At 45.3% G+C, this 113,802-nt stretch carries 108 protein-coding genes, 6 pseudogenes and 1 riboswitch (2 of these 115 running past the window's edge); of the genes and pseudogenes, 53 read left to right on the forward strand and 61 right to left on the reverse strand.

Annotation, left to right across the window (positions count from 1 at the left end):
* The 3 genes from sbcE to yhaL all read left to right on the forward strand — a co-directional run.
* On the forward strand, positions 1-2,414 hold the 3' portion of the coding sequence (gene sbcE / locus AC0OMU_RS02015; RefSeq protein WP_474240871.1) for a DNA repair/recombination ATPase SbcE. Its footprint begins 478 nt before the window's first position; only the last 2,414 of its 2,892 coding nucleotides appear in the window; its start codon lies off the left edge, out of view; the stop codon is at positions 2,412-2,414.
* A 73-nt stretch (positions 2,415-2,487) separates the two neighbouring features.
* Entirely contained in the window at positions 2,488-3,432 is a 945-nt protein-coding gene (gene yhaM, locus AC0OMU_RS02020) for a 3'-5' exoribonuclease YhaM (RefSeq protein ID WP_003245698.1), read from the forward strand.
* A 124-nt stretch (positions 3,433-3,556) separates the two neighbouring features.
* Entirely contained in the window at positions 3,557-3,769 is a 213-nt protein-coding gene (gene yhaL, locus AC0OMU_RS02025) for a sporulation protein YhaL (RefSeq protein WP_003233252.1), read from the forward strand.
* 40 nt (positions 3,770-3,809) lie between these two features.
* Here yhaL and prsA read toward each other — a convergent pair whose 3' ends face one another.
* Positions 3,810-4,688, reverse strand: a complete 879-nt coding sequence (gene prsA, locus AC0OMU_RS02030) for a peptidylprolyl isomerase PrsA (protein ID WP_015383240.1) — start codon at positions 4,686-4,688, stop codon at positions 3,810-3,812.
* A 159-nt stretch (positions 4,689-4,847) separates the two neighbouring features.
* Between prsA and yhzE1 the strand changes: the two genes are divergently transcribed.
* Positions 4,848-4,934 carry a sporulation protein YhzE1 gene (gene yhzE1 / locus AC0OMU_RS02035; RefSeq protein ID WP_003327753.1) on the forward strand — a complete coding sequence of 29 codons (87 nt, stop codon included), beginning with the start codon at positions 4,848-4,850 and terminating at the stop codon, positions 4,932-4,934.
* A 124-nt stretch (positions 4,935-5,058) separates the two neighbouring features.
* The gene (yhzE2, locus tag AC0OMU_RS02040; RefSeq protein WP_003155248.1) at positions 5,059-5,145 is read left to right on the forward strand and encodes a sporulation protein YhzE2; all 87 of its coding nucleotides are present in this window, start codon (positions 5,059-5,061) and stop codon (positions 5,143-5,145) included.
* A gap of 52 nt (positions 5,146-5,197) precedes the next feature.
* Here the strand turns inward: yhzE2 and AC0OMU_RS02045 are convergent, their stop codons facing one another.
* Both AC0OMU_RS02045 and AC0OMU_RS02050 read right to left on the reverse strand, forming a co-directional pair.
* Positions 5,198-5,380, reverse strand: a complete 183-nt coding sequence (locus AC0OMU_RS02045) for a hypothetical protein (RefSeq protein WP_024571667.1) — start codon at positions 5,378-5,380, stop codon at positions 5,198-5,200.
* Positions 5,381-5,487: 107 nt separating this feature from the next.
* Positions 5,488-6,006 carry a DUF3267 domain-containing protein gene (locus AC0OMU_RS02050; protein ID WP_015483028.1) on the reverse strand — a complete coding sequence of 173 codons (519 nt, stop codon included), beginning with the start codon at positions 6,004-6,006 and terminating at the stop codon, positions 5,488-5,490.
* Positions 6,007-6,213: 207 nt separating this feature from the next.
* On the opposite strand from AC0OMU_RS02050, the gene AC0OMU_RS02055 reads away from it, so the two are divergent.
* Positions 6,214-6,555 (forward strand): YhaI family protein, encoded by a 342-nt coding sequence (locus AC0OMU_RS02055; RefSeq protein ID WP_009966921.1) that lies wholly within the window; start codon positions 6,214-6,216, stop codon positions 6,553-6,555.
* On the opposite strand, the gene AC0OMU_RS02060 is transcribed toward AC0OMU_RS02055, so the two are convergent.
* A complete protein-coding gene (locus tag AC0OMU_RS02060; protein ID WP_003239501.1) occupies positions 6,552-7,163 on the reverse strand; it encodes an HTH-type transcriptional regulator Hpr in 612 nt (203 codons plus the stop codon). The two genes, AC0OMU_RS02055 and AC0OMU_RS02060, sit on opposite strands and share 4 nt — an antisense overlap.
* A 177-nt stretch (positions 7,164-7,340) precedes the next feature.
* Positions 7,341-7,697 (reverse strand): YtxH domain-containing protein, encoded by a 357-nt coding sequence (locus tag AC0OMU_RS02065; RefSeq protein WP_003245875.1) that lies wholly within the window; start codon positions 7,695-7,697, stop codon positions 7,341-7,343.
* 128 nt (positions 7,698-7,825) lie between these two features.
* On the opposite strand from AC0OMU_RS02065, the gene yhzF reads away from it, so the two are divergent.
* Entirely contained in the window at positions 7,826-8,017 is a 192-nt protein-coding gene (gene yhzF / locus AC0OMU_RS02070) for a membrane protein YhzF (RefSeq protein WP_014476318.1), read from the forward strand.
* Between the two features lie 73 nt (positions 8,018-8,090).
* Here yhzF and trpP read toward each other — a convergent pair whose 3' ends face one another.
* The 3 genes from trpP to AC0OMU_RS02085 form a co-directional block, all read right to left on the reverse strand.
* Entirely contained in the window at positions 8,091-8,609 is a 519-nt protein-coding gene (trpP, locus tag AC0OMU_RS02075; protein WP_003233236.1) for a tryptophan transporter TrpP, read from the reverse strand.
* Between the two features lie 124 nt (positions 8,610-8,733).
* Positions 8,734-9,813 carry a 3-phosphoserine/phosphohydroxythreonine transaminase gene (serC, locus tag AC0OMU_RS02080; RefSeq protein ID WP_047182362.1) on the reverse strand — a complete coding sequence of 360 codons (1,080 nt, stop codon included), beginning with the start codon at positions 9,811-9,813 and terminating at the stop codon, positions 8,734-8,736.
* Between the two features lie 146 nt (positions 9,814-9,959).
* Positions 9,960-10,397: an HIT family protein gene (locus AC0OMU_RS02085; RefSeq protein WP_003233231.1), complete on the reverse strand. Its 438-nt coding sequence runs from the start codon at positions 10,395-10,397 to the stop codon at positions 9,960-9,962.
* A 487-nt stretch (positions 10,398-10,884) separates the two neighbouring features.
* Here AC0OMU_RS02085 and ecsA point away from each other — a divergent pair, with 487 nt between their 5' ends.
* Genes ecsA through AC0OMU_RS02100 form a run of 3 tightly spaced genes read left to right on the forward strand, consistent with a single transcriptional unit; the run spans position 10,885 to position 13,577 of the window.
* Positions 10,885-11,628: an ABC transporter ATP-binding protein EcsA gene (gene ecsA, locus AC0OMU_RS02090; protein WP_003233230.1), complete on the forward strand. Its 744-nt coding sequence runs from the start codon at positions 10,885-10,887 to the stop codon at positions 11,626-11,628.
* A complete protein-coding gene (ecsB, locus tag AC0OMU_RS02095) occupies positions 11,621-12,847 on the forward strand; it encodes an ABC transporter permease EcsB (RefSeq protein ID WP_181218714.1) in 1,227 nt (408 codons plus the stop codon). The genes ecsA and ecsB overlap by 8 nt, the downstream gene beginning before the upstream one ends.
* A 19-nt stretch (positions 12,848-12,866) precedes the next feature.
* Positions 12,867-13,577, forward strand: a complete 711-nt coding sequence (locus AC0OMU_RS02100; RefSeq protein WP_047182363.1) for an EcsC family protein — start codon at positions 12,867-12,869, stop codon at positions 13,575-13,577.
* 17 nt (positions 13,578-13,594) lie between these two features.
* On the opposite strand, the gene sndC is transcribed toward AC0OMU_RS02100, so the two are convergent.
* From sndC to hmoB, 4 genes and pseudogenes are all read right to left on the reverse strand, one after another.
* Positions 13,595-14,785, reverse strand: a complete 1,191-nt coding sequence (sndC, locus tag AC0OMU_RS02105) for an N-acetyl amino acid acetylase SndC (protein WP_474240872.1) — start codon at positions 14,783-14,785, stop codon at positions 13,595-13,597.
* Between the two features lie 72 nt (positions 14,786-14,857).
* The gene (locus tag AC0OMU_RS02110) at positions 14,858-16,249 is read right to left on the reverse strand and encodes a hypothetical protein (RefSeq protein ID WP_080467286.1); all 1,392 of its coding nucleotides are present in this window, start codon (positions 16,247-16,249) and stop codon (positions 14,858-14,860) included.
* A gap of 65 nt (positions 16,250-16,314) precedes the next feature.
* A pseudogene (locus tag AC0OMU_RS02115) lies at positions 16,315-16,632 on the reverse strand (hypothetical protein).
* Positions 16,633-16,676: 44 nt separating this feature from the next.
* Complete coding sequence (gene hmoB / locus AC0OMU_RS02120) at positions 16,677-17,177, reverse strand: heme-degrading oxygenase HmoB (RefSeq protein ID WP_015483033.1); 501 nt, start codon at positions 17,175-17,177, stop codon at positions 16,677-16,679.
* Positions 17,178-17,298: 121 nt separating this feature from the next.
* On the opposite strand from hmoB, the gene AC0OMU_RS02125 reads away from it, so the two are divergent.
* The 6 genes from AC0OMU_RS02125 (at position 17,299) to AC0OMU_RS02150 (ending at position 26,176) form a co-directional block, all read left to right on the forward strand.
* Positions 17,299-19,443, forward strand: coding sequence for a transglycosylase domain-containing protein (locus AC0OMU_RS02125; protein ID WP_015383251.1), 2,145 nt, complete (start codon positions 17,299-17,301; stop codon positions 19,441-19,443).
* A 121-nt stretch (positions 19,444-19,564) separates the two neighbouring features.
* Entirely contained in the window at positions 19,565-20,626 is a 1,062-nt protein-coding gene (gene hemE / locus AC0OMU_RS02130; RefSeq protein ID WP_015483035.1) for a uroporphyrinogen decarboxylase, read from the forward strand.
* A gap of 71 nt (positions 20,627-20,697) precedes the next feature.
* A complete protein-coding gene (gene hemH, locus AC0OMU_RS02135; RefSeq protein WP_014663414.1) occupies positions 20,698-21,630 on the forward strand; it encodes a ferrochelatase in 933 nt (310 codons plus the stop codon).
* A gap of 14 nt (positions 21,631-21,644) precedes the next feature.
* Positions 21,645-23,057 carry a protoporphyrinogen oxidase gene (hemY, locus tag AC0OMU_RS02140; RefSeq protein ID WP_015483036.1) on the forward strand — a complete coding sequence of 471 codons (1,413 nt, stop codon included), beginning with the start codon at positions 21,645-21,647 and terminating at the stop codon, positions 23,055-23,057.
* 145 nt (positions 23,058-23,202) lie between these two features.
* On the forward strand, positions 23,203-23,778 hold the full coding sequence (locus AC0OMU_RS02145) for a TetR/AcrR family transcriptional regulator (protein WP_014479348.1): 576 nt from the start codon (positions 23,203-23,205) through the stop codon (positions 23,776-23,778).
* A 70-nt stretch (positions 23,779-23,848) separates the two neighbouring features.
* A complete protein-coding gene (locus AC0OMU_RS02150) occupies positions 23,849-26,176 on the forward strand; it encodes a YhgE/Pip family protein (protein ID WP_474240873.1) in 2,328 nt (775 codons plus the stop codon).
* 41 nt (positions 26,177-26,217) lie between these two features.
* Here the strand turns inward: AC0OMU_RS02150 and fabHB are convergent, their stop codons facing one another.
* Positions 26,218-27,195: a beta-ketoacyl-ACP synthase III FabHB gene (fabHB, locus tag AC0OMU_RS02155; RefSeq protein ID WP_003233200.1), complete on the reverse strand. Its 978-nt coding sequence runs from the start codon at positions 27,193-27,195 to the stop codon at positions 26,218-26,220.
* Positions 27,196-27,325: 130 nt separating this feature from the next.
* On the opposite strand from fabHB, the gene AC0OMU_RS02160 reads away from it, so the two are divergent.
* Positions 27,326-28,102 carry a YhfC family intramembrane metalloprotease gene (locus tag AC0OMU_RS02160; RefSeq protein ID WP_227057349.1) on the forward strand — a complete coding sequence of 259 codons (777 nt, stop codon included), beginning with the start codon at positions 27,326-27,328 and terminating at the stop codon, positions 28,100-28,102.
* Positions 28,103-28,185: 83 nt separating this feature from the next.
* On the opposite strand, the gene AC0OMU_RS02165 is transcribed toward AC0OMU_RS02160, so the two are convergent.
* The gene (locus AC0OMU_RS02165) at positions 28,186-28,380 is read right to left on the reverse strand and encodes a hypothetical protein (protein WP_041517777.1); all 195 of its coding nucleotides are present in this window, start codon (positions 28,378-28,380) and stop codon (positions 28,186-28,188) included.
* A 137-nt stretch (positions 28,381-28,517) separates the two neighbouring features.
* Between AC0OMU_RS02165 and AC0OMU_RS02170 the strand changes: the two genes are divergently transcribed.
* Entirely contained in the window at positions 28,518-29,558 is a 1,041-nt protein-coding gene (locus AC0OMU_RS02170; RefSeq protein ID WP_474221961.1) for a M42 family metallopeptidase, read from the forward strand.
* Positions 29,559-29,570: 12 nt separating this feature from the next.
* Complete coding sequence (locus tag AC0OMU_RS02175; protein ID WP_047182373.1) at positions 29,571-29,978, forward strand: ASCH domain-containing protein; 408 nt, start codon at positions 29,571-29,573, stop codon at positions 29,976-29,978.
* Between the two features lie 36 nt (positions 29,979-30,014).
* On the opposite strand, the gene gltT is transcribed toward AC0OMU_RS02175, so the two are convergent.
* The gene (gene gltT / locus AC0OMU_RS02180; protein WP_003245579.1) at positions 30,015-31,304 is read right to left on the reverse strand and encodes a glutamate/proton symporter GltT; all 1,290 of its coding nucleotides are present in this window, start codon (positions 31,302-31,304) and stop codon (positions 30,015-30,017) included.
* Positions 31,305-31,574: 270 nt separating this feature from the next.
* Positions 31,575-31,709, reverse strand: a complete 135-nt coding sequence (gene yhfH / locus AC0OMU_RS02185) for a protein YhfH (protein WP_003244802.1) — start codon at positions 31,707-31,709, stop codon at positions 31,575-31,577.
* A 157-nt stretch (positions 31,710-31,866) separates the two neighbouring features.
* Between yhfH and AC0OMU_RS02190 the strand changes: the two genes are divergently transcribed.
* The 4 genes from AC0OMU_RS02190 (at position 31,867) to lcfB (ending at position 35,977) form a co-directional block, all read left to right on the forward strand.
* Entirely contained in the window at positions 31,867-32,601 is a 735-nt protein-coding gene (locus tag AC0OMU_RS02190) for an MBL fold metallo-hydrolase (protein ID WP_015383262.1), read from the forward strand.
* 12 nt (positions 32,602-32,613) lie between these two features.
* Complete coding sequence (lplJ, locus tag AC0OMU_RS02195; RefSeq protein ID WP_014479356.1) at positions 32,614-33,609, forward strand: lipoate--protein ligase LplJ; 996 nt, start codon at positions 32,614-32,616, stop codon at positions 33,607-33,609.
* Positions 33,610-33,673: 64 nt separating this feature from the next.
* The gene (locus AC0OMU_RS02200; RefSeq protein WP_474240874.1) at positions 33,674-34,318 is read left to right on the forward strand and encodes an SDR family oxidoreductase; all 645 of its coding nucleotides are present in this window, start codon (positions 33,674-33,676) and stop codon (positions 34,316-34,318) included.
* A 117-nt stretch (positions 34,319-34,435) separates the two neighbouring features.
* A complete protein-coding gene (lcfB, locus tag AC0OMU_RS02205) occupies positions 34,436-35,977 on the forward strand; it encodes a long-chain-fatty-acid--CoA ligase LcfB (RefSeq protein WP_046340223.1) in 1,542 nt (513 codons plus the stop codon).
* Positions 35,978-36,015: 38 nt separating this feature from the next.
* Here the strand turns inward: lcfB and AC0OMU_RS02210 are convergent, their stop codons facing one another.
* Positions 36,016-36,411 (reverse strand): YhfM domain-containing protein, encoded by a 396-nt coding sequence (locus AC0OMU_RS02210; protein ID WP_041517778.1) that lies wholly within the window; start codon positions 36,409-36,411, stop codon positions 36,016-36,018.
* A gap of 148 nt (positions 36,412-36,559) precedes the next feature.
* Between AC0OMU_RS02210 and AC0OMU_RS02215 the strand changes: the two genes are divergently transcribed.
* Positions 36,560-37,840 (forward strand): M48 family metallopeptidase, encoded by a 1,281-nt coding sequence (locus AC0OMU_RS02215; RefSeq protein ID WP_015383266.1) that lies wholly within the window; start codon positions 36,560-36,562, stop codon positions 37,838-37,840.
* A gap of 38 nt (positions 37,841-37,878) precedes the next feature.
* Here AC0OMU_RS02215 and aprE read toward each other — a convergent pair whose 3' ends face one another.
* Complete coding sequence (gene aprE / locus AC0OMU_RS02220; protein ID WP_046340224.1) at positions 37,879-39,024, reverse strand: subtilisin AprE; 1,146 nt, start codon at positions 39,022-39,024, stop codon at positions 37,879-37,881.
* Between the two features lie 427 nt (positions 39,025-39,451).
* Here aprE and AC0OMU_RS02225 point away from each other — a divergent pair.
* The 3 genes and pseudogenes from AC0OMU_RS02225 (at position 39,452) to AC0OMU_RS02235 (ending at position 42,130) form a co-directional block, all read left to right on the forward strand.
* Positions 39,452-39,879 (forward strand): annotated as a pseudogene (locus tag AC0OMU_RS02225) (N-acetyltransferase family protein).
* 71 nt (positions 39,880-39,950) lie between these two features.
* Positions 39,951-40,943, forward strand: a complete 993-nt coding sequence (locus AC0OMU_RS02230; RefSeq protein WP_003233163.1) for an NADPH:quinone oxidoreductase family protein — start codon at positions 39,951-39,953, stop codon at positions 40,941-40,943.
* A 215-nt stretch (positions 40,944-41,158) separates the two neighbouring features.
* The gene (locus tag AC0OMU_RS02235) at positions 41,159-42,130 is read left to right on the forward strand and encodes an ABC transporter substrate-binding protein (RefSeq protein WP_063334991.1); all 972 of its coding nucleotides are present in this window, start codon (positions 41,159-41,161) and stop codon (positions 42,128-42,130) included.
* A gap of 31 nt (positions 42,131-42,161) precedes the next feature.
* Here the strand turns inward: AC0OMU_RS02235 and phoE are convergent, their stop codons facing one another.
* The 7 genes and pseudogenes from phoE to AC0OMU_RS02270 all read right to left on the reverse strand — a co-directional run bounded on the left by phoE (position 42,162) and on the right by AC0OMU_RS02270 (position 49,011).
* Entirely contained in the window at positions 42,162-42,743 is a 582-nt protein-coding gene (gene phoE, locus AC0OMU_RS02240) for a phosphatase PhoE (RefSeq protein ID WP_003233157.1), read from the reverse strand.
* A gap of 70 nt (positions 42,744-42,813) precedes the next feature.
* Positions 42,814-43,908, reverse strand: coding sequence for an acetyl-CoA C-acyltransferase (locus AC0OMU_RS02245; RefSeq protein ID WP_474240875.1), 1,095 nt, complete (start codon positions 43,906-43,908; stop codon positions 42,814-42,816).
* Positions 43,905-45,345: pseudogene (locus tag AC0OMU_RS02250) on the reverse strand (acyl-CoA synthetase). Before AC0OMU_RS02250 ends, AC0OMU_RS02245 begins: the two are co-directional and overlap by 4 nt.
* A 4-nt stretch (positions 45,346-45,349) precedes the next feature.
* Positions 45,350-45,910, reverse strand: coding sequence for a biotin transporter BioY (locus AC0OMU_RS02255; protein WP_015383271.1), 561 nt, complete (start codon positions 45,908-45,910; stop codon positions 45,350-45,352).
* A gap of 134 nt (positions 45,911-46,044) precedes the next feature.
* Positions 46,045-46,560 (reverse strand): methyl-accepting chemotaxis protein, encoded by a 516-nt coding sequence (locus tag AC0OMU_RS02260; RefSeq protein WP_416720726.1) that lies wholly within the window; start codon positions 46,558-46,560, stop codon positions 46,045-46,047.
* Between the two features lie 240 nt (positions 46,561-46,800).
* Positions 46,801-47,427: pseudogene (locus AC0OMU_RS02265) on the reverse strand (protoglobin domain-containing protein); the annotation flags it as partial.
* 54 nt (positions 47,428-47,481) lie between these two features.
* Positions 47,482-49,011, reverse strand: a complete 1,530-nt coding sequence (locus tag AC0OMU_RS02270) for an FAD-dependent oxidoreductase (RefSeq protein WP_474240876.1) — start codon at positions 49,009-49,011, stop codon at positions 47,482-47,484.
* Between the two features lie 111 nt (positions 49,012-49,122).
* Here AC0OMU_RS02270 and AC0OMU_RS02275 point away from each other — a divergent pair, with 111 nt between their 5' ends.
* Positions 49,123-49,980 (forward strand): SDR family oxidoreductase, encoded by an 858-nt coding sequence (locus AC0OMU_RS02275; protein ID WP_015483049.1) that lies wholly within the window; start codon positions 49,123-49,125, stop codon positions 49,978-49,980.
* A gap of 27 nt (positions 49,981-50,007) precedes the next feature.
* Here AC0OMU_RS02275 and AC0OMU_RS02280 read toward each other — a convergent pair whose 3' ends face one another.
* On the reverse strand, positions 50,008-50,241 hold the full coding sequence (locus AC0OMU_RS02280) for an IDEAL domain-containing protein (RefSeq protein WP_003233142.1): 234 nt from the start codon (positions 50,239-50,241) through the stop codon (positions 50,008-50,010).
* Positions 50,242-50,533: 292 nt separating this feature from the next.
* On the opposite strand from AC0OMU_RS02280, the gene comK reads away from it, so the two are divergent.
* Positions 50,534-51,112, forward strand: coding sequence for a competence transcription factor ComK (gene comK / locus AC0OMU_RS02285; protein WP_015483050.1), 579 nt, complete (start codon positions 50,534-50,536; stop codon positions 51,110-51,112).
* A gap of 46 nt (positions 51,113-51,158) precedes the next feature.
* On the opposite strand, the gene AC0OMU_RS02290 is transcribed toward comK, so the two are convergent.
* Complete coding sequence (locus AC0OMU_RS02290) at positions 51,159-52,058, reverse strand: SDR family oxidoreductase (protein ID WP_015483051.1); 900 nt, start codon at positions 52,056-52,058, stop codon at positions 51,159-51,161.
* Positions 52,059-52,275: 217 nt separating this feature from the next.
* Here AC0OMU_RS02290 and AC0OMU_RS02295 point away from each other — a divergent pair, with 217 nt between their 5' ends.
* Positions 52,276-52,545 carry an excalibur calcium-binding domain-containing protein gene (locus AC0OMU_RS02295; protein WP_015483052.1) on the forward strand — a complete coding sequence of 90 codons (270 nt, stop codon included), beginning with the start codon at positions 52,276-52,278 and terminating at the stop codon, positions 52,543-52,545.
* A 43-nt stretch (positions 52,546-52,588) separates the two neighbouring features.
* On the opposite strand, the gene AC0OMU_RS02300 is transcribed toward AC0OMU_RS02295, so the two are convergent.
* The 3 genes from AC0OMU_RS02300 to AC0OMU_RS02310 form a co-directional block, all read right to left on the reverse strand.
* A complete protein-coding gene (locus tag AC0OMU_RS02300; RefSeq protein ID WP_015383277.1) occupies positions 52,589-54,058 on the reverse strand; it encodes a sodium:solute symporter family protein in 1,470 nt (489 codons plus the stop codon).
* On the reverse strand, positions 54,055-54,255 hold the full coding sequence (locus AC0OMU_RS02305; RefSeq protein ID WP_003224377.1) for a DUF3311 domain-containing protein: 201 nt from the start codon (positions 54,253-54,255) through the stop codon (positions 54,055-54,057). Before AC0OMU_RS02305 ends, AC0OMU_RS02300 begins: the two co-directional genes overlap by 4 nt.
* A 198-nt stretch (positions 54,256-54,453) precedes the next feature.
* Positions 54,454-54,825, reverse strand: coding sequence for a YhjD family protein (locus tag AC0OMU_RS02310; RefSeq protein WP_015383278.1), 372 nt, complete (start codon positions 54,823-54,825; stop codon positions 54,454-54,456).
* Positions 54,826-54,976: 151 nt separating this feature from the next.
* Between AC0OMU_RS02310 and AC0OMU_RS02315 the strand changes: the two genes are divergently transcribed.
* The 4 genes from AC0OMU_RS02315 to AC0OMU_RS02330 all read left to right on the forward strand — a co-directional run bounded on the left by AC0OMU_RS02315 (position 54,977) and on the right by AC0OMU_RS02330 (position 58,391).
* On the forward strand, positions 54,977-55,600 hold the full coding sequence (locus tag AC0OMU_RS02315; protein ID WP_010886465.1) for a TVP38/TMEM64 family protein: 624 nt from the start codon (positions 54,977-54,979) through the stop codon (positions 55,598-55,600).
* A gap of 1 nt (position 55,601) precedes the next feature.
* On the forward strand, positions 55,602-56,108 hold the full coding sequence (lepB, locus tag AC0OMU_RS02320) for a signal peptidase I (RefSeq protein ID WP_003233128.1): 507 nt from the start codon (positions 55,602-55,604) through the stop codon (positions 56,106-56,108).
* Positions 56,109-56,287: 179 nt separating this feature from the next.
* Complete coding sequence (locus AC0OMU_RS02325) at positions 56,288-57,787, forward strand: monooxygenase (RefSeq protein ID WP_181218757.1); 1,500 nt, start codon at positions 56,288-56,290, stop codon at positions 57,785-57,787.
* A gap of 76 nt (positions 57,788-57,863) precedes the next feature.
* Entirely contained in the window at positions 57,864-58,391 is a 528-nt protein-coding gene (locus tag AC0OMU_RS02330) for a MarR family transcriptional regulator (protein ID WP_003245853.1), read from the forward strand.
* Between the two features lie 154 nt (positions 58,392-58,545).
* Here the strand turns inward: AC0OMU_RS02330 and glcP are convergent, their stop codons facing one another.
* From glcP to ntdA, 4 genes are all read right to left on the reverse strand, one after another.
* Positions 58,546-59,751, reverse strand: a complete 1,206-nt coding sequence (glcP, locus tag AC0OMU_RS02335; RefSeq protein WP_015383281.1) for a glucose/mannose transporter GlcP — start codon at positions 59,749-59,751, stop codon at positions 58,546-58,548.
* Between the two features lie 71 nt (positions 59,752-59,822).
* Positions 59,823-60,875, reverse strand: coding sequence for a glucose-6-phosphate 3-dehydrogenase NdtC (gene ntdC, locus AC0OMU_RS02340; RefSeq protein ID WP_015383282.1), 1,053 nt, complete (start codon positions 60,873-60,875; stop codon positions 59,823-59,825).
* A 13-nt stretch (positions 60,876-60,888) separates the two neighbouring features.
* The gene (gene ntdB / locus AC0OMU_RS02345) at positions 60,889-61,737 is read right to left on the reverse strand and encodes a kanosamine-6-phosphate phosphatase (RefSeq protein ID WP_015383283.1); all 849 of its coding nucleotides are present in this window, start codon (positions 61,735-61,737) and stop codon (positions 60,889-60,891) included.
* A complete protein-coding gene (gene ntdA / locus AC0OMU_RS02350) occupies positions 61,709-63,034 on the reverse strand; it encodes a 3-dehydro-glucose-6-phosphate--glutamate transaminase (protein ID WP_047182385.1) in 1,326 nt (441 codons plus the stop codon). The genes ntdB and ntdA overlap by 29 nt, the downstream gene beginning before the upstream one ends.
* A gap of 103 nt (positions 63,035-63,137) precedes the next feature.
* On the opposite strand from ntdA, the gene ntdR reads away from it, so the two are divergent.
* The gene (gene ntdR, locus AC0OMU_RS02355) at positions 63,138-64,127 is read left to right on the forward strand and encodes an NTD biosynthesis operon transcriptional regulator NtdR (RefSeq protein ID WP_015383285.1); all 990 of its coding nucleotides are present in this window, start codon (positions 63,138-63,140) and stop codon (positions 64,125-64,127) included.
* A gap of 220 nt (positions 64,128-64,347) precedes the next feature.
* Here the strand turns inward: ntdR and AC0OMU_RS02360 are convergent, their stop codons facing one another.
* Entirely contained in the window at positions 64,348-65,502 is a 1,155-nt protein-coding gene (locus AC0OMU_RS02360) for an AbrB family transcriptional regulator (protein WP_474240877.1), read from the reverse strand.
* A gap of 106 nt (positions 65,503-65,608) precedes the next feature.
* Positions 65,609-66,814: an MDR family MFS transporter gene (locus tag AC0OMU_RS02365; protein ID WP_047182386.1), complete on the reverse strand. Its 1,206-nt coding sequence runs from the start codon at positions 66,812-66,814 to the stop codon at positions 65,609-65,611.
* A 113-nt stretch (positions 66,815-66,927) separates the two neighbouring features.
* Between AC0OMU_RS02365 and AC0OMU_RS02370 the strand changes: the two genes are divergently transcribed.
* Positions 66,928-68,655 carry an SgrR family transcriptional regulator gene (locus AC0OMU_RS02370; protein WP_015483055.1) on the forward strand — a complete coding sequence of 576 codons (1,728 nt, stop codon included), beginning with the start codon at positions 66,928-66,930 and terminating at the stop codon, positions 68,653-68,655.
* A 29-nt stretch (positions 68,656-68,684) separates the two neighbouring features.
* On the opposite strand, the gene AC0OMU_RS02375 is transcribed toward AC0OMU_RS02370, so the two are convergent.
* Together AC0OMU_RS02375 and AC0OMU_RS02380 are read right to left on the reverse strand one after the other, a co-directional pair.
* Positions 68,685-69,011 carry a four-helix bundle copper-binding protein gene (locus tag AC0OMU_RS02375; protein ID WP_047182388.1) on the reverse strand — a complete coding sequence of 109 codons (327 nt, stop codon included), beginning with the start codon at positions 69,009-69,011 and terminating at the stop codon, positions 68,685-68,687.
* Positions 69,012-69,128: 117 nt separating this feature from the next.
* Positions 69,129-69,566 carry a ferritin family protein gene (locus tag AC0OMU_RS02380; RefSeq protein ID WP_047182389.1) on the reverse strand — a complete coding sequence of 146 codons (438 nt, stop codon included), beginning with the start codon at positions 69,564-69,566 and terminating at the stop codon, positions 69,129-69,131.
* Between the two features lie 183 nt (positions 69,567-69,749).
* On the opposite strand from AC0OMU_RS02380, the gene addB reads away from it, so the two are divergent.
* The 5 genes from addB (at position 69,750) to hlpB (ending at position 81,887) form a co-directional block, all read left to right on the forward strand.
* Positions 69,750-73,250, forward strand: coding sequence for a helicase-exonuclease AddAB subunit AddB (gene addB / locus AC0OMU_RS02385; RefSeq protein WP_100506212.1), 3,501 nt, complete (start codon positions 69,750-69,752; stop codon positions 73,248-73,250).
* A complete protein-coding gene (gene addA / locus AC0OMU_RS02390) occupies positions 73,237-76,935 on the forward strand; it encodes a helicase-exonuclease AddAB subunit AddA (protein WP_181218766.1) in 3,699 nt (1,232 codons plus the stop codon). The genes addB and addA overlap by 14 nt, the downstream gene beginning before the upstream one ends.
* A gap of 71 nt (positions 76,936-77,006) precedes the next feature.
* Positions 77,007-78,182, forward strand: a complete 1,176-nt coding sequence (gene sbcD / locus AC0OMU_RS02395) for an exonuclease subunit SbcD (RefSeq protein ID WP_047182392.1) — start codon at positions 77,007-77,009, stop codon at positions 78,180-78,182.
* Positions 78,179-81,571 carry an exonuclease subunit SbcC gene (sbcC, locus tag AC0OMU_RS02400; protein WP_474240878.1) on the forward strand — a complete coding sequence of 1,131 codons (3,393 nt, stop codon included), beginning with the start codon at positions 78,179-78,181 and terminating at the stop codon, positions 81,569-81,571. The genes sbcD and sbcC overlap by 4 nt, the downstream gene beginning before the upstream one ends.
* A 13-nt stretch (positions 81,572-81,584) precedes the next feature.
* Positions 81,585-81,887, forward strand: coding sequence for an HNH nuclease-like protein HlpB (gene hlpB / locus AC0OMU_RS02405; protein ID WP_063335012.1), 303 nt, complete (start codon positions 81,585-81,587; stop codon positions 81,885-81,887).
* A 36-nt stretch (positions 81,888-81,923) separates the two neighbouring features.
* Here the strand turns inward: hlpB and AC0OMU_RS02410 are convergent, their stop codons facing one another.
* The 8 genes from AC0OMU_RS02410 to AC0OMU_RS02445 form a co-directional block, all read right to left on the reverse strand.
* Positions 81,924-82,142, reverse strand: a complete 219-nt coding sequence (locus AC0OMU_RS02410; protein ID WP_003233096.1) for a spore germination protein — start codon at positions 82,140-82,142, stop codon at positions 81,924-81,926.
* Between the two features lie 31 nt (positions 82,143-82,173).
* On the reverse strand, positions 82,174-82,575 hold the full coding sequence (locus tag AC0OMU_RS02415; RefSeq protein WP_046340225.1) for a spore germination protein GerPE: 402 nt from the start codon (positions 82,573-82,575) through the stop codon (positions 82,174-82,176).
* Positions 82,575-82,751, reverse strand: coding sequence for a spore germination protein GerPD (gerPD, locus tag AC0OMU_RS02420; RefSeq protein WP_014476380.1), 177 nt, complete (start codon positions 82,749-82,751; stop codon positions 82,575-82,577). The genes AC0OMU_RS02415 and gerPD overlap by 1 nt, the downstream gene beginning before the upstream one ends.
* The gene (gene gerPC / locus AC0OMU_RS02425; RefSeq protein ID WP_181218775.1) at positions 82,748-83,365 is read right to left on the reverse strand and encodes a spore germination protein GerPC; all 618 of its coding nucleotides are present in this window, start codon (positions 83,363-83,365) and stop codon (positions 82,748-82,750) included. The genes gerPD and gerPC overlap by 4 nt, the downstream gene beginning before the upstream one ends.
* A gap of 22 nt (positions 83,366-83,387) precedes the next feature.
* Positions 83,388-83,621, reverse strand: coding sequence for a spore germination protein GerPB (gene gerPB, locus AC0OMU_RS02430; protein ID WP_003233090.1), 234 nt, complete (start codon positions 83,619-83,621; stop codon positions 83,388-83,390).
* Between the two features lie 14 nt (positions 83,622-83,635).
* Positions 83,636-83,857: a spore germination protein gene (locus AC0OMU_RS02435; protein WP_003233088.1), complete on the reverse strand. Its 222-nt coding sequence runs from the start codon at positions 83,855-83,857 to the stop codon at positions 83,636-83,638.
* A 422-nt stretch (positions 83,858-84,279) separates the two neighbouring features.
* Positions 84,280-84,450: an aspartyl-phosphate phosphatase YisI gene (gene yisI, locus AC0OMU_RS02440; RefSeq protein ID WP_003233086.1), complete on the reverse strand. Its 171-nt coding sequence runs from the start codon at positions 84,448-84,450 to the stop codon at positions 84,280-84,282.
* A gap of 145 nt (positions 84,451-84,595) precedes the next feature.
* The gene (locus AC0OMU_RS02445) at positions 84,596-85,519 is read right to left on the reverse strand and encodes a CotH kinase family protein (RefSeq protein WP_322840018.1); all 924 of its coding nucleotides are present in this window, start codon (positions 85,517-85,519) and stop codon (positions 84,596-84,598) included.
* 154 nt (positions 85,520-85,673) lie between these two features.
* Here AC0OMU_RS02445 and AC0OMU_RS02450 point away from each other — a divergent pair, with 154 nt between their 5' ends.
* From AC0OMU_RS02450 to wprA, 3 genes are all read left to right on the forward strand, one after another.
* Positions 85,674-86,579, forward strand: coding sequence for a fumarylacetoacetate hydrolase family protein (locus tag AC0OMU_RS02450; protein ID WP_015383297.1), 906 nt, complete (start codon positions 85,674-85,676; stop codon positions 86,577-86,579).
* Positions 86,580-86,694: 115 nt separating this feature from the next.
* Positions 86,695-87,051 carry a YisL family protein gene (locus tag AC0OMU_RS02455; RefSeq protein WP_003244937.1) on the forward strand — a complete coding sequence of 119 codons (357 nt, stop codon included), beginning with the start codon at positions 86,695-86,697 and terminating at the stop codon, positions 87,049-87,051.
* A 167-nt stretch (positions 87,052-87,218) separates the two neighbouring features.
* Entirely contained in the window at positions 87,219-89,903 is a 2,685-nt protein-coding gene (gene wprA, locus AC0OMU_RS02460) for a cell wall-associated protease WprA (protein ID WP_474240879.1), read from the forward strand.
* Between the two features lie 30 nt (positions 89,904-89,933).
* Here the strand turns inward: wprA and AC0OMU_RS02465 are convergent, their stop codons facing one another.
* Positions 89,934-90,515 (reverse strand): DUF2777 domain-containing protein, encoded by a 582-nt coding sequence (locus AC0OMU_RS02465; protein WP_072692655.1) that lies wholly within the window; start codon positions 90,513-90,515, stop codon positions 89,934-89,936.
* A 145-nt stretch (positions 90,516-90,660) separates the two neighbouring features.
* Here AC0OMU_RS02465 and asnB point away from each other — a divergent pair, with 145 nt between their 5' ends.
* Entirely contained in the window at positions 90,661-92,505 is a 1,845-nt protein-coding gene (gene asnB, locus AC0OMU_RS02470) for an asparagine synthase (glutamine-hydrolyzing) (RefSeq protein ID WP_015383301.1), read from the forward strand.
* 81 nt (positions 92,506-92,586) lie between these two features.
* Positions 92,587-93,416, forward strand: a pseudogene (locus AC0OMU_RS02475) (phytoene/squalene synthase family protein).
* A 29-nt stretch (positions 93,417-93,445) separates the two neighbouring features.
* On the opposite strand, the gene AC0OMU_RS02480 reads toward AC0OMU_RS02475, so the two are convergent.
* The gene (locus AC0OMU_RS02480) at positions 93,446-94,813 is read right to left on the reverse strand and encodes an MATE family efflux transporter (RefSeq protein ID WP_014476390.1); all 1,368 of its coding nucleotides are present in this window, start codon (positions 94,811-94,813) and stop codon (positions 93,446-93,448) included.
* 123 nt (positions 94,814-94,936) lie between these two features.
* On the opposite strand from AC0OMU_RS02480, the gene AC0OMU_RS02485 reads away from it, so the two are divergent.
* The 3 genes from AC0OMU_RS02485 to iolX all read left to right on the forward strand — a co-directional run bounded on the left by AC0OMU_RS02485 (position 94,937) and on the right by iolX (position 98,068).
* Positions 94,937-95,800 (forward strand): AraC family transcriptional regulator, encoded by an 864-nt coding sequence (locus tag AC0OMU_RS02485; protein ID WP_015483064.1) that lies wholly within the window; start codon positions 94,937-94,939, stop codon positions 95,798-95,800.
* Between the two features lie 17 nt (positions 95,801-95,817).
* Complete coding sequence (degA, locus tag AC0OMU_RS02490) at positions 95,818-96,831, forward strand: transcriptional regulator DegA (RefSeq protein ID WP_015483065.1); 1,014 nt, start codon at positions 95,818-95,820, stop codon at positions 96,829-96,831.
* A gap of 208 nt (positions 96,832-97,039) precedes the next feature.
* Positions 97,040-98,068, forward strand: coding sequence for a scyllo-inositol 2-dehydrogenase (gene iolX, locus AC0OMU_RS02495; RefSeq protein ID WP_015383305.1), 1,029 nt, complete (start codon positions 97,040-97,042; stop codon positions 98,066-98,068).
* 49 nt (positions 98,069-98,117) lie between these two features.
* On the opposite strand, the gene AC0OMU_RS02500 is transcribed toward iolX, so the two are convergent.
* Both AC0OMU_RS02500 and AC0OMU_RS02505 read right to left on the reverse strand, forming a co-directional pair.
* Entirely contained in the window at positions 98,118-98,627 is a 510-nt protein-coding gene (locus AC0OMU_RS02500; RefSeq protein WP_015483067.1) for a DinB family protein, read from the reverse strand.
* Positions 98,628-98,676: 49 nt separating this feature from the next.
* A pseudogene (locus AC0OMU_RS02505) lies at positions 98,677-99,338 on the reverse strand (LysE family transporter).
* Between the two features lie 66 nt (positions 99,339-99,404).
* Here AC0OMU_RS02505 and AC0OMU_RS02510 point away from each other — a divergent pair.
* On the forward strand, positions 99,405-100,859 hold the full coding sequence (locus AC0OMU_RS02510; RefSeq protein WP_015383308.1) for an aminotransferase-like domain-containing protein: 1,455 nt from the start codon (positions 99,405-99,407) through the stop codon (positions 100,857-100,859).
* A gap of 7 nt (positions 100,860-100,866) precedes the next feature.
* On the opposite strand, the gene AC0OMU_RS02515 is transcribed toward AC0OMU_RS02510, so the two are convergent.
* Positions 100,867-101,505 (reverse strand): pentapeptide repeat-containing protein, encoded by a 639-nt coding sequence (locus AC0OMU_RS02515; RefSeq protein WP_015383309.1) that lies wholly within the window; start codon positions 101,503-101,505, stop codon positions 100,867-100,869.
* A gap of 205 nt (positions 101,506-101,710) precedes the next feature.
* Here AC0OMU_RS02515 and AC0OMU_RS02520 point away from each other — a divergent pair, with 205 nt between their 5' ends.
* On the forward strand, positions 101,711-102,517 hold the full coding sequence (locus AC0OMU_RS02520) for an alpha/beta fold hydrolase (protein ID WP_015483069.1): 807 nt from the start codon (positions 101,711-101,713) through the stop codon (positions 102,515-102,517).
* A 27-nt stretch (positions 102,518-102,544) separates the two neighbouring features.
* Here AC0OMU_RS02520 and cysC read toward each other — a convergent pair whose 3' ends face one another.
* The 3 genes from cysC to AC0OMU_RS02535 all read right to left on the reverse strand — a co-directional run bounded on the left by cysC (position 102,545) and on the right by AC0OMU_RS02535 (position 105,133).
* On the reverse strand, positions 102,545-103,144 hold the full coding sequence (cysC, locus tag AC0OMU_RS02525) for an adenylyl-sulfate kinase (RefSeq protein ID WP_003245829.1): 600 nt from the start codon (positions 103,142-103,144) through the stop codon (positions 102,545-102,547).
* Positions 103,141-104,310 carry a sulfate adenylyltransferase gene (gene sat / locus AC0OMU_RS02530; RefSeq protein WP_015383311.1) on the reverse strand — a complete coding sequence of 390 codons (1,170 nt, stop codon included), beginning with the start codon at positions 104,308-104,310 and terminating at the stop codon, positions 103,141-103,143. The genes cysC and sat overlap by 4 nt, the downstream gene beginning before the upstream one ends.
* 112 nt (positions 104,311-104,422) lie before the next feature.
* The gene (locus AC0OMU_RS02535; protein WP_080344184.1) at positions 104,423-105,133 is read right to left on the reverse strand and encodes a phosphoadenylyl-sulfate reductase; all 711 of its coding nucleotides are present in this window, start codon (positions 105,131-105,133) and stop codon (positions 104,423-104,425) included.
* Between the two features lie 186 nt (positions 105,134-105,319).
* Between AC0OMU_RS02535 and AC0OMU_RS02540 the strand changes: the two genes are divergently transcribed.
* Together AC0OMU_RS02540 and AC0OMU_RS02545 are read left to right on the forward strand one after the other, a co-directional pair.
* On the forward strand, positions 105,320-106,006 hold the full coding sequence (locus AC0OMU_RS02540) for a 2-phosphosulfolactate phosphatase (protein ID WP_063335023.1): 687 nt from the start codon (positions 105,320-105,322) through the stop codon (positions 106,004-106,006).
* Positions 106,003-106,761 carry a phosphosulfolactate synthase gene (locus AC0OMU_RS02545; protein WP_327830557.1) on the forward strand — a complete coding sequence of 253 codons (759 nt, stop codon included), beginning with the start codon at positions 106,003-106,005 and terminating at the stop codon, positions 106,759-106,761. The genes AC0OMU_RS02540 and AC0OMU_RS02545 overlap by 4 nt, the downstream gene beginning before the upstream one ends.
* Positions 106,762-106,805: 44 nt before the next feature.
* Here the strand turns inward: AC0OMU_RS02545 and AC0OMU_RS02550 are convergent, their stop codons facing one another.
* From AC0OMU_RS02550 to AC0OMU_RS02580, 7 genes are all read right to left on the reverse strand, one after another.
* Complete coding sequence (locus tag AC0OMU_RS02550) at positions 106,806-107,435, reverse strand: YitT family protein (RefSeq protein WP_340035041.1); 630 nt, start codon at positions 107,433-107,435, stop codon at positions 106,806-106,808.
* Between the two features lie 95 nt (positions 107,436-107,530).
* Positions 107,531-108,646, reverse strand: a complete 1,116-nt coding sequence (locus AC0OMU_RS02555; RefSeq protein ID WP_340035042.1) for a mandelate racemase/muconate lactonizing enzyme family protein — start codon at positions 108,644-108,646, stop codon at positions 107,531-107,533.
* An 8-nt stretch (positions 108,647-108,654) separates the two neighbouring features.
* Positions 108,655-109,923, reverse strand: a complete 1,269-nt coding sequence (locus AC0OMU_RS02560; RefSeq protein WP_047182410.1) for an MFS transporter — start codon at positions 109,921-109,923, stop codon at positions 108,655-108,657.
* A 111-nt stretch (positions 109,924-110,034) separates the two neighbouring features.
* Positions 110,035-110,883 carry a GNAT family N-acetyltransferase gene (locus AC0OMU_RS02565; protein WP_474240880.1) on the reverse strand — a complete coding sequence of 283 codons (849 nt, stop codon included), beginning with the start codon at positions 110,881-110,883 and terminating at the stop codon, positions 110,035-110,037.
* 4 nt (positions 110,884-110,887) lie between these two features.
* Complete coding sequence (locus AC0OMU_RS02570; RefSeq protein WP_181218810.1) at positions 110,888-111,337, reverse strand: GNAT family N-acetyltransferase; 450 nt, start codon at positions 111,335-111,337, stop codon at positions 110,888-110,890.
* Positions 111,338-111,427: 90 nt separating this feature from the next.
* The gene (locus AC0OMU_RS02575; RefSeq protein WP_003245847.1) at positions 111,428-113,266 is read right to left on the reverse strand and encodes a bifunctional homocysteine S-methyltransferase/methylenetetrahydrofolate reductase; all 1,839 of its coding nucleotides are present in this window, start codon (positions 113,264-113,266) and stop codon (positions 111,428-111,430) included.
* Between the two features lie 90 nt (positions 113,267-113,356).
* A riboswitch (SAM riboswitch) is annotated at positions 113,357-113,474 on the reverse strand.
* A 106-nt stretch (positions 113,475-113,580) separates the two neighbouring features.
* Positions 113,581-113,802, reverse strand: partial view of a YajQ family cyclic di-GMP-binding protein gene (locus AC0OMU_RS02580; RefSeq protein ID WP_003233034.1) — the 3' portion only. The gene runs 270 nt beyond the window's last position; 222 of the gene's 492 nt are visible here — the last part of the coding sequence; its start codon lies off the right edge, out of view; it ends in the stop codon at positions 113,581-113,583.

Here is a 113,802-nt window from a genome sequence, read left to right on the forward strand (position 1 = left end):
AGCTTGATACAAGGCTGACGAAGGAAAGCGAAAGGCTCTATAAACCAAATGGGCGAAACCCTCAATTGAATCAGGAGCTGGAAACGCTTAAGCAGCTGGCAGTGAAGCTAAAACAGGCTGAAGCAGAGGAAGCGGGCTATCATCAGCTTCTCGAGGAAAAACGAACGCTTGAAGCCCGCCTTGCAGCCGCGGAAATCGAATTGAAAGAGACGGCAGGACATATCCGAATGATTGAGGGGGCGATTGAGCGAAAGCCGCTGCTAAATGAAAAAGCGACACTCGAACAGGTAATTGCAGAATGTCAGGAACATGCAGGACAATTTCCTGCTGACGGACTGCATCAGCTGGAAAAATATGAATCCCATCTTCACCCGAAATCAGCACAGCTTGAGGCGCTTCGGGTGAAGATGGCGGAGTTGGACAAACAGAGGCAAAAGCTTATCCCCGATAAAGAACTATTGGCGAAAGAAACGCTGATACAAGAGCTTTCGGCAGCGTTTCATATGTACCAATCCTGGGGAGAACAGCTGGCAGCCATTCAGGCACAGCTGCGCCAGGCGTCTGCGCAGACAGCGGCAGGGCTGGAACAGCTCAATAAAACGGATGAAAATGAGCTCCTGAATATGAACACCTCATATGATTATGAATGGCAGCTTCAGCAAGCGGTGCAGCAATATGTACAGGCAAGAGACAGAAAACGGCAGCTTGACGAGACGTTTGAACTTGCCCGGCATGAGCTGGAAGACGCGGAAAAGGCCGTTCGTGCCGCTTCGTCCGCGATTCTTGAAAACAGCCAAAGAAAAGATAAAGAAGCAGCTCTTAGAGCATATGATGAAACACAGGGGCAGCACCAAGAGCAAGCGAAGCTCAGAGAACAGCTAACGTTTTTTGAAAGACAGCAGGCTAAACAGAAAAAGACTGTCATTGCAGCTGGTATGTTGTTTATCGTTCTCTTTTCTCTGCTGCAGCAATGGATTCCTGCCATAAGTTTCGGCGCTGCACTTATTGTGTATTGGCTTGTATCAGGAAAACCGTCTTCTCGAAACAGCCGAGAGACAAGACAACCCATGACGGATATTTCACCAGCAGAAGCTGAAATGCTTAGAGAAGCGTTATGGGAGGATGACCGCAATAAGCAGCACCTTCTCACACAGCGTGCAGCGCTCCAGCAAAAGGAGGCGGCGTATGAAAGGGTCATCCAGCAGTTTGAACAGTGGGAAGCCGAAATGGCGCCGTCCTTTACACAGGTTGAGCGTTTTATGAATGAGCTCGGATTTAAGGAAGATCCATCATTTTTGCTTGAGGCATACAGCTTAATGAAGGATGTTAAAAAAGAAGTGAAGAAAAAGCATGAGCTGACCATTGAAGCAGGCAGGCTGAAAAAGCACCGGAGAACATTCGAAGAACGCGTCAGTATGCTTCGTCCCGTGAATCAGAGTCAGGATATCTCCATTTCGGACGCCCTTCACACATTGCGGAAAAACATTGAACGTGAAAAAGAAATTGAGAAGCAAAAAAAGGAAATTGAAACAGATATTCATTATACAAAGGAACAGATGCTTGAACTTGAGCAAGAAATACAGTATTTCCACGCACAGATCAAACAGTTATTTGCCGCGGCTGCTGCAAAAGACAGAGATGCGTTTTTTGCCATAGCCGACATCAGCAGGCAATTGAAGGATACGGAGAACAAGCTTCATCACGTAAACGCACAGCTTCAAGGCGGGCACCCGGAGGAACTTGAACTGGCGGATTCCAATACGCTTTCTGAATTGAAAGATAAGCAATTTGTTGAGAATGAAAGAAAAGAGCGGCTGACTGAGGAGATCGAGCAGCTCCGCAGCCAAATCGCACTGCTCTCAGTCAAACAGGAACAATTAGAGGCTTCGGGATTGGTCTCAGACCTCAAGCTTCAAACCGAAATGCAAAAAGAACGTGTAAAAGAAACGGCTAAAAAATGGGCCTCGATACAAATGATCAAACAGGTGATCAAAAACAAATTGGAGCGGCATAAAAAAATCGAGCTTCCGCGCCTTCTGGAGACGGCAGGAGAATTCTTCCGCCCTCTGACTGACGGAAACTACCAAACCATTTATTTTTCCGAAACGGATGATTCGATCATGGTTATGCATGGCGATGGAACTGTCTATCATGCGGAAGAGCTGTCACAAGGGACATGTGAACAGCTGTATACAGCGATCCGATTTGCTTTGGCTGTTACGCGCCAGGATGGGTCAATGCTTCCGTTCCAGCTTGACGACAGTTTTGTTCATTTTGATCAGGAAAGGCTGAAACGTGTATTACATGTTCTGTATGATTTATCCGAAGGCGGTAGGCAGATTTTGTATTTTACATGCCATGAGCACGTAAAAGATGCATTTCATAGCAGCCAAATCATCCATTTGGTGTCATAAAAGAGGTTCTATAGCTGAAAATCGGTATGTGATATACTGGTATTATGTAAGATACGGAGGGAGCTTTAATAGAATGGCTAAAGGGATTATGCTACATGAGGTTGGCGAACAGGTGGACCAGTATCTATTGATTAAATCCTCGACGAAAGGGATTGCAAGCAATGGAAAACCGTTTCTGACGCTGATGCTGCAAGACCAGTCAGGCGATATTGAAGCGAAGCTGTGGGATGCCAAGCAAAGTGATGAAGTGACCTATGCGCCGCAGACGATTGTCAAGGTCGTCGGCGATGTTCATCATTACCGCGGACGCACCCAGCTGAAGCTAAGAAATATCAGACCGGTAAGCGAGCAAGAAAACGTCAATATTGATGATTTTTTAGAAACCGCGCCGATTCCGAAAAATGAAATGATGGATACCATCACTCAATATATATTTGAAATGAAAAATCCGAATATCCAGCGAATCACAAGGTTCTTGGTTAAAAAACACGAAGCTGAGTTTATGGATTATCCGGCGGCTACGAAAAACCACCATGAGTTTGTCTCAGGTTTGGCGTATCATGTTGTCTCTATGCTGAACCTGGCGAAAGCAATAGCAGATTTATATCCGTCTCTTGATCGTGATCTGCTTTACGCCGGTGTCATCCTGCATGATCTTGGAAAAGTGAAGGAGCTGTCCGGCCCTGTTTCCACTTCGTACACGGTTGAAGGCAATTTGCTCGGCCATATTTCCATCATGGTGACAGAGCTTTCAAAAGCGGCTGAGGAGCTTCAAATCGATTCTGAAGAGGTGTTAATTCTTCAGCATTTGATTTTGAGTCACCACGGCAAAGCAGAATGGGGCAGCCCGAAACCGCCGATGGTGAAAGAAGCGGAAATTCTTCACTATATAGACAATCTGGATGCAAAAATGAATATGATGGACAGAGCGCTTGAGCGCGTGAAGCCGGGCGAGTATACTGAACGCGTATTTGCACTGGAAAACCGTTCCTTTTATAAACCGACATTTCATAAATAACTTAAAAAGGACTGATGCTGACATATTCAGCTCAGTCCTTTTTGATGCGTCTTTCCCGCACATAACTCGTCTCATTCCCGCATATGGTTAAGAATAAAGAATCTATGCAAAGGGGGAGGAGCCCGTGTTATTTTTTCCATGGTGGGTGTATCTTTGTATTGTAGGCATCATTTTCAGCGCATATAAACTTGTGGCGGCAGCCAAAGAGGAAGAAAAAGTAGACCAGGCTTTTATTGAAAAAGAAGGGCAGATTTATATGGAGAGGATGGAAAAGGAGCGAGAACGCCGCAGTTCTCAGCAGCATGAAGAAGAAAATCAAAACCATTCCATCGCATAAAAAAAGCTGTGCGGCTCATTGAGCCTGCACAGCTTTTTTATTATTTAGAACTGCTTGAAGGTGAAGAAGTGCTGTTGCTTGTTGAAGATGTATTAAATGTGTCTTTCAGATCTTTATCTTTTACTTCGATGTCAGCTTTCTTCATGACTTTTTGAACAGCTTCCTGAACAGCTGCGTTGTCATTTAATTTTTGTTCAAGCACTTCAGATTTCAGTTCTTTTTTCATATCATCGTATTTGCCGCGTTCTTCTGTCTTTTTAATGATATGGTAGCCGTATTGCGTTTTGACAGGGTCACTGACTTCACCTGTTTTTAATTTGAATGCAGCTTTGCTGAATGTTTCGTCCATTTGGCCTTCTTTTGCAAACCAGCCTAGATCTCCGCCTTGTGAAGCAGAGCTGTCTGTTGAGTATTCTTTCGCAAGATCTTCAAACTTCTCGCCTTTTTTCAGCTTTTTCTCTACTTCTTCAGCTGTCTTTTTATCAGCAACAAGGATGTGGCTTGCACGGATTTTGCCTTTTAAGCCTTCCCAGTATTCTTTGATATCGGCGTCTGTAACTTTGATGTTATCTTTAGCCGCTTTTTGTGTCAGCAATTCATATTTTACTTGTTCTTTCAGGTAATCCTTGCCATATTGCTTTTCGAGGGCAGTATATTGATCGCCAAGCTGCGTTTTGTATTCTTTCAGCTTGTTGTCAATTTCTTTATCCGAAACTTTATACTTCTTGTCCAATACTTTTTCTTGCACTAGCTGTGTCAGTACGCTTGCGCCAGCTGTTTTCTTCATGTTTGTGTAAAGCTCGCCTTTTGTGACATCGCCTGCGTCTGTTTTTGCGATAACTTCTTTGTCGCCGCTGCTGCAAGCACTGAGAGCGAGGATGCTTGTAGCAGTGATAGCTGCTATTGCGATTTTCTTCATTGGTTTCAAACACTCCTAATCATTCCAAATTAAATTACCTATGCGTATCATAACATATTGTGGCTTTCTGTAAAAAGATTTTAAATAAAGGGCATTCGTCTAGTCAAACTTTTGCTGACGACATACTTATATATTGATCAAGAAAAGGAGGTATGTAACATGAGCGGAGGATACTCTAACGGATTCGCGTTGCTCGTAGTACTGTTCATTTTGCTTATCATCGTAGGTGCAGCTTACATCTACTAAGCAGCCCGAGGATCGCTTGCAACATAAGCGATCCTTTATTTTCACTAGCGCCTAATCGTTTCAAACATGAATTGCATAACATGTAATTGGTAAATAAAGCTTATTACAGGAGGTGCTTTTTAAGATGGGTGAAGTATTTGCAGGCGGATTCGCTTTATTGGTTGTGTTATTTATTTTATTGATTATCATCGGCGCTTCTTGGCTGTACTAATCAACATAAAAAAGCATAGCTGCTTAATCAGCAGCTATGCTTTCTTTCGTATTTACACTGTAAAGGAGATCTCCACAAACGAAGAGATCAGTAAAATTAATATAGATACATTAATAAATCGGAATACCTTATCTTGCCGCTCTTCAGGAATCTCTCTGACAAGGCATAATGTATTGGTGAGCCTGTTTATGAAATATAAAATAAACACGGCAGCCACGATAAAATAGAATAAAATGATGGGAGATTCCCCCTCTCTCTGAACTGTCCCATATTACATTACCAAATATTTATTAAAAAAGATAGAATGCAAATTGAAAAATCGCCACCAGCACCAGGGGTTGACTACTTTTCAACAAGAATATCCAAGCCGTCTGCTTCCTGATCAATAAAAGCGGTTTTCGGTGCTTTTATCAGCTTGAGAGCCAGCAGAAAATCAGGCAGACAGTAGCCGGCGTGAATGCCCGAGATCATGCAGAAATAATGAGCATGATTCGGAAATGCCAGTGCTGCGTAAAACAATACCGGTGTAATCAGCAAGAACGGGCTGACCAGTGAAATGAGCATTGTTGTTTTTGGTATACGTTTCCATGTGCGCGTGCGCAATATGTAAAACTTTTTTTCTATTTTTCTTTTTTTGCAGATGATTGGCAGGACATGGATGACTTTATGTACAAATAAAATAACGACGAGCAAACCGCCGAATAAAGATACATATTCATCGCTTAAGCTTGTGCCAGGCCGCAGCAGCTCAAAAGCTAAAAAGGTAGATATAAAAACCAAAATCATAAAACATACAGCAGTTAATATTATGCGAACGGCGCCATAATCCTTCATGAGATTTATGGTCTTCCAGCAATTCATCAAAGTCATCCTTCCATACATCTTGAATAGAATCTCAAAATAATTTACTCCTCCCAAGAGAAAAAATCAATGCTTTTTTAAGAAAAAATATCATCCGACAGGTATTTTTTTGAAACAAGCAAACAAACTGCGAAATATGGGGTTAGAACTTTCTTCTCAGTGAATTATCAGCTAAAATAAGATTAAAGATAGAAAGAAGTGATGTGGATGGATTCGATGGATCATCGCATTGAGCGATTAGAATATTACATACAATTATTAGTGAAAACAGTAGATATGGACAGGTACCCCTTCTATGCGCTTCTCATTGACAAAGGGCTGAGCAAGGAAGAAGGGGAAGCGGTTATGAGGATATGCGATGAATTGTCGGAAGAGCTGGCAACACAAAAAGCGCAAGGATTTGTAACCTTTGATAAGCTCCTTGCGCTTTTTGCCGGACAGCTGAATGAAAAATTAGATGTTCATGAAACGATTTTTGCCCTGTATGAGCAGGGGCTTTATCAAGAGCTGATGGAAGTCTTTATCGACATCATGAAGCATTTTGATTAACTGTTTACAGGTTCGAGCTCTTCAGCCGGTTCATCCGCCGCACTGTCCTTTGCTTTTTTCTTCAGTTTTCCGTTTACGCTTTCAAAGTCATTGTCAATATTGGTGAGTGACGTTTCGAAAATTTCCATAAAATCATCGCCGTAGATATGGCGTATCATACACATCATTTCTGCCACTTCAGGAAATTTTCCGAATAAATGATACAGAGGCTGTGACCCTTTAAAAACAGCGTTGCGTGTCGGATCAAATTCCTCAAGCAAGCTCCAGAATACCTCGGTGCCTTCCTCAGTCAACTGGACGTATGTGTTTCGTTTATCATTCAGCCGTTTGGAGAACCTTAAATATCCCCGTTCTTCCAGCTTTTTTGAAAAGTTGAATGCGGTTGATACGTGCATGACCCCGAATTTCGCGATTTCAGAAATGGAAGCTCCATTCAATTGATACGCAATCCATAAAATATGATGCTCATTAATATTCAGGTCATACGGTTTGAGCCATTGCTGCCAATCCTTCTCGATCGATTTCCAAAGAGCCTTGCTAAGCTGAGCCATTTTCTGGGTGAAGACTAGAGCTTCTTTCACATCATAGGGCGGTTCCACTCGATTCATTACGTCACCTGCTTCTCTTTTTCTTTTTCTCTATTATGCCAATAAAATAAAGATTAATAAAGATGAAAATGTAAGAATTTTTTAATAAATTCACAAACCATTGCGGCGGAAGGGTTTTTCGGCCAAAAAAAATACGGGTCCAATTTTGGCCCGCATTTTTTTCTTTTGAATAGGATATTAGTTTTGTAAGGTTTTCTCCAGCTGTCTGATTTTCTCTTCGATATCGGCAATTTCTTTTTGCAAATCCTGCTGGTGAGGCTTGATCTCTTCCTGCCATTTTTTAATTGACGTTTGGAGCTCGCCGCCCACGTCTTTAATAACATCCGTGCTTTCTTTTGCCGCTTTGATCAGCTGGTCTTTTAATGCAAGCCCGTCTGACTTTAAGCGTTTGATTGTTTCTTCAAAAGAATCATAATTGGTTTTCATTTTTTCACGCAGCTGCTTTCCTGAGGAAGGTGCAGTAAGAAGAACCGCTGCTCCTCCGATGATGCCGCCTACGAATAGTCCTGTTAATAGAGAACGTCCGCTCGCCATTACAATCACCCCGTCTTTTTCTTCAAATAGGATTCATTCAGCATTTTTCATTTTTGTTGAAAGCCTGAACTTCTATACATAGCTTGCTTTATTTTAGCATATTTTTTAAGTGAAAAGGAGGGAGAAGGTTGTCTGTCTTTTTAATTGTGTTATCCTGCATCACCCTTGCCTTCGCTTCAGGCGCTGTTTACTATATCAGACTTCTCAGCCAGGCTGCTTCTTATCCGCCCAAGAAAGTCATCCGGCAGAAAGCGCTTGTTTGTTCAACCGGAACCGCCTTTACACTATGTCTTATCTTTTTCACAAAACTCCTCGCTTAAAACATGCTGACATGCTGCGAGCGCTCTGTTCAAAAAAACCTCTCCCGGAAGCGGAAGAGGTTTTGTGTGACAATTATTTAGCAGCTTCCATAAAGCTTGAACGTCTTAAAATGGTTTGCACAATCGGATAAATAATGATCATTGAGATTGTATTCAGCACAGCGGCCGGCAGAACAACAGCCGCGAACAATGCGGCGAAACCGCCCGGCAAACCGACGATCAATAAAGCTGACGATAGAAACACAATTCCTGATAAGATGGTCCCGATCACTGTCAGCACAGCGGCTGCACCTGTTTTTCGGCTCTTTCTGAACAAGAGAAACAGGGAGAAGAACAGAAACGCTGATACGGGTTTATCAATGATGTTAGGGATCTGTCCAGCTGGAAACGCGGTTGTAAGCGCGGAAATGATTCCGGTCACGATCCCGATGACGAGTACATTTTGCACTCGCGGGAACAGCAGAATGCCCATGAACATCATGATCAGCATCATATCTGGTTTCATGCCGCCTAAAAAGGGCGGAATAATAGAATGAAGCGCTGCGCCGATTGCGGCAAACAGAGCCATAATGACTAACTCTTTTGTTTTCATAACTATGCTCTCCTCTGCTAAGCTTTTTGCCCTCCAATAATATGCTCATCATTTATTGCGAAGGCTTTACAGAATGTGTTATGTAAACAGTATACCAAACGGACGGTTTACATAGCCAGACTTTTTACTCATTTTCCTGCTGGAATTTCTTCATGAACGCAGCTAATTTTTCACAGTCTTCGAGAGAGACCGCGTTATAAATAGAAGCGCGGCAGCCTCCCACCGAACGGTGTCCGCCAAGGCCGATCATCTTCGCATCTTTTGCTTTCTGAACGAATGTTTTCGTTAATTCGTCATCCCGAAGCGTGAAGGTGACATTCATGTGTGAGCGGCTGTCTTTTCTGGCATGTCCTTTATAGAAGCCGTTGCTTTCATCAATACAGCTGTAGAGAACCTGCGCTTTTTGTTCATTGCGCTGTTCAACAGCTTCCACACCGCCGTTTTCCTTGAGCCATTCCAGAACAAGGCTCAGCATATAAATAGCAAATGTCGGCGGAGTGTTGTAGAGTGAATCCGCTTTGACATGCGTGGAATATTTCAGGATTTTTGGGACGTTCGCATTTTCATTTTTCAGCCAGTTTTTTTTCATGATGACTACAGTCACGCCGGAAGGGCCGAGGTTCTTTTGGGCGCCTCCGTAGATCACATCAAATTTGGACACATCGATTTTTCTGCTTAAAATATCGCTGGACATGTCGGCTACGAGCGGAATTGGAGAATTCGGAAACTCCTGCCACTGAGTGCCGAAAATTGTATTGTTGGATGTGATATGTAAATATGCGCCGTCTTTTACATTCGTAAGGTCAACCTCTGGAATATAGCTGTAATTGTCTGTTTCACTAGTAGCGATGATAGACGTGTTCCCGAACAGTTTCGTTTCTGCCAGTGCTTTTTCAGACCAAGCGCCTGTCATGACAAAATGTGCGGTTTTTTCAGGTGTTAAAAAGTTCATCGGAAGCATTGAGAATTGAAGGCTTGCCCCGCCTTGAAGAAACAAGATATCGTAATCTTCCGGAATGCCCATCAGTTCAATTAAGAGGCTTTTCGCTTTTTGGTGCACCGCTTCATACTCTTTGCTGCGGTGGGAAAGCTCCATAACAGACATGCCGGATTCGTTAAAATCAATAAATTCTTTCTGTGCTTTTTGCAGAACTTCCAGTGGCAGCGCTGCAGGACCTGCGTTAAAATTCGTTGTACGTTCCATTATGATCTCTCCCTGTTTTCCACGTTAATGTATAAAATAATACAATTATCCTATCACAAAAATTCAGTTTTTTGATAAAAAATTAGAATTATCAAAAGAAATTGACGGATGTTTGCGAAATGTTCACAAAATAAAATAACCTCATCTTATGATGAGGCCAGGCGTTTTGCGATAGAGGAAGAGATGTTCTGCAGATCCTCCGGTTTATAATCATCAGCATGCGTTTTCCAAACCGCTCCGAAACCATCTCCTTTTCCGTAGCGAGGGATAATATGCATATGGTAGTGGAACACAGATTGTCCAGCTTTTTCGCCGTTATTGTTCAGCGTATTTAAGCCGATCGGTTCAAATTCATCCCGGATAGCGCGGGCGATTTTCGGAACAGCATGGAAATATTGTTTTGCTAATTCATCTGTAAATTCATATACATTCTCAATATGTGTTTTCGGAATGACAAGCGTATGGCCTTTTGTCACTTGGCTGATATCAAGAAAGGCAAGTACATGTTCATCTTCATACACCTTTGCGGATGGAATGTCGCCGGCGATAATTTTACAAAAGATACAATTCTCTGCACAATGCATGAGGGTTCCTCCTTATGAAATTGTTTAGTATGTATACACTCATCGTACCACAGAAATGCAGAAAATAGAAAACAGGATGAACGGCGAGCGTTCACCCTGAATGCAGAGGAAGAGCTTATATGAAGAAAATGTGTTATGCCTTTGGTAAGCACCTCATTTGTCAATAAAATGAAGACTTGTTTAATGCCTAACGATTCCTGCGATAAACACCTCATTTGACAATTTGCTTCATACATGAAGAATTCATCAATTCAGTGAAGAGAAATGGTTTGAGCATTGGACATGTTTATTTTCTATCCAACTGTTTCTAAGACGTCTTTGACAAACACCTCATTTTTCAGTTGATATGCTTTTCCTCTACAACTATTAAGATGTCCAGAACCCTGTCTCTTTATGACAGCAAATTCATCATTTGTTAAAAGGGAATTGTTTCAAATCAGGCCTTGTTTTTGGTACTATGAAGAAAAACACTATAAGGGGAGAAACTATGTCTCTGCTATCGGTAAAAGACTTGACCGGCGGATATACAAGGAATCCGGTTTTAAAAAACGTATCATTCACCCTTGAACCGAATCAAATTGTCGGATTAATCGGGCTGAATGGTGCTGGTAAAAGTACAACAATCAGACACATCATCGGGCTGATGGACCCGCATAAAGGTTCAATCGAATTAAACGGTAAAACGTTTGCTGAGGATCCGGAAGGCTACCGTTCACAATTTACCTATATACCTGAAACACCTGTTTTATACGAAGAATTGACGCTGATGGAGCATCTTGAACTAACAGCCATGGCATATGGACTGTCAAAAGAAACGATGGAGAAAAGGCTGCCTCCGCTACTAAAGGAATTCCGAATGGAAAAGAGGCTGAAGTGGTTCCCGGCCCATTTTTCTAAAGGAATGAAGCAGAAGGTTATGATTATGTGCGCCTTTTTGGCAGAGCCTGCGCTCTACATTATTGATGAGCCTTTTCTAGGGCTTGATCCGCTTGCCATTAACGCGCTGCTTGAACGGATGAATGAAGCGAAAAAAGGCGGGGCGAGCGTACTGATGTCAACACACATTTTGGCAACGGCAGAACGCTATTGCGATTCGTTTATTATTTTACATAACGGCGAGGTGCGGGCGCGCGGCACGCTGTCAGAGCTCAGAGAGCAGTTTGGAATGAAGGACGCGGCGCTGGACGATTTGTATCTTGAGCTTACAAAGGAAGACGCTGGCCATGAATAATATGCTTGATATTTGGCAGTCGCGGCTGCAGGAGCATATCAAAGAAACAAGAACATACATGAAATATATGCTCAACGATCACCTCGTCATTGTTTTGATTTTTTTTCTAGCAGGCGCTGCAAGCTGGTACAGCAAATGGATACGGGACATTCCCGCTCACTTTCCGTCCTTTTGGGTGATGGCCGTGCTGTTTTCGCTCGTGTTGACAAGCTCTTATGTGCGAACGCTTTTGAAGGAGGCTGACCTTGTTTTCTTATTGCCACTTGAAGCAAAAATGGAGCCTTACTTGAAGCAGGCGTTTGTCTACAGCTATGTGTCTCAGCTGTTTCCGCTTATTGCGCTGAGCATCGTTGCGATGCCGCTTTATTTCGCAGTCACACCGGGGGCTTCGCTCGTATCGTATGCCGCGGTCTTTGTCCAACTGTTGCTGCTGAAAGCGTGGAATCAGGTAATGGAATGGCGCACGACTTTCCAAAACGACCGCAGCATGAAACGGATGGACGTCATCATTCGCTTTGCGGCGAATACACTCGTTCTTTATTTTGTTTTCCAATCTGTTTATATGTATGCGCTTCTCGTCTATGTCATTATGGCTGTTCTTTATCTGTATATGTCTTCCTCAGCAAAACGGAAAACTTTTAAATGGGAAAGCCATATTGAGTCCGAATTGAGACGAAAGCAGCGTTTCTATCGGATTGCCAACCTGTTTACTGATGTGCCGCATTTGCGAAAGCAAGCCAAACGCAGAGCTTATCTCGACTTTTTGCTGCGGCTTGTGCCGTTTGAACAGCGCAAAACATTTGCCTATATGTTCACCCGCGCCTTTTTGCGTTCGAGTGATTATTTGGGCATTCTTGTCAGATTAACGATCGTTTTCGCGCTGATCATTATGTATGTCTCAGCTAGCCCACTGATTGCAGCGGTTTTGACTGTGTTTGCCATTTTCATTACGGGCATTCAGCTTCTGCCGCTCTTCGGCCACTTTGACCATCTGGCGCTTCAAGAGCTGTACCCTGTGAAAAAAGAAACAAAGCTGAAAAGCTATTTCTCTCTATTAAAAACTGCACTTAGTATTCAAGCGCTGCTGATGTCTGTTGCATCTGCCTATGCAGCCGGCTTGACCGGTTTTCTGTACGCGCTGATCGGTTCTGCCGTTCTGATTTTTGTTGTTTTGCCTGCTTATATGACAACCAGGCTGAAAAAGCACGGAAAGCTGTGAACTGAAAAGAGGTAATCAAATGACAGATAATCAGCTGCTGATGCAGGAAGCTTTGCAATGGAAAATGCATTTTTTGCGAAAGGGTTCCATGTTTGAACGCTTTTCGAAGCGTGTGCAGACGAAGGTGAATGAACGGATTCCTGAAAAAATCCATACGGTCGTCACCGAGAGTGTGAAAAAAATGGTAGAAGCGACAATGGCCGGCTCCAATATCATCACTTATAAAAAGGATACAAGCGCACTGTCGCTCAGTGAAAAAAACGAATTGGCGAAAAAAACGATTGTTTCTTATCAGAAAGTGGCAGCTGCTGAGGGAGTCGGCACCGGAGCGGGCGGCATTTTTTTAGGCATTGCTGATTTTCCGCTGCTGCTTTCAATTAAGATGAAGTGTTTATTTACCTTGTCTTCCATTTACGGCTTTGATGTCAAGGATGCACAAGAAAGGATGTTTTTGCTGCTCGTATTTCAGCTTGCATTTTCGAGTGACGATGGCCGTAAATCGCTTTTTTCTGTCATCGAAAATTGGGAGACGGAGAAAAAGAGCATCGACTGGAGAGTGTTCCAGCAGGAATATCGCGATTATATCGACGTCGTGAAGCTTTTTCAGCTTTTGCCGGGCGTAGGAGCGGCAGTCGGCGGAATTGCCAATTATAAGCTGCTTGCTCAGCTTGGAGAAACGGCAAGACATGTTTTTCATCTGAGGATATTAAAGGAAACAGCCGGAGAATAAACACTCCGGCTGTTTTTTTATAGCTGATGATAGGTGATCGCAGCGCCGGCAAGGACCTTTGCCGCTGTCAGCATGGCTTTTTCGTTGATATCAAATTTCGGATGGTGGTGGGAATAAACTCGATCTGGCTGTTCGGGAGCGGCACCTGTAAAGAAAAAAGTGCCTCTCACGTTTTGTAAGTAATAAGCAAAATCCTCGCCGCCCATTTGCGGTTCACCGTCAATGACCTGCTGAACGCCCTCGGTATTCTTTGCGGTGCTCACCAAGTGGTTCGTTTCGGCAGTATGGTTCACAACCGCCGGATAACCCTGTTCATAGGTGTACTCATAGGACGCGCCGTGCATGCTGCATATTCCTTTTACAACCGCTTCAATTTCTTTCTCCAGAATGTCCCGGACATTTTCATCAAAAGAACGCGCTGTGCCGATGAGTACTGCTTGGTCTGCGATGACATTAAACGGATTGTCGGCGATGAAGGAGCCTGTCGAAATGACGGCGGATTGAATCGGATTGACTTTGCGGCTGACAATGTGCTGCAAAGAGGAAACGATTTGCGAACCGATCAGGACGGCGTCTTTAGTATCATGCGGATGAGCGCCGTGGCCGCCCTTTCCGAAGACTTTAATCGTAAATCGGTCTGCCGCCGCCATTACGGCACCGGGGCGGCAAAGGATGGTTCCGAGCGGCTCAGTTGCCCAAAGATGAGTGCCGAATATCACATCCGCATTTTCGAGACAGCCGTCATCAATCATTGGCTTTGCGCCTCCCGGATAATATTCTTCTGCATGCTGGTGGATCATCACAAATGTTCCCTTCAGTTCATGTCTGTTTTGGTGAAGGACCTTGGCCACTGCGAGAAGAGCTGCGGTGTGGCCGTCGTGGCCGCATGCATGCATGACACCTGGCACTTTGGAGGCGTAAGGGACATCTTTTTCATCTTGAATGGGGAGAGCGTCAAAGTCGGCCCTCAAAGCGACTGTAGGGCCGGGTTCGCTTCCTTCTATATATGCTAAAACCCCTCTGCCGCCGACGTTCGTGCGGATTGGGACTCCTAACGATTCATAATAGGAAGCAATAAATGCGGCGGTTTTTTCTTCTTGAAATGAGAGCTCAGGATACATATGAAAATGGCGCCTGATCTCAACCATTTCTTCAAAACAGCTGTCGAGCTGTTTGTTTATCTCTTTCTGCAGTGTGGATATGGACAAAGCCGCTTCCCCCTTTTCTATGCTTTTCCATGATTGTATAGAAAAAGTCTGAATATTTCAACTCTTGTTGTTTTAAAGCATCATCACAGCTGCGAGGGTTGTCACCAAAAGGCCAATCGCGACTGGAATGAAGTTTTTTCTGGCAAGCTCAAAAGGATCAACTTTGCAAATGGCCGCGGCGGGAATCAGCGCCCATGGGACCAGTGTTCCTCCGCCCACCCAGATGGCAGAGATTTGTCCGAGTGCGGTCAGAGCGGCGGGATCGGCATGGAGAGCGGACGAAAAGAGCTTTGCAATGGAGCCAGCGAGAGAAATGCCAGAAAATCCTGAGCCGTCAAGGCCTGTTATGGCTCCAGCGGCAGTTAATGCAGCGGCGGCAAGCTCCTTTGACATAGGCATCATATGGGATAAAGCAATGCCAAGATCGTTGACAATGCCGTGGGAACCTTTAGGGAGTGAAGTGCCCAGTATGCTCTCATAGCCTGAGTCGCCAAGATAAAAGAAAGCGGCAATCGGGATGACGGGGCCGAAAACCTTAAAACCGAACTTAAATCCGTCAATAAAATAGCCGGTGATTTTTTCAAGCCCTTTATGCTTATACACGAAAAAATGAACGGTAAGGAGGATACAGATTGCAGACCCGCCAATTAACGCGGTGGCATCATTTCCTTGTAGGTTAAACAAGAGCATGCAGGCGATATCTGCAAGAAAGGCAAGCGGAATCAAAAAAGCCAGTATGGACCGCAGGCGTTTTGGCAAGTACAGCGAGTTGTCTTGTTCGCCGGAAAGAACGGGGGAAAAAGAAGCGGGATGCTCCTGTTTTTTGCGTTCGCGCTGAATCATGATAAAGGCAGCGGTTGTTGTGGTCACACCCATAATCAGCACAAGCGGAATGCTGGCCGAGACGACATCACCGACTGGAATGCCTGCTGCATCCGCAGTCAGCTTTGGCGCCGCCTGAATGACAAAGTCTCCTGACAGGGCAAAACCGTGTCCGAATAAGTTCATGGCCATGGCCGCGGCAAGAGGCGTCAAACCGGCACGTGCGGCTGCGGGGAGCAGGACGGCGCCGATTAAAGCGACACCCGGAGAAGGCCAGAAGAAGAGAGAAATGGCGAACATCAGGCCTCCAATCAGCCAATAGGCAGTCACAGGCCCTCTCACAAGGCTTGCAAAGGGAGAAATCATCGCTTCATTTATCCCTGTTTTTGTTAACAAATCACTCATCGAAACGATAAAGCAAATGATGAAAATCGTGGGCAGCAGTTCGCCGGCCGCATAGATAAAGCTGTGGAATAAACTGCTGACAGAAGCTGAAAGTGAATGGCTGGCCCATAGCGATATGATAAAAATGCCGAATAGAGAAATAAATGTCGTGTCTTTTCTCAGCAGCATAAATAGGATAATTGCACCGATAAAAAACACATACAGAACATGGACAGACAAAATCCCGACTTCCATCATCGATCACTCCTTCCGCTTACAGATTATTCATAGGCGGGCGGAAGGTGCCGGGACAGAGGGGAGGGTTATGATGGAAGATGAACATTGATTTGTTTCAGCTGCTCAATCAGATGATGCATTAATACTCTATTCGCTTTTTGCAGATGTTTTGGGAAGCATTCAGGAGAAAAAATGACGCACCCTTCAGCAAGCCAGTTTTTTCTATAGGCGATGGTGCTTTCCGATGGCTCTACATATGAACCATCCTTGTGCTGCATCTCGTACTCATCAAATCCGAACTGAAAAACGCAGCACGGGCAGATTTCATGAGAATGATTGCCTTCATGATCATATGGCGGTTCAGCCAATCCCTTAAACCCGCAGACTGGGCAAGTATGCTTCATTTTGCTTTCCTCCCAATAAAATAAGCTGCCGGACATGCCGGCAGCTATTCGACAGCGAAATATGTGGTGACATAGGAAGGCCGGGAGAAGATGGACGTTGTGTCAATTCCGGCAGATGTATCGCGTTTTTTGTGGGCTTCTTTGTAAGAACCGGACTGCTGCCAGTCTTGAAAGGCGCTTTCCGTTTCCCACAAGGTCAGAATGACATAGGTGTCACTGTCAAGCGGACGGAGCACTCGAATGGCTTCAAAGCCAGGCTCGTTTTCGACTTTTCCCGCTCTGTTTTTAAATCTGTTTTCAAACAGCGGACGCCCTTCCTGAGTGACGGCAATATTGTTCAATACTGCAAAACCGGGATGCATAATCTCTCCGACTTGGTCAATGACTTCATAAGCGTGTGGTGCCTGGAAAACGGTATCTCCGTTTGTTTCATGAATCAAAATGGCGTTTTCCTGCCCCTGCATCAAAAGGATATTTTCTGAGGGATGCTTCTCTACGATCGTTTTTAAAAAATCGGCTGTCCCATATGTAATATAAACCTTCATATCAGCCACCTCCTGCTTGCTAGTATATCAAAACAATGGTATAAGTTTCTATTGGCGAGTGCTTCGAACATAATTCCAAACAATTTTTCCCATACTACCTTTAGAAAGGCGAGGTGAGTTCATGTTTAAGATAAAGAAAAAGAAACTTTTTATACCTATCATTATTTTAGTGTTAACTGCTTTTCTCGCTTTAATAGGATATATTTCAATTATTTTTCTCGGCCATTATGTCATAGATGAAAAAAAGCTTATTCTTCATGCTTCTTCAAAAATTGTTGATCAAAACGGAGATGAGGTTGCAAGCCTGTATACAGAAAATCGCGAGCCGGTCTCGATCAATGAGATTCCAAAGCAGGTCAGAGAAGCGTTTATCGCTGTTGAGGATAAAAGGTTCTATGAGCATCACGGCATTGATGCAAAATCTGTCGGAAGGGCAGTGTATCGCGATATATTAGCAGGCGGAAAGGTGGAAGGCGGAAGCACGATCACCCAGCAGCTTGCCAAAAATATTTTTCTGACACATGACAAAACATTTCTAAGAAAAACAAAAGAAGTGATCATTGCGATCAATCTTGAACGGGATTACAGCAAGGACAAGCTGCTTGAAATGTATTTGAACCAGCTTTACTTCGGACACGGGGTCTACGGCATACAAGCGGCGTCCCACTATTATTTTAATAAAGAAGTAAAAGATTTGACTGTATCTGAAGGCGCTGTTTTGGCCGCTATTCCGAAGGCGCCTTCTACGTACTCTCCGATTTTGCACCCTGATAAAAATAAGGAGCGGCGTGATACAATTCTAGGTATGATGAATGACCAAGGCTATATCAGTGCGAAAGAGGCTGTCACCGCACAGGGCCGAACGCTTGGACTGCACGTGAAGAAACAGTCGGAAACACCTTGGTTTGACAGCTACATTGACCTTGTGATCAAAGAGGCGGAAGACAAGTATTCCATTTCCGGAGAGCAGCTTCTTCAAGGCGGATACACGATCAAGGTGCCGCTCGATTCGAAGCTGCAGAAGACGGCTTACCAGGTGATGAAAGAGGGAAGCTATTATCCCGGAACAGATCAGAATGCTGAGGGAAGCGCGGTCTTTATTAATAACAAGACAGGCGGTGTAGAAGCGGCCATCGGCGGAAGGGATTACACATCCAAAGGATATAACCGTGTCACAGCTGTCCGCCAGCCGGGTTCCACATTTAAGCCGCTTGCCGTATACGGACCGGCGATGCAGGAAAAGAAATTTAAGCCATATTCTCTATTGAAGGATGAGTTGCAGTCCTACGGAGATTATACGCCGAAAAACTACGACAGCCGGTATGAGGGCGAAGTCACTATGTCTGACGCCATTACGTACAGCAAAAACGCGCCGGCTGTCTGGACGCTGAATGAGATCGGCGTCGAAACAGGAAAATCTTATTTGAAAGCAAATGGCATTGATATCCCTGATGAAGGCCTTGCTCTTGCTCTAGGCGGCTTGGAAAAAGGCGTTTCGCCGCTCCAGCTTGCCGGCGCGTTTCATACATTTGCCGCGAATGGAACGTATACGGAACCCTTCTTTATCTCGAGCATAATAGATGAAGACGGAGAAACAATAGCCGATCATAAAGAGGAAGGAAAGCGGGTTTTCAGCAAGCAGACGTCTTGGAATATGACGAGAATGCTGCAGCAGGTAGTCAAAAAGGGAACGGCCACGTCCGGCACCTATCACGGGGACCTGGCGGGAAAAACAGGTTCTACATCTTATACAGGCGTCTCCGGCGCGACAAAGGACGCCTGGTTTGCAGGCTATACGCCGAAAATAACCGGGGCAGTCTGGATGGGCTATGACAAAACGGATCAAAGCCATTATTTGAAAGCCGGGAGCTCATACCCGACGCGGCTGTTTAAGGATATTTTGACACAGGCAGGAGAAACCGGTCATGTGTTCACAAAGCCTAAAAACGTTAAAGAACTGGAAAGCCCGATTGAGCTGAAGCCGGTCAAAACACTCACAGCCGATTACACATTTAAAGCAGCGGGGCTCTTTACTATTGAATTAAAGTGGGACGCTCAAGAGGATGATCGGGCCGTATACAGAATTTATGTAAACAAAGACGGCAAGGAGACGCTTCTTGATTCGGTTGAAGGGAAGGGAAGCTATGAAATTCCTTATGCCAACTTATTTTCGGGCGCGTCTTATAAAATTGTGCCTTATAATACACAGACAAAAAGAGAAGGGGAAGGAACCGATTACGTTCAGCCAAAATTGTTTTCCTCTTAATGGAATTCGGCGATTTTTTGAACTTTGAGCTACATTTCTATACCATTTGCCTAAAACAAGGTATAGTGTAATAAGTCAAGAAATACGAACGTATGGTTGCCGTATGAAAGGTGGAAATCAGATGAGTAAACGAGAAACGTTTAACGAGACGTTTTTAAAAGCTGCGCGGGGAGAAAAAGCGGATCACACGCCTGTGTGGTATATGAGGCAAGCAGGGCGCTCACAGCCGGAATACCGCAAGCTGAAGGAAAAGTACGGATTGTTTGAGATCACCCATCAGCCCGAACTTTGTGCGTATGTCACAAGACTGCCGGTTGAGCAATACGGAGTCGATGCTGCAATCCTTTATAAAGATATCATGACGCCGCTGCCGTCAATCGGTGTGGATGTTGAAATCAAAAACGGGATCGGTCCTGTGATTGATCAGCCAATCCGGTCTCTGGCGGACATTGAAAAACTCGGCCAAATTGATCCGAAACAGGACGTGCCGTACGTGCTTGAGACAATTAAACTGCTTGTCAATGAGCAGCTGAACGTCCCGCTCATCGGTTTCTCAGGTGCGCCTTTTACGCTTGCAAGCTATATGATCGAAGGCGGCCCGTCGAAAAACTACAATAAAACAAAAGCCTTCATGTACAGCATGCCGGATGCATGGAATCTGCTGATGTCCAAGCTTGCCGACATGATCATCGTGTACGTGAAAGCGCAGATTGAGGCAGGCGCAAAAGCGATTCAAATCTTTGATTCGTGGGTCGGCGCATTGAATCAGGCAGATTACAGAACATACATCAAACCCGTAATGAACCGGATTTTTTCAGAGCTCGCAAAGGAGAATGTGCCGCTGATCATGTTTGGCGTTGGCGCAAGCCATCTTGCAGGTGATTGGCATGACCTACCTCTCGATGTTGTCGGGCTTGACTGGAGACTCGGCATTGATGAAGCCAGATCAAAAGGAATTACTAAAACAGTGCAGGGCAACCTGGACCCGTCCATTTTGCTTGCGCCATGGGAAGTCATTGAGAAGAAAACAAAGGAAATACTTGATCAGGGTATGAAATCAGACGGCTTCATTTTCAATCTTGGCCATGGGGTATTTCCTGACGTCAGTCCCGAGGTTTTGAAAAAACTGACAGCATTTGTCCATGAATATTCACAAAATAAAAAAATGGGTCAATATTCCTAAGCATATCTTTTGGTATCTTAATGATATCCTGTCAAAATGTTTGTATCAGATCATTAAAGAGGGTGTAAACAGTGAGTAGAAAGAAAATGGGGCTTCTCGTGATGGCGTACGGCACGCCTTATAAGGAAGAAGATATTGAACGTTATTATACACATATCAGAAGAGGCAGAAAGCCTGAACCTGAAATGCTTCAAGATTTGAAAGACAGATACGAAGCGATTGGCGGCATTTCACCGCTTGCCAAAATCACAGAAGAGCAGGCGCATAATCTGGAACAGCACTTGAATGAAATTCAGGATGAGATTACATTTAAAGCGTATATCGGACTGAAGCATATCGAGCCGTTTATTGAAGACGCCGTAGCAGAGATGCATAAGGATGGCATTACAGAAGCAGTCAGCATCGTGCTGGCGCCGCATTTCTCCACGTTCAGCGTTCAGTCCTACAACAAACGTGCCAAAGAAGAGGCTGAAAAACTCGGCGGCTTAACGATTACGTCAGTTGAAAGCTGGTACGATGAACCGAAGTTCGTGACATATTGGGTTGACCGAGTGAAGGAAACATATGCGTCAATGCCTGAGGATGAAAGAGAAAACGCAATGCTTATCGTATCCGCACACAGCCTGCCAGAAAAAATCAAAGAATTTGGAGACCCGTACCCGGACCAGCTGCATGAATCGGCGAAATTGATTGCTGAAGGCGCAGGCGTTTCCGAATATGCTGTCGGCTGGCAAAGTGAAGGGAACACGCCTGATCCTTGGCTCGGACCCGATGTTCAGGATTTAACACGTGATTTATTCGAACAAAAAGGCTATCAAGCATTTGTATATGTTCCTGTTGGATTTGTCGCGGATCACTTAGAAGTGCTTTATGATAATGATTATGAATGCAAAGTGGTTACTGACGATATCGGCGCAAGCTATTACCGGCCGGAAATGCCAAATGCCAAGCCTGAATTTATTGATGCTTTGGCAACAGTCGTATTAAAAAAATTAGGACGTTAAAGAAGGCGATGAACATGAGTGACGGCAAAAAACATGTAGTCATCATCGGCGGCGGCATTACCGGTTTAGCCGCCGCCTTCTATATGGAAAAAGAAATCAAAGAAAAGAATCTGCCGCTTGAGCTGACACTTGTTGAGGCAAGTCCGAGAGTCGGCGGGAAAATCCAGACTGTCAAGAAAGACGGCTATATCATCGAAAGAGGGCCAGACTCATTTCTGGAACGAAAGAAAAGCGCCCCGCAGCTTGTTAAAGACTTAGGTCTTGAGCATTTGCTTGTCAACAATGCGACTGGACAATCCTATGTGCTTGTAAACCGCACCCTGCATCCAATGCCGAAGGGCGCTGTAATGGGGATACCGACAAAAATTGCGCCGTTTGTTTCTACGGGTCTGTTTTCCTTGTCCGGGAAGGCGAGAGCTGCTATGGATTTCATCCTGCCTGCAAGCAAAACAAAGGATGATCAGTCATTGGGAGAATTCTTCCGCAGACGTGTCGGAGATGAAGTGGTCGAGAACTTAATCGAGCCGCTTCTATCAGGAATCTACGCAGGCGACATTGACAAGCTTAGCCTGATGTCGACATTCCCGCAATTTTACCAGACGGAACAAAAGCATAGAAGCCTGATTCTCGGCATGAAAAAAACAAGACCTCAAGGCTCAGGCCAGCAGCTGACGGCAAAAAAACAAGGGCAGTTCCAGACTCTGTCAACCGGTTTGCAGACCCTTGTAGAAGAGATCGAAAAGCAGTTAAAGCTGGCGAAGGTGTATAAAGGCACAAAAGTGACCAAACTCAGCCATAGCGGCTCTGGCTATTCGCTCGAACTTGATAACGGCGTCACACTTGATGCTGATTCAGTAATTGTGACTGCTCCGCATAAAGCGGCTGCGGGAATGCTTTCTGAGCTTCCTGCCATTTCTCATTTGAAAAATATGCACTCCACATCCGTGGCAAACGTCGCTTTAGGTTTCCCTGAAGGCTCCGTCCAAATGGAGCATGAGGGCACGGGTTTTGTCATTTCAAGAAACAGTGACTTTGCGATCACAGCCTGTACGTGGACGAATAAAAAATGGCCGCACGCAGCGCCGGAAGGCAAAACGCTGCTTCGGGCATATGTCGGAAAAGCCGGAGACGAATCCATTGTCGATCTATCAGATAATGACATTATCAACATTGTGTTAGAAGACTTAAAGAAAGTCATGAACATAAACGGCGAGCCGGAAATGACATGTGTCACCCGATGGCATGAAAGCATGCCGCAGTACCATGTCGGCCATAAGCAGCGTATCAAGGAGCTGCGTGAAGCACTTGCATCTGCGTATCCGGGTGTTTATATGACAGGCGCTTCTTTCGAAGGTGTCGGCATTCCCGACTGCATTGATCAAGGAAAAGCTGCCGTGTCTGACGCGCTTACCTATTTATTCAGCTAAAACCTCCGCTATATCGCGGAGGTTTTTTGATGTGCAATGGCAATATTGTGTAAAAAAATGATTGAATTGAACGGAAGGTTATGATACATTTGCATATGTACTTAATGACTAAAATGTTCAAACGGTCAGTTTCGAGGTGAATACAATGTCAATAGATCGAAAAAAGCTCATTTTGGAGGCGGCTACAAAGTCTTTCACGCAGTTCGGGTATAAAGCGACGACAATGGATCTTGTCGCAAAACTTGCGAACGTGGGGAAGGGAACCATTTATACTTTTTTCAAAAACAAAGAAGAGCTGTTTGACGAGATTTTCACTACTTTATTAAAGGAAATGAAGCAAAAAGCGGATGAAGCGATGGAGCCGAACCTTCCGTTCCATGAAAATGTGCACAGAGCGCTGTTTGCCATTCTGGAGTTCAGGAAAACACATCAGCTGACGATTAAAATTTTCCAAGAGAATGCCGAGATTGGTACAATGGCTGTTCAGGAAGTGATCCAGAAAATGGAGCGAGCCATACTGTCTTATATCAAAAGTAAGATTGAAGACGGGATCAAAAGCGGCGCAATCAAGCCGTGCGACCCTGAGCTGACAGCCTTTGTGATGCTGAAGCTTTATATCGCGCTCATTTTTGACTGGGAAAAACAACACCCCCCGCTTGATAAAGAGACAATTGCGGGACTGCTTGAATTGTATGTTGTCAAAGGATTGTCAGCGAACTAGATAATCCTTTCTCTTTGCAAGAAAATGACCATTTTTCATGATGAGTCAGTTTTAGAATGGAGGCATCAGGATGAACACAATACGAAGTCAGTGGAAAGACATCGTAACAAGTAAAAAATTATTGATTCCCATCATTGCCATTTTGTTTGTCCCGCTTATTTACAGCGGCGTATTCTTAAAGGCTTATTGGGACCCGTACGGCACAGTTGACCAGCTGCCTGTCGTTGTCGTCAACCAAGACAAGGGAGCAACGTATGAAGGAGAAAAACTTCAAATCGGTGATGATCTGGTCAAGGAATTAAAGGATAATAAAAACTTTGATTGGCATTTTTCCAATGATCTCGACCAATCGTTAAAGGACTTATTGAATCAAAAATATTATTTAGTTGTCGAGATTCCTGAGGATTTTTCTAAGAATGCCAGCACTGTATTAGACAAAAATCCGAAAAAATTGGATCTGAAATACCATACAAATGCAGGGTCCAACTATGTAGGGGCAACGATCGGCGAAAAAGCAATTGATAAACTGAAAGCCTCTGTTTCAAAAGAAGTGACCGAGCAATATACGAAAGTTATTTTTGATAACTTTAAAGATATCGCAAAAGGTTTGAGCGACGCGAGCAGCGGCGCGAAAAAAATTGATGACGGCACAAAGGATGCGAAAAACGGAAGCGCCCAGCTGAAAGAAAATCTGGCGAAGCTGAAGGAAAGCACCGCTACCATCAGTGACAAAACAGCGCAGCTTGCAGATGGAGCGGCTCAGGTGACGAGCGGCATCCAATCACTTGACAGCTCGCTTGGGAAATTCCAGGACAGCAGCAACCAGATTTATGATAAATCTGGTCAGCTTGCAACAGGATCTGGCAAGATAACGGGCAAACTGAATGAACTGAATGCCGGCCTTCAAAAGGTGCAGCAGGGCTTGCCTAATCTGACAAACGGGCTGGATCAGCTCAACAGTAAAGCGCAAGAAGAGTCGGAAAAAGCAGCAAAAGCGGAAAAACTCATAAATGCGCTCGATTTAACACAGCTTGAAACAGCTGTGAACAACCTGGAAAAGTCAGAAACTGCGATGAAGGAATTTAAAAAACAGCTGTCTGACTTTGAAAACAGCTTAAAAAACCGTGATCAGGCATTCAAAAATCTCATCAATTCGAGTGATTTCTTAACAGCGGAGCAAAAAAGCCAGTTGATCAGCTCTGTTGAAAAGCAGCTTCCGAAAGTTGATGCGCCTGATTTTGATGAAATTTTAAGTGGGCTTCCTTCAGCTGATCAGCTGCCTGACATCGCAACGATAAAAAGCTCATTGGAAGATGTGAAAGCGGAGGTTGCCCAGGTGAAGGCATTGCCGGAAGCTACCGCTAAGCTTTATAACGGCGCAAAAGCCACTCAAGATGCGATTGACAAATTAACTGCTGGATCTGAGAAGATATACAATGGTTCACAGCAGCTGACAGAAAACCAAAATAAACTGACAGCGGGCATCGGTGAATATAATAAGCAATTCGCAAAAGCAAAAGCGGGCTCAGAGCAATTGGTGACAGGAAGCAGCCAAGTATCCGGCGGATTGTTTAAGCTGTTAGACGGGTCTAAACAGGTCCAAAGCGGATCATCAAAACTTGCAGACGGATCTGCATCACTTGATACAGGTTTAGGCAAGCTATTGGACGGCACAGGAGAGCTGTCTAGTAAGCTGAAGGATGCGGCTGACCAAACAGGAGATATCGATGCTGATGATCAAACATATGGCATGTTTGCAGATCCGGTTAAAACCAAAGATGATGCCATTCATTCCGTTCCTAACTACGGTACAGGGCTGACACCTTATATCCTGTCAATGGGCTTATATGTCGGCGGCATCATGCTGACGGTTGTCTTCCCGCTGAAGGAAGCGTCAGGACGTCCGAGAAACGGTTTTGAGTGGTTCTTCAGCAAATTCAATGTCATGATGCTTGTAGGAATCATTCAATCATTGATTGTGGCGACGGTTCTTCTATTGGGAATTGGTCTCGAGGTAGAGAGCACGTGGAGATTTTACGTGTTTACGATCATTACGAGTCTAGCTTTCCTGGCGATAATTCAATTTTTGGCTACAACGATGGGCAACCCGGGACGATTTATCGCAGTCATTATTTTAGTGCTGCAGCTGGGAGCGAGCGGAGGAACCTTCCCGCTGGAATTGCTTCCGAATTTCTATCAGGTCATCCATGGTGCATTGCCGATGACCTACAGCATTAACGGATTCAGAGCAGTCATTTCAAACGGTGACTTTGGCTACATGTGGCAGATGGCCGGCGTCTTAATCGGCATCGCCCTCGTCATGATTGCACTAAGCATTACTTACTTTACAATGTTAAGCCGGAAGGAAGAATCATCAGAAGAACAGCCGGCTTCATAAAGAAAAAGAACTTGTTTCCTTGGAAACAAGTTCTTTTTTTGTTACATTCCCCATTTAATAAGCAATCCTGTATAGGTTAATCCGCCGCCAAACCCGAAAAGCAAAACGATTTGATCTTTTTTCAGCTTCCCGGCTTTCACTGCGAGATCGAGCGCCAAAACAATTGAAACCGAAGACGTGTTTCCGTAGTGCTCAACACTAGTGAGCGTTTTTTCAATCGGGAACGGTGTTTTTTCACAAATTGACTCGATCATGCGCAAGTTGGCGCTGTGAGGAACAAACCAATCGAGATCATCAGAGCTGAGTCCTGCTTTATGTAAAAGCCGTTCAAATTCGCCAGGGACGGTTCGTGCGGCCCATTTATATACCTCGCGTCCGTTTTGCACCATTTTTCCAGAACCGACAAGCTGCACACCGTTTATTTCATTTCGCAGTCCGGCACGATACAAAATATCGCCGCCGTTCCCGCTTGTTCCTTGTACAGACGCAAGAAATCCCGGCGTCTCTTCATCTCGTTCCACTAACAGCGCACCCGCGGCATCGCCGAACAGAACGCATGTCGTTCGATCGGTATAATCCGTTACCTTTGATAACGTCTCTCCGGCGATCACGAGAATTTTTTGATGAAGGCCAGATGTGATCAATCCATTTGCCAAATGGAGGCCGTAAGTCAGCCCGGCGCATGTCGCATTAATATCCAGCGCGCCGGTGCTTTCCCAGCCGAAATATTCCTGTACGCGGCATGCCGTACTCGGAAAGGCGTAATCGGATGTGGTTGTGGCAACGAGGATCATATCGACATCATCAAGTGTTCCTTTATAACGGCTCTTGAGATTCTTCACAGCTTCTATGCATAAATCAGAGGTAAATTGATGTTCATCCGCAATCCGGCGTTCTCTCATTCCTGTGCGCTGAACGATCCATTCATCAGAGGTATCAACGATCTTTTCTAAATCTGCATTGGTTAAGCGTCTGCTCGGCGCATAGGTGCCGATAGCTGTAATTTTTGCTTTTGACATATGAATCACTCCTTATGGTCAGATTATAACACTAGATATTAGTATCTGGTACTAAAAAAAGAAGGTTTTTTTACAAAAAAAGAGAAGTGTAGAATAGGGAATCTATGAAAAAGAAAAAGGAGGCTGAAAAATGGTCAGTCAAGAAGCAGTAGTCTTTTTGGCATTATCCGGGGCTATTGCATTTCTGTTGCCAATCGGGCTGATTGTATGGTTTAAGCGAAAGTATGGCGCCTCGCTTAAAGTGTTTTTTATTGGCGCTCTCACGTTTCTTGTCTTCGCTCAGCTGCTGGAAGGCGGCGTTCATGTTTATGTACTGCAAGTGAATGAAATGACGAAAGAAGCGATGCAACATCCATTATGGTATGGCATTTACGGCTGCTTGATGGCCGGAATTTTTGAGGAGTGCGGAAGGTATATGATGATGCGATTTTTTATGAAGCGCCATCATACCTGGGCGGATGGTCTGGCTTTCGGGGCAGGCCATGGCGGGCTTGAAGCCATCCTGATTACAGGCTTGTCCTCTATCTCACTTATTGTATACGCATTTGCAATCAATAGCGGGACGTTTGAACAGCTTTTGGTCAATGGCGACGTCAAACAGGCGCTTTTGCCGATACAGGAGCAGCTGCTGCATACTCCTTCGTATGAATGGATGCTGGGCGGAATAGAAAGAATCAGTGCCATTGCCGTCCAAATTGGGCTGTCTCTGCTTGTTTTGTACGCGGTTAAAAGCCGCCGGCCGCTGTTTTTGTTGTATTCTATTCTTTTACATGCACTGTTTAATGTACCGGCGGTTTTATATCAGAGAGGAATCATAGAGCATGCTGCTGCTGTTGAAATCATTGTTGCTCTTATAGCGGCTTTATCAGTTTATTGGATTGTAAAAGCAAAAAGGGTGTTTCAATAAAAGGTCCAAGCAGCAGCAATGCCCGCTTGGAAAAATGTGAATGGAAATATTCATTAAGCATGGGTCATCAGAATATTTCTGATTCAGTCTTTAGCAATGACAGCAAGAATGTCTGTGTTTTTTACAAGAGAAACAATGGTGTTTCTTTTTCTTCTTCTTCTCGCAAGGGTCATGGCATTCTTTCTTTTTCTTGCAATGGTCGTGGAAATCTTTATCGAACCACTCGTCAAAGAACCAAAAATCATCGAACCAATCGTGACAACGACATTTCTGTTCATGTGAATGACGACAGCACATAGATATCCCTCCTCTTCCCATGCTCTCTACAGCATATGAGAGATTGATAGGAAAAGATTGGACGGGTCCCTCGGGAAAAGAGTATATTTTAAGTAGAAAATAAAAGGAGGAATGCCCTATGACGTCCGTACGTAAAACGATGGAGCTCATTAAAGAACTTGTATCGATCCCAAGCCCGACAGGAAATACATATGAGGTGATCAATTATATTGAAAGCCTTTTAAAAGAATGGAAGGTAGAAACGGTTCGGAACCACAAGGGCGGCTTAATTGCAACGCTTCCAGGACGCGACACATCCCGGCATCGTATGCTGACAGCGCACGTTGACACCCTCGGCGCTATGGTGAAGGAGATTAAAGCGGACGGCCGGCTGAAAATCGACTTAATCGGCGGGTTTCGCTACAACTCGATTGAGGGGGAGTATTGCCAAATTGAAACCGCCTCGGGAAAAACGTACACAGGCACAATTTTAATGCATCAAACGTCTGTGCACGTATACAAAGACGCGGGAAAGGCTGAGCGGAATCAAGAGAATATGGAGATCCGCCTAGATGAACCTGTTCACTGCCGGAAAGATACGGAGGAGCTTGGCGTTGGCGTCGGAGACTTTGTGTCGTTTGATCCACGTGTCGAGATCACATCAAGCGGATTTATTAAATCGCGCCATTTGGATGACAAAGCAAGCGTCGCCTTATTGCTCCGCTTAATTCATCAAATTCAAACAGAAGACATTGAGCTGCCGTATACAACCCATTTTCTTATTTCCAATAATGAAGAAATCGGTTACGGCGGAAATTCGAATATTCCTCCTGAAACAGTTGAATATTTGGCGGTTGATATGGGGGCTATCGGTGACGGGCAGGCGACTGATGAATATTCAGTATCAATCTGTGTGAAGGATGCGAGCGGGCCGTATCATTATCAGCTCAGAAAGCATTTAGTTCAATTAGCCGAGAAGCATCATATTGACTATAAGCTTGATATATATCCGTACTACGGGTCTGATGCGTCAGCAGCGATCAAATCCGGGCATGATATTGTACATGGCCTCATAGGGCCGGGAATTGATGCTTCCCATGCATTTGAACGCACCCATAAATCATCTCTTCGCCATACCGCTAAGCTTCTGTATTACTATGTACAGTCACCAATGGTATAAGGGGGAGGACCAATGAAGATTTATAAGCTGAAAAGCACATTCGGCTGGGAAGGTGATGACGGGTTGGGAGAACAGCTGATTCAGCAGATCCTTGCCGGAGAAAAAACCGCCACGTGTGCGCCGAAATCATTGTATTCAAAAGATGAATTGAGGGACGTTTATCAAACAGCGGGTCAGCTTGTTACCGTTTATGATAAACATGACAATCCAAGATGCAATATAAAAGTAACAGATGTCTTTGAAACCACCTTTGGTGCGCCTGATATGAGGTTAGTCAAAGGAGAGGGCAATGGAGACCGAATTGAGGAGTTTCAAGAGGATCATCAGATGGCATGGGCGGAACTGATCAAAAGCGGTGAACTGGAGCTGAATGAGGATACTGTTTTGATTACAGAACTGTTTGTGCTTGTTAAAGATTAAAAAAACCTGCGGGGCAAGAACCCCGCAGGCTTTTCATTAACCAGAAATGGTTGCGTTTTGTTCTGTTTTCGATTGGGACATAACAGTTTCTGCTTTCGCAGGATTAAACATGCCTTCCCATTTAGACATCACAACGGCAGCAAGCGCGTTACCAGTCAGGTTGACAACTGTACGTGCCATATCCATGATGCGGTCTACGCCGGCAATAAAGGCAAGTCCTTCAGCCGGAACGCCGATGGTGCCAAGCGTTGCAAGCAAGACAACAAAAGAAGTACCAGGCACGGCAGCCATCCCTTTAGATGTCACCATTAAGACGAGCACAAGCGTAATTTGGTGCCAAATCGTCAAATCAATGCCATATACCTGTGCTAAAAAGAGTGCGGCAATAGATTGATAGAGAACGGAACCGTCTAAGTTAAACGTGTAACCGATCGGAATAACAAAGGAAACAATGCCTTTCGGACATCCGATTTTCTCCATTTTTTCCATAATGCGCGGAAGAACCGTTTCAGAGCTGGACGTACTGAACGCCAGTAAGATTTCGTCCTTCATGTAAGCAAGGAACTTGAAGATGCTGATGCCGGCAATTTTTGCGACAATCCCGAAAATAACAATTAAGAAGAAAGCAAGCGCGACATAAACCAATCCGACGAGCTTTCCGAGAGAGATAAGAGAACCGAGTCCGAATTTAGACACAGTCACTCCGATAAGAGCGAAAACGCCGAATGGCGCCACTTTCATCACAAGGTTTACAACGTGGAACATGGCATGGGATACACCTTCAAAAAAGGCTAATACAGGCTTGCCTCTTTCACCGATCGCGGAAATACCCAATGCAAATAGTACTGTAAAGCAGATGATGGCTAGAAGATCCCCTTCGACCAATGACTGGAAGAAGTTTGTCGGCACAATATGGAGGAACGTTTCCGCCACTGATTTATTACTTTGTTCTTTTTCAGTTTCAACATATTGACTGATGTCCGATTTTTGAGCTTCGTGTATATTAACTCCTGTACCCGGATGGAAGATGTTTGCAAGGGCTAGTCCGAGAATAATGGCAAAAGTCGTGATGATCTCGAAGTACAGAATCGTTCTGAAGCCTAATTTACCGACTTGCTTTCCATTTCCTGCACCGGCTACACCGATGATTAAGCTGGAGACAACAATAGGAATCACTATCATTTTGATTAAGCGTAAAAAGAGATCCCCGATTGGCTGCAGGTAAGTAGGCAATGCTGGGTTGCCATACCAAATGACGCCAACAATGACACCTAGAATAAGTCCAACGAATATTTGTGTGGCTAATCCAAACTTAATTCTTTTCATAGATTACCTCCCAAAAAACAAAGTATCAACATATATCATGAATAGACATATATTTAATCTCACTATTAGATCAAATTATAATAGATAAGAAATCAATTCGTCTATAGTAAATTATATTTCGAAAATAAAGAATATTCAATGACATTATGATAATCACCAGAATTATCTAAAAACAGGTGAGCTTTGACCTAACCTGACTATTATTTCAAAATTAAGAGATATGTGAAAAAATAAGAAAATCCCACGCGTAAGGCGCGGGATTTTCGCTCATTACAAATCGTTTACTTTTATACAGTCATTGCAGATATTACCATAGCACTCATGCTGCTCTTCTATCTTTTTTCCGCATTCCGCACACTTTTTCGAAGGCAGGTTTCTAAAAAATTCTGTGATTTTCCCCAGCATAACCAATCCCTCTTTCACCTTTGTAGTGATTTCATTGTAATATAACAGATTGAAAAAATCAATAACTGTTTTGATACAATGTTTAAAACATGCTTTTTTTAAGAAAAATGGGTATATTGAAGGAGGATCAATTTTTTTGAAAAGATAGGAGGACATTATGAAAGTTACAGTTATCGGATGCTATGGCGGTTTTCCGGCCGCAAATGAAGCGACGTCAGGCTATTTGTTTCAATCAGGTGATTACTCTCTGCTTGTTGATTGCGGCAGTGCCGTATTGTCTAAGCTGTTCGGATATGTGCCGGCGGAAAAGCTGGATGCGGTCGTTCTGTCTCATTATCACCATGACCATATCGCTGATATCGGGCCGCTTCAATTTGCCAAGCAAGTCGGTTCGTTTCTCGGCAAAGGAGAGCATACGCTTCCGATTTACGCACATGATGCTGATATAGAACAGTTTCAAAAGCTTACATATAAAACACATACAAAAGGGATCGCCTATCAGCCGGATCAGCCGCTGACTGCCGGTCCGTTTACGATCACCTTTTTAAAAACGATTCACCCGGTGACGTGCTATGCCATGCGGATTACTGACGGCAGCCACACTGTCGTTTATACTGCTGATTCCAGCTATCAGGATTCATTTATACCGTTTTCGAAAGATGCTGATTTATTGATCTCGGAATGCAATTTTTATGCCGATCAAGACGGAACAAGTGCAGGCCATATGAACAGCCTGGAAGCCGGGCGCATTGCAAAAGAAGCGGGAGCGGGAGAACTGCTGCTGACACATTTGCCGCATTTTGGCGTGCATGACAACCTTCGCAAAGAAGCGAAAACCGTTTTTAACGGAGAAGTGAATATTGCGAAATCAGGTTTTGTGTGGGAAGGATAAAGGAGGAGCACCATGTTATTTATAGACAATCAAAATATCAATGATCCGCGGATCAATCTTGCTATCGAGGAGTACTGTGTCAAGCATTTAGACCCTGAACAGCAATATTTGCTCTTTTATGTGAATCAACCGTCTATTATCATTGGGAAAAACCAAAATACAATAGAAGAAATCAATACAAAATATGTTGAGGAAAACGGGATTATCGTCGTCCGCCGTTTATCAGGCGGGGGCGCTGTGTACCATGATCTGGGGAACTTGAACTTCAGCTTTATTACCAAGGATGACGGGGACAGCTTTCATAACTTTAAAAAATTCACTGAGCCGGTGATTCAGGCGTTACATCAGCTTGGGGTTGAAGCCGAATTAAGCGGCCGGAACGACATTGTAGTAGATGGCCGGAAAATATCCGGAAACGCTCAGTTTGCAACGAAAGGCCGTATTTTCAGCCACGGCACCCTCATGTTTGATTCAGCCATTGATCATGTTGTATCAGCATTAAAGGTGAAAAAGGATAAAATTGAATCAAAAGGCATCAAATCGATCAGAAGCCGAGTGGCAAACATCAGTGAGTTTCTCGATGATAAAATGACCACCGAAGAATTCCGCAGCCATTTGCTTCGCCATATTTTTAACACAAACGACATTGGAAACGTGCCGGAGTATAAGCTGACGGAAAAAGATTGGGAGACCATTCATCAAATTTCGAAAGAGCGCTATCAGAATTGGGATTGGAACTACGGCCGCTCGCCGAAATTTAACCTTAATCATTCGAAGCGTTATCCGGTTGGATCGATCGATTTGCGCCTGGAAGTCAAGAAAGGCAAAATCGAGGACTGCAAAATCTTCGGAGATTTCTTTGGTGTCGGTGATGTATCTGAAATTGAAAACCTGCTGGTCGGAAAACAATACGAACGCAGCGTCATCGCTGATGTGCTCGAAGGTGTGAATCTCAAGCATTACTTTGGGAACATTACGAAAGAGGATTTCCTTGATCTGATTTATTAAGGCAAAACACATCGTTTGAAAGAGCGGTTGTGTTTTTGAAATAATGGAGGCAGGAGGGATTCACATGAAAGTGTTTTTAATCGGAGCGAACGGACAAATCGGGCAAAGACTCGTCTCTTTATTCCAAGATAATCCTGATCATTCCATCAGAGCGATGGTCAGAAAAGAAGAACAGAAAGCGTCTCTTGAAGCTGCCGGTGCAGAAGCTGTGCTTGCGAATCTGGAGGGCAGTCCGGAAGAAATCGCCGCTGCGGCAAAAGGCTGTGACGCGATCATTTTCACAGCCGGTTCCGGCGGCAGCACAGGCTATGATAAAACGCTGCTGGTGGATCTTGATGGAGCGGCAAAAGCCATTGAAGCTGCGGACATTGCCGGAATCAAACGGTTTATTATGGTCAGCGCCCTGCAAGCCCATCACCGTGAAAATTGGAATGAGGCACTCAAACCTTATTATGTGGCCAAGCATTATGCTGATAAAATTCTGGTAGCGAGCGGTTTAACCTATACGATTATCCGTCCGGGAGGCCTTCGCAATGAGCCTGGAACGGGAACTGTTTCAGCAGCGAAGGATCTGGAGCGGGGATTTATTTCCCGTGATGACGTTGCAAAAACGGTCATTGCCTCTTTAGATGAGAAGAATACGGAAAATCGGGCCTTTGATCTGACAGAAGGAGATACGCCGATTGCCGAAGCATTGAAGAAACTATGACAGTACTGACACTCAGGGCTTTTTGCTCTTGAGTGTTTTTTTCTGTTTCTCTATAATGGAGGAGAAAGCTTGGCTTCAATAATGAATGACTATTCATTCACTTTAAGGGGTGGGAGAATGAATCTTGTTTCAAAATTGGAAGAAACAGCATCTGAGAAGCCCGACAGCATCGCATGCAGGTTTAAAGATCACAAGATGACGTATCAAGAGCTGAATGAACATATTCAGCGATTTGCGGACGGCCTTCAGGAAGCCGGTATGGAGAAAGGGGACCATCTAGCTTTGCTGCTTGGCAATTCGCCTGATTTTATCATCGCGTTTTTTGGCGCTTTAAAAGCTGGGATCGTGGTTGTTCCCATCAATCCGTTGTACACGCCGACAGAAATTGGTTATATGCTGACAAATGGTGATGTAAAGGCGATCGTGGGCGTTAGCCAGCTTTTGCCGCTTTATGAGAGCATGCATGAATCGCTGCCAAAGGTTGAGCTCGTCATTTTATGCCAGACGGGAGAGGCCGAGCCGGAAGCTGCGGACCCAGAGGTCAGGATGAAAATGACAACGTTTGCAAAAATATTGCGGCCGACATCTGCCGTTAAACAAAACCAAGAACCTGTCCCTGATGATACCGCGGTTATTTTATATACGTCAGGAACGACTGGAAAACCGAAAGGCGCGATGCTGACTCATCAGAATTTGTACAGCAATGCCAACGATGTCGCAGGCTATTTGGGAATGGATGAGAGGGACAATGTGGTCTGCGCTCTTCCCATGTTTCACGTGTTTTGTTTAACCGTCTGCATGAATGCACCGCTGATGAGCGGCGCAACTGTCTTGATTGAGCCTCAATTCAGTCCGGCATCTGTTTTTAAGCTTGTTAAGCAGCAGCAGGCGACCATTTTTGCCGGTGTACCTACGATGTATAATTACTTGTTTCAGCATGAAAACGGAAAGAAAGATGATTTTTCTTCCATCCGGCTGTGCATTTCGGGAGGCGCGGCCATGCCAGTCGCGTTGCTGACGGCGTTTGAAGAAAAATTCGGTGTTACCATTTTGGAAGGCTACGGGCTCTCGGAAGCATCACCCGTCACGTGCTTTAACCCGTTTGACAGGGGCAGAAAGCCGGGCTCCATAGGGACAAGTATCTTACATGTCGAAAACAAGGTCGTAGATCCGCTCGGACGCGAGCTGCCTGCTCACCAGGTCGGCGAATTGATCGTGAAAGGCCCCAATGTGATGAAGGGCTATTATAAAATGCCGATGGAAACAGAGCATGCCTTAAAAGACGGCTGGCTTTATACGGGGGACTTGGCAAGACGGGATGAGGACGGCTATTTTTACATTGTTGACCGGAAAAAAGACATGATCATTGTAGGAGGATACAATGTGTATCCGCGGGAGGTGGAGGAGGTGCTGTACAGCCATCCGGACGTCAAGGAGGCGGTTGTCATCGGCGTGCCGGACCCCCAAAGCGGGGAAGCGGTAAAGGGATATGTGGTGCCGAAACGCTCTGGGGTAACAGAAGAGGACATCATGAAGCACTGTGAAAAGCATCTGGCAAAATACAAGCGGCCTGCCGCCATTACGTTTCTTGACGATATTCCGAAAAATGCGACGGGGAAAATGCTCAGACGGGCACTGAGAGATATTTTGCCCCAATAAAATGAAAAAGCGAAGCGGTTAGCTTCGCTTTTTCATTTTCAATCCTTTGCTTCTTTTTTAATAATATTTAGCAGCGCCTTTGTATCATTTTTGCTTAATTTGTAGTATGTGCCATCCTTCAAAAAAACGGCTTGCTGGCTGCCGTCAATCCATAGTCTGAATGAGTCATACCGGTCTTTATGAAACTTGATTGACCCTTCGTAATCAGGGGCTGATGTTTTTTCTGTCTTCACCTGTTTTCCCTGATTCATAATATCCAGCATATCTTTGACGTGCTGTCTTTTTTCAATCTCGATATCTTCCTGGCCGCTTGAAGACAGTGTGATCAAATCCGCGTCTACCGATTGATACACATCGCCTGATCGGCTGTAAAGATAGAAAAATGCTATAAACACAAGACCGATTACCACGATGGCTGCCACTATTTTTTTCATTTGCATCACTCCAAACATTGTTAGTTTTCCCAGCGATCAGGCTTTCCATGCTTAAAAGGATGGAAAAGTGCGGAACACAGCTTGGTTCTAAGAATTTGAATTTATGATTAGAATAGAAGTAACGGGTTGATGTGAGGAGTGAGGCGTTATGCGCAAGTGGATTGCGGCAGCAGGACTTGCTTACGTGCTGTACGGGCTGTTTTTTTATTGGTATTTTTTCCTGTCGGGTGATTCCGCAATACCGGAAGCCGTGAAAGGGACGCAGGCTGATCCGGCTTCTTTCATGAAGCCGTCTGAGTTGGCAGTGGCCGAGCAGTATTCGAATGTCAAGAATTTTTTATTTTTTATCGGGGTACCACTTGATTGGTTTCTGTTTTTTGTTCTGCTGGTCAGCGGTGTTTCAAAGAAAATCAAGAAATGGATGGAAGCGGCCGTGTCTTTTCGGTTTTTGCAGACCGTTGGTTTTGTCTTTGTGCTTTTGCTGATTACAACATTGGTGACGCTGCCTTTAGATTGGATAGGCTATCAAGTATCGCTTGACTATAACATTTCCACACAGACAACGGCCAGCTGGGCTAAGGATCAGGTTATCAGCTTTTGGATCAGCTTTCCAATCTTTGCGCTTTGCATTCTCGTTTTTTATTGGCTGATCAAAAGGCATGAAAAAAAATGGTGGTTATACGCCTGGCTGTTAACAGTGCCGTTTTCGCTTTTTCTGTTTTTTATTCAGCCGGTCATTATCGATCCTTTATACAATGATTTTTATCCGCTGAAAAACAAAGAGCTTGAAAGCAAAATTTTAGAGCTGGCAGATGAAGCCAATATTCCGGCTGATCATGTATATGAAGTGAACATGTCAGAAAAAACAAATGCGCTGAATGCCTATGTTACAGGAATTGGGGCCAACAAACGGATTGTATTGTGGGATACGACGCTGAACAAACTTGACGATTCAGAAATTCTGTTTATTATGGGCCATGAAATGGGCCATTATGTCATGAAGCACGTCTATATCGGACTGGCCGGCTATTTGCTCGTGTCGCTCGCTGGATTTTATGTCATTGATAAGCTTTACAAGCGGACGGTTCGCCTAACCCGCAGCATGTTTCATTTAGAAGGGCGGCATGATCTTGCGGCACTTCCGCTGTTATTGCTTTTGTTTTCTGTTTTGAGCTTTGCGGTGACGCCTTTTTCTAATGCTGTCTCGCGTTATCAGGAGAATAAGGCTGACCAGTATGGGATCGAGTTGACAGAGAACAGAGAAGCCGCTGTTAAAACGTTTCAGGATTTGGCCGTGACGGGGCTGAGCCAGGTTGATCCTCCGGTGCTTGTGAAGATTTTCAGAGGCAGCCATCCGTCGATCATGGAACGGATTCAACATGCGGAGAAAGAAGAGAATGCGTCGGAACATCAGGATGCTGACAAATAAAAAGAAGCAGGTATGGAGGAACCTGCTTCTTTTTACTATTATTGTGCAGCTGCTTGTACGTTGATTAACCCTTTTCCATAGTAGAAAGAGTTTCCAAGATATGTTGCAGTGCTTTCTAAACGATCACGGACTTGCGCGTTTGTCCAAGTCGGATGCTTAGAAAGAATTAGCGCTGCTGCTCCGGCAACGTGAGGAGTCGCCATTGACGTTCCGTTGTAAGCACCGTAAGTGCCTCCAGGAAGTGTGCTTTGGATGGACACGCCAGGAGCCATTACATCAAGCTCAGAACCTGCGCTTGAGAATGAAGCTCTTTGGTTGCTGCTGTTTACCGCACCTACCGCAATGGTAGAAGGATATTTTGCAGGGTAGCCGACTGTGCTTGTGCTGCCCGATGAACCTTCGTTTCCGGCAGCGGCAGCAACGACGATACCGCTGGAAACTGCTTTATCAACGACTGTTTTCAGAGCTGTAGATCCAGAAGGTCCGCCAAGGCTCATGTTGATAACATCCATATTGTTGGAAATAGCCCACTCAATGCCGTTAATAATCCAGCTGTATTGGCCGCTTCCTGTTGAGTCAAGAACTTTTACTGCATATAACGATGCGTTTGGCGCTACGCCCAGAACACCGATTGTGTTATTAAGAGCGGCAATCGTACCGGCTACGTGTGTGCCGTGAGAACTGCCGTCCTGGTATGGGTTTGTTTCAGAAGGTACGAAGCTTGCTCCGCCTCTGACGTTTAAGTCAGGATGAGAAGAGTCAATTCCGCTGTCGATAACAGCTACTTTTACGTTAGAGCCTGTGTAGCCTTGAGAGTGAAGAGCCGGCGCTTTAATTTGAGAAATGCCGTAAGGAACAGATTGCGCATATTCATGTGCAATATGATCTTCTTCCACATATGCAACGCTCGGATCTTGTTTCAATTCTTTTACAGCTTTTTCATCCAATGTTGCTGCGGCTGCGTTAACATACTTAAACTGCTTTTGAACCTTTCCGCCTTTTTCAGAAATAACATCCTTTTTCTTGGCGGAACTCATGGCACTCATTGTCTGTTTAAATCCAACAATGTATTTCTTTTCTGTACTGCTTTTTCCGGCAGCCTGCGCAGACATGTTGCTGAACGCCATCGTAAAGATTAACGTTAACGCAAACAACAAGCTGATCCACAATTTTTTGCTTCTCACTCTTTACCCTCTCCTTTTAAAAAAATTCAGAGTAGACTTACTTAAAAGACTATTCTGTGAATTTATTGTAATAGATGGAATAATATTTTAGTAGACCCATTTTTTTGAGATGATTTTATCTCTATTTAGGTATATCATCTCTCGCTATTTCCGTAGAGACTCGAAATAACTACTTTCGTACAGAAAAGAACGAAAATAGACATGAGTAAATGTTCATTATGCTGAAATGTCATGCTTTTTTAGGTTAAATGCTCCTGAGTCCCGGCAAAATCCTGTCGAAAAAATTCGTTCAAATGACCTGCATGTGTTTCCGTGAGAACAATGGATATTATCGTGATATTTTTTCAATGCATGATGATAAAAGTATTCTGGAAAATAAACTTTACAGAAAATTCTATTAGGGATAGAAGAGGGAGGAAGAAATGAGATGAACATTCGCCAAGCAAAGACATCAGATGTGGCCGCCATTGCGCCGTTGTTTAACCAATATCGGGAATTTTATAGACAGGCATCTGATTTGCAAGGGGCAGAGGCTTTTTTGAAAGCTCGTTTGGAAAATCACGAGTCTGTTATTTTGATAGCAGAAGAAAATGGAGAATTCATAGGCTTTACCCAGCTCTATCCAACGTTTTCTTCTGTGTCAATGAAAAGGATCTACATATTAAATGACTTATTTGTCGTTCCTCAGGCGCGTACAAAGGGAGCCGGTGGCCGGCTGCTTTATGCAGGGGGGCAAAATGTTTAGCACTTCAGACTGAGCACCACAACCGGAAGGCAAGAAGCTTGTATGAGCAAAACGGCTATGAAGAGGATACCGCATTTGTCCATTATCGTCTCAATGTGCCGGCGAAGTGAAAATGGCGGCTTGATGATTTGGTTTTTTGAACGTTCTTCGGTTACGATATAAATGAAAAGGAGTGTGCCGAATGTCAACGTTATTTCAAGCATTGCAGGCAGAAAAAAATGCCGATGATGTTTCAGTCCATGTGAAAACCATATCAACAGAGGATTTGCCGAAGGATGGTGTCCTGATTAAAGTTGCTTATTCCGGCATCAATTACAAAGATGGTCTGGCCGGAAAAGCAGGAGGCAATATTGTCAGAGAGTATCCGCTTATTTTAGGCATCGATGCTGCGGGTACGGTCGTCTCTTCCAATGATCCGCGTTTTGCGGAGGGGGATGAGGTGATCGCGACAAGCTATGAGCTCGGTGTCTCCCGTGATGGCGGATTAAGTGAATACGCTTCGGTGCCTGGTGACTGGCTGGTGCCTTTGCCACAGAATCTTTCGTTAAAAGAAGCGATGGTGTACGGAACGGCGGGATTTACTGCGGCGTTATCAGTGCATCGGCTTGAACAGAACGGTCTGTCTCCGGAAAAAGGCAGCGTGCTAGTCACAGGAGCAACTGGCGGTGTCGGCGGAATTGCGGTATCGATGCTGAACAAGCGGGGCTATGATGTGGTGGCAAGCACCGGAAACCGGGAGGCGGCTGATTATTTGAAACAGCTCGGTGCAAGCGAAGTAATCAGCAGGGAAGATGTCTATGACGGAACGCTTAAGGCGCTGTCCAAGCAGCAATGGCAGGGAGCGGTTGATCCAGTCGGCGGAAAACAGCTTGCCTCGCTTTTAAGCAAAATTCAATACGGCGGATCTGTCGCGGTGAGCGGCTTAACCGGAGGAGGAGAAGTTCCGGCAACGGTGTATCCTTTTATTCTTCGCGGAGTAAGCCTGCTCGGAATCGATTCAGTATACTGTCCGATGGACGTCAGAGCCGCTGTTTGGGAGCGCATGTCTTCTGATCTCAAGCCTGATCAGCTGCTGACCATCGTAGACAGGGAAGTATCATTGGAAGAAACGCCGGGTGCGTTAAAAGATATTTTGCAAAATCGCATTCAAGGAAGAGTGATTGTGAAGCTTTAACAGGATCAGCTTGCAGAGAATGTTATTTTTCTGCAAGCTTTTTTGTGGACAGGATGATCAGCTGCTGAACTGCTGTGTCGCGAAACAAGATTTTCCTGTAAGCCGAACTTTCTCTTCTCATTTTAAAATAATTGGTGATAATGATTCTCATTCCGTGTTATACTACTCTTGGACATCTTAACCATAGAAACTACCAACAGGAGAGACTGGAACATATGAAAAAAACACTGATTATTCTTACAGTTTTACTTCTTTCTGTCTTAACGGCTGCTTGCTCGTCTTCAAGCGGCAATCAAAACAGTAAAGAACATAAAGTGGCGGTAACACATGATTTAGGGAAGACAGATGTGCCTGAGCATCCGAAGCGGGTTGTTGTTCTTGAGCTTGGTTTTATTGATACACTGCTTGATCTCGGCATTACGCCTGTCGGGGTTGCCGATGACAACAAAGCGAAGCAGCTGATCAACAAGGATGTGCTGAAGAAAATTGACGGCTACACATCTGTCGGCACTCGCTCACAGCCAAGCATGGAAAAAATCGCTTCATTAAAACCCGATTTAATTATTGCTGACACGACCCGGCATAAGAAGGTGTACGATCAGCTGAAAAAAATAGCGCCGACGATTGCGCTTAATAATTTAAATGCTGATTATCAGGATACAATTGACGCTTCACTTACGATTGCAAAAGCAGTCAGCAAGGAGAAGGAAATGGAGAAAAAGCTGACGGCGCATGAAGAAAAGCTTAGCGAGACAAAGCAGAAAATCAGCGCGAACAGCCAGTCCGTGCTTTTGATCGGAAATACAAATGATACGATTATGGCCAGGGATGAAAACTTCTTTACATCAAGACTTTTAACACAGGTCGGCTATCGATATGCAATCAGTACGTCAGGTAATAGCGATTCAAGCAATGGCGGCGACTCTGTGAATATGAAAATGACACTGGAGCAGCTGCTGAAAACAGATCCGGATGTGATCATCCTGATGACAGGAAAAACAGATGACCTCGACGCCGACGGTAAACGCCCGATCGAAAAGAATGTCCTTTGGAAAAAGCTGAAGGCAGTGAAAAATGGGCATGTATACCACGTGGACCGTGCGGTGTGGTCTTTGCGCCGCAGTGTAGACGGGGCGAATGCCATTTTGGACGAGCTTCAAAAAGAGATGCCGGCTGATAAGAAATAAAAGAAAAGACAGGCAAACACCTGTCTTTTTCTTATTTGATAAAGCCGGATAAGTGGCTGTTGATATTATAGTCTTTTATCCGCCATTTTTCTTCTGCAAATTCAATGTTGCTGAGGCAGGCGTTGACGAGGCGCGTGCTTTGAAGCTCCGGGTCACCGCCCGATATTTCCGTCAGCAGTGCGTGAATTGCCGCACCGTGCGCCACGATCAGTACCTTCTTGTTTGGGTACGCCTGGTTCACTTTTGCCAAACCGCCCATCAGCCTGTCAGTGAGTTCTTCTAACGTTTCCATATTCGGATAGATGTTATCCGGATAGCGCTTTGTCCGTTCCTCCAGCGGCATGCCCTCCGCGTCGCCGTAATCGCGCTCCTTAAAATCATCCATCTCGACAATCGGAAGATGCAGATATTCATTAATAATTTCCGCGGTTCTTTTCGCTCTTTTCAGCGGGCTCGTCACGATAATATCCCAAGAAAAGTCCTTTACATATTCTCCGGTTTCTCTTGCTTGGCGTTCACCTGTTGCGTTTAGCGGAATATCGGTTTTGCCTTGGCATTTTTGCTGCAGGTTCCAATCGGTTTCTCCATGTCTTACTAAGCAAACGGCTGTCATAAAATCCCCTTCCTGACTTTATTCATATCACTATTATACTAAATCGAAAGCGTGCATCCTATGAAAAAGCCTATGCAAGAACTTCAAATAATAACGCCAGCCCGATTCCGCCGCCGCTTCCGATGGCTGCAACAGCATATTGACAGTCTGTCCGTCTTTTCGCTTCATAAAACAATCTGGTTACCAGAGCTGCACCTGATGCACCGTATGGATGGCCAAGAGCTAATGCGCCGCCGCGCACATTGATTTTTGAAAAGGGAATTCCGAGTTCTTGCGAGCAGACACAAATTTTGACGGCAAAGGCTTCATTGATTTCAAATAAACCGATATCCTCAGGTGTTACATCGTGTGTATGTAAGAGATTACGGATCGCATCAACCGGTGCCGCGGGCGGATAGTTGGGGTGAATCCCGCTGACTGCGCTGCCGATAAACCGGAGAACAGGCTTAAGTCCCAGGGCTGCCGCTTTTTCTTCTTTCATTACCAAAAGAGCCGCTGCTCCGTCTGCTATGCCGCTGCTGTTGGCTGCTGTGACTGTTCCGGAGCTGGTGTCGAAAACCGGCTTTGCGCGGGGAATAATCGCTTTTATCGGACGTGTTTTCAAAAATGCTTCGTCTGTCTCCAATTCCCCGAGAGGAACAATTTCTTCACGGTAAAATCCTCCATCATGCGCGTTCCTGCTGCGTTGATGGCTGAGAAGCGCGTACTCATCCTGCATGTTTCTGCTGATGGAATAACGTGCTGCCGTATATTCTGCTGCGATTCCCATGTCGGGATCGCCGATGGCATCTGGAGAAAAGCGGGCCCGTTCTGAAAAAGGGGATTGGCTGCTGCTTTCTGAGCCGCCCGCGATATACATCGTGCCGGCTCCCGCTTGAATAAGGCTGCAGGCATAGCGCACAGCTTCAAGGCCGGAGCCGCACTGTCTGTCAATTGTCATTCCGGGAACCGATAAAGGCAGTCCGGCTTGAAGGGCTGACAGTCTGGCGAGGTTGCCGCCTCTGCCGGTAGCGTTTCCGAGAATGACCTCGTCAATTTGATCCTCTAGCTTTCGGCTGAGACAGCGGATGATGGGAGCCGCCAAATCCTCCGGCAGGAAGGGCTTCAGCAGTCCGTTTTGATTTCCAAAGATCGTTCGTTTTGCATCAACAATAACCGCATTCATTTATACTGTACGTCCCTTTTCCAGCCATTTTTTCACTCTGGAACGGGCAATTTTTCCGCTGCTCGTTTCCGGCAAGCTGTCTGCAAACACCCATTTTTTCGGGATTTTATAGGAGGCTAATTTCTGTTTACACCAGGCTTTCAGTGTTCTGGCATTAGCGTTTCCAAGAATGACAGCTACAGCGATTTCTCCCCAATACTCGTCGTGAATGCCAACGACAGCCGCGCTTTCAACCTCTGGGCAGGCGAGAAGCACACGTTCAATTTCTTCTGGGAAAATATTTAATCCTCCGTAGACGATCATTCCGTTTTCTCTTCCTGATATGTATAGAAAGCCATCCTCATCAACATAGCCCATATCATCCACTGTCATCCATTCATCTGGTGTGCTGCCGTTCACATAGCCGGAAAACCGCATCGGGCTTTTGACAAATATTTTTCCGACTTCCCCTGGCTGACAGCATTCTCCTTCAGCGTTGCGGATTTCGATCCGGACATTATGAAAAGGGCGGCCCGCTGAATGCGGCTTCCGTTTGCTGTCTTCCGGTGAAGAAAACGTCACAAAACTAAGCTCTGATGTGCCGTAAAAATCGTACAGCTTGAGATGAGGCCATGCAGCGGCAAGCTTCTTCTTGGATTCTGCCGGCCAGTCTGCGCCGGATGAAATGATTTTGACGGGACTGTCGGGAAAACCCTCAATCCTTGCGAGGGCGTCTGTCATCGTCGGTACGGTATAGAGAACACTGATGGATTCACGGCACAGCCATTCCTTCGCTTTGGCAGGAGAAAACTTTTTCAGCAAACAAACGGTTCCTCCGAGAAACAAAGTGCTGACAGCCCCATATAGGAAGTGAGAGGACATTAACGTCCCGGGAATCAATACCGTGTCATTTGATGAAATTGAAAAATCTGTTTCTGTACAGGTAAAGCTCTCTATCCATGAGCGGTGAGATCGCGTAAAGGCCTTCGGTTTTCCTGTCGAGCCCGACGTAAATCCCATATAAAAAGGGTGCTCCGGATCAATGGTAGGCAAGGGATCAGCGGTTGCTTCAGAAATATCTGCCATACAGTTATCCAGCAAAACAACAGGTATCTGGCTATCTGTCAGTTTGTTTTTAAAAAAGGCTAAAGTAACCACAAGATCCGCATTGCTTATGGACAGCCTCTCCTTGCATTCAGCCGGGCTCCAGCGTGTGTCGATGGGAATTGCCGTACATCCAGCCGCTGCTGCTCCGGCAAACAGCTGTAAAAACGCCAGACTATTTGGGAGCAGGATCGCCACACGATTCGGCATGCTCGGCTGTGACCGCAGCCAATTTGCGGTTTGAAAGACAAGCCGATCCCAATCCTGGTACGTGATTTGCTCCGATTCAGTCTGGATCGCCACACGCCCGGGCGATGTTGCGGCAATAGATGAATAGGTATGAGTAATTGTCATAAAATCAGCCTCCTTTCGTAAACATCGTATCAGAAAGAGACAAGGCTTGAGTGATTTTTATCGCCAGAAATGCAGATACAGCCGCTTTTATCAAATCACCGGGCACATATGCAAGGCTCATGAAGGCGGCCTGTGACAAATCAATATGCATGATAAAAGCTTGTACCGGTATACCAAGCAGATAAATAAAGATGATGCCGAATACAATATGAGTGAAAAAGAGACGCAATACTGTCACCTTCCGCATCCTGTTAGCGGCTAAACTGATAAGCCATGAAGCGAGGGGATAAGCAATCAAAAAGCCTGCGCTCGGTCCGAAAAACACACCAAAACCGCCTCGTCCGCCGGGCAACAGCGGCGCTCCGAAGGCGACGAGCAGCAAAAAGACAAGCTGGCTTAAGAAAGCAGACTTTGGCCTGAGGATGCTGCCTGCCAGCATGACACCAAGCGTTTGCAATGTAATCGGAACAGGTGTAAAGGATAAGAAGAGAGGGGGCATAAAGCCGAGCACTGCCATCAGTGCAGTGAAAATAGCAATATGCATCATGTCGATTAATTTCAGCATGTGAAATCCTCCAAACAGTAATCAAATATGGTTATACAATAAATGCAGGTAATTATTATGTCAACTGATTTTTAATTTAAGTTTACATAATGAACGCAAAAAAACCGGCCGTATGGCAGACCGGTTTTTGATGGTTATTCTTCTGTCAGGATGACAAGCGAATCAACGGAAGCGGCCACATGGGAAACGGCGCGGCTGACTTCCTGAAGCCCTCCAAGAAAGGCTTGCAGATCGACGTCGATTTTGCCTGATTGCTCTTTGCTGATTTTCATGCTGTAGACGATTTCATCGAATAAGCGGTTAATTTGCGTCATTTTTTCTTTACTGTCGCTGACTAGCTCATTCACGTCTTTGATATGCTTGGATACAATGTTGATTTGTGTATTCGTATTGTTCACAAGCTCAGAAACAGTAGAGACGGTTTTTTTCGTGTCCTCAGAAAGCTTCCGTACTTCATTTGCCACGACAGCAAAGCCTTTGCCGTGTTCTCCGGCGCGGGCGGATTCAATAGATGCATTGAGCGAGAGAAGGTTTGTTTGTTCAGCTATGCCTGTGACGATGCCGAAGATTTTTTCAATTTGCTGCGCGATTTCATCCAGCTTGACCATTTCTTTTTCGATTTGGACAAGGCTTGTGTCAATTTTGTTCATCTGTTTTTGCTGGACTTCTAGCTCTTTTTTTCCGCCGATTGACTTTTCTTCAACAGTGCTGGATGTTACAGTGCCGGCTTTGGATGCTTGAGAAATGCCTTCAGATTTGTCCACAAGCTCTTGAACTGATCTGCTTGTTTCTGAAAACAGATTGGCAATCGATCCAGAGGTTTCTTGAATTTTCTGATGAAGAAGGTTTTTCTTTTCTTCTTGTTCATCGCGGGTTTGGTTGTACTCGCTTTGAAACGCTTCAAGGACAAGCTGCTGTTCTAAGTTCAAGATTTTTGTTGTTGCTTTAATGGCTTTCAGCAGTTCTTGCTGATTTGTAATGGACGCTTCGTAAATGTCAATCATTGACAAAAGAAGCTCTTGAAACGCACCCATATACCATTTTGGCAAAAGGCCGATTCTTAAATGGATGGAGGCGATTCGGTTACGCTTTTCAATAAATTCATCATCGATAACGCCTGCAAACATTTCCTGAATATGCCGTTTTAACGTTTGTTTTAAGCGGTCAACTGAGCTGTGATCATTAATGATATCCATCAATGAGCTTTCATGGTCAAGGTTTTTATAAAACGCATCAACGATGCATACGATATTTTCTTGAATGAGTGGCTGAAGCTGCTCTAACACGTAAAGCTCAGCATCTCCCAACCTGACCATTTTGAGCTGTTTTTTGACATCTGCATGTTTGTTTGTGAGCTGAATGCGGTTTTTTTGTTGTCCGTTTGAATCTGAAAAGTAAGCTGTTTCTTGTTTTCTGTCTTTTTTAAATAACAATACAATGATCCCCCTTGGGAAAAATATAATTTTTACTTTTTGGCTTTTTAAGCCTTTTTCTTTTTTATCGGCCAAGGGAAACATGAATGAAGCTGCAGATGAAAAATATTTGAAAAACCGTTCATTAAAATGAACGGTTTAATCGAGATCTATTTGTTTTAATGGTTTAATGGCCGGACCCTCTACAACTTCGCCAGATGGCTTAAAGCGTGATCCGTGGCACGGACAATCCCACGTATGCTCACTGTCGTTCCACTCGACCTCGCAGCCTAAATGGGTACAAGTCGTATCAACGAGATGGAGGCAGCCTGTCTCATCCCGAAATGCTCCCGCTCGCCTACCGTTTATGGTGACGGCTTTCCCTTCTCCTGGCGAAATGTCTTCAAATTGGACATCAGGCTTTTCAAGCTTTCCTTTAATCAAATGCTTGGCGACATCGGCATTGTAGGAAATCACTTTCTGCAACCCGGGATTCAGATGGAAACGGGACGGAGTGAAAATGCTTTCGTATGGATTGTCTTTTTTCTCCACAAGGTCTGACAATAAAGTAGCTGCGACTGCTGAGGACGTCATGCCCCATTTTTTGAACCCGGTCGCTACTAGAATATTGTCCTCATTTTCCGACATCGGCCCGATAAACGGGATTTTGTCGATCGTCACTAGATCTTGGGTGGACCAATAATATGGAATGCTTTCGATGCCGATGGTGCTTTCGGCCAGTTGTCTTAGTGTTTCATAATGTGTAGACATGTCTTTTCCCTGGCCTGTTTTATGGCTTACTCCGCTGAAGAGAATCAGCTTTTCACCGTTTACAACCGTATAGCGGAGCGCCACTGACGGTTGATCGATACTCAAATACATGCCCTCGGGATACTCGATCTTCGGCTTGATGGCAAGGACATAAGATCTGTCGGAGTACATTCTCGCAGCATATAATCCGCCTCCGTCATAAAAAGGGAAGTGGGAACAGCATATGATAAAGCGGCTCTTAATAGCGTGCCGGCTTTTGGTTACCACTTCGGGCCTTTCGCCTTTTTTGATATCAAGCGCAACGGTCTCTTCATAAATTCGGCCGCCTTTTTGAACAATTTGCTCCAGAAGCGCTTTTAAGTATTGAAGCGGATGAAATTGAGCTTGATTCTTCATGACAAGCGCCAGCTTAGAACCTAAGGGAATTGGAAGATCCTTGATAAGGTCTCTTTCAATTCCGAGCTTTGTGTATGCCTCATGCTCGGTGCGGATTTTTTGAACAGCGTTTTCATTTGCCGTATAAAGATATGCGTCTTGCTCGATCCATTCACAATCAATTTGATGTTCATCCACAATGCCTTTTATGTAATCAATTGCATTTTGGTTTGCTTCATAATAAAGCCTCGCATGGTTTAATCCGAAATTGCGGATAAATTCGTCGTATATCATGTCATGCTGTGCGGTAACTTTAGCAGTTGTATGCGCAGTGGTTCCGTTAAGAACCTGATTTGCTTCAATCAAAACGACACGGAAGCCTCTCTTCGTAAGTTCATATGCCGTTGTGATTCCTGTAATCCCGCCTCCGATAATGGTGACGTCACATTCAGTGTCCTTTTGAAGCGCAGGAAAAGAAGGCAGGTCAGTTGATGTTTTCCAGTATGTTTCAGGTGCTTCCTTTGCAAAATGTTGATTAGCCAAGCCGTTATACCTCCAATCAGATTTATTCTTAATTTTTCCATATTCTATCTTTTCATACATAGGAAGCAGGCATTGTTCATAACATAATAAGGTTGAAAAGGAGTGATTTCATTGGCGAATCAAAAAAAGAAAACATTACCGCCTCAGCACCAGAACCAGCAGCCTGGTTTTGAATATCTCATGGACCCGCGTCCGGTTTTTGATAAGCCGAAGAAAGCGAAAAAATTAGAGGGCAAAACCGCTATTATTACTGGAGGAGACAGCGGGATTGGACGCGCTGTCTCGGTGTTATTCGCAAAAGAAGGGGCTAATGTGGTCATTGTGTATTTGAATGAACATCAGGATGCCGAGGAAACAAAGCAGTATGTAGAAAAGGAAGGGGTAAAATGCCTGCTGATTGCAGGAGATGTCGGGGATGAAGCGTTTTGCAATGATGTGGTCGCGCAGGCAAGCCAAGTGTTTCCATCCATTGATATATTGGTTAACAATGCAGCTGAGCAGCATGTCCAGCCCAGTATTGAAAAAATCACCAGCCACCAGCTGATCAGAACCTTCCAAACAAACATTTTTTCCATGTTTTACTTAACAAAGGCAGTGCTGCCTCATTTAAAAAAAGGGAGCTCTATTATTAATACCGCTTCAATTACCGCCTATAAAGGCAATAAAACGCTGATTGATTATTCAGCGACAAAAGGCGCGATCGTTACGTTTACAAGGTCTCTTTCCCAGTCGCTTGTTCAGCAGGGCATACGGGTCAATGCAGTGGCACCGGGTCCCATTTGGACACCGCTTATCCCGGCCAGCTTTGCCGCAAAAGACGTGGAAGTGTTTGGTTCAGACGTGCCGATGGAACGCCCGGGACAGCCGGTCGAAGTGGCGCCAAGCTATCTATACCTTGCCAGCGACGATTCCACATACGTCACAGGACAGACGATTCACGTCAATGGCGGAACAATTGTGAACGGATAATAAAAAGCCAATCCTTGAAGGATTGGCTTATTCGCTCTGCTTGAGCGCTGCATATTCTTTAGAGAGCGTAAGAAACGCATCTTTATCTTTTTCGTCCAAGGCTTTGTTAATTTGGTCCGTCAGCATGGCAAGCCGACGGTTATACAAGGATTCATCGAGCACCATTTGAATGTAAATATCCGTCATTGTGACATCGAATTCTTTTGTTTTTTGCGTGTTGCGGGACTTCATGAGCTCAGTGTACGATTTTTTCTCTTTCATAAAGAATCCCCCCAATGCCTTTTTTATAGTATATGGATAACGGTCGAAAAAATCAATAAATTTTTATAATTTTTAGACAACTAATACTTGGCAATCTATCGACATATCCTGCAAAATGCCGTAAACCGGCAAGTCTTATGAAAGTAAAATCGGTTTATTACTAGTAATTTAGTACCATTAAATATCATTAAAAGATGATTTTATCTTAAATGTTAAAAAAACCTGTCGTTTTACAAAAACAGATGATAGATTATTAGTATAAATTTTGCAGAAAAAGGATGGAGGCCATAATATGAGTCAGAAAACAGACGCACCTTTAGAATCGTATGAAGTGAACGGCGCAACAATTGCCGTGCTGCCAGAAGAAATAGACGGCAAAATCTGTTCCAGAATTATTGAAAAAGATTGCGTGTTTTATGTCAACATGAAGCCGCTGCAAATTGTTGACAGAAGCTGCCGATTTTTTGGATCAAGCTATGCGGGAAGAAAAGCAGGAACTTATGAAGTGACAAAAATTTCACACAAGCCGCCAATCATGGTGGACCCTTCGAACCAAATCTTTTTATTCCCTACACTTTCTTCGACAAGACCCCAATGCGGCTGGATTTCCCATGTGCATGTAAAAGAATTCAAAGCGACTGAATTCGACGATACGGAAGTGACGTTTTCGAATGGGAAAACGATGGAGCTGCCGATCTCTTATAATTCGTTCGAGAACCAGGTATACCGAACAGCGTGGCTCAGAACCAAATTCCAAGACAGAATCGACCACAGCGTTCCGAAAAGACAGGAATTTATGCTGTACCCGAAAGAAGAGCGGACGAAGATGATTTATGATTTTATTTTGCGTGAGCTCGGGGAACGGTATTAGAAAAATAGGAAGGAGCTGACCGAACAGGGCAGCTCCTTTCATAAAGCTATGTCGTCGGAATTCCTCCGGTGATGCCATATACCTGAGATGTCACATAGCTTGAATTCTCTGAAGCTAGAAATACATAAACATCGGCCAATTCCACTGGCTGTCCAGCGCGATGTAATGGAGCTGGCGGCGTGCCTTGTCCGAATTTCGGGATGTTTTCCGTCGGCTGTCCGCCGGAAATTTGCAGCGGTGTCCAAATTGGTCCGGGCGCAACTGAATTTACTCTGATGCCTTTGGAAGCAAGCTGTTTTCCCAGTCCGACGGTAAAGCCGATAATGGCGTTTTTCGTTGCTGCGTAATCTAACAGCATCGGGCTTGGATTATAGCCTTCAACTGAGGTAGTTGTGATAATTGAAGCTCCCTCCGGCAAATACGGAAGCGCCGCTTTTACAACCCAGTAAAGGGAAAAGACGTTCACTTCAAATGTTTTATAGATTTGTTCAGTAGGCAGATCTTCGATGTTTTCGACCGCTTGCTGTTTGCCTGCAACGAGCGCTAGCACATCAAGTCCGCCGAGTTCGTGATGCGACTGTTTGACTAGATCTTGGCAAAAGGATTCGTCGCTCAAATCTCCGGGGATCAGCACTGCTTTTCGGCCTTCTGCTTCAATCAGTTCTTTTACCTCTTCAGCATCTGGCTGTTCCTCGGGCAAGTAGTTAATGGCCACATCGGCACCTTCTCTGGCGTAAGCAATCGCGGCAGCGCGGCCGATACCGGAATCGCCGCCCGTGACAAGCGCTTTTCGACCCGTTAGTTTACCTGATCCTTTGTAGCTTTTTTCTCCGCAATCAGGGACAGGCTTCATGTTCTTTTGCAGGCCTGGCGGTTCTTGATATTGTTCGGGAAATTCATCATGAAAAAATGCTTTTATAGGATTCGTAAGATTTGAATCAGACATCAGCAACGCTCCTTTTCTGTTTGGTGTACATTCGTATGTGTACCCCTGAGCATAAGCAGAAAAACATGTGTTGGCAGTTTGAACACTGAAGGACCAAAGAAAACAAGAAAAAACAAAGCCTTCTTCCATATTTATCTTGTCAAATAAGACTATATGAATTATGATAAATTCGAGCTATAAATCAACTAAATATTGGGTATTGGGAGAGTGAATCGTCATGAAAAAAGCGGCGGCGATTTTGCTGTCACTCGGTCTCGTTTTCGGTTTTTCATACGGAGCTGACCATGTGGCGGAAGCCAAAACAAAGGTGAAGGTTTATAAGAACTGCAAGGAGTTAAACAAAGTATACAAAGGCGGAGTGGCCCGCACTTCGAAGGCGAAAAACAAAGGCGGAAAAACAAAGTACAAGCCTTACGTCTCTAAGGACCTTTATGATGCCAATAAAAAGAAAGACCGCGATAAAGATCTTATCGCCTGTGAACGGTAAATAAGAAAAAGCAATCTGGTGTCCAGATTGCTTTTTCTATTGCTTAAGCTGCCTGATCGGCCGCAGCGCTTTTCGCCTTCCTTGTCATAAGGCTGACTGCCATCATGACCGTGATATTCAAAAGCAGGGCGACGATGCCTACATTCAAGTCTTTTGCGGCTTGCGGCAGCGCCGGAAATAAAGTGCCGATGGTCGTTTCCGTCATTGTAATATAAGTAACTGCTCCGACACCTGCAATAATGCCGGCGAAGGCTCCTTGCTTTGTCACCATATTATGCTTGAACAGGCTGAACAAAAGGGCGGGGAATAGCTGTGTGACAAGGCTGTAGCCCATCAAAAGCAACGTAACGATGGTATTCCCGCCTTTGAAGGTAAAATACACCGAAATCAGCGCAATCACCGGCACTAAAAACTTAGCAAGCGCCGATACTTGCAGTTCTGTCGTGCGGGGCGCGATTACCTTGTACACATTTTTTGCAAACAGCGTGGAGGCGGACATTAAGATCATAGACCCTGGCACAAGTGCTGTCAGCAGTCCGGCAGCACCGATAATTCCGACAAACCAAGGGTCAAATGTTTGCAGAGACAGTCTCAAAAGCGACAGATCCCCGTCTGCGCCTTTCAGATCTGGAACTTGCAGGATAGCCGCAAAGCCAACGAAAAGGACGAAGAGCAGGACCAGCTGGTACAAAGGCATGATGATGGCGTTTTTGCGAAAGACTTTTGGATTTTCAGCTGAATACGAGGCGGAAAAGGTGTGAGGCCACATGTAAAACCCGAGCGCTGTCAAGAGTACGGTTGAACTGAACCAGGCCACACTTTGTCCCGATTCGGGGAGCGTAAGAAAGCCAGGCTTTGCCGTTTCAATCTGCTGAAACATGTCTTGAAATCCGCCGTAGTAATGAATTGGCAAATACACACCTAAAAACAGAACGACAACCAGAATCATGATGTCCTTCACAACCGATATCCAGGCAGACCCGTGAATGCCTGAAACCATAACATAAACCGTGATGGAAACAGCGCCGATCCAGATGGCGGCGGTCGGGGTGATTTTGCCGTACGAGGTTTCCGATACAATCAGCCCGAGGCCTTTCAGCTGCAGTACAAGATAGGGAATGAGTGCGGCGATGCCGACCAGTGAAACGAGAATGCCGAGCAGCGGACTGTTGTATTTTTTTGTGAAAAAATCAGACTGCGACATCAGTTTATGCTGTTTCGCGTACGTCCAAACTGCCGGAAGAAGCCAGTAAGAAAGGATGTAGGCCAGACATCCGTAGGCGATGATATAAAAGGCTGGACCGCCTTTTCCGTAGGCCCAGCCGCTGCCGCCGAGAAACGTAAAAGTAGTATAAATTTCGCCTGCCATCAAAAGGAAGACGAAAACAGTTCCGAAGCCGCGCCCTCCGACCGTCCACTGCTCCAGGTTCATGTCTTTTCCTTTTTGGGCGCGTATACCGAGAAAAATACTCAAGAGCAGGACACCGAAAATGATGATGAGTGCTGCATTCATTCTGCTTCCTCCTTTTTATTTTCCTTGTCGAGGACATACACAATCGCCATCAGCGCAGAGGTCAAAAGAGCCCACATCACAATATAGGCAAGAATAAACGGCATGCCGAACACATAGGGGGTCACCTTATTTGCAAAAGGGATGCCGAGTAAGATTCCGATAAAGGGCAAAGCGGCAAGAACGTGAATCAGTTTCATAGAATCCTCCTTCTATTTAGGATTGGGGTGTACAAGCCCAAGCGTACTGAAAATGATGTCGCAGATATGGCAGCACATGTCACTTTTTAGGGTGAAAGGCTGTGGTTCGAATTATAAATAAATTTATTTTGTTTGTATAGTGTGAATTGTCTGAAATTAATGATCTGAATCGCCCGAAGAGGGAACGGGCAGTATGATTCAAAAGGCTCGGAGTCTGTCCGGGGCAAATAGATAGTATGTTAATAATTCGCTGACCTGCTCACGGATTCGCGGATTAAAATAGCGATGGTTTTCTTCATAACCGTCGATGACAAATGTATAGAGCGTAAAGGCTTCATCGCGTTCCGTCTCGCGGATTGCAATTTTTCTTTTCCTCAGTTCTTTTCTGACCTCAATCAAATCCTTTTGTGCTATTTTTAATGATTCGCTGATAAGCTGTTTATAAGGATGCTTCAATTTTAATGTGCTTTCTTCAATTTCGGCGAGATCACGGTTAAAAATCGTAATGGCCATGGGCAAAAAGAGAGCCCGTTCAATTAAATCGTATATTTCTTCCTGCAGATTTGGCATATTGACTCCTTCTTTCTAAGGGAACGTTTGTTCTATTTGTATTCTATATCGGCTGGTGAAATGTTTCAAGACAGAAAAAATCACCAAAACTTTTTAGTTTTCTGCTGATAATGTGTAGAATAAGGATAGACAAACCCGGTAAGGAGTATAAATGTTGGAGCATTTTTTATCCTATTTGACACAAGAACATTTAACTGAATTATTTCAAAGCTATAGGGCTTTCGGTCCGCTCATAGCTGTGCTGCTGCCTTTAATTGAAGCATTTCTCCCGTTTTTGCCGCTGATCGTGTTTGTGGTGGCGAATACGAACTCGTTTGGCTTGTGGGAAGGATTCATCCTGTCTTGGGCGGGATCAACTGCTGGTTCCATTCTCGTATTTTTGATTGTCCGTCAATACGGACAGAGAAAATTGCTTGGATTTATCCGCAGTCATCCGTCTGTAAGAAAGCTGATGTTATGGGTGGAAAGACACGGCTTCGGTCCCATGTTTCTTCTGCTTTGTTTTCCATTTACACCGTCAGCCGCGGTGAATGTTGTTGCCGGTTTGTCAAGGATCGGAACGCGGCCGTTTATTTTGGCGGCAGCCTCGGGGAAGCTTGTCATGATTTTTATGATCAGCTTCATCGGATATGATCTGCACGCGCTGATTACCCAGCCGATTCGAACGGTCATCGCCGTATTGGTGATCACTGTCTTATGGTATGTCGGCAAAAAGGTGGAGCGGTATCTGCATGTAAGAGCCAGTCAGCGTGAGCATGATGGAGGGAGACAGTAACATGAAAAAACGGTTTTGGTTTCTTGCCGGTGTAGTGTCCGTTGTTCTCGCCATTCAGGTTAAAAATGCTGTCTTTATTGATTACAAGGTAGAAGGCGTCAGTATGAACCCGACCTTCCAGGAAGGAAACGAATTGTTGGTCAATAAATTTTCGCATCGATTTAAAACCATCCATCGTTTTGACATCGTCCTTTTTAAAGGCCCTGATCATAAAGTGCTGATTAAACGGGTAATCGGCTTGCCCGGTGAAACGATCAAATATAAAGATGATCAGCTGTATGTGAACGGAAAGCAGGTTGCTGAGCCATTTTTGAAGCATTTGAAATCTGTTTCTGCCGGCAGCCATGTAACGGGTGATTTTTCTTTGAAAGATGTGACGGGAACAAGCAAGGTGCCGAAAGGAAAATATTTTGTCGTTGGAGATAATCGCATATACAGCTTCGACAGCCGGCATTTTGGTCCGATAAGAGAAAAAAATATTGTCGGTGTGATTTCTGATGCCGAATAAAAAGACGCTAATGGAAGAGGCGTCTTTTTGTATGCCGTTTGGAAAAATGTGTTGAAGAAAAATTTGTAAGGAGCTATAATCAATATTGTTACGCGCGTAACAAAAAAACGGTTGTTTTTTGATTATGAGTTGTTTTTATTAGATTTTGTTCGTTTTGTATGAAACAAAAGGAGTGGTGAATGATGATGAAATATGAAGCAGTGATTATAGGAGGAGGGCCGGTTGGATTTATGCTGGCTTCTGAGCTTGCGATGGCCGGAGTGGGAACATGTGTGATTGAACGGCTTGAAAAACCTGTTCCGCATTCCAAGGCGTTGACGCTGCACCCCCGAACGCTGGAGCTCCTTGAGATGAGAGGGATTTTAGAGCGGTTCGTATCCAAGGGAAGCAAGATACCTTCCGGACATTTTTCAATGCTGGATACCCGTCTGGATTTTTCAGGCTTGGATACGAGCTGTCCTTACACGCTTTTGCTCCCGCAGTCAAAAACAGAAAAGCTTCTTGAAGATCATGCACGAAGCCTGGGAACAGAGGTGTTTCGGGGTGCCGAGGCGCTGGCGGTTACGCAAAACGGGGAAACGGTCCAAACGATTTTTAAGGATCGGGACGGCAGTGTACGGACGATCACAAGCAAGTTTGCCGTTGGGGCAGACGGCGCCGGAAGTACCGTCCGGAAACAGGCAAAAATTGAGTTTCCGGGAACAGACAGCACTGTCACCGCTGCGCTTGGGGATGTTGTGCTCCTTTCTCCGCCGCCGTCAGGCGTGCTGTCCCTTTGCACAAAAGAGGGCGGTGTTATGATTGTTCCGTTATCTTCAGACCGATATCGTGTCGTTGTGATCAGCCCTTATCGCACGCAAACGCCGAAAGATGTGCCTGTGACTGAGGAAGAGCTGAAAGCTGACCTCCTGCGAATTTGCGGAACTGACTTTGGTTTAAGCGACCCTTCGTGGATGTCGCGGTTCGGGAACGCCGCGCGCCAAGCGAAACGGTATCGGGACGGCAGAATCTTTCTTGCGGGTGATGCCGCGCATATTCATTTTCCGGCGGGCGGGCAAGGACTGAATGTCGGCCTTCAGGATGCAATGAACCTCGGGTGGAAACTGGCGGCGGCCATCAAAGGCTCTGCGCCTTCGTGGCTTTTGGACAGCTACCATGACGAGCGGCATCCGGCAGCTGAAGGGCTCCTCAGAAACACAGAGGCACAGACAAAGCTGATCGATTTCAGTCAAGCAGGCCTCCATTTGCGAAGCATGATGTCGGAGCTGCTGGCCTTCCCTGATGTGAATCGATATGTAGCAGGGCAAATTTCTGCACTCGATGTCAGATATGAAGCTGATCGTACCATGCCGCCGAATCGTTTGAACGGGGCAAGGCTCCCTGACATGGAGCTGATTCTTTCCGACGGCAATTCGGAACGGCTGTACAGCTTTCTCCAAAACGGGACATTCGTTTTGCTGTCATTGAGGCAGGAAGCTGATGATCATATCGCAGTGAAAGGCTTACGTACGGTAACCGCCTCGCTTGCAGAACCGAATGAAAAGTTGCGGGATGTGCATACCATATTGATTCGTCCCGATGGACATGTAGCCTGGGCGGTGGATGCATCAGCGCCCGATTGTGCCGAGGTGATTCAAAAAGGGATCAGCCGCTGGTTTTCCGTCACCAGCCGAGTATAATTCAATTCGATTGTTTCATCTGTAACAAAACGGTATGATAGAAGAAACAATCGAATGAAAAAGGATGGAAAACCCGATGAACACAGATCATACGAAACGCAATCTTTTTGAATTGTATGCGGAGCTCATTCATCAGCAGGAGAAATGGGAGGGGCTTATTAAAGCCTTTTTATCTGACGAATTGAGGAAGCTGGATGTAGAGCACGGGAGTAAATCTCAATTGACGATGACAGAAATTCATGTTCTATCCTGTGTCGGGGACAACGAACCAATTAATGTCACGTCGATAGCAGAAAAAATGAATACGACAAAAGCGACTGTATCACGCATCAGCACAAAATTGCTCGGCGCAGGCTTCCTTCACAGAACACAGCTCAGCGATAATAAAAAGGAGGTCTACTTCCGATTGACGCCTGCTGGAAAAAAGCTGCACAGTTTGCACAAATATTATCATCAGAAGGCTGAACAGCGTTTTCTGTCATTTTTTGACCGCTATACCGAGGAAGAGATTCTTTTTGCGGAACGGCTGTTTCGGGATCTGGTGACAAAATGGTATCCGTCGTCAGAAGAAATTGAAGGGGGGCTTCCTAGCATTTTTAAATAAAAAACACGCACTGCTGTGCGTGTTTTCGCTTTTTTCTATGTTTTTCAAGGCTGTAACGTAAATCAGATTTCCTCTTGAAGAATGAAATTCAAGATGTTCAGGAATTGCACTGCTTTTACGATATGTCTATTAGTATCTTTATTTTATACGTTTTCTACTGTGTTTTTGATGCTTTGTTTTCAAGTGAAATAGGGTCTTCTGTTTTAGTTCTCCTAATCTTTACAGAAATACCTACTAGAATGACCGCCATAGTTGTAAATATTCCCATGGTTAATAAGATCGTATCCTGATTTAAACTCCATCCAATTAAGAAAGAGATTATCGCTCCTCCGAAACTTGCCGAAGCAATAAATAAACTTGTAACTTCGTCAACGTACTTCTGAATAATGATTGATGCTAGTGTTAAAGCAATGGGAAATATGCCTGCTATACTTAGGCCAATCAAAAATGTACCACCCAATTGAAGTATTGGGTTACTTATATAAGAGAAAGCAATCAACAAAACAATTAAACAACTACAGCTAAAAAGGAGGTATTTGGAAAAATCAAGCCTTCTACTTACTAAACCAATCAGTATTCTTCCTATGATGATCCCTACCCAGAAAAAGGAGACACTTATAAGACTAATTTGTTCATTGTCTTGGTTTATCATGATTGAAGGTAAAAAGTTGGCAAAATTTGTTTCAATTCCAGCATATAGGAAAGCGAAAAATACAAAAAAGCCTAATTGCTTTGATTTTTTTCTATCTCCTATAAAGTATTGAAATGCTCCTCCATCTGGAAAGGTCACTTGTTGGTTGGCATTCTTAGCGTACTTTCGGTTCTTGGACAAGAAAATTAACCACCCTACGAATAGGACGAATAAAAAGGTGAATATACAGTAATACGGTAAAAACCAGTTATTGATATCTATGAAGGAATTAATTAATAATGGGAAAGATAAAGCGCCTAATCCAAAGAGAACTTCCAGCTTACTCATTTTTTCTGCATTACTTTCGAAATTAGCTATAACAAATGAACCAACTGTCGTTTCTAATGTGCCTGCTCCATATCCTAAGAGAAAAGCCATTACAATAATATAATACCAATCCTTAGTTAGAAAAAAGATACTTAACGCTGCAAGCATTATTGTCAAAGCTAAAGTAAGTGTCCTAAAATGACTGTATTTCTTAATCATTAACGGTGCGATTAATACTCCGCTTAGAAATCCGGTAAACTGAAAGAAGATTATGACTGAAATATCATCTGTTGTCTTGTTAAAAGACTCTAATAGAAATGGTGTCAAACTCCCTGTTGATATATGGATAATACCTACTGTAAAAAAGAAAGCATATCCAAATAAATATGTCCCTCTTAACATTCATTTCACCCCTATATGAAAAAGCAGGAAAATAAATTCCTGCTTTTTTAGTAACTTCTCTCTTTGAAATACTAGTTGACTGCTGAAACAGACATTGGTTGAGAGTTGCTGTCTTTCTCAAAGAACATTTCTAACACTTCCTGAGATCTAAAACCATCACTAAAAGAAGGGATCTCAACCCAATCATTCTGAGTTGATGCAATCCAATTGATTAACTCGCTTCTAAAAGAATCAGCCCATCCATAAAACTCGTTTGGCGGATCGTTTAATAGGCTTTGCGGTACTGGGCAGTCTACCACGTTCAAGCCATCTATGAGCTTGTAAACGTGAGGATTACCTGTGTGGTATTTAAACTCTTTTTTGTGTCCAACTACCTCAATGCTAAAACCACAGTCTTCAGGTACAGAACATTTTGATGTGATGATATTTACAAATACCTTGTTCTTCAGCTGGCCATAAATTTCTGCATAGTCATCTACGAGTACCTGTTTATCCTCTTTTGTTTTTACATTTGTGTTCATTTTTGCCCTTACTGATTCTGTGATGAAATCACTCTCAAACAAATACCATACCATGTCAATAAGGTGAATACCCAGATCCCCCAATGATCCACTCGTCTTCTTACTGTTAGCGTCATCTCTCCAAGTAAACTTCTTACGCCTAAGTGCACTATTTTTCTTGAAGTGTACTTTTATGGACAGGATGTTACCTAGTTCATTATTGATAATTAAGCTTTTTAAGATATTTACGTAAGATAAATATCTATAATTAAATCCCATACTGGCTCTTACGCTCAACCTTTCAGCAGTATCTTTCATTATGCTTGCTTCTTCAAGAGAAATAGCCATAGGCTTTTCACACAAAACATGCTTATGTTTTCCTAATGCTTGCAAAGCATGTTCTTTATGGCAAAAGTTTGGTGATGCTACAATTAAACCTTCTGAGGCATCAATTAGTTCATCTGCGTTTTCAAATGACTTCCCGCCGAAAGTTTTCACAAAGCTTTCCGCATTTTGTTGATTTATGTCATATACCCCTACTAACTCTGCATTTTTTATTGTAGATAAAGCAGTTGCATGCGCTCTTGCAATACCACCTGCACCTATGATGCCTATCTTCTTCATTTTTATTTCCTCCTCATGATCCAATTAATTTTTTTAGGGTATTAGTAATTCCTTTTGAGTACTCACTATCAGTTATAAGGTGGTGCAAGTTTTTGGCTTCCTGTGTTGCATTTTTTAGCAGATATCCATTCCCTACTGCCTGTAACATACGAACATCATTTCCACTATCCCCAAATGCGATAGCTCTTTCGGTATTTAGGTTGTATTTCTCTAACATAAACGTTACAATTTCATTCTTTCCTGTCCCTATGGGGATAAAATCTACATCATAGCTGTCTTCTGGATCGCCTGCTAAGGGATTACACCGATTTATATTTACTGAAACGCCGTATTCTTCGCAGATTTTTTCAATTGCTAATAGGTTTTTCTTGTCGTTTATTTCATCTTGTTCCTGATAGTAGAAGTTATGCTTATACCGTGACTTTCCTAATTGAGTTTGAGGATTCAAAAGAATGTTATGATTTTCATGCAGCTGTTTCACAAGTTTTTCAACCTTTTCTTTACTAAACCCTTCATTTATGCGACTGTTCCACTTATTATCTTGCTGTCCGAAGTTATGCTCAGAAAAGTACGTAATTTCAGTTCCAAGATCACTAGCTATAAAATGCGGAAAATATCTAAATTTTCCTCGTCCCATTTTATCGAGAATAGATTCTATACTGCTCCCAGTAACCCATCCGATTATTAGTTCCCCATCTTTACTTTTTTGTTCTAGATAGTTTTCGAGTTCATAAATGTCTTTTTGTTTTTGTTCGTCGATTGTATGCGGAAAATACGTTTCATCAAAATCACAAAAAACAATATACTGAGGATGTTCAACCGTGGATAACGTTTTATACTCCGATTTCTTGCTTAATAACATGAAACAGTCCCTCCATTACTCTGTCTTGTTCTTCTAAAGTAAATGACGGATATAAAGGCAAATGCAGTACCTGACTATGAGCCTTTTCCGTATGAACCAATTGGAGTCCTGCATACTTGTCCTGTACTAAAGGAGTTTTTTGCATATGAGACAGTACTGGATAATATACATCTGTTTGAACACCAAAATCTTTATTTAATTTAGTCATGATATCTGCCCTATCTTCTGTTCTTACCTTAATAGGAAACAGATGCCATACATGATCTTCACTTAATTCTGGTAATTCAATAAAGCCTTTATTCTGTAACTCTGCTAATTGGGTAATGTATCTATCCGCCAAGAACAGTCTTTTGAAGTTGTTTAATGAAAGGTACTTCATTCTCTCTAAACCAATAGCTGCCTGTAAATTGTCCATTTTTGAATTAAATCCAAAATTGATGACTTTCTTATTTTTTACATTTACTTCAAAACCATGATAACTAAATTGAATGCATTTTTTAGCGAGTTCTTCATTATCAGTTGCTATTGCCCCAGCTTTGCCACATACACCAAAATTCTTATAAGGATTAAAACTTAATGTAGTGATGTCTGCATACTTTCCTAAGTCTGTCAGGCCAATTCCTTGGCAGGCATCTTCAATTACTTTCAATTTATAACGATTTGCGATTTGACGGATATGCTGCATGTCTGAATGTTTTCCGTATAAATGCACAGGTAGAATAAACTTTGTATAAGGAGTTATTGCTTCTTCAATTTTGTCAGGATCGATGCAGAATGTTTGTGGGTTAATATCTACATAGATAGGAACGCCTCCCAAAGCTAACACAGCATTTTCAGTAGCTGAAAAGCTATTAGCCGGCATGATAACTTCATCCCCTGGGTTTAACCCTAAAGCCAATAAACCTATCATAATAGCATCGGTTCCACTGCTGGTTGCAATTACATACCTTTTATGTAAATATGTAGATAAAACTTTTTCGAATTGCTCTAAATAGGGGCCACTCGTAAATTTTCCAGTTGGCAAAACTTCAGTTAATGTATTTAAGATATCTTCCACTTCATCATTGGTTATTAATCTGTCTACAGGCAAAAAAGGGACTTTACTGATTTCACGATTTTTTTGATAGTTGAAAAGATCATGTTCAATATCTATCTTTTCCTTTAATACTTGTTTCCACTGCTCGTTTACAATACTGTCTTCAATAACAAGTTCTTTTCCTTGTACGTCACCTTTTAAGTGTTTTAATAGTGACATGTTTTCTTTGCTTTTACCTGAAATCTTAACCTGTTTTTGCATGAACAGTACCTCCAATGATTTTATAATCTAAAAATTTATTACAAATTTATCCTAATTTCTGAAATCGGTAACATGTCAACAACTTTTTTAAGGAAGGGAAAATATGCCTACAATTGATGAAATAGCAAAATTATGCAACGTGTCTAAAACCACAGTGTCAAGAGTATTGAATAATCATCCTTATGTGTCGAAAGAAAAAAGAGATATGATCTTAAAGGCAATTAACGAACTTGACTACACTCCCAATTATTTAGCTCGGAATTTTAGGAGAAATAAGACACAAACGATAGCTTTATCGGTTCCGAGTATCGACCATCCATTTTTTGCTCAATTAATAAAAGGGGTCTCTCATGAAGCACTGTTTAAGAATTACAAGGTAATTGTATTTCAGACCTTTTATGACAAACAGACGGAGCTAGAATTATTAGAGTTATTGAAACATAAAGAAGTGGATGGTATTATTCTTGGAACTTTAGAAAATGAATGGGATCAGATATCCCCTTTCTTAAAGTATGGTCCTATCTTATTATGTAATGAATATCATCACTCAGCGGACATCACGATAATTGGGTATGATGAATTTGAAGCCGCATACATGGGGGTAGTACATTTAATTGAAAGAGGGCATAAAAAAATTGGGTTTTGTTTTGATACTCCATATAGCGAAGCTCAATGTCAGAGGAAAGAGGGTTACTTGAAAGCTTTACAAGATTACAATTTACATCATAGAAGCGAATGGATATTCGGCGAAATGTTTAATATCGAGGATGGCTTTCGAGTTTTTCATAAGTTAAAGGATCTAAAGGACAGACCCTCAGCAATATTTACAGGAAATGATCAAGTCGCCGCAGGGATTATTAAACAGGCAATGAAAAATGGCTTTAAAGTTCCAGAAGACTTAGCTGTAATTGGTTTTGACAACCAATTGATTTGCCAAGTCGTTACTCCGACCATAACAACAATTGATATCCCTGTAATAGAATTAGGCCAACAGGCTGTGTTGAAAATTATCGAGTCCATTTCGGGTAATGTCACTTTAAACAGAAGAATTATTAAACTGCCAACAAAGCTTATTATAAGAGAATCAACGTAATGATAGATTTCTCTTTATCATTTTATATCTTTATATAAGAAAAAGAGGTTATTCATTTTAACCTCTTTTTCAATTAGTAAGTCGTCAATTATTTCTTTGCCTTTCATTTCACCCTCTGGCAGCACTCACTTCAAATCTGATCCATTAACAACGAAATATCCACTTATATTTCCCCATCTCGATGGTTTGCGATTTAAAAGTTCTTGAACCCTTTTTTCAACTAGGCATTACTGCCGCTAATCGAGCTCTTTTTCTCTTTTTTTTCACCATGAAGATGGTGAAGCAGGCGATAAAACGGCGGCAGCAGGGCAATAACCAGAATGACGCGAATGACCTGAACCGCAACGACAAAGGTGGAATCAGCATGTAAGGTAACTGACGTCGTCGCCATCTCTGCAATCCCGCCGGGCGCAAATGCCAGAACAGAAGTGATGAGCGAAATTCCTGTCAGCTCAGAAACGATCACGGCGCTCAAAAACATTGCTGCGATTAAACCGACGGACGAGACAAACCCGACGATGATAATACGGGTGACACCGGCAAACATGCTTTTGTACATCTTAGAGCCGATCGTTGCCCCGAGAAATACTTGTGATACATGGTTAGCTTGTGATGGCCACCATGCCGTCATGTCGTGCCCTGTCACCGCAGCTCCGCCAACATGTACAATTGCTACACCGAGCATGCTGCCGAGCAGCCATGGAGCTGGAAATTTTAAAAATTTCGCAGCTTTGCAAGCTCCCCAGGCAGCGAGAATAAGAATGACGGTCCACAAAACGGGAGCGAGCCTAAAATCTGTCGTTGCAGAAGAAATCGTCTCTGCTGCGGCACTTGCGGTACGATCTTGTTTTGTATAGATCAGAATGACTAAAAACGGAATGGAAAGCACCACGAGCAGCACACGCATCATTTGAACGAGGCTGACTATAGCGGTATTAGCGCCTACTTCCTGTGCGATGCTCGGCATGGCGGAAAGCCCGCCGGGAGCGGTGCCGACAAAGCTAGTCATCATATCCGTTTTGCTGAAACGCCAAAGCACATATCCTGACAGCATAGCCAGCAGGATAGACAATATCAGCATAACGCCGACTGAAAACCAATGGTCTTTGAGAACAGAGAGAACGGATAAATTCAGCTTTTGGCCCAATTCGATGCCGAGGATCATCTGCCCAAGGGCGAGCCATCGTCGGTTAATTCCTTTTTGGTCTGGTGCCATCATCAGCCATGCCGGCCGTATCATAGCGAGGCAGCAGGCGACAATCAGTGTTCCGATCATCCATCCAATTGATATTCCGGTTAATGAAAGAATAAACCCCCCGGCTGCACTGATTGCGATAAACCATAGATCTTTGAGGAGATTTTCGTCTTTCTTCAATGTAAAACCCTTCTTCCTTTTTCACGTAACACTCCAATTGTTCACGTAGTGAATGTATTTATTACTATAGTATATTTTTGTTGATAAAGAAATTATGAATTATTTTCTATAAGCGATTCACTTTTCTTATGACCTTGTGTTCGATCTTCTCTATTGTGTAAGTCAGAGATAAACCCGCTGTCAGCAGACACACGGCAAGAGCGTAAAAAATCACTTCTCCGCCAAATGATGTCAGGATCAGCCCGCCTGCCAGCGGTCCGATTGAGCGGGATATATCCCAATGCAGACCATAGACAGCATAAAACCGGCCCAGCAAATGAGGCGGCGCCAATTTCGATATGAAGGTCTGGATGTGGGTTAGCCCGATGCTTTCGCCAACCGTCATCACCGCTGCCGTCACTAAAAGCATTGTCAGGGAGGTTGAGCATGCAAAACCGGCAGCCGCAAGGGAGTAGCAAATATAAGTAATGAAGAGGATCGTTTTCATTGAAAGCTTTTCGGTCCCTTTGACAAGAGGTACTTGGAGAACACAGCTGAATAAAGCTTTTGCTGCTGAATAGATGGTCAGCATGGACAGATAATCAGAAAACATGTTTTTGCTGAACAGCCTGTATGTTGTTTCTGTTTGTGCATATAACATGCTGATGGGGAGAGAAAGCAGCAAAAGAAGCAGGACAGGCCTGTATATCGTAAAGCTCGCGGACATTTTCGGGGTAACAGCTGGGCGTAGCGGCTTTGTCTCAGGTAGTTTCAGTGCAGCGATCAGAAAGTAGATAAACAATGCCGCAGCATCTAATGCGAATATCCACACGGGGTTATGTTTGTACAGAAGCATCCCGACAAGCGGCCCTGCCGTCAGGCCCGCCGAATAGATCGCATTGATGACCGCAAACACTTCCGAACGTCTGCTTTCCGGCGTGCTTTCAGCGATTTGGGCGCGGGAAGCGGGAATGTACAACGATCTTCCGATGCCATTCATGACATAGAGAATAGCGAAAACATACGCATGCTCAGCAAATACAAACCCTGTCATTGCCGCTGATTGAAGAAGCAATGCGGTCAAAATCGCTGTGCGCCGCCCAAGCCGGTCCGCCGCCTTTCCTGCAGCGAGCGTCAGGAAAATATCAGCAAATGGCTGAAGGCTGATGATCAGCATTGGCATCATGATACTGCCGTTTAATTGTTCATGCAGATACAGCACCATAAAAGGTCCCATCATTGCACCTGTCAAGCTTGTCAGCAATTCGCCGAAAAAGCGGAGCCGAACGGGAGCGGTATATCTCGATTTTATAGAGTGAAAACTGGTCAACATGTGATCGCCGCCTTTCGCTGTTTGATATAGTAGTAGTGTATAGAAGGGGCGGCGGCCCAAAAAGTGAAGAAAAGAAGAGATAAAAATTCCCCTTTTGTCGGGAGGTGCGGGGATTGAAGCTAATAGAGCACTACGTGGCGCTTGTAAAAACAGGCTGCGCCGAGTATGGGCAAATGAACGAAATGACGCTCACTGAGATTGCCGACTGTTTATTTTGTACAGAAAGAAATGCAAAGCTCATTTTACATAAGCTGGAGAACAGCAATTGGATTATCCGGGAAAGCGGGGCGGGGCGCGGCCGCAAATCTAAAATCGCGTTTCTTCGGAGGCCTGAGGAACTGCTTCTTCAAACTGCCAAGGAATATACCATGTCAGGAAAGCTTAAAAAGGCAAAGGAGCTGCTTCAGCAGTATCAGTCCGCGTTTCCAGGGCTTCAAAACGAATATAACATGTGGCTTTCAGAGGTATTCGGATTTGTGACGGAGACAGGCGAGAATGGGGCGAAGGATGTTCTGCGGCTGTTCATCACGCCTGAATCTGTCAGCAGTTTGGATCCATGCCAAATATTTTTACGGTCTGAGGGCCATTTCGTCAAACAGATATTTGATACACTCTTCACGTTTGATTCGGATATGCAGGAGCCAAAGCCTCATTTGGTTCATGGATGGGAAGAGGTCGAAAAAAAACAATGGAGATTTTTTCTTCGAAAAGGTGTGTCATTTCATAATGGACAGCCGCTGACATCGCGGGACGTTGCGTTTACATTTCAGCGCTTTTTGGAACTGGCTGACAACCCGTATAAATGGCTTCTGCACGGAGTGAAACAAGTCTTAGAAAAGGGCCCTTATTGTGTGGAACTCATACTCGATAAGCCGAATGCGCTTTTGCCGTATGCTCTTTGTGATGAACGGCTGTCCATACTGCCGGCAGAACAGGGCGGCGGGAAAAATGGAACAGGGCCTTTTCAGATGAATCAGCAACACAGCGGGATGCTTGTGCTTGAAGCCAATGAGCGCTACTTCAAGGGACGCCCCTATTTGGATCGCGTTGAGTTTGTTTTTTCTGAGCAAGCCGGAGAGATGAACGGTTTTACCATTCAAGAAAAACAAACATGTCCTGAGCAGCAAACTGTTTTTGATGAGCGGCATGTTCAGTATTTGTCGCTCAATCTGAAAAAGAAGGGGCCTCTTCAGCACCGAAGCTTTAGAAAAGCGCTCCGGCTGCTGATTTCCTCTGAACGGCTCGTTCGTGAAGCGGGAGGGCACCGAAGAATCCCGGTTACGTCCTTTTTGCATCCGAGTTCTTTTGAGTGGGAGGGCGTTTCACCATCTGAATTGTTGAAGAAAAGCGGATACGAGGGCGAAACAATCGTGCTTTATACCTTTTCGGAAACGGATCATCGTGAGGACGCCGAATGGATTCAAAATATTTGCGCCCAGCACGGTATCAGGCTTACACTTCAATTCTGTGATGCTGCTGATCTGCGACGGCCGGAAACTGTGCAGATGGCGGATATCATTCATGACAGTGCGACGTTTTATCAAGACAGCGAGTTTGGTTTTCTGCATTTGCTGCTGTCGGAGAACAGTTTCTTGTATCAGCATCTATCTGAAAAGTTGACACAGATTTGCTTAGGAATGACAGAGCGGATGTTTTCCATGCCTGACCGCTGTTCGAGAATCGACATCCTGCGTGACATTGACCGGCAGATGAAACAGGAGCTGAATGCGATCCCGCTGTATCAAAATGTTCTCCAGGTGACATCAAGTAAAAATGTAAAAGGCCTGGTGCTTGATGAAGAGGGATGGATTGATTTGTACTCCGTATGGCTGTCCAAATAAAAAGAGGGTTCTTTTTTGAACTCTCTTTTTTACGCTGCTATGCTGCGGCATTGTTCAGCACAGGTGAAGCAGGCTTTCGCACATGCTTGGCAATGATCATGATCGTGCTTTCCGCATTCAGTGCCGCATGCTTCACAAATATCGGCGCAAAGTGCACAAATTTCTTTCATAAACGGGCTGTCCGTTTGCATGGCTTTGACCGCCAGCGCGCAAATATCCGCGCATTCCCTGTCAAGCCGGATGCATCCGCTGAGATGATGCTGCACGCTTTCTTCCAAGCATTTAGTAAAACAATGATTGCAAGCCTTCATACAATCGATGCAAGCCTCAATACAAGCTTCAGAATATTGCTCCATGGTTGATTCCCCCTGTATGACAGTATATGGTTTTATGTTTCCCGGCTGCATTTGAAAAAAACAGGGGAGTGTGTTTTTAGCTAAGGGGATATGTACATATACCCTGAACGGGTATATCTAACGTTCCATCAGATAGTATAGGAACCAGACAGCGTGATTTTGTTCATCACGTGCTGCGCGCGTAAAGACGCCTTTTGCTTTTAAGTTTGACGTTTCCTCGGCCGCACGCAAGTAAAAGTCGACGGTTTCTTGTTCATCTTTAAAAGCGGCGTCCAGTCCTCTTGTGAAATCGTCCGGGCATTCTTCCGTTTGTTTCGGCATGATGTGTTTGCCGGTAATTGAACCATATAGTGTGGAAAATTCACGGAGGTGGCGAATCTCGTCACGCCTGATTTCTTCAATCTGTTTTCTGACCTCATCGCTGTGGGCGAGTTCGGCAAGCTTGCGGTAGCATTGAATTGCACTGAATTCTCCGTTGATGGCCTTCTGCAAATTCCGAATCAAAACAGGATCTTCCCTGTATGGCACCGGATAGGGATAGTAGCTGTAATGCAAGGGGGTTCAACTCCATTCTTAGGAATTGGGCTTCTGTAAAAGTATATGTTGGGCAGGGAGAGATGTGCGGAGATAATCAGCTTTTTATATGTGAAAAGGCCGTTTTTACCAATAGATCAGATTGGTCATTTTCGTCAACATTCGATAAAATATATAGAGATAAAAAGAGAGGGGTCTTCTAATTTGGGAGCAGAGTTTTTAGTAGGCAGGTCCGGGAGTGGAAAAACGAAGCTGATCATCAACAGCATTCAGGATGAATTGCGCCGGGCTCCATTCGGGAAGCCGATCATTTTTCTAGTCCCGGATCAAATGACGTTTTTAATGGAATACGAGCTTGCTAAAACGCCAGATATGGGCGGGATGATACGCGCTCAAGTGTTCAGTTTTTCACGATTGGCTTGGCGCGTCCTCCAGCATACGGGAGGAATGAGCAGGCCGTTTCTGACGAGCACCGGCGTACAAATGCTCCTGCGGAAGCTCATTGAGGAGCATAAACAGGAGTTCAAAGTCTATCAAAAAGCGAGTGACAAAAGCGGGTTTACCGCACAGGTTGAGCGGATGCTGACAGAGTTTAAGCGCTATTGTCTGGAACCGGAGGATATCCGCCGGATGGCGGAAAGCGGAACGGCTTCCGAGTATCGCGGAGAACGTGTTTTATCTGAAAAGCTCCATGACTTATCAATTCTGTATCAGCAAATGGAAAAAAGCCTCGCAGACCAATATCTTCACTCTGAGGATTATTTGACATTGCTGGCAGAGCATATCCCGCTTGCGGAAGATATAAAAGGCGCCCATATCTATGTGGATGGCTTTTATCAGTTTACACCGCAGGAATTCAGGGTGTTGGAGCAGCTTATGGTTCATGCGGAGCATATCACGTTTTCGCTCACAGCGGACAAGCCGTCATATGAGCGGGAGCCGCATGAACTGGAATTGTTCAGAATGACGGGGAAAACCTATTACCGCCTGCATCAGAAGGCGAAGGAACTGAATTTGGACATTACGTATAAAGAGCTGAGCGGGACTGAGCGGCATACAAAGACGCCGGAATTGGCGCATCTAGAGGCACAGTATGAAGCGCGTCCGGCCGTTCCATACGCAGAAAAACAAGAAGCCCTTACTGTGATGCAGGCCGCAAACAGACGAGCTGAGCTGGAAGGCATTGCCCGGGAAATTCACGCCCTAGTCAGAGAGAAGGGATATCGCTATAAGGATGTAGCAATTCTTGCGCGCCAGCCGGAAGACTACAAGGATATGGTGAAGGAAGTTTTCGCAGATTACGAGATTCCTTATTTCATTGACGGAAAAGCATCTATGCTGAACCATCCGTTAATTGAATTTATCCGGTCAAGCCTTGATGTTCTGAAAGGGAATTGGCGTTATGAAGCGGTGTTTCGCTGCGTGAAAACCGAACTGCTATTCCCGCTCAATGAACCGAAGGCCAAAGTGAGAGAACAGGTCGATCAGCTCGAAAATTACTGTATCGCCTATGGTATTAAAGGCGACCGCTGGACAAAGGGCGATCGGTTCCAATACAGGCGTTTTGTGTCATTGGATGATGATTTTGCGCAGACTGATCAGGAAATCGAAATGGAAAACATGTTGAATGACACCCGCGATTGGATTGTTCCGCCGCTTTTTCAGCTTCAAAAACGCATGAAAAAAGCGAAGACGGTTCAAGAGAAGGCAGAGGCGCTCTATCGTTATTTAGAAGAGACGGATGTGCCGCTGAAGCTGGATCAGGAAAGGCAGCGTGCTGAGGATGACGGCAGAATCATTGAAGCGCAGCAGCATCAGCAGGCGTGGGACGCAGTCATTCAGCTGCTTGAGGAGTTTGTTGAAATGATGGGAGATGATGAGATTTCTCTTGATTTGTTTCAGCAAATGATAGAAGCCGGCGCGGAGTCGCTTACATTTTCTCTTATTCCGCCCGCGCTTGACCAGGTGTTTGTCGGCAATATGGATTTGTCCAGAATGTATGGCACCTCCTGCACCTTTGTGCTCGGGGCAAACGACGGCGTTCTGCCGGCACGCCCTGATGAAAACGGGGTCCTGTCGGATGATGACCGGGAATGGCTGAAAACGATTGGGGTTGAGCTATCCTCAGGCGGACGGGAGCGTTTGCTTGATGAGCATTTCCTCATCTACATGGCGTTTTCAAGTCCGTCTGACCGGCTTTACGTATCGTATCCGATTGCTGATGCGGAAGGAAAAACGCTTTTGCCGTCGATGATCGTTAAGCGGCTGGAAGAACTGTTTCCGCATCATAAGGAGCGCCTGTTAACAAATGAACCTGAACAGGTCAGCGATGAGGAACAGCTGATGTATGTCGTGAATAAAAGCGTGGCACAGTCCTTTACCGCGAGCCAGCTCAGGTTATGGACACGGGAATACGACATCAGCGACGTCTGGTGGAGCACGTACAATGTGCTGATGAGTGAGCCGGACAGGCTGCAGTCGAAAAAGCTGTTCTCAAGCCTGTTTTTCCGGAATGAAGTGAAGCAGCTTGAACGCAGCGTGTCGAGACAGCTCTATGGTGAACGCATTCAGGGCAGTGTATCGAGAATGGAAACCTTTAACGCATGCCCGTTTTCCCATTTTGCGTCACACGGGCTGCATTTGAAGGAACGGCAATTCTTCAAGCTTGAAGCACCGGATATCGGCCAGCTGTTTCATTCCAGCTTAAAGCTGATTTCTGACAGGCTGCGTGAGCAAAAGCTGGATTGGCGCGATTTAACGAAGGAGCAGTGCGAGCTGTTTTCCTATGATGCGGTAGAGCGGCTGGCACCGAAACTGCAAAAGGAAATTCTGCTCAGCTCAAACCGGCATTATTATGTGAAGGAAAAACTGCAAAAAATTGTGACACGTGTGTCCGGCATTTTAAGCGAGCATGCGAAAGCGAGCGGATTCGTACCGATCGGGCTTGAACTGGGCTTTGGAGGAAAAGGGCCGCTTCCGCCGCTGACCTTTCAACTGAAAAACGGCTGTACGATGGAACTCGTCGGGCGAATTGACCGTGTTGATAAGGCTGAAAGCTCAAAAGGCCTGCTCCTCAGGATTGTCGATTATAAATCAAGCGACAAAGGCCTTGACTTAGCGGAAGTATATTACGGATTGGCACTGCAAATGCTGACGTACCTTGATTTATCGATTACACATTCAGCTGACTGGCTCGGGATGAGGGCGACGCCTGCCGGAGTGCTGTATTTCCATATTCATGACCCGATGATTCAATCTAATCTCCCGCTTGGGCTTGACGAGATTGAACAGGAGATCTTTAAGAAATTTAAAATGAAGGGCTTGCTCCTCGGTGATCAGGAAGTGGTTCGCCTCATGGATACAACCCTTCAAGAGGGACGGTCAAATATCATAAACGCCGGCTTGAAAAAAGACGGATCTCTTAGATCAGACTCGGCAGCAGTCGGTGAAAAGGAATTTGATCTTTTGACAAAACATGTGCGCCGCACCTTCCAGGAAGCGGGCGAACAAATCACCGACGGGCGCGTATCCATTGAGCCGTACAAAATGAAGAACAAGACGCCGTGCACATACTGTGCGTTCAAATCAGTATGCCAATTTGATGAATCACTGGAAGAAAACGAGTATCGCCCATTAAAGGCTGAAAAGGACAAGACAATACTTGAGTGGATAAAAAAGGAGGCGGATGGCAATGAACATTCCTAAACCGGCAGACAGCACATGGACAGATGACCAATGGAATGCCATTGTTTCAACCGGCCAGGATATTCTTGTGGCAGCGGCTGCGGGCTCTGGTAAAACCGCTGTGCTCGTTGAACGAATGATTCGGAAAATCACTGCGGAGGAAAACCCAATAGATGTAGACCGTCTTCTCGTTGTGACATTTACAAACGCCTCAGCGGCAGAGATGAAGCACCGAATCGCAGAAGCCTTGGAAAAAGAGCTTGTACAGCGCCCCGGCTCGCTGCATATTAGACGCCAGCTGTCTCTTTTAAACCGGGCCAGCATTTCGACGCTCCATTCCTTTTGCCTGCAAGTGCTGAAGAAATATTACTACTTGATTGATCTTGATCCGGGCTTTCGGATAGCTGATCAGACGGAAGGCGAGCTGCTCGGGGATGAAGTGCTTGACGAGCTGTTTGAAGACGAATACGCAAAGGGTGAAAAGGCGTTTTTTGAGCTTGTTGACCGCTATACGACAGACCGGCACGATCTGGATCTGCAATTTCTCGTTAAACAGGTGTACGAGTATTCCCGATCCCATCCCAACCCGGAGACGTGGCTGGAAAGCTTTGTTCATTTGTATGATGTATCAGAAAAGAGCGCCATCGAGGAGCTGCCGTTTTATCAATATGTCAAAGAAGATATTGCAATGGTGCTTAACGGGGCGAAGGAAAAGCTCTTGCGCGCGCTTGAGCTGACGAAAGCGCCGGGCGGCCCGGCGCCGCGTGCTGACAATTTTCTTGATGATCTTGCGCAGATTGATGAACTGATTCAGCATCAGGACGATTTCAGTGAACTATATAAGCGGGTGCCCGCCGTCTCTTTTAAGCGTGCCAAAGCAGTAAAAGGGGATGAGTTCGATCCAGCGCTCCTTGATGAGGCGACAGATATGAGAAACGGCGCAAAAAAACTGCTTGAAAAGCTCAAAACCGACTACTTTACGAGAAGTCCTGAACAGCACTTGAAAAGCCTAGCCGAGATGAAGCCTGTCATTGAAACGCTCGTACAGCTTGTCATCAGCTATGGAAAACGATTCGAAGCTGCGAAACAGGAAAAATCAATCATCGATTTTTCTGATTTGGAGCATTACTGTTTAGCGATTTTGACAGTTGAGAATGACAAAGGTGAACGTGAGCCGAGCGAGGCTGCAAGGTTTTATCAGGAACAGTTTCATGAAGTGCTCGTTGACGAATATCAGGATACCAACCTCGTGCAGGAATCGATTCTGCAGCTCGTCACAAGCGGGCCGGAGGAGACTGGTAACCTGTTTATGGTAGGAGACGTCAAACAGTCGATTTATCGATTCAGGCTCGCGGAGCCGCTTCTTTTCCTTTCTAAATACAAACGGTTTACAGAGAGCGGAGAAGGCACGGGGCGGAAAATCGATTTAAATAAAAATTTCCGAAGCCGGGCTGATATTTTAGACAGCACAAACTTTTTATTTAAACAGCTGATGGGCGGCAAAATCGGTGAGGTCGATTATGACGAGCAGGCTGAGCTGAAGCTTGGTGCAGCGTATCCGGACAATGACGAGACGGAAACAGAGCTGCTGCTGATCGACAACGCAGAAGATACGGATGCAAGCGAGGAAGCAGAAGAGCTTGAAACGGTGCAGTTTGAGGCAAAAGCCATCGCTAAGGAAATCCGCAAGCTGATTTCATCGCCATTTAAGGTGTATGACGGAAAAAAGAAAACACATCGCAATATTCAATACCGAGATATCGTGATTTTGCTCCGTTCGATGCCGTGGGCTCCGCAAATCATGGAGGAGCTGAGAGCACAGGGCATACCGGTTTACGCCAATTTAACGTCAGGCTATTTTGAAGCGGTCGAAGTCGCCGTCGCGCTTTCTGTGCTGAAGGTGATTGATAATCCGTATCAGGATATACCGCTTGCCTCTGTGCTGCGCTCACCGATTGTCGGAGCAGATGAAAACGAGCTGTCTTTGATCCGGCTTGAAAATAAAAAAGCGCCGTACTATGAGGCGATGAAAGACTACCTGGCTGCTGGTGACCGGAACGATGAGCTTTATCAAAAGTTAAATACGTTTTACGGACATCTGCAAAAATGGCGCGTTTTTTCGAAAAACCACTCAGTATCTGAGCTGATTTGGGAAGTGTACCGCGACACCAAATATATGGATTATGTCGGCGGCATGCCGGGCGGAAAACAGCGCCAGGCCAATTTGCGTGTTCTTTATGACAGGGCGCGTCAATATGAATCAACGGCATTTCGCGGCTTGTTCCGTTTCCTGCGGTTTATCGAACGCATGCAGGAGCGGGGCGATGATCTTGGTACGGCGAGAGCGCTCAGCGAGCAGGAGGATGTTGTCCGCTTAATGACGATCCACAGCAGCAAAGGGCTCGAATTTCCAGTCGTGTTTGCAGCAGGTCTCGGCCGGAATTTCAACATGATGGATTTAAATAAATCGTACCTGCTGGATAAGGAGCTCGGATTTGGCACGAAGTATATTCATCCGCAATTACGCATCAGCTATCCGACACTTCCGCTCATTGCGATGAAGAAAAAAATGCGCAGGGAGCTGCTGTCAGAGGAATTGCGTGTTCTCTATGTTGCATTAACGAGAGCGAAGGAAAAGCTGTTTCTGATTGGCTCATGTAAGGATCATCAGAAACAGCTTGCAAAATGGCAGGCATCCGCGTCCCAAACTGATTGGCTTCTGCCGGAATTTGACCGCTATCAGGCGAAAACGTATCTAGATTTCATCGGGCCGGCTCTTGCCAGGCACAGAGACTTGGAGGATTTGGCTGGTGTGCCAGCTCACGCTGATATCTCAGATCACCCGGCTCGTTTTGCCGTTCAAATGATCCATTCCTATGATTTGCTTGATGATGATCTGGAAGAAAGAATGGAAGAAAAAAGCGAGCGCCTAGAAGCGATCCGCCGAGGTGAACCAGTTCCCGGCTCGTTTGCGTTTGATGAAAAAGCCCGCGAGCAGCTGAGCTGGACATACCCGCATCACGAGGTGACGCAAATTCGGACAAAGCAATCGGTTTCTGAGATCAAAAGAAAAAGAGAGTACGAGGATGAATACAGCGGCAGGGCCCCTGTAAAACCGGCTGATGGAAGCATTCTGTACAGACGTCCCGCTTTTATGATGAAAAAAGGCCTGACAGCTGCAGAGAAAGGGACTGCCATGCATACGGTTATGCAGCATATCCCGCTGTCACATGTACCGTCGATAGAAGAAGCTGAGCAGACGGTTCAAAGGCTTTATGAAAAAGAGCTTCTCACTGAAGAACAAAAAGACGCTATTGATATAGAAGAAATCGTGCAATTTTTCCATACAGAAATCGGCGGACAGCTGATCGGCGCTAAGTGGAAGGACCGGGAAATACCATTCAGCTTAGCGCTTCCGGCCAAGGAGATCTATCCTGATGCACAGGAGGCGGATGAGCCACTTTTAGTTCAGGGTATCATTGACTGTCTCTATGAAACTGAGGACGGATTATATCTATTGGATTATAAGTCGGACCGGATTGAGGGCAAATTCCAGCATGGATTTGAAGGAGCGGCCCCGATCTTGAAGAAACGATATGAAACGCAAATTCAGCTGTACACAAAGGCAGTTGAGCAAATTGCAAAAACAAAGGTAAAGGGATGTGCGCTTTATTTCTTTGACGGGGGGCACATTCTCACATTATAGCGAGATCCATAAGCTCCGGAATTTTAGGCGGAGCGGGTCTCGTTTTCTATATAAAAGAGAGGTGAAAGCATTTGCGGATTTTACATACGGCTGACTGGCATCTTGGAAAAACGCTTGAAGGAAGAAGCAGGCTGAGTGAACAGGCCGATGTGCTGGATGAAATGAATACGATTGTAAAGGATGAGCAGATCGATGCCATTGTAATGGCGGGGGATGCATTTGACACCGTAAACCCGCCAGCTTTAGCCGAGCAGCTGTTTTATGAAAGCCTGTCTGCGCTTAGCGACAGAGGAAAGCGCCCGATCGTCGTCATTGCCGGAAACCACGATAATCCTGACCGTTTGTCCGCCGCTTCACCGCTGACACATGAAAACGGCATTCATTTAATCGGTTATCCGACAACAGAGCCGATTCATATTGAAGTGCCTTCAGCAGGAGAGCTTTTGGCGGTTGGAGCACTGGCGTACCCATCTGAAGCGCGGTTAAATGAAGTGCTATCCGATACGTTTGATGAAAAGCTGCTCCGTGATCACTATGATGTGAAAATCAGGCAGGCGTTTGAGCATATGACAAGCCGGTTCCGGAACGATGCAGTGAAGATTGCCGCCAGCCATATTTATGTGGCAGGCGGAAACCAAACCGATTCAGAGCGGCCGATTGAAGTCGGCGGTGCATACACGGTGGCTGCTGAAAGCCTGCCGGCAGATGCCGCTTACGTTGCGCTCGGCCATTTGCATCGCCCGCAAACGATCAAGCGGGCGCGGACGCTTGCGCGTTATTCAGGATCTCCGCTCGCCTACAGCTTTTCTGAAGCGGGCTACGCTAAATCAGTGACGATTGTGGACGCAAAGCCTGGGGAAGAGGCCACTTGGCAAGAGGTGTTATTATCAAGCGGCAAGCCACTTGTGAAGTGGAAAGCGGCAAATGGATTGAGTGAGGTATATAGCTGGCTGGATGAAGGCAGAGATCAGAATGCTTGGATTGACCTGGAAATCCGTGTCGCGGACCAGCTGTCACTTGAAGAGATTCACAGGCTGCGGAAGGCGCACCCGGGCTTTATCCATATCAGGCCGGTTTTTGAAGAACAGAACAAAGACCGGGAACGGATCGAGGTTAAACATGTCTCAATCGAGGACCGCTTTAAGAAATTTTATGAAAAACAAACTGGCGGTGCGATGCCGGATGAAGAAATGGTGAAGCTGTTTTTAGAGCTTGCATCAGGCGTTGAAGAGGAGGATGCGAAATGAAGCCGATCGCTTTAAGCATTAAGGGGCTCCATAGCTTTAGAGAGGAGCAGACGATAGATTTTGAAGGCCTTTCCGGTGCCGGTGTTTTCGGCATTTTCGGCCCGACAGGAAGCGGTAAATCCTCTATTCTCGACGCAATGACGCTTGCTTTATACGGAAAGGTGGAACGGGCGGCAAATAATACGCACGGAATTTTAAACCACGCCGAAGATACGCTGTCTGTTTCCTTTACCTTTGCGCTTCAGTCGAATCATCAAATCTCATACAAAGTCGAGCGTGTGTTTAAGAGAACGGATGAAATGAAGGTGAAAACGGCACTTTGCCGCTTTATCGAAATCAAGGATGAGCATACGGTGCTGGCTGATAAAGCCAACGAAGTGAATAAAAGAGTTGAGGAGCTCTTAGGGCTGACGATCGACGATTTTACGAGAGCGGTGGTGCTGCCCCAAGGGAAATTTGCTGAATTTCTGTCTTTAAAAGGGGCAGAGCGCAGGCATATGCTTCAGCGTTTATTTAATTTGGAGCAATATGGAGACAGGCTTGTGAAAAAGCTGAGACGGCAGGCGCAGGAAGCCAATGCGAGAAAAAATGAAATGCTTGCTGAACAGTCCGGTCTCGGTGAGGCGAGCTCAGAGGCAGTTGAGCAGGCTGAAAAGGCTCTCGAACAAGCTGAAGCCCGGCTGGAAGCGATGAGGAAGAACCGTAATCAGGCGAAGGAGCGGTTTACAGAGCATCAGGAGATATGGAATGTCCAAAAGGAAAAATCCGCTTATGAAGAAGAGGAAAAACGTCTCGCAGAAGAACAGCCGCATATAGACAGTATGCAAAAACGCCTGCTGGAAGCAGAAACAGCAGCAGCCCTTAAGCCCTATGCGGACCGGTACGCAGAAGCGATCCAGCATGAGGAGCAAGCTGAAAAGGAACAAACGGTAGCCCAAAAGGATTTAGCAGACCGGACAGCTTTCTTTCAGCAAAAACATGAAGAGTATGAAGCGTGGCGCCAGCATAAAAGCGAGAAAGAGCCTGAGCTTTTAACCAAACAGGAACAGCTTTCACGCTTGCAGGAAATCGAAATCAAACTGAGTGAGGCCAAGCAAGAGGAAGAGCGCAAAAAGGCTGACCTTCGGCAGAAAGAAGAGGCTCTTCAATCTGTCATGAATGAATTAGAGACCGTAACAGACCGCCTGACACGAGGGCAAAACAGACAGACAGAATTGAAACAGCAGCTCAAATCCCTGCAGGTGACATCCGATGAGCGAAAAAGCTGCCAGCAGGCCGCAGAAATGGCATTGCGCATCAGACAAACCGAGGAACAAATCAAAAAAGAGAAAAAACGAAGTGACGAATTGAACCTCGTGCTTCAGAAGATAAATGAAGAGAAGAATACACTCGTTCAAAAGACGGAAGCAGAAGAAAACAACATCATTCAGGCATATGAGGCAGTTCAAACTGTGTACCATTTGGTGTGCGAAACGGAACGCTCATTAACACGTATGACGGAAGAGACTAGAAAGAGTCAACACACGCTTCATTTACAGCGTGAAAAAGCAAGGGTGGCACTGCTGACAAAAGAGTTAGCCCAAAAGCTGACTGCCGGAAAGCCTTGCCCGGTATGCGGTTCAACCGATCATGATCCATCTGCCTCAGTACATGAAACATATGAAGCCGACAGCCATCTTGAAGAGGACATCAAACGGACAGATGTGTTATTGACGGAAGCTGCTGCTCTCAGCCAGGAGATTCTTTCAGCCAAAATTACGCTTGAAGAACAGTCCGCGCGCTTTATTGAACAGTGCCCGTTTTTGCAGACAATTCAAGCGCAGAACCTTGAAGCGGCAGCTTCCTTCGAAAATCAGCCGGTGTATGAAGCATTTGAAACTGCCAAATTTGAATGGAAACGAATCAAGCAGGACATTCTTTCTGTTAAGACACGAATGGCACAAATGATTGGCGCCTATCAGGAGTCTTTAAAAAAGGCCGAGCAGCTTAATGAAAAAATCGGTTTTGAAAAAAGAGAAGCTGACCGTATTGAAAGCATCATCACCGAGCTTCAATCCTCAATGGACGGCAGTCTGAACATGTTTAAAGAAGCATTTCAGAATCAATCTGTGGACGAAGCAGAAAAATGGCAGCAAGCCATTGAAGAAAAGGACCGGGCTGCAGAAGAATGTGAAAAACGAATTGAGAAGAGTATCGCGTTTCTTGCTGAGCATGAAGCACAAAAGGAAAAACTGCGGGAATCTGGACACCGGCTTGAACGGGAAAAGCTGGAGCTTCATTATGCGGCTGAACGCATCAAGAGCGTGATAGCTGATTATGAGCACGAACTCGGAGATTATGCAAAAGGAGATTCGATTCAAATCAAACTCCGCTCTGTCCAGCAGGATCTAAAGCTGTTAAAGGAAAAAGAACAATTTTTATATGAAGAACTGCAAAGCGCCCAAATGAAGCTCAACCAGGCGAAAAGCCGCGCTTCTGCAAGCGAGCTCACTCTTCAAGAGGCGAAGGGCAGATTGGAAAAAGCAAAAGCTACTTGGCTTGAGCATACAAAAAACACCTCCATTACCCGGACTGAGGAGGTTGAACAAAGTCTCATCCCAGCTGATGAACTTGAAAAGATGAAAACCGGCATAGACCAGTTTATGGATAAACTGAAGCAAAATGCTGCAAACTTAAAACGAGTAGCAGAGATACTTGCCGGCAGAGCATTATCAGAGAGCGAATGGAACGAAACCGTTGCAGCATTACAAGAAGCTGAGGACGCATTTGGCATTGCTATAGAGGAAAAAGGCGCGGCAGCAAAAGCACTGGCTGTCATTCGCGACCATCATAAACGGTTTAATGAAATTGAAGCTGAACTGAAAAAATGGCAGACGCATATCGACAGGCTGGACAAGCTGCAAGCTGTGTTTAAAGGCAATACCTTCGTCGAATTTTTAGCTGAGGAGCAGCTTGAAAGCGTTGCGAGGGACGCCTCAGCAAGACTCAGTATGCTGACAAGACAGCGCTATGCCATCGAAGTAGATTCAGAAGGCGGCTTCGTGATGCGGGATGACGCGAATGGAGGCGTAAGACGCCCGGTTTCCAGTTTGTCTGGAGGAGAGACCTTCCTCACCTCGCTTTCACTTGCTCTTGCGCTGTCTGCGCAGATCCAGCTTCGCGGGGAATACCCGCTTCAGTTCTTTTTCTTAGATGAAGGCTTCGGCACACTGGATCAAGATCTGCTTGATACGGTTGTAACGGCCTTGGAAAAACTTCAGTCAGACAATCTGGCTGTCGGTGTCATCAGCCATGTGCAGGAACTGCGTGCACGGCTTCCGAAAAAGCTGATCGTCCATCCAGCTGAACCGAGCGGCCGCGGTACGCGGGTATCACTTGAGTTGATGTAAGGGAGGAGCGGATATGGCAAAGCAGACTGCCGGAATATGTGAGCTGTGCGGCCGGAGCAATGTCCAGCTGACAGAGCATCATCTCACACCGAAAGAGGAAGGCGGAACGTTTTTGCCGACAGCGATGCTCTGTATTCCTTGTCATAAACAGATTCATGCCTTATATTCCAATCAAGAGCTCGCTGTACGTTTAAACGGAATGGCTGAACTCAGAAGCGATCCAGAGCTTGCCCGATTTGTCAAATGGATCAGAAAACAGCCGCCTGAGAAGCTGATCAAAACAAAGAAATCAAATGAACGAAAAAAGAAAAAATGACTAAAAAGCAGCCCTCTCTTTGCAGAGCGGCTGCTTTTATCCGTTTCCAACCATATCCTGATCGTTGACATCGGGGTCTATATAATTTGTCGCGTTGACTGCGTTATTTAATAGAAGGAAATCTCCCGTGTTTCCTGCTCCCGAACCGAGCGCAGATTTTGAAGAGCTTTTCGGAGAAAGGTAAAAGGAATCACCAAAGTTTACGACTCCGCCCGATATGGAATTGATAGCTATAGGCCCGACAATTGCTGGCATAAACGACACCCTTTATCGAAGTCTCTGTTTATTATATGTTCTTGGCGGGCGATTGTGAGCGCGGAGACTGAATCTGTCTGATATGTTTGATTCTCGCATCACCGCGGATAAGCGAAGCTGAACCAGCATGTAAAACAGAAGAGGCGGACACCCCTTGAATTTTGATGCTGCGAACATAAATAGCCGGCACCTCGTGGCAAAATGCGCTTTGTACACCTGTTTCGGGAATCGGCTTCACTGCCTGCTGCTGAAAGATCTGATACTCCTTTTTGTTAAATGAGCCTTCATTATGGTAAAACGTGGACCGAGAACGCTGAACAGCAAATACTTTTACACTCATATCGATTTCATTTGTGTCGCCAACTTGAAACACACTTGCGATCCCGAGGGAATTAAACTTAACTAGTCTGATGCGTGATATGCGTTTAAGCATTATTCTGGCGCAATCGGAGCAAACGGCCCGATGATAAGAGATTCAGGCGGTGTATCAAAAATAGAAGACAGGTAGATGGATTCAGTGTCTCCGATGTGGAAAACGGAGGAACTGGACACACCGTTCATCCGGATGTCCCCGACTTCCAAGCTGCGGTTGATGACTGTAAAGATCATGCTTGCTCATCTCCTTTCATTTCTGATGGAATATGCTCCAGAAAGTGTTCTACAGCGCGGATGACATCACGCTTCACATGCTCAGCGATATGTTCTGCATATTGTGCAGGCGATGTATTTTCTTCTTTTTTGATATGGGACATATAATAGTGAATCCGGCTATCCATTTGTTTTCTGATGTCTTCAATGACATGATGTCTGTTTGTATCGTCAAGTCTGCTGTCATATTGGTTTTCAAGCTGTTCCAAAATATCTGGGATTTCCTCGGTTAAGTACATGTCGACATTCTGCCGGATCTGCTGCATGAGCTGAGCGCTCTGTTCCTGCTGCATCATCCCGATTTGCGGTGTCGACTGGCTGACTTCAAAGTTTTGGACGCTGTTCGGGTCAGTCGGATTTAAGCCGATATTCAAAGTTCCGTCGAGCCTTTCGATTTTCAGCTGATCAAATTTATACTCCACACGCTCAATGGTAGTGGCCGGCCGCTGTTTCATCGTATTCATTTCAGTTTGAATCTCTTTCAGCTGACGTTCGAGCTGCTGAATGTGAATCGCCTGCTGCTGAACGAAGGAATTCAAGTTTTGCAGGTAAGAGGAAACAGATTGATCATACATGTTCTTCACCTCTTTCATATGATTAACGGCCAGGAGGCTGGAGCGGGACCAATGAACCTGTGTCGGGCTCCTGCAGCTGGAGCGGTTGCCCTGAGCCAGAAACTTCTGGTGCCGGTTCTACATAACTCCCTGTATTATACAAATTTGACAGAGACTTGATTGATCCGGCGCTCCCGATTTGCAGAATGGAGGAGTTGCTGATTGATTCCAGCCGGAGATAGTTGATTTGAATGGTTTGATTAATATAGAAGTTCATGAGCCTCACTCCTTTTACGCATTGGCCACGATCGGCTGATCAACCGCATCATTGTCATACACATTCGTCGCGTTTTGATAATTCATCACCTTGAGGCTGTCGCCGGTATTAAAGCTGCCAGCACCGGCAAACGTTCTGACCTGAGCCTGAGGAGAAATCGTAATGCAGTCCCCGATGTGAACGACTCCGCTCGTACCAATCGCATTAATTTTAAACGCTCCGACAATGGCCGGCATACGAGCACATCCTTTGTTGAAAAATTAAAAAAAGACAGGTAAAGTGAAATGACAATTCTGATTTCAATTGGGCTATTCACGATAGCTTATGACAAACGCACATATGTGTGAGAGAAATTTAAAGGGGACATATCGGCTCTTGATGAAAGCGTTTTATTTTTTCGGGCCGTTATGTTTAAACATGGCAAAAGAGGATGTTGGGTATAAATTGAGCGGAAATGCGGCGAAGGATGCCGCTATCCGCCTATGGTGATTTTTGTTTATTTCTTTGGTGTTTTTGCGTGTAGAATGCTTTTTGGAGTATGTCGTGCTGCGGTATTCGATTTTTGGGCGGGCACATTCTCGCCCTGAGGTATATCCCAGAAGTGCTGAGCAAAAAGCGGAGTTACATGTGGTGTATTCTAATCGTTATAGAAAATGATTTACATACGGGAGTTTTCAAGATATCTCCCAAAAATCATTTCTTCTTTAATCCGGGTATTCAGCAGGATATCCAGCTCTTGGCTGCATTGAATCGTTTCTTTTGAATTCATGCCGTATTTTTGTGCGGTTTCAATTAGTGTGATCCTCATTTCTTCAATTTTACTGTTCATTACGCTATCTCCAATTCTAGATTTTATTTTGATATAAATACAGGATATCGTTAGTATAACCTATTTTGGCTCAAAAGGTTGCCTTTCGTCAATTTGACTAAAAAAGCGACAATTTTTGCTGCGGCCTTTTTTAATGGAGAAAGGACTAAAGTCTTGCTAAGTGTGCTTGCAAAAAGTCCTGCCGTTCCTCCATTTCTCTAAGTATGTTGGTCTGCTCCTTTTCGATTTGAAAGGGGCTTTTTTTGATAAAAGGATCATCAGCAGCACTTTGACAAATGTCAAGGTACCATTCGTTGATGAGAGGAGATAATCGTTCAATAGTAAACGACCGCTTCAGCACGTTTTTCATTAAGGTGTGATATTGCGACCGGAAGGCGGTAATGGATAGAAGCCTTGAGGAAAGCGTCTTTCCTTTTGCCAGAAGCGGGTCTTCTTCATACCATTCTTGTACGGCAAGCGATCTTGTCTCCATCGGGGAAACGTAAAGCCGACCGGATTCGTTTAAACAAAATGTGTAGTAAAAGCCTTGATTGGTGCAGGCGTTGCCGATCAGCCACAAAAAAAACAGCTTGACATCCAGATACAATTTAATCCTTTCAGCCAATTCGTCATCTCCAGCTGTGCGGATCAGTATGAAAAATTCATGTAAGAATGCCGAGGAATCATTGTTAAAAAGGGACAACGGAACCCTTGGATCGGCCGTCTTTGCTCCGTAACTCGTTTTACCGGCTGGCTGATGGTTCTTGATGTTCAAATAAATGCCTTCAGGCTGGCCATTGATTGTCAGAAAGCTGTACGAGGCAGCGGGAGCAGGTACGCCGATCTGGTCAAAAAAACAATAGGCGAGTCTGCGCCGCATCAGGGACGGATCATCCTGTTCTGCATTCAAAAAAAGTGTCCTTTCACCAAGCAGAGACTTTTCCCAGCTGATTTCATAGGATGCCTTTTCCGCTCTGTCACGCTGTGTGAGAAGAATGGGAGAAACAGATCGATCTGTTACGAAAAGCCCCTTGGCAGTACCTTTCCTTTTCAGCTGCTCCCGATGAAAAAATAAATGCACGCGTTCCATATTCTTTCCTCCTTCTCAAAACGACATTTGTATGATATGTAGAGCAAGCCCGTCCTGAAACGAAATGAAAACGGAATTGAGAAAAAGGGATTTCAGCATTCGACAGAGAATACATGAAGGAGCATTCTGATTTAAAAGATGATGGAGGAATAACATGAAATTTGCGACAGGGGAACTTTACAACCGAATGTTTGTCGGCCTGATCATTGACGATGAGAAAATTATGGATTTGCAAAAGGCTGAAAAAAAACTGTTTGAACTTGAGACGATTCCGGGATCGCTGATTGAATGTATCGCAGAAGGGGATAAATTCGTTGCGCATGCAAGGCAGCTGGCCGAGTGGGCAAAGAAACCGAATGATGAGCTGGGATCATTTATGTATTCATTATCTGAGGTGAAGCTCCATGCACCCATTCCGAAGCCATCAAAAAATATCATCTGCATCGGCAAAAACTACCGGGATCACGCGATTGAAATGGGAAGCGAGGCTGATATTCCGGAGCATCCGATGGTATTTACAAAATCGCCGATAACGGTTACAGGGCATGGTGATATCGTAAAGAGCCATGAAGAGGTTACCTCTCAGCTTGATTATGAGGGAGAACTTGCTGTCGTGATCGGAAAAAGCGGGACCCGCATTTCAAAAGAAGATGCATATGACCATGTTTTCGGATATACGATTGTGAATGATATCACGGCGCGTGATCTGCAAAAAAGGCATAAGCAGTTTTTTATCGGAAAAAGCTTGGATACGACATGTCCGATGGGGCCCGTGCTTGTACATAAATCATCTATTCAGGAGCCAGAGCGCCTCAAGGTTGAAACTAGAGTCAACGGCGAGCTGCGCCAATCCGGTTCGGCAAGCGATATGATCTTTTCCATTCCGGAATTAATTGAAACCCTCTCAAAGGGGATGACGCTTGAAGCGGGCGACATCATTGCCACCGGTACGCCGTCTGGTGTCGGCAAGGGGTTTACGCCTCCAAAATTCTTGCGGTCAGGTGACAAAATTGATATTACAATTGACCCGATCGGAACGCTGTCAAACCAAATTGGCTGAATAAAACTGGAGGGCGGACCCGGACCCGCCCGTTTTTTCTGATAATCATCTTTGTGGCAGAGGACAAGTTCATGGTACTATAAGTGGGGTAATTTATCTGATAGGGGGAACATGTATGACACACCTACATATTACGACATGGGTGGTAGCGCTGATTCTGCTTTTCGTCAGCTACTCGCTGTATTCGTCAGGAAGTGCAAAGGGCGCAAAAATCACTCATATGATTCTGCGGTTATTCTATATCCTTATTATTTTGACAGGAGCTGAGCTGTTTGTCCGTTTCGCCAACTGGAACGGAGAATACGCCGGCAAAATGATTCTGGGCATTATCACCATCGGCCTGATGGAAATGCTCCTCATCCGCAAGAAAAAAGAAAAATCAACAGGAGGCCTGTGGGTCGGCTTCGTCATTGTCCTTTTGCTGACAGTGCTGCTCGGTCTGCATTTGCCAATTGGTTTTCAATTGTTTTAATAGAAAAACCTATGAACCCGGCTCTTTGATAGAGTTGGGTTTTTTTATATTTATCCCCTCATATTCCAAATCATTTAAAATAACCTTAAAATTCCCTGTAAGCGGTATCTCGTCCTATGAAATTATGATACCTTCAAGGAGATTCATTATTTTGCAGGAGGGATAACATGAAACGCAGAAAATTCAGCTCGGTTGTGGCGGCAGTGCTTATTTTTGCACTGATTTTCAGCCTTTTTTCTCCGGGAACCAAAGCTGCAGCGGCCGGCGCGATCGATCAGGCGGCTGCTCTGGAAAACGGCAAAGAGCAGACAGGCGCCATGAAGGAGCCGGAACAGGTGAAATGGTACAAAGTGACCCCGGGAGCAACGGATATTCAGAAAAACTCACATATGGCACTGACCGTAAAGAGTGATTCAGTACTGAATGTATCTGTATATCCAAGTAAGGAAAAAGCGCTTAAAGATGAAACGTTTGAGATGTACCGTTCTTTCACAGCGGAGGATGGAAAAAGCGAAGTCATTTTTCCATACGCGTGGAGCGGCCCTTACTATGTAAAAGTTGAATACCTCGGAGAAGAAGAACCAGAGGACGGCGGAACGGCAGAAGCAGCTGCAGAAGCCAAGTATACGATTGGGTATAAAGGCACCAAAAAACAGCCGTCAGATTTAGAAGAGGAAGAAGCTTGTCCGGTTGAAATGAGTGTCGATCAGAAGAAATCAGGAAAAGGCATCCTGGATAAGCTGAGAGCGATTCGTGATGAGCAGCTGAGCCAAACAGCAGAAGGCAAAGAACTGACAAGCCTTTATTACAAAGCAGCACCGTTTATCGTTGCAAAGCTCGCACTCAATAAAACAGCAAGAAATGAAATCTATCAGGATCTTGTGACATTAAAGCCGTTATTTGACGATGTGTCAGAAAACGGAGCATCATCTTCGTATAAGATCACTGAAAAGGATCAGAAAGCGATCAACCGGCTATATGATAAAGCTTTACAATCAGTCCCGTCATTCCTTAAAGAGGAGATAAAGAAACAAGCGGACCGACTAAATATGAAGCAGCTGCAAGGCAAAACAGCAGGAGCCATTTTAACAGAAAACAATATTGCAGCAAAAAGTGAAGTTCAGACAACAAAGGTTATTTTCAAGGTGAAGGACAATAAAAGCCTCTCATCCGTACATAATGAAATGAAGGGCTTTTCTGCAAGCGCGCAATCGAAAAAAGACATTTCTAATGTGAAAAAGGCAAAGAAACTGTTTGACAATCTATATTCATTTGAACTTCCGAAAGATGAGAAACAGAACGGCGCATATACGGCAAGCGCCAAAAGGGTCAAAAGCGCTGCTGCGACACTATCCAAGATGTCCAATGTAGAGTTTGCGGAACCCGTACAGGAATACAAAAGCCTGGCAAACGATATTCAGTACCCTTATCAATGGCCGCTTAAAAACAACGGTGAAAACGGCGGTGTCAAAAACGCGGATGTGAAATATGAGCCTGCCAACACATTGCTGTCCAAACGCAAGCTTAACGATACACTCATTGCAGTAGTAGACACAGGCGTAGACAGCACGCTTGCTGATTTAAAAGGAAAAGTAAGAACAGATCTCGGACACAATTTTGTCGGACGAAATAACAATGCAATGGATGATCAGGGGCATGGGACGCATGTCGCAGGCATTATTGCGGCCCAAAGCGATAACGGCTATTCAATGACAGGATTGAATGCCAAAGCAAAAATCATCCCTGTAAAAGTGCTTGATTCCGCAGGTTCCGGAGATACTGAACAAATTGCTCTCGGCATCAAATATGCTGCTGACAAAGGAGCAAAGGTGATTAATTTAAGTTTAGGCGGAGGCTACAGCCGCGTGCTTGAATTTGCTTTGAAGTACGCAGCTGACAAAAATGTCTTGATTGCCGCAGCCAGCGGGAATGATGGAGAAAATGCCTTATCTTATCCTGCATCTTCTAAATATGTGATGTCGGTCGGCGCAACGAACCGCATGGATATGACCGCTGATTTCTCTAACTATGGAAAAGGTCTGGACATCTCTGCTCCAGGGTCGGATATCCCGAGCTTAGTGCCGAACGGAAATGTCACGTACATGAGCGGAACGTCTATGGCGACGCCGTATGCTGCCGCTGCTGCAGGATTGCTGTTTGCTCAAAATCCTAAACTGAAAAGAACAGAAGTTGAGGATATGTTGAAAAAGACGGCAGATGATATTTCCTTTGAAAGTGTCGATGGCGGAAAAGAAGAGTTGTATGACGATTATGGCGATCCGATTGAAATTCCGAAGACACCTGGTGTAGACTGGCATTCAGGCTACGGGCGGCTGAATGTCATGAAGGCTGTCAGCGCAGCTGATTTACAACTTAAGGTCAACAAGCTGGAAAGCACTCAAACAGCTGTCAGAGGAAACGCGAAGGAAGGCACACTTATCGAGGTGATGAACGGCAAAAAGAAACTCGGCAGCGCCAAAGCCGGAAAAGACAATGCGTTCAAGGTTAATATCGCGACTCAAAAACAGGATCAAGTACTGTATGTGAAAGCAACAAAAGGCGATGCGAAAACATCGTATAAAGTTGTCGTCGTCAAAGGAAAACCTTCCGGCACACCGAAAGTAAACGCGGTGAAAACGAAGGATACGGCAGTAAAAGGGAAGGCAAACAGCAAAGCGATGATCAGAGTGAAAAACAAATCAAAGAAAGTCATTGCTTCTGCCAAAGCTGACGCAAAAGGAACGTTTTCGGTGAAAATCAAAAAACAAAAAGCCGGAACGGTGCTGTACGTCACGGCTGCGGATACAGATAAAAAAGAAAGCAAGGAAGCAAAAGTTGTTGTTGAAAAGTAACCAAAAAGCGGTGCTCGATGCACCGCTTTTTTATTTGCGCCCCCGTTGGACTGCTGAATACATAATGGATCGCTTTCCGTTTGAAGCCGTCCATTCAAAACGGTCTCCTGTCCCTTCGCTGCTGTAGTGATGCTGCATCGCGCATTGTGCGGTGTCATTTGAAAAGTGATAAAAGGACACACCCTGCCCCGCCGAAGTATTCGAAAAGACTCCTTTATTATAAGAAAAGACGCAATCGAATACCGATAAGCCGAAGCTGTGCAAGTGCTGTAGAAATGCGAGAAAGGTTTCGTCGTCAAGCGAATCCAAAAGCGCCATGAGCGGCCGCTTGACTGATTTCTCATAGCGGATGCGTTCTCCGCCGGAAAGGGAGATGTTTTCTGCCCCGCATGCCAAAACCAACTTGTCCTGAAAGCCGGCTTGTTCCCACTTTCCTTTATGATGGATCCAGATTGGGCTGTGTTGGAGACTGTCCGCCAGCAGTATATCGCCTTCACCGTTTTCGATTAAGCAGATGCCGTCTTCAATGAGGATGGTGCCGTATTCCCACTTTCGTTCCTCTGTATATAACAATTGTTTCCGTTTCATCCATGCTGTCTCCTTTTTCTTCATTCCTCTCTTTTCTTTCCAATTCAAGCCTGTCCCATACAACTCTTTTATGGACAAATCAACTATCTGCCTATAGATGCATAAACTTACTAAGGTGCTGAAAGAAACGAAATTGTTACGAAAGAAACGGGATTGGAGCTGATGTCACATGTGTGGAATTACGGGTTGGGTCGATTTTAAAAAGCAGCTCGTCCAGGAAAAACAAACGATGGACAGAATGACAGACACTCTTTCCAAACGAGGGCCTGATGATTCAAACGTTTGGGGGGAGCACCATGTTTTATTCGGACATAAAAGACTTGCGGTTGTTGATATTGAAGGCGGACGCCAGCCGATGGCGTGTACCTATAAAGGGGATACGTACACCATTATTTACAATGGCGAGCTTTATAACACGGAAGATTTGCGCAAAGAATTGCGGGCGCGGGGCCATCAATTCGAACGTACGTCAGATACCGAGGTGCTTCTGCACAGCTACATCGAATGGCAGGAAGACTGTGTCGACCATCTCAATGGCATATTCGCTTTCGCTGTGTGGGATGAAAAGCGTAATCTGCTGTTTGCCGCGAGAGACCGTCTCGGCGTAAAGCCGTTTTTTTACACGAAGGAAGGCTCTTCATTTCTCTTCGGATCAGAAATTAAGGCAATCCTCGCGCACCCTGATATAAAAGCGCGAGTGGACAGAACGGGACTTTCTGAAATTTTCGGTCTTGGACCGTCCAGAACCCCGGGCACTGGCATATTTAAAGGCATAAAAGAAATCCGCCCGGCTCATGCGCTGACATTTTCCAAAGACGGACTTAATATTTGGCGTTATTGGAATGTTGAAAGCGAAAAACATACGGACAGTTTTGATGACACGGTTGCCAATGTCAGATCGTTATTTCAGGACGCGGTGACGCGGCAGCTTGTGTCGGATGTGCCGGTTTGCACATTCCTATCAGGCGGTCTGGACTCAAGCGCAATTACAGCGATTGCGGCGGGCCATTTTGAAAAGGAAGGAAAAGCACCGCTTCATACTTATTCGATTGATTACGAAGAGAACGATAAATATTTTCAAGCAAGCGCTTTTCAGCCGAATGATGACGGACCATGGATTGAAAAAATGACAGAGGCTTTCGGCACAACGCACCACAAATGCGTCATCAGCCAAAAAGATCTCGTTGATCATTTGGAGGAAGCTGTACTGGTCAAAGACTTGCCGGGAATGGCGGATGTCGACTCATCCCTGCTGTGGTTTTGCCGGGAAATCAAAAAGGACTTTGTCGTCAGCCTATCGGGAGAGTGCGCGGATGAGATTTTCGGCGGGTACCCGTGGTTCCATACGGCAGATGTTGAGTCTGGCTTTCCATGGATGAGATCAACGGAGGAGCGGATCAAGCTGCTTTCTGACTCATGGCAGAAAAAATTGAATCTGAAAGAATACGTAAATGCCAAATATGAAGAAACCTTGGCAGAAACGCCATTATTAGACGGAGAAACGGGTGTGGATAAAGCAAGAAGACAGCTGTTCTATTTAAATATGCTTTGGTTTATGACGAACCTTTTGGATCGGAAGGATCGCATGAGCATGGGGGCGAGCTTGGAAGTGCGGGTGCCGTTCGCCGATCACCGGCTTGTGGAATATGTTTGGAATATTCCGTGGGAAATGAAAATGCATGATAATCGGGAAAAAGGCATTTTGCGCAAAGCGCTTGAAGGCATTTTGCCTGATGACATTCTGTATCGCAAAAAAAGCCCGTATCCGAAAACACATCATCCGGAATATACAAAAGGCGTCAGCGAATGGCTGAAAACGATCAGAAGCCAAAAGGACTCCGTGCTCCATACCTTGCTGGACAGAAAACAATTAGATCAGCTTTTAGAAACGGAAGGCTCCTCCTTCAAGGTGCCGTGGTTCGGGCAGCTCATGAAGGGGCCTCAGCTGATCGCCCATCTTGCTCAAATTCATACATGGTTTGAAGCGTATCGCATTGATATTGATGAAGGATAAAGAAAAAGCCGATTCTGCTCAAAGGAATCGGCTTTTTCTTCATATACAATTGCGAGAAAACATAATAGACTTGAAGAAGCAGTGATACATAGGAGTGAAAAGAAATGAAAGAGATAAAAGAAGCCTATCAGCAATGCGGCCAGATCGTCAGCGCCCGCGAACCAGCCTGTTACAAAGCATTTTCGTTTCTTCCGCTGAAGCAAAGGCAGGCGGCTTGGGCGGTTATGGCGTTTTGCCATACGGCAGCCAATGCGGATGAGAAGGCGTTATCTGCCATTGAAGCTGAGGCGGAAGATGTTTTTTCCGGTACGTATAACGGGAATCATTTTTTGTGGAAGGCTTTCGGCCATGCGTACCAAACCTTTACACTGGACAGCGAGCCATTCCGTGAGTTCATTGCCGCACAGAAAGCGGAAGATAAACCGTTTGGAAACCTTGATGAATTGCTCATGCACGCATACCAGACAGGCGGCGCAGCCGGATTGATGCTGCTCCCGATTATGGCGCGCCGGCATCAGAACCAGCTGACACATGCAGCTGGTTCTCTCGGTTTAGCGATTCAGCTGATTCGGATTCTGAGAGATTTCGGCACTGGCCAACAGCAAAAAAGCCGTATCCCTCGGGAAGTAATGCAGCAATTCGGCTATACAGAGGCTGATCTCCAAAAAGGCACCGTAAATAAAGCGTTCACAATGACGTGGGAGTATATCGCTTTTGAAGCAGAAGCCTACCTTGAAGAGTGTCAGGATGCCTTGCCGCTATTTCCGCAGTATTCTCAAAAAACGGTGAAAGCCGCTCTTCATTTGTACCGGGCTATTTTAGAAAAAATCCGGGCGAAGCAGCACGATGTATTTCAACATCACTTCGCTCTCACAGAGACCGAAGTGAAGCAGATTCTCTCTGATATCTAAAAAACACCCGGGCTTGATTGAGCCGGGTGTTACGCCATACCTTTTTGAATCCAGATACGTGAGCGCCATCTTCTGTACATTAAGATTCCCCGGACCCATTCATCCGCGATAAAAGAAATCCAAATGCCGGCAAGACCGAAACCGAGGTGGATGCCAAAAAGATAAGCAAGCGGGAGGCCGATGCCCCACATTGAAATCATTGCCATGTAAACTGGGAATTTCGCATCCCCCGCGGCCCGCAGAGAGTTAATGATAATGACATTAAACGAGCGGCCTGGTTCAAGGATAATGGTCATGGCAATCAATAGGCTTGCAGTTGCTATAATGTCAGGGCTTTGTGTGAAGAGTCCGATCAGGTCTTTTGAAAAGATCGTCATCAAAACAGAGGTAGCCGCAGCAATTCCGAGTGCCCAATATAAGCTCTTCATGCAGCGCTCATAAGCGGCATCAAATTGTTTGCCGCCGATATAACGGCCGATTAAGATTTGTGTACCCTGGCTGATCGCAGTGCCGAACAGCAAAATAAACATCGTAATATTTTGCGTATACACTTTTGTTGTCAACGCCTGCGCGCCCATGATGGCGATAAAATACGTGACAATCATTTGCGAAAGGTTGTATGAAAGCTGCTCTCCCGCAGAAGGAATGCCGATTTTCAGCAGCTTGCGCAAATGCTCTTTATGCATATGAAAGACTTTTTTCAGCGACATCTTCAGCTGAATGCGTTTGTTGACAATCACAATCATCGCGATTAATCCGATGACGCGGGCGATAGATGTGGACATGGCCACACCGGCAACGCCGAGAACAGGAAAGCCGAACAAACCGAAGATCACAACAAAGTTTCCGGCAATGTTTAAAATGTTCATGCCGATAGTGACAAACATTGTATCTTTTGTGTAGCCGTAGCTTTTTAAGATCGCGCTGAATGTCATGATTAAAGCCTGAATAAAGGACAGACCTCCGACAACTTGTAAAAAGACTTTCGCATCAGGCATCAGTGCGTTTGATAATCCCATCATATGAAGCAGAGGGACAGCCGCAAAAAAGACGACGGCGCTGATGGCCAGGCTGATGAAGAAGTTGGCGCCGATTGACACATAAGCGACTTCCATGGCTTCTTTCTTTTGCCGTGAGCCTAGAAATTGTGAAATGATAACGGTCGTTCCTGTTGCGATAAAGCTGAACATCACGATAATTAAATTTAAAATCTGGTTGCTGACGCCGACTGCTGCCACGCTGTTATCCGAGTATTGGCTGAGCATCAGTGTATCGGCATTACCCATAAACATATATAATGAGACCTCAATAAAGATCGGCCAAGTAAGCGAAAATAATGAGAACGTTTTGTCAGCGGGTTTTTTCAAAGCAGTTGATTTGAAGACAGCTTGTTTCATAGTGTCTAACCCCTTTCGTAAATAAAATCAACGTTTTAAAGTGTACCTCCATTTCCTTATAATAAAAAGGGATAGAAACGATACTTCTTGTAAAAATCCGACTTAAAAAGGAGGATGATTCAAATGCCTCGCATCCTGTTTACAGTCCCGCCTTTTCCGGTATTTATCGCAGCTGGGGAAGGGGTTTTTAAAAAAGGAGAAACCCATGTGAAACGTGTATTCTCCGTGTTTGATCTGATATATGTCAAACAGGGAACGTTATATATAACGGAAAATGAAACATCGTTTTCTGTTGAAGGCGGCGAGTACATCTTGCTTTCTCCCGGTCTTGAACACTACGGGACGAAGGGCAGTGATGAAGCAACCTCCTACTATTGGCTTCACTTCGATGAACATCGATATGAATTTACGGCAAAGGGAGGCAGCAACTGGTCTGAGCTTCAGCAGGAAAAAGGGAGCTTCGAAGAGCCGGCCCGCTACGGATTGGCCTTGCCGAGAAAAGGCAAGGTGCAGCGCCCGCAGTTTATGGCGCAGCAGTTTGAAAAGCTGATCGATTACTCCGCGGAAAACTCTGATTTGCCGCTCAGAAAGCAAATTTTATTTGAGGAGCTGATGCTGCATCTTCAAAAAGAAGCGTTCCAAATACCGTCTGCGAAAGAGCGGGTAGCCTGGGAGGCGGCCCGGTACTTACAGGAGCACTATAAGGAAAAGACGACAATCAAGGATCTGTCGCTCGCCCTTCACTATCATCAGGATTATGTGAGCCGCTGCATGCAGCAGGTGCTCGGCGTAACTCCGGCACAATACACGAACCGGGTGAGAATGACAGAAGCGAAGCGTCTTTTATCCTCTACAAATGATAAGATGGGCGTTATTGCGGAAACGATCGGAATGGAAGATCCGACATACTTTTCAAAACTCTTTAAGCAGATAGAAGGCATTTCACCAATTGAATACCGGAAAATTGTCAGCCGGAAAGTTCAATAACCAGACGAGGGATGAACATGAAAACAACAATTTACGATGTGGCAAAGGCGGCGGGTGTCTCGATCACAACTGTGTCGCGTGTAATTAACAATACGGGGAGAATCAGCGGCAAAACACGGCAGAAGGTCATGAATGTCATGAATGAAATGGCATACACGCCCAATGTCCACGCCGCGGCGTTAACGGGAAAACGAACGAATATGATAGCTCTCGTGGCGCCTGATATTTCAAATCCGTTTTACGGCGAACTGGCCAAAAGCATTGAGGAAAGAGCGGATGAGCTCGGTTTTCAAATGTTGATTTGCAGCACCGATTACGATCCGAAAAAAGAAACAAAGTATTTTTCTGTGCTGAAACAGAAAAAGGTGGATGGCATTATTTTTGCAACAGGGATTGAAAGCCATGACAGTATGTCTGCTTTGGAGGAAATCGCCAGTGAACAAATTCCGATTGCCATGATTTCTCAGGATAAGCCGCTGCTTCCGATGGATATTGTTGTGATAGATGACGTTCGTGGCGGATATGAGGCTGCCAAGCATCTTCTGTCACTCGGCCACACGAACATCGCCTGCATTGTCGGAGACGGTTCAACGACAGGCGAAAAAAATAGAATCAAAGGCTTCCGTCAGGCGATGGAGGAAGCGGGCGTGCCCATTGATGAATCACTTATCATCCAGACGCGGTTTTCCTTGGAAAGCGGCAAGGAAGAAGCGGGAAAATTGCTCGACAGGAACGTTCCGACTGCTATTTTTGCCTTCAACGACGTATTGGCCTGTGCCGCCATACAAGCTGCGAGAATAAGAGGCATAAAAGTGCCGGATGATCTTTCTATCATTGGTTTTGATAATACGATACTCGCAGAAATGGCGGCTCCGCCCCTGACAACCGTAGCCCAGCCGATAAAAGAGATGGGACGGAGCGTCATCGAACTGCTGGCAGAAGCAATAGAGGGAAAACGAAAGGCGAAACAAAAAATAGTGCTCCCTCCTGAGCTTGTAGTCAGACATTCTACATCACCGCTCAACACATGAACCCGCTAATGAGCGGGTTTTTTCATTATGACAGTTGAAGCCAAAAAAACATATTGCGTGTAAACCAAAGGCAGTGTAAAATGAAACCATCTTTTGAGAAAGCGCTTGCGCAAAATGGCAGAGCGGATAGAACCGCTGTTTTTTTAGCGGTTAAGAGAAAGCGCTTTCTCAAAGCGAGCCTGAAATGAGTTAAAGGAGAGGATGGGACGTGGAACATCAAGTAAGGTGCGCTGTATTAGGATTAGGAAGGCTCGGTTATGATCATGCAAAAAATCTTGTCACCAGTGTACCGGGAGCAAAGCTGGTTAGTGTCAGTGATCCGTTAAAAGGGAGAGCGGAGCAGGTTGCCAGAGAATTCGGTATCGAAAAATGGTCAGAGGACCCGTATGAAGTGTTAGAAGATCCCGGCATTGACGCTGTCATTATTGTAACGCCGACAAGCACACATGGTGATATGATCATCAAAGCAGCCGAGAACGGCAAACAGATCTTCGTTGAAAAACCGCTGACATTAAGCCTTGAGGAATCAAGAGCAGTTTCTGAAAAAGTGAAAGAGACAGGTGTCATCTGCCAAGTCGGCTTTATGAGACGATTCGATCCAGCATACGCAGATGCCAAACGGCGGATCGACGCTGGAGAAATCGGCAAACCTATCTATTATAAAGGCTTTACGCGCGACCAAGGCGCGCCTCCCGCAGAATTTATCAAACACAGCGGTGGAATTTTTATTGACTGTTCCATCCATGACTATGATATGGCCCGTTATTTGCTAGGGGCGGAAATCACTTCTGTTTCAGGACACGGCAGGATTCTGAACAATCCGTTCATGGAGCAGTATGGCGATGTGGATCAGGCGCTGACGTATATTGAATTTGACTCCGGCGCAGCGGGGGACGTCGAGGCAAGCAGAACCTCTCCATACGGACATGACATCCGGGCGGAGATTATCGGGACAGAGGGCAGTATTTTCATAGGGACATTGAGAAATAAACATGTGACCATCCTATCGGCTAAAGGGAGCAGTTTTGATATCATTCCAGACTTTCAAACTCGTTTTCATGAAGCCTACTGCTTGGAGCTTCAGCATTTCGCCGAGTGTGTCCGGAATGGAAAAACACCGATTGTGACTGAGATTGATGCGACGATCAATTTAGAAGTGGGCATCGCCGCAACCAATTCTTTTCGAAGCGGCAGGCCGGTACAGCTAGATGTGAAGCGTGCTTATACCGGTATGTAAAAGCTAGTATGTTTCATTTGAGGCTTTCCGCAAAAAAAGCAAGGACATTTTAGCCCTTGCTTCCTCTTTTCTCATATAAATAGTACATATAATCAGTAGGTACGCCAGAATGGCCCAGCTGTCTCAGCATGGCGGTTACGTTCCCTCTATGGTAAGTCCCGTGATTGACGACATGCAGGATGGTGTCTGCATAGGTTGATTCCAGTGTACCTAGTTTCGGATGCTGCATTGTGAAGGTCTGTTCTAAGTCCGTCTGGCGGCTGAAGAAATCATGATACTGTGACTCCAGCTCGGCAGCGTGCTGTTTAATCGCTGCCATATTACCTTGCGCGGACTCTAATTTGCCTGCGCTGTCTATAATCTCTTGGTAGGCCACTCCCGAAAGAACATTCAGCCAAATGTAGTCAGCCCTGCACATATGAAGCAGCACGTCGCTGACAGAAGGAAATACGCTCTTTACTTCTTGATAGGCAGTTTCCTCCGGCAGGTTTTCGATATGGTTAAATATTTTCTTGTTTGCCCAAGAATGATAGTCATAAAACTGTTTTGCATCAGTCATCAGCATGCCTCCTTTTCTAAGAAATTCGTTGTTTTCATTTGTTTCTCCTTCAATTGCAAAAGAGTGACACCCCAAAATATCCTGCCGCTGCCCACATTACCGCTGCAGAGCATTTGTTTACGATCAGCATAAGCCTGCCGCTCGTATCTATCGTCTGAAACAGCCGGCCCGCTATTGCAAGGCTGATAAACCAAATCCAAGACACAGCGATGCAGGCGGCCATAAAGAGCCATTTCTCAAGCCCCGAATATTGAAGAGAGCTCGTGCCGATGACGCCGATCGTGTCCAGAATGGCATGCGGGTTTAAAAGAGAAACAGCGGCCGCAAACGCAGCTTGCTTTTTTGGTGTGAACGTATGTTTCTCATTTTGGCTTGTCTTCGGACGGCTGTTCCAAGTCACCCAGCCCATATAGAGCAAAAATAAAAATCCGCCGGCCATCATGACTGTCTCAAACACGGGCAGCTCCTGCACAATGACAGATACGCCCGCAACGGCTAATACGATTAACAGGGTATCGCAGACTGAAGCACTGATGACAGCTGGGAGAGCCCGCCAAATATGCTTTTGCCACGCGCCTTGCTGAAAAATAAACACATTCTGCACTCCCAGCGGCAAAATTAAGCCAAACGCGAGCACAATTCCGTGAATGATTGCATTCATGCTGAAAAAGCTCCCTTCACATTTTTTTCAATCATAAGAGAGATTGTCACTAAAGTCTCCAGCCATTTGGTTGGGTTAGGAACCAGCCAAATGTATAATGTGTAAAAAAGGGGGGCATGACCTTGTCGCAATGGCAGCCAAGCCGAAAGTCGGATGTTCCGCTGCATCGGCAGATCGAACAATATATGAAAGACAAGATTCTTCACGGAGAGTGGGCTGTAGGGACGAAAATCCCCTCACAGAGAACGCTGGCCGACATGTTTCAAGTCAACCGCAGCACAGTCACAGCAGCCATAGATGAACTCACGTCTCAAGGCTTGTTAGAGGGAAGAAGAGGCGGCGGTACGAAGGTTGTAAACAGTACTTGGAGCGTGCTGGCGGCTGAGCCTCCGCTTGATTGGAGCGATTACGTCCGTTCAGGCATTCATCGCGCCAATTCTTCCATCATTCAAGCTATTAATCAGAACGAACCAAGAGCGGATATCATCAGATTAGGAACTGGAGAACTTTCACCGGATCTTGTGCCTGCTGACACAATTGGACGGATGTTTCAGCAAATCAATCCGGGCGCCCTGTCTTTAGGATATGAGCAGCCGAAAGGAAACCGTCAGCTGCGGGAGGCAGTGGCCGACCATTTAAAAGGAAAGAAGATCCATGTGTCACCGTCTGCAATTTTAATTGTGTCCGGTGCACTTCAGGCACTTCAGCTCATCTCAATTGGACTTTTAAAACGAGATTCTGTCATTTTGACGGAGAAGCCGTCCTACCTTCAATCCTTGCATGTATTTCAATCAGCTGGGATGCGGCTTCGCGGCTTGCCGATGGATGATGAAGGGGTCAAAGCGGGGCTTGTTTCTTCTAATCGAAAACAATATGGAGGACAGCTGCTTTACACGATTCCGTCGTTTCATAATCCGACAGGCACAGTCATGTCAGAGCAGCGAAGGAAAGAGATCATCAGCCTTTCAAAAAAAGAGCAGCTGCCCATCATTGAGGATGATGCGTACGGTGATTTATGGTTTGAAGAAAAACCGCCGCAGCCGTTGAAAGCAATGGATCATGAGGGCAATATTCTGTATCTGGGCACGTTTTCAAAAATGGTTAGCCCCGGTCTGCGAATCGGCTGGCTTGTCGGTCCGGAGCCGGTTATTGAAAGGCTGGCGGACATTAAAATGCAGACAGACTACGGATCAAGCGGCCTGTCCCAGTGGGCGGCTGCCGAGTGGCTGTCACAGGGATATTATGAAGAGCATCTGACTTGGGTACGCAGGAAGCTTAAAGAAAGGAGAGACGCCGCCGTTCATTTTCTCGAGCGGTATGCCGGGGACATTGCCACGTGGCGGATTCCCGCAGGCGGCTTTTATATTTGGGTGACATTTCACAAAAACCTGCCTGTCAGCCGTTTCTTTTATGGATTGCTGAAACGGCAGGTGCTTGTGAATCCCGGCTACATTTATGACGGTGAAGACCGAAACAGCATCAGGCTGTCATATTCCTATGCATCTCTTGGAGATTTGGAAACTGGCATTAAAGCGGCAGCCGAAACAGCACGCCGCCTGATGATGTCCTAGGCTTTGGTTATACGATGACAGCTCCCAGTGCCCTGGCGAAGGCAATCGCATGCTCAGGTGCGATTTTGCAGCCTTTCAATTTGTCGAGGGAGACATGAAGCTGTTCAAAACGGCACGTGCTGATGTCCATGTTTTGAAGGGACGTGCCGGTAAAGCTGGCGCCTTCCAATTCGCACCTGTCAAAGTGTGTCTGCTGGAGCACCGTATTGCTGCATTCACTTTGCATAAGAGCACAGTGATCAAATCGAACTTGTTTCATATTTGAGTACGAAAATGAGCTGAAATGTCCGTGGCATTCCTCGAATGAAACATTCCGCAGCGTTGCTTCCGCCACATTCATTCCAACCATTTTTGACTGCTTAACAGAAGTTCTGTGAATGACAGCCCCGCTGAAATCGGCGTTTGATAAATCGCATTTTTCAAAGATCACATCGGTCAGTTCAATATGCCGAAAAGACACATCGATAAAGACGACATTTCTGAATACCGTTTTTTCCACACAAAGTCTTTCGATATCTTCGCCGCAGATTGTACAATCTTCAAACAAATGCATGCTGATTACATCATCCTGCGTCACGGCATCATGAAAATCTGCGGTTTGCAGGTTTTCCGGTATGTTCGGTTTTTGAATTGCGATTTTATTCATGTGATGACATCCTTTTCTGCCCGAAAAACAGAGGCTTCCGGGTTCAATTTAATAGATCGTTAAGGAAATTGATACATATAGTAAATCGTGAAGAGCCTTTTCTTGGTACAGCAGCCCGCTTGTTTTGTAAGCATAAATGGAAAGCTTCCTATACGTCAAGGCGTTTACAGGCCGGGAAAGCCAAAGGGAACAGGAGGAATGCGTAATGGGGCATTACGTCAAAACCGAGGAGCATGTGACACTGTTTGTAGAGGATATTGGACATGGAAGGCCGATCATCTTTTTGCACGGGTGGCCGTTGAATCATAAGATGTTTGAATATCAAATGAATGAGCTTCCGAAAAGGGGATTTCGTTTTATCGGCGTTGATTTACGGGGATATGGGCAATCTGACCGCCCTTGGGAAGGCTACGATTATGACACGATGGCTGATGATGTGAAGGCAGTCATTTATACGCTGCAGCTTGAGAATGCGATTCTTGCCGGTTTTTCGATGGGCGGCGCCATTGCAATCCGTTATATGGCAAGGCATGAAGGAGCCGATGTTGATAAGCTGATTTTACTGTCTGCAGCGGCACCCGCATTTACAAAACGCCCGGGTTATCCGTACGGGATGAGGAAGCAGGATATTGACGATATGATTGAATTGTTCAAAGCTGATCGGCCCAAAACACTGGCTGATTTAGGGAAACAGTTTTTTGAGAAAAAAGTGTCTCCAGAGCTTAGACAGTGGTTTCTCAATCTGATGCTGGAGGCTTCCTCCTACGGGACGATCCATTCGGGCATCGCATTAAGAGACGAAGATCTCAGAAAGGAACTTGCTGCAATCAAGGTGCCGACGCTGATCCTGCACGGGAGAAAGGATAGAATTGCGCCGTTTGATTTTGCGAAAGAATTGAAGCGCGGCATCAAACAGTCGGAATTGGTTCCGTTTGCAAACAGCGGGCACGGAGCATTTTATGAAGAAAAAGAGAAGATTAACAGTTTGATTGCGCAGTTCTCCAACTCATAAGAAAAAACCCGACATTGATCGGGTTTTTTATATAATACCTCTGTTTTGCAGTGCGTTAATGATGAGATCAGCTCCATCGGAAATAGAGGTCTGGTCTGACTCAATGATGAAATCGGGTGAAAGCGGCGCTTCATACGGAGAATCGATCCCGGTGAAATGTTTGATCTCTCCGTTTCGCGCTTTTTTGTAAAGCCCTTTTGGATCGCGCTGTTCACAAACATGCAGCGGGCACTTCACATAAATTTCGAAGAACTCACCTTTAGGAAAGAGTGCTCTAACCATGTCCCGATCCTCTCTGAATGGAGAAATAAAAGCCGTTAAAATCATTTGCCCGCTGTCGACAAACAGCTTCGCCACTTCTCCGATCCGGCGGATGTTTTCAATCCTGTCACCAGTCTGAAATCCAAGATCTTTGTTTAAGCCGTGGCGGATATTATCACCATCAAGCACATAGCTTTGAATGCCCTTGCGGTAAAGTTTTTCATCGACTGCATTGGCCAGCACCGATTTTCCGGAGCCGGACAAACCTGTAAACCAGAGGACGCAGCTTTTGTGTCCGTTTAAGGACTGTCTGTCAGACTTTGAGATGGCAGCGGGATGCCAAATGATGTTCGGATTGTGTGTCATTGCAATTCCCCGCTGTTTTGCTTGATGGCAACAGGCTGTTGGTGAAGTCCCTTGATCAGCACGGCTGCGACCTCAGGCCGGCTGAATTCTTTAGGCGGCTTTTTGCCTTGGCGGAGAAGCTCTCTCACTTTTGTGCCTGATAAGTGGATGTGGTCTCTCGGGTGGTGCGGACATGTTTTGGAGGTGCCCATGTTTCCGCATTTTCGGCAATAAAAGCTGTGCTCAAAAAACAGCGGCTTGATGCCCAGCTCTTCCTCTGTGAATGATTGAAAAATATTTTGGGCGTCGTATGTTCCATAGTAGCTGCCGACACCTGCGTGATCACGGCCTACAATAAAATGGGTGCAGCCGTAATTTTTTCGGACGAGCGCATGGAAAATCGCTTCCCGCGGACCTGCATAACGCATGGCGGCAGGGAAAACCGATAACATGACACGATCCTTTGGATAATAGTGATTAAGCAAAGCCTGGTAGCTCTCCATTCTGATATCGCTGGGGATATCGTCTGACTTTGTTTCTCCGACAAGCGGGTGAAGCAGCAGACCGTCGACCGTTTCTAACGCTGTTTTTTGAATATATTCATGAGCTCTATGAACAGGGTTCCTGGTTTGAAAGCCGACAATCGTTTTCCAGCCGAGTTTTTCAAAGGCCGCTCTTGTTTCTGCGGGCGTTGCATAAAACTGTTCGAAAGATTTGTCAGGCAGGCGGCTGACCGTGATAGGCCCTCCGATATAGTAATCCGGGCGAGCCAGCAATTTTTTTATGCCTGGGTGGGCAGGATCGTTTGTTTTAAAAACAGACAGTGCTTCTTGTGTTTTATCAGGCTGGTATATATCGGTGACTGTGATCATGCCGTAGGTAACACCGTCTTTCACAAGCTTGACGTGATCTCCGGCAGACAGCTGTTTTGCTGTTTTTTCTCCGACAGGCAGCGTAATCGGCAGGCTCCACGGCAAGCCGTTTGCCAGCCTCATCTCTTTCACAACGGAATGATAATCTTTTTCTCCCAAAAAACCTGTTAACGGGCTGTATCCGCCGATCGCGATAAGCTCCAGATCGCTCAGTGCAAGCTGATCCAGCTCTGCTTGGCACGCGCACCCTTCAAAATGGCATGCGGGATCACAGCGGTTGATTAATACCCCTCCGTGGGGCTCGTTTCCATTCAACGTGTTCAACCTCCATTTATACGTTTCCTTGTTTTCTTTTCTGCACTTAATGAAAGTTTGACATCAGCGCCTTAACATCATTTCGATTCTCACAGCAAGAACCTGCCATCCGCTATTCCTGATGCAGGCCGCATTCTGTTTTCTCCCGTCCGGCCCATCTTCCAGCCCTCTCATCGTTCGGGTCCGAGGAAGGCAATGTACACATTTCACAGCCTATGCTCGGATAATGTTGATCGTGCAGTTTGTTATAAGGCAAATTGTGCAGGCGGATGTACGTCCAAACGTCATCCCATGTCCAGTGGATGAGCGGGCAAATTTTGATGAGCTCAAACTTCTGGTCCAGGTTTACGTATTGAATATGCTTTCTCGTTGGTGACTGCTCCCGGCGCAGTCCTGAAATCCAAGCTGTCATGCCGGACAGGTGCTTTTTGAGCGGTTCGATTTTCCGCAATTGGCAGCAGAGGTTCGGGTTATGCTTCCACAGCTCTCCACCGTACTTCGTCCCCTGTTCTGTTAAGCTCAGCTCGGGTTCGAGCATCTGGATTGCAAATCCCGGATATCGCTCTTTGACGGTATCGATCAGCTCATATGTTTCCTGAAAATGAAGCCCGGTATCCAAAAAGATGATGTGCGCGTTTTTGTTGATTTTTGATATTAAGTCGAGAAGCACCATTCCTTCTGCGCCAAAGCTGCATGCGTAAACAATCTTTTCTCCGTACGTTCGGTAAGCCCATTTCAACACATCAAGCTCATCGATCAATTGATCCGTTATCTGTTTGGACAGCATGTCGTTCCATGTGTCATATGTGATGGTTTCGTTCAATGTTTTCCCCCCGTTTGCATTTGCTTTTTTTATCTATTGATCGAGTTATAGGCAGACTATTCATTTTTTGCATAAAGGTTCAGGGTTTTTAGGTGCCGCGCCCGCCTAAGATGAGGTGCGGAACCATTAAGAGCCCGGCTGAATATGCTTTTTAGCAAAATGGTTTTATGCCCAAGGAGAGGTAGTATGCCGATTGCCATTTATCAGGGGCATCATCATTCGCTTGCCCCGGCTGATATTAACATCATCATTGATGTCATCAGAGCCTTTACGGTCGCCCATTATGCGTTTATCGGCGGGGCGAAAGAGATTTTGTTGGTCCGGACAGCTGATGAAGCCTTTGTGCTGAAAGACACCTATCCGGATTATGTTTTGACGGGAGAGGAAAAGGGGGTCGGTATCAGCGGATTTGATTTAGATAATTCTCCAAAACGTATGGCTGGGCAGGATATGGCGGATAAGCGCCTGATCCAGAAAACAACAAACGGCGTCACAGCGGCATTGGGGGCGCTGAACGCAAAGCACCTGTTCGTAACTGGATTTTCCAATGCCAAAACAACGGCAGAGCATGTGAAAAAGCTGGCCGCAAATGATTGTGTCATGAACATTGTGGCTTCCCACCCATCAGGTGATGACGATATGGCGTGTGCGGAGTATATCAAAGGCATCATTGAAGGGACAAATGCGGTAACGGCTGAGGAGGCGATTGAAAGAATAAAACGCTCTTCTGTTGCGGAGAAATTTTTTGACAGCCGCCAGCCATTGTTTGATTCGGAAGACATCGTTTACTGTACAAAAGAACTGACGGGCGATTTCGTGATGAAAGTGAAACAGGATGGAGAAGTTCCAACGATAGAGAGGGTCATAATATGAATGATTTTTCACTAGAATTGCCAGTGAGAACAAACAAGCCGAGAGAAACCGGGCAGTCCATCTTAATTGATAACGGCTATCCCTTGCAATTTTTCAAAGATGTCATAGCCGGAGCGTCCGACTATATTGATTTTGTGAAATTCGGCTGGGGCACATCATTACTTACGAAAGATCTTGAAGAAAAAATCAGCACACTGAAAGAACATGACATTACATTTTTCTTTGGCGGCACACTGTTTGAGAAGTACGTAAGCCAGAAAAAAGTGAATGAATTTCATCGGTACTGCACCTATTTCGGCTGTGAATATATTGAGATTTCAAACGGTACGCTCCCGATGACAAATAAAGAGAAAGCGGCTTACATTGCCGATTTTTCTGATGAATTTCTTGTGCTCAGTGAGGTGGGCAGCAAGGATGAGGAATTAGCAAGCCGGCAAAGCTCTGAGGAATGGCTTGAATATATCGTTGAGGATATGGAAGCGGGCGCGGAAAAAGTGATTACAGAAGCCAGAGAAAGCGGAACGGGAGGGATCTGTTCCAGCAGCGGCGATGTCAGGTTTCAAATTGTTGACGACATCATTTCCTCGGATATTGATATCAACAGGCTGATTTTTGAAGCGCCTAACAAAACGCTTCAGCAAGGGTTTATTCAAAAAATCGGACCGAATGTGAATCTGGCCAATATTCCATTTCATGATGCCATCGCGTTGGAAACGCTGCGTTTAGGGCTAAGATCTGATACCTTTTTTCTGTAAAGCAGCGGCTGCGGGGCTCTCGTCGTGAAGAGAGCCTCTGCCTATTATTTTTTATGGCGGTACATAGGCGTGAGATAGGGAAGTGAGGTCAGACGGATGTTGTAGATGAAGTCGATGACTCTTGTCGATATCACTTGGCATATCAGGGCTTGAATGACGATGCCCCAGTCAATAATAGACGCGGTGACCATAAAAATGATGCAATTCATGATGAGCAGGATCGTTCCAGGATTCCCGCCGCGGTAGATAGAAATCATCAGAGCAAGGGCTCCGAATCCTCCGTTCGAAATTTTATATTTGTATAAAAGTCCGATGCCGAGTCCCAATAACACTGCGCCGCTTACCAGATCAAGCCACAGATTAGATGTGATATCCGGAAAAACCGCATCAAAGATCAATACCGAGACAGAGGTGACGGTGATAGAAGCAAGGGTGCCGGTGAATGTTCTCATCTCCAGCCATTTTAAAGCGGTAAAAAGCATTGATACATTCACAGCCCACACTGAAAACCCGTGGGGGATTTGAAACAGATAATGCAATAGCACCGCAATACCTGCTGCACCGCCTGTCGGAATATCATGCGGAAATAAAAACAAGGACATGCCGAGTCCCTGTAGTACGCCGCCTACGACAATCATAAACGTAAGTTTTGCTTTCATCAGCAGTTCAGCCATTAAGTCATTTGCTCCTTTATGAAAAGACTTGTCCGCTGTTTTCATTTTATGAGGCTGTCCATGATTTATGTCTCAAAATAAAGAAATGGCCCAGCTTAATATGCTGAGCCATCCCACTTGTAGCGATTGACGATCTCCATATTGATCTCTGTTCCAATGCCTTTTCCTTTCGGGATGTGGACCATTCCTTTTGAAGGCTGCAGGCTGACGAGATCTGTAAAAGGATTCTCCATGACGTCCCACTCGATCGGTTCAATGTGATCGTTCTTCATTTTAGACCATGGGGGCAGACAGGCTTGTGCAAATAAAGCATAGAGCCGTGAGAGCGATCCGTCATATGCATGGGCGGATGCTCTGACGCCAAAATAACGCGCGAGCTGGAGGCAGTCCCGAAACTCATCAATTCCGTTGACATGCATGACATCGGGCTGAATGATATCCAAACAGCGCTGTGAAAGGAGAGGCACAAATTGCGCCGGGCCTTTCATGTTTTCTCCGCCGGCAACAGGAACAGACAAACGGCTTCGAAGCATAGCGTAATCCTGCGGCTGATCAAAGGGTAAAGGCTCCTCAAGCCAGCCAATGTTCGTCCATTCGGAGAAATAGCGCTCCCATTTAAAAGCTGCAGCGGCATCGTAGCTTTGGTTTGCGTCCAGAATCATCGTAATGGAGCTGCCTGCTGTATGCTGCAGCGCATTGATGTGCCGGACATCCTCTTTGAATGAAGTCCCACCAATTTTGACTTTGATTTGCTCAAAACCTTTTTTCAACTGGGCTTCAACATTGGAGACTGAGCGGCTGATCCATTGCGGGGAGTCTGAGTACGATTGAAAAGACGCGTACACAGGAATCTCCTCTCTGTATCGCCCGCCCCATAATTCGCATACCGAACAATCCGCAGCTTTGGCTGCAATCTCTGTCAGCGCCATGCTTACAGCGGAGGCCGCCCGCTGGTGCCATTTTTGAATCGTGCGCACTAATGACAGGCGGCTGCCAGCCTGTTTTCCTAATAGAAACGGGATGATCCGCTTCGTAAAACCGACATGGAGAGCAGGGAGCCAATCAACGCATTCTCCCCAGCCGTCTATCCCGCTTTCGGTGATAATCCTGATGAGATAACAAGTCCGATATTGTTTAAACCCATTGGCATCTCCGTATGGCTTTTCTAATCGGTGAAATAGCGGAAAGGTTTCAATCCGTACAATTTTCACACTGGGTGCTACCTTTCCTCAGCGGGCTGGAGCCGATTTCCAGCCATTTTAGGGTCTTCTTTTTCTTTTGTTTCTTCATTGTTTTGCTTCACATGGATGAGCATCATCACAAGAATCCCGACAACGAGAGTCAATCCCGCAATGCTTAAAAACATGCCGGGTCTGGACCATTGCATCAAGCGGCCGAAAATCGGAGGACCGATCGCTACTCCTAAGAAACGTACAGAGCCGTACAGCGAGGTGACAAATCCCCGTCTTTCTTTGCCGACAGCCCCGGTAATAAAACTGTTCACACAAGGAAGGACAAGACCTGAGCCGATACTGCTCAGTACAAGAACACTGATAAAAAGGACAAGATTTTCAATGAATGACAGTGCCGCGTAGGATACGGTCATGAACGCCAATCCAAGTACGATCAGCTTTTTCATTAACGATTGCTTTTGCCCGATTTTGCTTCCTGTTGTATAAGACGTTACACACATAACCAAAAGCGGAATCGCTAAAATTAAGCCTTTTTTCACGCCGTCGGTGTCGTATGTTTTTTCAAGAACATCTGAGAGATAAAACAGGATGCCGAATAAAGTAAACAAACAGGTCGCACCTGCTAAATAAGCGGTAAACAGCCATCTGCCTTCATGTTTAAAGACACTTAACAGCCCTTTTGCATATTTTCCGATTGGTGGCGGTTCTTTTTCCTTTTTCTTTTCTTTAATAAAAATCCAAGTCAGTACGATCGAAATGATACAAAACACAGGAAAGGCAAAAAACGCGCCATACCAGACAAGCAGGGCGATCAGCGAGCCAATGATCGGTGAAAGCACTTTCCCCATGCCGTTTGAAGCTTCAACAAGGCCGAGCACCTTGCTCTCCTGGGCGCCTTTAAACAGATCTCCCGTCAGTGCCATGGCAATTGGGCCGGTTCCGGCTGCCCCGATTCCCTGAAGCGCACGTCCTGCCATGACCCAAGGAAAGGCATTATCAAAAAAACCTGCCGCAAACCCGGCTAACAAACCGCCGGCACCATACAAAATTAAGCAGGGAATAATGATGACTTTCCTTGAGAATCGGTCTGCGAGATAACCGACAATCGGAATCGCAAATGCTGCAATCAAGGAAAATACTGTGATCACGAGACTGACTTGAAATTGTGATAAATGAAGTTCAGATTTCATTTTTGGCAAAATCGGAATAAGCATCGAGTTTCCTAGGGTTAATATTAAAGGGATTGAACCGATTGCTACAATCGTCATTCCGTTATTTTGTTTTGATGATTCCATCTCAGAGCACACTCCTTTTCTTCTGCTTAGAATGTCCCTGATGGCTTCGTTTATTCAGCGATCAGACAGCAAAAAACCGAACAGAAGATACCTGTTCGGGAAAAAAGAGGGTTAACCGAGCGCCTGTGAAATCAAAGCATATAAGTGTCCATTTTGAATAGGCGCTTTTTTCTGATAGAACAAAAGCGGAGGTTCATCATCTTTATGAAATCCCATTTCTATCAGGCTGTCATGCAGAGACGTGTGTTCACTCGGTATATCGATTCGCATCGGCCCTTGTTTGCCGGCCGCCAGCCTGTTAATTATCTGTGTTGCAACATCTGATGATGGAGCGATGATGGGGCCGAATTTCAAATTGGCCGGTGTCTGTACAGAAAGTCCGTAGCCAATTAGCTGTCCGTCATGATTTCTGGCGATGATACATTCGCATGAAGCAGAAATAAGCTGCTGCAAAAGGTTTGATCGATCTCCGCCAAAGGCAGCCAGATCCGCCGCGGTTAAGTCGTGAAAGTCTTGTTCTCTAAAGGAGGTCAGTTCAGCGTCAAGCTTTTTTGTATAAGGTTGAAAACTATGACAGCTGTACTTTCGCACTGAACCTGCCGTATGAAAACCTGCTTTTTCATAAAGGGGCAAACCTTCTTTTGTGGCGCAAAGCCTGATGGCGGTGTTTTCACCCGTTTGGGTGATACAGGCGTTTACCATACGCCGGCCGAGACCGAGCCGTTGATATTCTTTGTCCACGATAACGAGGCCGATAGAAGCAAGACGGCCAAACAAAAACAAGCCGATGCAGGAAATAATATCACCGCTGACATTTTGATAACCGAAAAAGCGTCCTTGCTGGACAAGCAGTGCCAGCTCTTGTTCGCCGTAATCCGGCCACCCGGCTTGCCTGCAAAGCCGCAATAAGCCGGAAACATGTTCTTCATGAAGCTCAATCAGCTCATCCACTACGTTCATAAGATCACCTGCTTGTTCCTAGTGTTTTGTACATGACAATATGAGTGCCTATGCCGGGAATCTCAAACGGTTCGCCGAGTTCTTCCCACCCAAGCTTTGAATAGTAGCCTTTCACATGGCTTCTGGCATTGCACCAGACTGCCTGAACGCCGTTCTTTGCCAGTTTCTCTTCCGCGTGTTTGATCAGCGTGCTCCCGCCTTTTTGATCGCGATATCCTTCAAGCGTTGCCATGCCTCTCAGCCGATATGCTGGGGATTCTGTTATTAATGGCTGAATTTGCGGGGAAAAAGAAGCGATGCTGATCAGCTTTCCTTCAAAAAACGCGCCGAGATGAAAGGAGCCTTTTGCATGATCTTCTTCATATTTGCATTGTTCAATGGATTGATGGGGGCGCAGAATGCGGTGCCGGATTTCATATGTATCTTCCGCGGAAATGGTTTTGACTTCGAGCATAATGTTCCTCCTCATGACTGTTTTTCTATATCGTAACACGAATCCCGTTGAAAAAGACCGCCCGATTGGATCAGACAGTCTTTTAAGGGATTAATGCAAAAAGATATTTTGGCGCTGCTCATCTTTTTGCTGAATATATGAAGTAAGCTCAGCGGTTAAGTCAGATCTGAGGAAAGGCGTTATCAAGTAGATGCCGTTGAACAGCTCGCATGCCGTATCCAGCAGGGAGCGTGCAATCGCAAGGCCTTCCGCCTTTTGCTTTTCTTTATCTTCACCGGCATGGGCCATTTTTTCGCGAATCGTATCAGACAGCTTAATGCCGGGAATTTCATTATGGATGAATTCGGCATTCCGGCTGCTTGTCAGCGGCATGATGCCGATATAGATCGGCGTCTTCAGATGTTTTGTTTCATTATGGATATCGACAAGCTGCTGCTCGGAATAGACAGGCTGAGAAACAAAATAATCTGCGCCGCAATCTATTTTTTTCTCAAGCCGTTTTACCGCTTTATCCAGATGGCGGACGTTAGGATTAAATGCAGCAGCAACTGAGAAATTCGTTTTCTTGCCGAGCGGTTTTCCAGACAGAGACAGACCTTCATTGAATTGTTTGATCAGCCTGATTAAATCAAAAGATGTTAAATCATATACAGACGTCGCACCAGGAAAATCCCCGATTTTAGAAGGGTCACCTGTAATAGCAAGCACGTCATTCAGCCCTAACGTATCAAGGCCCATTAAATGTGACTGTAAGCCGATAATGTTACGGTCACGGCACGTAATATGGACAAGGGAACGCATATCTAGCTGCTGTTTGACAAGAGCCCCGCAGGCAACATTGCTGATCCGCGGGGTCGCCAGAGAATTGTCGGCGAGTGTCAGGGCATCGATTCCCGCTTCTTTTAATTCAGCCGCCGCCGATAGAAATTTGTCAAAGCTTAGTTTTTTCGGCGGGTCCAGTTCTACGATAATAGAGCGTTTTTTCGCCGCGATCTCATCCAGGCCGGGCTCGGTTCGCTCGTGATGAACAGAAATGAATTCTTTCGCCCGGGTTTTGACTTCTTTTTCCGTAATCGGAGCCAGCCCGCCAACTGCTTCCGCCATCGCCCGGATGTGATTTGGCGTTGTGCCACAGCAGCCGCCGATAATCCGCGCGCCTTGCTTACGGAATTCTGACGCGCTGTTTTGAAAATACGTGTCGTCTGTTTCATAGACGAGCCGTCCCTCTTCAAGCGAAGGAAGACTGCTGTTCGGATAAACGGATAAGAATACGTCATCAAAAATCGGCACTTCGCTGAGCGCTTCAATCATGTGATAAGGGCCGAGGCGGCAGTTAATGCCGACAATATCAGCTCCGAGATCCGCAATCGAGCGCAATGCGTCAGAAAGCGGCGTTCCGTCCTGCAATACGCCTTGCTCGTGCATGGAGACATTGAGCATAATCGGAAGATCAGTCTCTTTGCGCGCGATTTTCAGCACTTCACGGGCTTCTTCCAAATCATAATATGTTTCTAACAGCAAGCCATCCGGCTCTTCATGCAGCAGCAGGTACAGCTGCTCGCGGAAGCTGCGCTTAATTTCGTCAAGACTGTACGCGTTTTTATTAAATGTGCGTATGCCGCCCATCGTTCCAAGCACGTATGCATCGCCTGCTGAAGCCCGCGCGATCTTTACGGCTTCCTGATTCATTTTTTTGATGTCATCCTCAAGCCCGTGTCTGGATAATTTAATATAGTTGGCCCCGTACGTATTCGTTTGAATAATGTTGGCTCCCGCTTCAACGTACGCTTTATGTATGCGCTGAATTTCCTCCGGCTTTGAAATATTGAGTTCCTCAAAACACCTGTCAATGCCATAGGAGTAGAGGAGCGTCCCCATGGCGCCGTCACCGATTAACACCTGTCTTTGCAAATCTTCTAAAAGTCCCATTGTCTGCCTCCTTTATTCACATCAGCAAGGAAAAAAGAGAAATAAAAAAAAGTCCTCTTAAGAAGAAGACTTTGTCAGTGATTTTGTCTCTTCTTATCTTCCAAGCTGTTCGAGCTTGCTGGATTTAGCACCTTGGTCATGGCTGATCGCCATTACACCGGTTGCTGAAGCTTCGTCGGGCCAGTCCCTCTGCTTCTCTTGATAAGAACGGATATGAAATTTTCGTGTCAGGAAGTGCCAAAAGATACCTGGCGTTTTTCCCTTTATCCAAATTTACCGAAAATAAAGACAATAATCAATAGGAATCAGAAAATTTATCTGAAATTTATAAATTGAACGTCAATTGGCAGATCTGCTCCCCGCACAGCTGAGATAATCTGCTGCAGGTCATCTTTGTTTTTTCCGGTGACACGCACTTGATCATCCTGCACCTGAGACTTTACTTTCAGTCCGGAGTTTTTGATGATCGTATTGATTTTTTTTGCGTTGTCCTTGTCAATGCCTTGAACAAGCTTTGCACGCTGGCGTACCGTTCC

The organism is Bacillus sp. FAU18, from assembly GCF_056033885.1.

What these genes read in the sequence shown, in the direction of transcription:
- yhaM (WP_003245698.1), top strand. Translation starts at nt 2,488, where the DNA reads ATGGCTAAAGGGATTATGCTACATGAGGTTGGCGAACAGGTGGACCAG.
- prsA (WP_015383240.1), bottom strand. Translation starts at nt 4,688, where the DNA reads ATGAAGAAAATCGCAATAGCAGCTATCACTGCTACAAGCATCCTCGCT.
- yhzE1 (WP_003327753.1), top strand. Translation starts at nt 4,848, where the DNA reads ATGAGCGGAGGATACTCTAACGGATTCGCGTTGCTCGTAGTACTGTTC.
- yhzE2 (WP_003155248.1), top strand. Translation starts at nt 5,059, where the DNA reads ATGGGTGAAGTATTTGCAGGCGGATTCGCTTTATTGGTTGTGTTATTT.
- AC0OMU_RS02050 (WP_015483028.1), bottom strand. Translation starts at nt 6,006, where the DNA reads ATGAATTGCTGGAAGACCATAAATCTCATGAAGGATTATGGCGCCGTT.
- AC0OMU_RS02055 (WP_009966921.1), top strand. Translation starts at nt 6,214, where the DNA reads ATGGATTCGATGGATCATCGCATTGAGCGATTAGAATATTACATACAA.
- AC0OMU_RS02060 (WP_003239501.1), bottom strand. Translation starts at nt 7,163, where the DNA reads ATGAATCGAGTGGAACCGCCCTATGATGTGAAAGAAGCTCTAGTCTTC.
- AC0OMU_RS02065 (WP_003245875.1), bottom strand. Translation starts at nt 7,697, where the DNA reads ATGGCGAGCGGACGTTCTCTATTAACAGGACTATTCGTAGGCGGCATC.
- trpP (WP_003233236.1), bottom strand. Translation starts at nt 8,609, where the DNA reads ATGAAAACAAAAGAGTTAGTCATTATGGCTCTGTTTGCCGCAATCGGC.
- serC (WP_047182362.1), bottom strand. Translation starts at nt 9,813, where the DNA reads ATGGAACGTACAACGAATTTTAACGCAGGTCCTGCAGCGCTGCCACTG.
- AC0OMU_RS02085 (WP_003233231.1), bottom strand. Translation starts at nt 10,397, where the DNA reads ATGCATTGTGCAGAGAATTGTATCTTTTGTAAAATTATCGCCGGCGAC.
- ecsA (WP_003233230.1), top strand. Translation starts at nt 10,885, where the DNA reads ATGTCTCTGCTATCGGTAAAAGACTTGACCGGCGGATATACAAGGAAT.
- ecsB (WP_181218714.1), top strand. Translation starts at nt 11,621, where the DNA reads ATGAATAATATGCTTGATATTTGGCAGTCGCGGCTGCAGGAGCATATC.
- AC0OMU_RS02100 (WP_047182363.1), top strand. Translation starts at nt 12,867, where the DNA reads ATGACAGATAATCAGCTGCTGATGCAGGAAGCTTTGCAATGGAAAATG.
- AC0OMU_RS02110 (WP_080467286.1), bottom strand. Translation starts at nt 16,249, where the DNA reads ATGATGGAAGTCGGGATTTTGTCTGTCCATGTTCTGTATGTGTTTTTT.
- hmoB (WP_015483033.1), bottom strand. Translation starts at nt 17,177, where the DNA reads ATGAAGGTTTATATTACATATGGGACAGCCGATTTTTTAAAAACGATC.
- AC0OMU_RS02125 (WP_015383251.1), top strand. Translation starts at nt 17,299, where the DNA reads ATGTTTAAGATAAAGAAAAAGAAACTTTTTATACCTATCATTATTTTA.
- hemE (WP_015483035.1), top strand. Translation starts at nt 19,565, where the DNA reads ATGAGTAAACGAGAAACGTTTAACGAGACGTTTTTAAAAGCTGCGCGG.
- hemY (WP_015483036.1), top strand. Translation starts at nt 21,645, where the DNA reads ATGAGTGACGGCAAAAAACATGTAGTCATCATCGGCGGCGGCATTACC.
- AC0OMU_RS02145 (WP_014479348.1), top strand. Translation starts at nt 23,203, where the DNA reads ATGTCAATAGATCGAAAAAAGCTCATTTTGGAGGCGGCTACAAAGTCT.
- AC0OMU_RS02150 (WP_474240873.1), top strand. Translation starts at nt 23,849, where the DNA reads ATGAACACAATACGAAGTCAGTGGAAAGACATCGTAACAAGTAAAAAA.
- fabHB (WP_003233200.1), bottom strand. Translation starts at nt 27,195, where the DNA reads ATGTCAAAAGCAAAAATTACAGCTATCGGCACCTATGCGCCGAGCAGA.
- AC0OMU_RS02160 (WP_227057349.1), top strand. Translation starts at nt 27,326, where the DNA reads ATGGTCAGTCAAGAAGCAGTAGTCTTTTTGGCATTATCCGGGGCTATT.
- AC0OMU_RS02165 (WP_041517777.1), bottom strand. Translation starts at nt 28,380, where the DNA reads ATGAACAGAAATGTCGTTGTCACGATTGGTTCGATGATTTTTGGTTCT.
- AC0OMU_RS02170 (WP_474221961.1), top strand. Translation starts at nt 28,518, where the DNA reads ATGACGTCCGTACGTAAAACGATGGAGCTCATTAAAGAACTTGTATCG.
- AC0OMU_RS02175 (WP_047182373.1), top strand. Translation starts at nt 29,571, where the DNA reads ATGAAGATTTATAAGCTGAAAAGCACATTCGGCTGGGAAGGTGATGAC.
- gltT (WP_003245579.1), bottom strand. Translation starts at nt 31,304, where the DNA reads ATGAAAAGAATTAAGTTTGGATTAGCCACACAAATATTCGTTGGACTT.
- yhfH (WP_003244802.1), bottom strand. Translation starts at nt 31,709, where the DNA reads ATGCTGGGGAAAATCACAGAATTTTTTAGAAACCTGCCTTCGAAAAAG.
- AC0OMU_RS02190 (WP_015383262.1), top strand. Translation starts at nt 31,867, where the DNA reads ATGAAAGTTACAGTTATCGGATGCTATGGCGGTTTTCCGGCCGCAAAT.
- lplJ (WP_014479356.1), top strand. Translation starts at nt 32,614, where the DNA reads ATGTTATTTATAGACAATCAAAATATCAATGATCCGCGGATCAATCTT.
- AC0OMU_RS02200 (WP_474240874.1), top strand. Translation starts at nt 33,674, where the DNA reads ATGAAAGTGTTTTTAATCGGAGCGAACGGACAAATCGGGCAAAGACTC.
- lcfB (WP_046340223.1), top strand. Translation starts at nt 34,436, where the DNA reads ATGAATCTTGTTTCAAAATTGGAAGAAACAGCATCTGAGAAGCCCGAC.
- AC0OMU_RS02210 (WP_041517778.1), bottom strand. Translation starts at nt 36,411, where the DNA reads ATGAAAAAAATAGTGGCAGCCATCGTGGTAATCGGTCTTGTGTTTATA.
- AC0OMU_RS02215 (WP_015383266.1), top strand. Translation starts at nt 36,560, where the DNA reads ATGCGCAAGTGGATTGCGGCAGCAGGACTTGCTTACGTGCTGTACGGG.
- AC0OMU_RS02230 (WP_003233163.1), top strand. Translation starts at nt 39,951, where the DNA reads ATGTCAACGTTATTTCAAGCATTGCAGGCAGAAAAAAATGCCGATGAT.
- AC0OMU_RS02235 (WP_063334991.1), top strand. Translation starts at nt 41,159, where the DNA reads ATGAAAAAAACACTGATTATTCTTACAGTTTTACTTCTTTCTGTCTTA.
- phoE (WP_003233157.1), bottom strand. Translation starts at nt 42,743, where the DNA reads ATGACAGCCGTTTGCTTAGTAAGACATGGAGAAACCGATTGGAACCTG.
- AC0OMU_RS02245 (WP_474240875.1), bottom strand. Translation starts at nt 43,908, where the DNA reads ATGAATGCGGTTATTGTTGATGCAAAACGAACGATCTTTGGAAATCAA.
- AC0OMU_RS02255 (WP_015383271.1), bottom strand. Translation starts at nt 45,910, where the DNA reads ATGCTGAAATTAATCGACATGATGCATATTGCTATTTTCACTGCACTG.
- AC0OMU_RS02260 (WP_416720726.1), bottom strand. Translation starts at nt 46,560, where the DNA reads ATGAACAAAATTGACACAAGCCTTGTCCAAATCGAAAAAGAAATGGTC.
- AC0OMU_RS02280 (WP_003233142.1), bottom strand. Translation starts at nt 50,241, where the DNA reads ATGAAAGAGAAAAAATCGTACACTGAGCTCATGAAGTCCCGCAACACG.
- comK (WP_015483050.1), top strand. Translation starts at nt 50,534, where the DNA reads ATGAGTCAGAAAACAGACGCACCTTTAGAATCGTATGAAGTGAACGGC.
- AC0OMU_RS02290 (WP_015483051.1), bottom strand. Translation starts at nt 52,058, where the DNA reads ATGTCTGATTCAAATCTTACGAATCCTATAAAAGCATTTTTTCATGAT.
- AC0OMU_RS02295 (WP_015483052.1), top strand. Translation starts at nt 52,276, where the DNA reads ATGAAAAAAGCGGCGGCGATTTTGCTGTCACTCGGTCTCGTTTTCGGT.
- AC0OMU_RS02300 (WP_015383277.1), bottom strand. Translation starts at nt 54,058, where the DNA reads ATGAATGCAGCACTCATCATCATTTTCGGTGTCCTGCTCTTGAGTATT.
- AC0OMU_RS02305 (WP_003224377.1), bottom strand. Translation starts at nt 54,255, where the DNA reads ATGAAACTGATTCACGTTCTTGCCGCTTTGCCCTTTATCGGAATCTTA.
- AC0OMU_RS02310 (WP_015383278.1), bottom strand. Translation starts at nt 54,825, where the DNA reads ATGCCAAATCTGCAGGAAGAAATATACGATTTAATTGAACGGGCTCTC.
- AC0OMU_RS02315 (WP_010886465.1), top strand. Translation starts at nt 54,977, where the DNA reads ATGTTGGAGCATTTTTTATCCTATTTGACACAAGAACATTTAACTGAA.
- lepB (WP_003233128.1), top strand. Translation starts at nt 55,602, where the DNA reads ATGAAAAAACGGTTTTGGTTTCTTGCCGGTGTAGTGTCCGTTGTTCTC.
- AC0OMU_RS02325 (WP_181218757.1), top strand. Translation starts at nt 56,288, where the DNA reads ATGATGATGAAATATGAAGCAGTGATTATAGGAGGAGGGCCGGTTGGA.
- AC0OMU_RS02330 (WP_003245853.1), top strand. Translation starts at nt 57,864, where the DNA reads ATGAACACAGATCATACGAAACGCAATCTTTTTGAATTGTATGCGGAG.
- glcP (WP_015383281.1), bottom strand. Translation starts at nt 59,751, where the DNA reads ATGTTAAGAGGGACATATTTATTTGGATATGCTTTCTTTTTTACAGTA.
- ntdC (WP_015383282.1), bottom strand. Translation starts at nt 60,875, where the DNA reads ATGAAGAAGATAGGCATCATAGGTGCAGGTGGTATTGCAAGAGCGCAT.
- ntdB (WP_015383283.1), bottom strand. Translation starts at nt 61,737, where the DNA reads ATGTTATTAAGCAAGAAATCGGAGTATAAAACGTTATCCACGGTTGAA.
- ntdA (WP_047182385.1), bottom strand. Translation starts at nt 63,034, where the DNA reads ATGCAAAAACAGGTTAAGATTTCAGGTAAAAGCAAAGAAAACATGTCA.
- ntdR (WP_015383285.1), top strand. Translation starts at nt 63,138, where the DNA reads ATGCCTACAATTGATGAAATAGCAAAATTATGCAACGTGTCTAAAACC.
- AC0OMU_RS02365 (WP_047182386.1), bottom strand. Translation starts at nt 66,814, where the DNA reads ATGTTGACCAGTTTTCACTCTATAAAATCGAGATATACCGCTCCCGTT.
- AC0OMU_RS02375 (WP_047182388.1), bottom strand. Translation starts at nt 69,011, where the DNA reads ATGGAGCAATATTCTGAAGCTTGTATTGAGGCTTGCATCGATTGTATG.
- addA (WP_181218766.1), top strand. Translation starts at nt 73,237, where the DNA reads ATGAACATTCCTAAACCGGCAGACAGCACATGGACAGATGACCAATGG.
- sbcC (WP_474240878.1), top strand. Translation starts at nt 78,179, where the DNA reads ATGAAGCCGATCGCTTTAAGCATTAAGGGGCTCCATAGCTTTAGAGAG.
- hlpB (WP_063335012.1), top strand. Translation starts at nt 81,585, where the DNA reads ATGGCAAAGCAGACTGCCGGAATATGTGAGCTGTGCGGCCGGAGCAAT.
- AC0OMU_RS02410 (WP_003233096.1), bottom strand. Translation starts at nt 82,142, where the DNA reads ATGCCAGCAATTGTCGGGCCTATAGCTATCAATTCCATATCGGGCGGA.
- AC0OMU_RS02415 (WP_046340225.1), bottom strand. Translation starts at nt 82,575, where the DNA reads ATGCTTAAACGCATATCACGCATCAGACTAGTTAAGTTTAATTCCCTC.
- gerPD (WP_014476380.1), bottom strand. Translation starts at nt 82,751, where the DNA reads ATGATCTTTACAGTCATCAACCGCAGCTTGGAAGTCGGGGACATCCGG.
- gerPC (WP_181218775.1), bottom strand. Translation starts at nt 83,365, where the DNA reads ATGTATGATCAATCTGTTTCCTCTTACCTGCAAAACTTGAATTCCTTC.
- gerPB (WP_003233090.1), bottom strand. Translation starts at nt 83,621, where the DNA reads ATGAACTTCTATATTAATCAAACCATTCAAATCAACTATCTCCGGCTG.
- AC0OMU_RS02435 (WP_003233088.1), bottom strand. Translation starts at nt 83,857, where the DNA reads ATGCCGGCCATTGTCGGAGCGTTTAAAATTAATGCGATTGGTACGAGC.
- yisI (WP_003233086.1), bottom strand. Translation starts at nt 84,450, where the DNA reads ATGAACAGTAAAATTGAAGAAATGAGGATCACACTAATTGAAACCGCA.
- AC0OMU_RS02445 (WP_322840018.1), bottom strand. Translation starts at nt 85,519, where the DNA reads ATGGAACGCGTGCATTTATTTTTTCATCGGGAGCAGCTGAAAAGGAAA.
- AC0OMU_RS02450 (WP_015383297.1), top strand. Translation starts at nt 85,674, where the DNA reads ATGAAATTTGCGACAGGGGAACTTTACAACCGAATGTTTGTCGGCCTG.
- AC0OMU_RS02455 (WP_003244937.1), top strand. Translation starts at nt 86,695, where the DNA reads ATGACACACCTACATATTACGACATGGGTGGTAGCGCTGATTCTGCTT.
- wprA (WP_474240879.1), top strand. Translation starts at nt 87,219, where the DNA reads ATGAAACGCAGAAAATTCAGCTCGGTTGTGGCGGCAGTGCTTATTTTT.
- AC0OMU_RS02465 (WP_072692655.1), bottom strand. Translation starts at nt 90,515, where the DNA reads ATGAAGAAAAAGGAGACAGCATGGATGAAACGGAAACAATTGTTATAT.
- asnB (WP_015383301.1), top strand. Translation starts at nt 90,661, where the DNA reads ATGTGTGGAATTACGGGTTGGGTCGATTTTAAAAAGCAGCTCGTCCAG.
- AC0OMU_RS02480 (WP_014476390.1), bottom strand. Translation starts at nt 94,813, where the DNA reads ATGAAACAAGCTGTCTTCAAATCAACTGCTTTGAAAAAACCCGCTGAC.
- AC0OMU_RS02485 (WP_015483064.1), top strand. Translation starts at nt 94,937, where the DNA reads ATGCCTCGCATCCTGTTTACAGTCCCGCCTTTTCCGGTATTTATCGCA.
- degA (WP_015483065.1), top strand. Translation starts at nt 95,818, where the DNA reads ATGAAAACAACAATTTACGATGTGGCAAAGGCGGCGGGTGTCTCGATC.
- AC0OMU_RS02500 (WP_015483067.1), bottom strand. Translation starts at nt 98,627, where the DNA reads ATGACTGATGCAAAACAGTTTTATGACTATCATTCTTGGGCAAACAAG.
- AC0OMU_RS02510 (WP_015383308.1), top strand. Translation starts at nt 99,405, where the DNA reads ATGACCTTGTCGCAATGGCAGCCAAGCCGAAAGTCGGATGTTCCGCTG.
- AC0OMU_RS02515 (WP_015383309.1), bottom strand. Translation starts at nt 101,505, where the DNA reads ATGAATAAAATCGCAATTCAAAAACCGAACATACCGGAAAACCTGCAA.
- AC0OMU_RS02520 (WP_015483069.1), top strand. Translation starts at nt 101,711, where the DNA reads ATGGGGCATTACGTCAAAACCGAGGAGCATGTGACACTGTTTGTAGAG.
- cysC (WP_003245829.1), bottom strand. Translation starts at nt 103,144, where the DNA reads ATGACACACAATCCGAACATCATTTGGCATCCCGCTGCCATCTCAAAG.
- AC0OMU_RS02540 (WP_063335023.1), top strand. Translation starts at nt 105,320, where the DNA reads ATGCCGATTGCCATTTATCAGGGGCATCATCATTCGCTTGCCCCGGCT.
- AC0OMU_RS02545 (WP_327830557.1), top strand. Translation starts at nt 106,003, where the DNA reads ATGAATGATTTTTCACTAGAATTGCCAGTGAGAACAAACAAGCCGAGA.
- AC0OMU_RS02550 (WP_340035041.1), bottom strand. Translation starts at nt 107,435, where the DNA reads ATGGCTGAACTGCTGATGAAAGCAAAACTTACGTTTATGATTGTCGTA.
- AC0OMU_RS02560 (WP_047182410.1), bottom strand. Translation starts at nt 109,923, where the DNA reads ATGGAATCATCAAAACAAAATAACGGAATGACGATTGTAGCAATCGGT.
- AC0OMU_RS02565 (WP_474240880.1), bottom strand. Translation starts at nt 110,883, where the DNA reads ATGAACGTAGTGGATGAGCTGATTGAGCTTCATGAAGAACATGTTTCC.
- AC0OMU_RS02570 (WP_181218810.1), bottom strand. Translation starts at nt 111,337, where the DNA reads ATGCTCGAAGTCAAAACCATTTCCGCGGAAGATACATATGAAATCCGG.
- AC0OMU_RS02575 (WP_003245847.1), bottom strand. Translation starts at nt 113,266, where the DNA reads ATGGGACTTTTAGAAGATTTGCAAAGACAGGTGTTAATCGGTGACGGC.